107 protein-coding genes, 1 tRNA gene and 1 pseudogene (1 of these 109 cut by a window edge) are annotated in these 111802 nt (G+C 60.1%); 63 read left to right on the top strand and 46 right to left on the bottom strand.

Annotated elements, in window-relative coordinates; translation table 11 throughout:
* From pgi to N2599_RS00535, 4 genes are all read left to right on the top strand, one after another.
* Positions 1-1328: the 3' portion of a glucose-6-phosphate isomerase gene (gene pgi / locus N2599_RS00545; RefSeq protein WP_027510740.1), read on the top strand. 298 nt of this gene lie to the left of the window's left edge; only the last 1328 of its 1626 coding nucleotides appear in the window; the start codon falls outside the window, past its left edge; its stop codon occupies positions 1326-1328.
* A 246-nt stretch (positions 1329-1574) separates the two neighbouring features.
* The gene (locus N2599_RS00540) at positions 1575-2510 is read left to right on the top strand and encodes a HEPN domain-containing protein (RefSeq protein WP_027510741.1); all 936 of its coding nucleotides are present in this window, start codon (positions 1575-1577) and stop codon (positions 2508-2510) included.
* A complete protein-coding gene (locus N2599_RS37765; protein ID WP_156915290.1) occupies positions 2507-2626 on the top strand; it encodes a prolyl endopeptidase in 120 nt (39 codons plus the stop codon). Before N2599_RS00540 ends, N2599_RS37765 begins: the two co-directional genes overlap by 4 nt.
* A gap of 64 nt (positions 2627-2690) precedes the next feature.
* Entirely contained in the window at positions 2691-3494 is an 804-nt protein-coding gene (locus N2599_RS00535; protein WP_027510742.1) for an alpha/beta fold hydrolase, read from the top strand.
* A gap of 1 nt (position 3495) precedes the next feature.
* Here N2599_RS00535 and N2599_RS00530 read toward each other — a convergent pair whose 3' ends face one another.
* Together N2599_RS00530 and N2599_RS00525 are read right to left on the bottom strand one after the other, a co-directional pair.
* Positions 3496-4422, bottom strand: coding sequence for a carbohydrate kinase family protein (locus N2599_RS00530; RefSeq protein WP_027510743.1), 927 nt, complete (start codon positions 4420-4422; stop codon positions 3496-3498).
* Positions 4423-4512: 90 nt separating this feature from the next.
* Positions 4513-5202: an orotate phosphoribosyltransferase gene (locus tag N2599_RS00525; RefSeq protein WP_027510744.1), complete on the bottom strand. Its 690-nt coding sequence runs from the start codon at positions 5200-5202 to the stop codon at positions 4513-4515.
* A gap of 154 nt (positions 5203-5356) precedes the next feature.
* On the opposite strand from N2599_RS00525, the gene N2599_RS00520 reads away from it, so the two are divergent.
* Positions 5357-6628 carry an MgtC/SapB family protein gene (locus N2599_RS00520; RefSeq protein ID WP_027510745.1) on the top strand — a complete coding sequence of 424 codons (1272 nt, stop codon included), beginning with the start codon at positions 5357-5359 and terminating at the stop codon, positions 6626-6628.
* A 1-nt stretch (position 6629) separates the two neighbouring features.
* Here the strand turns inward: N2599_RS00520 and N2599_RS00515 are convergent, their stop codons facing one another.
* Positions 6630-7289, bottom strand: a complete 660-nt coding sequence (locus N2599_RS00515; RefSeq protein WP_027510746.1) for a TetR/AcrR family transcriptional regulator — start codon at positions 7287-7289, stop codon at positions 6630-6632.
* Between the two features lie 96 nt (positions 7290-7385).
* On the opposite strand from N2599_RS00515, the gene N2599_RS00510 reads away from it, so the two are divergent.
* Both N2599_RS00510 and N2599_RS00505 read left to right on the top strand, forming a co-directional pair.
* Positions 7386-8210 (top strand): NmrA family NAD(P)-binding protein, encoded by an 825-nt coding sequence (locus N2599_RS00510; protein ID WP_027510747.1) that lies wholly within the window; start codon positions 7386-7388, stop codon positions 8208-8210.
* Between the two features lie 2 nt (positions 8211-8212).
* A complete protein-coding gene (locus tag N2599_RS00505; protein ID WP_027510748.1) occupies positions 8213-8695 on the top strand; it encodes an anthrone oxygenase family protein in 483 nt (160 codons plus the stop codon).
* A 36-nt stretch (positions 8696-8731) separates the two neighbouring features.
* Here N2599_RS00505 and pyrC read toward each other — a convergent pair whose 3' ends face one another.
* The 5 genes from pyrC to N2599_RS00480 all read right to left on the bottom strand — a co-directional run bounded on the left by pyrC (position 8732) and on the right by N2599_RS00480 (position 13508).
* On the bottom strand, positions 8732-9772 hold the full coding sequence (pyrC, locus tag N2599_RS00500; protein ID WP_027510749.1) for a dihydroorotase: 1041 nt from the start codon (positions 9770-9772) through the stop codon (positions 8732-8734).
* 89 nt (positions 9773-9861) lie between these two features.
* Positions 9862-10488: a nucleoside triphosphate hydrolase gene (locus tag N2599_RS00495; protein WP_027510750.1), complete on the bottom strand. Its 627-nt coding sequence runs from the start codon at positions 10486-10488 to the stop codon at positions 9862-9864.
* On the bottom strand, positions 10485-11267 hold the full coding sequence (locus N2599_RS00490) for an ATP-binding cassette domain-containing protein (protein ID WP_027510751.1): 783 nt from the start codon (positions 11265-11267) through the stop codon (positions 10485-10487). The genes N2599_RS00495 and N2599_RS00490 overlap by 4 nt, the downstream gene beginning before the upstream one ends.
* Before the next feature lie 2 nt (positions 11268-11269).
* Positions 11270-12334 carry an ABC transporter permease gene (locus N2599_RS00485; protein WP_027510752.1) on the bottom strand — a complete coding sequence of 355 codons (1065 nt, stop codon included), beginning with the start codon at positions 12332-12334 and terminating at the stop codon, positions 11270-11272.
* Positions 12335-12488: 154 nt separating this feature from the next.
* Positions 12489-13508, bottom strand: coding sequence for a sugar ABC transporter substrate-binding protein (locus N2599_RS00480; RefSeq protein ID WP_027510753.1), 1020 nt, complete (start codon positions 13506-13508; stop codon positions 12489-12491).
* Between the two features lie 237 nt (positions 13509-13745).
* Here N2599_RS00480 and N2599_RS00475 point away from each other — a divergent pair, with 237 nt between their 5' ends.
* Both N2599_RS00475 and N2599_RS00470 read left to right on the top strand, forming a co-directional pair.
* Positions 13746-14993, top strand: a complete 1248-nt coding sequence (locus N2599_RS00475; RefSeq protein WP_027510754.1) for an ROK family transcriptional regulator — start codon at positions 13746-13748, stop codon at positions 14991-14993.
* On the top strand, positions 14977-15453 hold the full coding sequence (locus tag N2599_RS00470; RefSeq protein WP_027510755.1) for an RbsD/FucU family protein: 477 nt from the start codon (positions 14977-14979) through the stop codon (positions 15451-15453). The genes N2599_RS00475 and N2599_RS00470 overlap by 17 nt, the downstream gene beginning before the upstream one ends.
* A gap of 3 nt (positions 15454-15456) precedes the next feature.
* Here N2599_RS00470 and N2599_RS00465 read toward each other — a convergent pair whose 3' ends face one another.
* From N2599_RS00465 to N2599_RS00435, 7 genes are all read right to left on the bottom strand, one after another.
* Positions 15457-16494, bottom strand: coding sequence for a 4-hydroxyproline epimerase (locus tag N2599_RS00465; protein WP_027510756.1), 1038 nt, complete (start codon positions 16492-16494; stop codon positions 15457-15459).
* Between the two features lie 12 nt (positions 16495-16506).
* Positions 16507-17217: an SDR family oxidoreductase gene (locus N2599_RS00460; protein ID WP_027510757.1), complete on the bottom strand. Its 711-nt coding sequence runs from the start codon at positions 17215-17217 to the stop codon at positions 16507-16509.
* A 9-nt stretch (positions 17218-17226) separates the two neighbouring features.
* Positions 17227-18477, bottom strand: a complete 1251-nt coding sequence (locus tag N2599_RS00455) for an NAD(P)/FAD-dependent oxidoreductase (protein WP_027510758.1) — start codon at positions 18475-18477, stop codon at positions 17227-17229.
* An 81-nt stretch (positions 18478-18558) separates the two neighbouring features.
* Complete coding sequence (locus N2599_RS00450; protein WP_209444072.1) at positions 18559-19812, bottom strand: alpha/beta hydrolase; 1254 nt, start codon at positions 19810-19812, stop codon at positions 18559-18561.
* 438 nt (positions 19813-20250) lie between these two features.
* On the bottom strand, positions 20251-20886 hold the full coding sequence (locus N2599_RS00445) for a TetR family transcriptional regulator (protein ID WP_027510760.1): 636 nt from the start codon (positions 20884-20886) through the stop codon (positions 20251-20253).
* A gap of 15 nt (positions 20887-20901) precedes the next feature.
* Complete coding sequence (locus N2599_RS00440; protein WP_027510761.1) at positions 20902-21564, bottom strand: class I SAM-dependent methyltransferase; 663 nt, start codon at positions 21562-21564, stop codon at positions 20902-20904.
* A gap of 284 nt (positions 21565-21848) precedes the next feature.
* Positions 21849-22163: a hypothetical protein gene (locus N2599_RS00435; protein WP_051336604.1), complete on the bottom strand. Its 315-nt coding sequence runs from the start codon at positions 22161-22163 to the stop codon at positions 21849-21851.
* Positions 22164-22376: 213 nt separating this feature from the next.
* On the opposite strand from N2599_RS00435, the gene N2599_RS00430 reads away from it, so the two are divergent.
* Complete coding sequence (locus N2599_RS00430; RefSeq protein WP_027510763.1) at positions 22377-22847, top strand: aminoacyl-tRNA deacylase; 471 nt, start codon at positions 22377-22379, stop codon at positions 22845-22847.
* Positions 22848-23213: 366 nt separating this feature from the next.
* Here the strand turns inward: N2599_RS00430 and N2599_RS00420 are convergent, their stop codons facing one another.
* Positions 23214-25103 (bottom strand): adenylate/guanylate cyclase domain-containing protein, encoded by a 1890-nt coding sequence (locus N2599_RS00420; protein WP_027510764.1) that lies wholly within the window; start codon positions 25101-25103, stop codon positions 23214-23216.
* An 893-nt stretch (positions 25104-25996) separates the two neighbouring features.
* Between N2599_RS00420 and N2599_RS00415 the strand changes: the two genes are divergently transcribed.
* From N2599_RS00415 to N2599_RS00405, 3 genes are all read left to right on the top strand, one after another.
* Positions 25997-27433 carry an adenylate/guanylate cyclase domain-containing protein gene (locus N2599_RS00415; protein WP_027510765.1) on the top strand — a complete coding sequence of 479 codons (1437 nt, stop codon included), beginning with the start codon at positions 25997-25999 and terminating at the stop codon, positions 27431-27433.
* Positions 27434-28004: 571 nt separating this feature from the next.
* Positions 28005-28442 carry a VOC family protein gene (locus N2599_RS00410; protein ID WP_027510766.1) on the top strand — a complete coding sequence of 146 codons (438 nt, stop codon included), beginning with the start codon at positions 28005-28007 and terminating at the stop codon, positions 28440-28442.
* A gap of 452 nt (positions 28443-28894) precedes the next feature.
* Positions 28895-30613, top strand: a complete 1719-nt coding sequence (locus tag N2599_RS00405; RefSeq protein ID WP_027510767.1) for an adenylate/guanylate cyclase domain-containing protein — start codon at positions 28895-28897, stop codon at positions 30611-30613.
* A 243-nt stretch (positions 30614-30856) separates the two neighbouring features.
* Here N2599_RS00405 and N2599_RS00400 read toward each other — a convergent pair.
* From N2599_RS00400 to N2599_RS00390, 3 genes are all read right to left on the bottom strand, one after another.
* Positions 30857-30933: transfer RNA gene (locus N2599_RS00400), tRNA-Arg, on the bottom strand.
* A 121-nt stretch (positions 30934-31054) separates the two neighbouring features.
* Positions 31055-32557, bottom strand: a complete 1503-nt coding sequence (locus N2599_RS00395) for an ATP-binding protein (RefSeq protein ID WP_027510768.1) — start codon at positions 32555-32557, stop codon at positions 31055-31057.
* Positions 32558-32702: 145 nt separating this feature from the next.
* Positions 32703-34700, bottom strand: coding sequence for a methyl-accepting chemotaxis protein (locus N2599_RS00390; RefSeq protein WP_027510769.1), 1998 nt, complete (start codon positions 34698-34700; stop codon positions 32703-32705).
* A 453-nt stretch (positions 34701-35153) separates the two neighbouring features.
* Here N2599_RS00390 and rpmH point away from each other — a divergent pair, with 453 nt between their 5' ends.
* From rpmH to yihA, 4 genes are all read left to right on the top strand, one after another.
* Positions 35154-35288: a 50S ribosomal protein L34 gene (rpmH, locus tag N2599_RS00385; protein ID WP_016552555.1), complete on the top strand. Its 135-nt coding sequence runs from the start codon at positions 35154-35156 to the stop codon at positions 35286-35288.
* A 20-nt stretch (positions 35289-35308) separates the two neighbouring features.
* Positions 35309-35707: a ribonuclease P protein component gene (gene rnpA, locus N2599_RS00380; protein ID WP_084606496.1), complete on the top strand. Its 399-nt coding sequence runs from the start codon at positions 35309-35311 to the stop codon at positions 35705-35707.
* A complete protein-coding gene (yidC, locus tag N2599_RS00375) occupies positions 35707-37500 on the top strand; it encodes a membrane protein insertase YidC (protein ID WP_027510771.1) in 1794 nt (597 codons plus the stop codon). Before rnpA ends, yidC begins: the two co-directional genes overlap by 1 nt.
* Positions 37501-37627: 127 nt before the next feature.
* Positions 37628-38284 (top strand): ribosome biogenesis GTP-binding protein YihA/YsxC, encoded by a 657-nt coding sequence (gene yihA / locus N2599_RS00370; protein ID WP_027510772.1) that lies wholly within the window; start codon positions 37628-37630, stop codon positions 38282-38284.
* Between the two features lie 51 nt (positions 38285-38335).
* On the opposite strand, the gene N2599_RS00365 is transcribed toward yihA, so the two are convergent.
* The 3 genes from N2599_RS00365 to N2599_RS00355 form a co-directional block, all read right to left on the bottom strand.
* A complete protein-coding gene (locus N2599_RS00365) occupies positions 38336-38893 on the bottom strand; it encodes a fasciclin domain-containing protein (protein WP_027510773.1) in 558 nt (185 codons plus the stop codon).
* Between the two features lie 110 nt (positions 38894-39003).
* On the bottom strand, positions 39004-39723 hold the full coding sequence (locus N2599_RS00360) for an anti-sigma factor (protein WP_027510774.1): 720 nt from the start codon (positions 39721-39723) through the stop codon (positions 39004-39006).
* Entirely contained in the window at positions 39720-40259 is a 540-nt protein-coding gene (locus N2599_RS00355) for a sigma-70 family RNA polymerase sigma factor (protein ID WP_027510775.1), read from the bottom strand. Before N2599_RS00355 ends, N2599_RS00360 begins: the two co-directional genes overlap by 4 nt.
* A gap of 145 nt (positions 40260-40404) precedes the next feature.
* On the opposite strand from N2599_RS00355, the gene argB reads away from it, so the two are divergent.
* Entirely contained in the window at positions 40405-41292 is an 888-nt protein-coding gene (gene argB, locus N2599_RS00350) for an acetylglutamate kinase (protein ID WP_027510776.1), read from the top strand.
* A 1-nt stretch (position 41293) separates the two neighbouring features.
* On the opposite strand, the gene N2599_RS00345 is transcribed toward argB, so the two are convergent.
* Both N2599_RS00345 and N2599_RS00340 read right to left on the bottom strand, forming a co-directional pair.
* Complete coding sequence (locus N2599_RS00345; protein ID WP_027510777.1) at positions 41294-42073, bottom strand: isocitrate lyase/PEP mutase family protein; 780 nt, start codon at positions 42071-42073, stop codon at positions 41294-41296.
* A gap of 12 nt (positions 42074-42085) precedes the next feature.
* Positions 42086-43150 carry a bifunctional transcriptional activator/DNA repair enzyme AdaA gene (locus N2599_RS00340; protein ID WP_027510778.1) on the bottom strand — a complete coding sequence of 355 codons (1065 nt, stop codon included), beginning with the start codon at positions 43148-43150 and terminating at the stop codon, positions 42086-42088.
* Positions 43151-43246: 96 nt separating this feature from the next.
* On the opposite strand from N2599_RS00340, the gene N2599_RS00335 reads away from it, so the two are divergent.
* Positions 43247-43954 (top strand): pyrimidine 5'-nucleotidase, encoded by a 708-nt coding sequence (locus N2599_RS00335; RefSeq protein ID WP_027510779.1) that lies wholly within the window; start codon positions 43247-43249, stop codon positions 43952-43954.
* A gap of 111 nt (positions 43955-44065) precedes the next feature.
* On the top strand, positions 44066-44722 hold the full coding sequence (locus tag N2599_RS00330) for an EF-hand domain-containing protein (RefSeq protein WP_027510780.1): 657 nt from the start codon (positions 44066-44068) through the stop codon (positions 44720-44722).
* 48 nt (positions 44723-44770) lie between these two features.
* Here the strand turns inward: N2599_RS00330 and N2599_RS00325 are convergent, their stop codons facing one another.
* Complete coding sequence (locus tag N2599_RS00325) at positions 44771-45637, bottom strand: LOG family protein (RefSeq protein ID WP_027510781.1); 867 nt, start codon at positions 45635-45637, stop codon at positions 44771-44773.
* 192 nt (positions 45638-45829) lie between these two features.
* Here N2599_RS00325 and dapD point away from each other — a divergent pair, with 192 nt between their 5' ends.
* The 3 genes from dapD (at position 45830) to N2599_RS00310 (ending at position 48580) form a co-directional block, all read left to right on the top strand.
* The gene (gene dapD / locus N2599_RS00320; protein WP_027510782.1) at positions 45830-46690 is read left to right on the top strand and encodes a 2,3,4,5-tetrahydropyridine-2,6-dicarboxylate N-succinyltransferase; all 861 of its coding nucleotides are present in this window, start codon (positions 45830-45832) and stop codon (positions 46688-46690) included.
* A 113-nt stretch (positions 46691-46803) separates the two neighbouring features.
* Positions 46804-47997, top strand: a complete 1194-nt coding sequence (dapE, locus tag N2599_RS00315; protein ID WP_027510783.1) for a succinyl-diaminopimelate desuccinylase — start codon at positions 46804-46806, stop codon at positions 47995-47997.
* Positions 47984-48580 carry a hypothetical protein gene (locus tag N2599_RS00310; RefSeq protein ID WP_027510784.1) on the top strand — a complete coding sequence of 199 codons (597 nt, stop codon included), beginning with the start codon at positions 47984-47986 and terminating at the stop codon, positions 48578-48580. The genes dapE and N2599_RS00310 overlap by 14 nt, the downstream gene beginning before the upstream one ends.
* A 24-nt stretch (positions 48581-48604) precedes the next feature.
* On the opposite strand, the gene truA is transcribed toward N2599_RS00310, so the two are convergent.
* The 4 genes from truA to N2599_RS00290 all read right to left on the bottom strand — a co-directional run bounded on the left by truA (position 48605) and on the right by N2599_RS00290 (position 52489).
* Positions 48605-49408: a tRNA pseudouridine(38-40) synthase TruA gene (gene truA / locus N2599_RS00305; protein ID WP_027510785.1), complete on the bottom strand. Its 804-nt coding sequence runs from the start codon at positions 49406-49408 to the stop codon at positions 48605-48607.
* Positions 49408-50343: a methionyl-tRNA formyltransferase gene (gene fmt, locus N2599_RS00300; RefSeq protein ID WP_027510786.1), complete on the bottom strand. Its 936-nt coding sequence runs from the start codon at positions 50341-50343 to the stop codon at positions 49408-49410. The genes truA and fmt overlap by 1 nt, the downstream gene beginning before the upstream one ends.
* A 38-nt stretch (positions 50344-50381) precedes the next feature.
* Complete coding sequence (gene def, locus N2599_RS00295) at positions 50382-50897, bottom strand: peptide deformylase (RefSeq protein WP_027510787.1); 516 nt, start codon at positions 50895-50897, stop codon at positions 50382-50384.
* A 95-nt stretch (positions 50898-50992) separates the two neighbouring features.
* Positions 50993-52489, bottom strand: coding sequence for a globin-coupled sensor protein (locus tag N2599_RS00290; protein WP_027510788.1), 1497 nt, complete (start codon positions 52487-52489; stop codon positions 50993-50995).
* 205 nt (positions 52490-52694) lie between these two features.
* On the opposite strand from N2599_RS00290, the gene N2599_RS00285 reads away from it, so the two are divergent.
* The 3 genes from N2599_RS00285 to N2599_RS00275 all read left to right on the top strand — a co-directional run bounded on the left by N2599_RS00285 (position 52695) and on the right by N2599_RS00275 (position 57440).
* Positions 52695-53918, top strand: coding sequence for a DNA recombination protein RmuC (locus tag N2599_RS00285; RefSeq protein ID WP_027510789.1), 1224 nt, complete (start codon positions 52695-52697; stop codon positions 53916-53918).
* A 50-nt stretch (positions 53919-53968) separates the two neighbouring features.
* Positions 53969-54868 carry a ribokinase gene (locus N2599_RS00280; protein WP_027510790.1) on the top strand — a complete coding sequence of 300 codons (900 nt, stop codon included), beginning with the start codon at positions 53969-53971 and terminating at the stop codon, positions 54866-54868.
* A gap of 229 nt (positions 54869-55097) precedes the next feature.
* On the top strand, positions 55098-57440 hold the full coding sequence (locus tag N2599_RS00275; protein WP_027510791.1) for a methyl-accepting chemotaxis protein: 2343 nt from the start codon (positions 55098-55100) through the stop codon (positions 57438-57440).
* A 77-nt stretch (positions 57441-57517) separates the two neighbouring features.
* Here the strand turns inward: N2599_RS00275 and ptsN are convergent, their stop codons facing one another.
* From ptsN to lptC, 6 genes and pseudogenes are all read right to left on the bottom strand, one after another.
* On the bottom strand, positions 57518-57982 hold the full coding sequence (gene ptsN / locus N2599_RS00270) for a PTS IIA-like nitrogen regulatory protein PtsN (RefSeq protein ID WP_027510792.1): 465 nt from the start codon (positions 57980-57982) through the stop codon (positions 57518-57520).
* 70 nt (positions 57983-58052) lie between these two features.
* The gene (gene hpf, locus N2599_RS00265; RefSeq protein WP_027510793.1) at positions 58053-58628 is read right to left on the bottom strand and encodes a ribosome hibernation-promoting factor, HPF/YfiA family; all 576 of its coding nucleotides are present in this window, start codon (positions 58626-58628) and stop codon (positions 58053-58055) included.
* A 244-nt stretch (positions 58629-58872) separates the two neighbouring features.
* Positions 58873-59988: pseudogene (gene rpoN / locus N2599_RS00260) on the bottom strand (RNA polymerase factor sigma-54); the annotation flags it as partial.
* Positions 59989-60049: 61 nt separating this feature from the next.
* Positions 60050-60838: an LPS export ABC transporter ATP-binding protein gene (gene lptB / locus N2599_RS00255; RefSeq protein ID WP_027510795.1), complete on the bottom strand. Its 789-nt coding sequence runs from the start codon at positions 60836-60838 to the stop codon at positions 60050-60052.
* A gap of 39 nt (positions 60839-60877) precedes the next feature.
* On the bottom strand, positions 60878-61483 hold the full coding sequence (locus tag N2599_RS00250) for an LptA/OstA family protein (RefSeq protein WP_027510796.1): 606 nt from the start codon (positions 61481-61483) through the stop codon (positions 60878-60880).
* Between the two features lie 14 nt (positions 61484-61497).
* A complete protein-coding gene (lptC, locus tag N2599_RS00245; protein WP_027510797.1) occupies positions 61498-62163 on the bottom strand; it encodes an LPS export ABC transporter periplasmic protein LptC in 666 nt (221 codons plus the stop codon).
* A 218-nt stretch (positions 62164-62381) separates the two neighbouring features.
* On the opposite strand from lptC, the gene sppA reads away from it, so the two are divergent.
* The 3 genes from sppA to N2599_RS00230 all read left to right on the top strand — a co-directional run bounded on the left by sppA (position 62382) and on the right by N2599_RS00230 (position 64105).
* On the top strand, positions 62382-63332 hold the full coding sequence (gene sppA, locus N2599_RS00240) for a signal peptide peptidase SppA (protein WP_027510798.1): 951 nt from the start codon (positions 62382-62384) through the stop codon (positions 63330-63332).
* Positions 63333-63361: 29 nt separating this feature from the next.
* A complete protein-coding gene (locus tag N2599_RS00235) occupies positions 63362-63661 on the top strand; it encodes an integration host factor subunit beta (protein ID WP_027510799.1) in 300 nt (99 codons plus the stop codon).
* A gap of 111 nt (positions 63662-63772) precedes the next feature.
* A complete protein-coding gene (locus tag N2599_RS00230) occupies positions 63773-64105 on the top strand; it encodes a LapA family protein (protein ID WP_027510800.1) in 333 nt (110 codons plus the stop codon).
* Positions 64106-64112: 7 nt separating this feature from the next.
* Here the strand turns inward: N2599_RS00230 and N2599_RS00225 are convergent, their stop codons facing one another.
* A complete protein-coding gene (locus N2599_RS00225; protein ID WP_027510801.1) occupies positions 64113-64547 on the bottom strand; it encodes a GNAT family N-acetyltransferase in 435 nt (144 codons plus the stop codon).
* A gap of 46 nt (positions 64548-64593) precedes the next feature.
* Positions 64594-65046 carry an SRPBCC family protein gene (locus N2599_RS00220; protein ID WP_027510802.1) on the bottom strand — a complete coding sequence of 151 codons (453 nt, stop codon included), beginning with the start codon at positions 65044-65046 and terminating at the stop codon, positions 64594-64596.
* 115 nt (positions 65047-65161) lie between these two features.
* On the opposite strand from N2599_RS00220, the gene N2599_RS00215 reads away from it, so the two are divergent.
* The 5 genes from N2599_RS00215 to olsB all read left to right on the top strand — a co-directional run bounded on the left by N2599_RS00215 (position 65162) and on the right by olsB (position 70887).
* Positions 65162-66259 (top strand): class I SAM-dependent methyltransferase, encoded by a 1098-nt coding sequence (locus tag N2599_RS00215; protein WP_027510803.1) that lies wholly within the window; start codon positions 65162-65164, stop codon positions 66257-66259.
* On the top strand, positions 66256-67116 hold the full coding sequence (locus N2599_RS00210) for a TrmH family RNA methyltransferase (protein WP_027510804.1): 861 nt from the start codon (positions 66256-66258) through the stop codon (positions 67114-67116). Before N2599_RS00215 ends, N2599_RS00210 begins: the two co-directional genes overlap by 4 nt.
* Positions 67113-67616, top strand: coding sequence for a signal peptidase II (gene lspA, locus N2599_RS00205; protein WP_027510805.1), 504 nt, complete (start codon positions 67113-67115; stop codon positions 67614-67616). The genes N2599_RS00210 and lspA overlap by 4 nt, the downstream gene beginning before the upstream one ends.
* Before the next feature lie 55 nt (positions 67617-67671).
* Entirely contained in the window at positions 67672-69909 is a 2238-nt protein-coding gene (locus tag N2599_RS00200; RefSeq protein ID WP_027510806.1) for a hybrid sensor histidine kinase/response regulator, read from the top strand.
* A gap of 99 nt (positions 69910-70008) precedes the next feature.
* Positions 70009-70887 carry a l-ornithine N(alpha)-acyltransferase gene (olsB, locus tag N2599_RS00195; RefSeq protein WP_027510807.1) on the top strand — a complete coding sequence of 293 codons (879 nt, stop codon included), beginning with the start codon at positions 70009-70011 and terminating at the stop codon, positions 70885-70887.
* A gap of 60 nt (positions 70888-70947) precedes the next feature.
* Here the strand turns inward: olsB and N2599_RS00190 are convergent, their stop codons facing one another.
* Positions 70948-73230 carry an NADP-dependent malic enzyme gene (locus tag N2599_RS00190; protein ID WP_027510808.1) on the bottom strand — a complete coding sequence of 761 codons (2283 nt, stop codon included), beginning with the start codon at positions 73228-73230 and terminating at the stop codon, positions 70948-70950.
* A gap of 111 nt (positions 73231-73341) precedes the next feature.
* Here N2599_RS00190 and mutS point away from each other — a divergent pair, with 111 nt between their 5' ends.
* The 4 genes from mutS to murJ all read left to right on the top strand — a co-directional run bounded on the left by mutS (position 73342) and on the right by murJ (position 80961).
* Positions 73342-76068 carry a DNA mismatch repair protein MutS gene (gene mutS, locus N2599_RS00185; protein WP_027510809.1) on the top strand — a complete coding sequence of 909 codons (2727 nt, stop codon included), beginning with the start codon at positions 73342-73344 and terminating at the stop codon, positions 76066-76068.
* 10 nt (positions 76069-76078) lie between these two features.
* On the top strand, positions 76079-76354 hold the full coding sequence (locus N2599_RS00180; protein ID WP_027510810.1) for a hypothetical protein: 276 nt from the start codon (positions 76079-76081) through the stop codon (positions 76352-76354).
* Positions 76355-76486: 132 nt separating this feature from the next.
* A complete protein-coding gene (locus tag N2599_RS00175) occupies positions 76487-79384 on the top strand; it encodes a [protein-PII] uridylyltransferase (RefSeq protein WP_027510811.1) in 2898 nt (965 codons plus the stop codon).
* On the top strand, positions 79381-80961 hold the full coding sequence (gene murJ / locus N2599_RS00170; RefSeq protein WP_027510812.1) for a murein biosynthesis integral membrane protein MurJ: 1581 nt from the start codon (positions 79381-79383) through the stop codon (positions 80959-80961). Before N2599_RS00175 ends, murJ begins: the two co-directional genes overlap by 4 nt.
* 16 nt (positions 80962-80977) lie before the next feature.
* On the opposite strand, the gene N2599_RS00165 is transcribed toward murJ, so the two are convergent.
* Positions 80978-81406: a YcbK family protein gene (locus N2599_RS00165; protein ID WP_027510813.1), complete on the bottom strand. Its 429-nt coding sequence runs from the start codon at positions 81404-81406 to the stop codon at positions 80978-80980.
* A 375-nt stretch (positions 81407-81781) separates the two neighbouring features.
* Here N2599_RS00165 and N2599_RS00160 point away from each other — a divergent pair, with 375 nt between their 5' ends.
* From N2599_RS00160 to trmB, 16 genes are all read left to right on the top strand, one after another.
* A complete protein-coding gene (locus N2599_RS00160) occupies positions 81782-82186 on the top strand; it encodes a VOC family protein (protein ID WP_027510814.1) in 405 nt (134 codons plus the stop codon).
* An 89-nt stretch (positions 82187-82275) separates the two neighbouring features.
* On the top strand, positions 82276-83340 hold the full coding sequence (trpS, locus tag N2599_RS00155; RefSeq protein ID WP_027510815.1) for a tryptophan--tRNA ligase: 1065 nt from the start codon (positions 82276-82278) through the stop codon (positions 83338-83340).
* 208 nt (positions 83341-83548) lie between these two features.
* The gene (locus N2599_RS00150) at positions 83549-84040 is read left to right on the top strand and encodes a universal stress protein (RefSeq protein WP_027510816.1); all 492 of its coding nucleotides are present in this window, start codon (positions 83549-83551) and stop codon (positions 84038-84040) included.
* Between the two features lie 128 nt (positions 84041-84168).
* On the top strand, positions 84169-84735 hold the full coding sequence (locus N2599_RS00145; RefSeq protein ID WP_027510817.1) for a NifU family protein: 567 nt from the start codon (positions 84169-84171) through the stop codon (positions 84733-84735).
* Between the two features lie 77 nt (positions 84736-84812).
* Positions 84813-85472, top strand: a complete 660-nt coding sequence (gene tsaB / locus N2599_RS00140) for a tRNA (adenosine(37)-N6)-threonylcarbamoyltransferase complex dimerization subunit type 1 TsaB (RefSeq protein WP_027510818.1) — start codon at positions 84813-84815, stop codon at positions 85470-85472.
* Complete coding sequence (locus tag N2599_RS00135) at positions 85469-85969, top strand: GNAT family N-acetyltransferase (protein WP_198521560.1); 501 nt, start codon at positions 85469-85471, stop codon at positions 85967-85969. Before tsaB ends, N2599_RS00135 begins: the two co-directional genes overlap by 4 nt.
* A gap of 38 nt (positions 85970-86007) precedes the next feature.
* Positions 86008-86436 (top strand): Fur family transcriptional regulator, encoded by a 429-nt coding sequence (locus tag N2599_RS00130; RefSeq protein WP_027510820.1) that lies wholly within the window; start codon positions 86008-86010, stop codon positions 86434-86436.
* 30 nt (positions 86437-86466) lie between these two features.
* Positions 86467-87264: a lyso-ornithine lipid O-acyltransferase gene (olsA, locus tag N2599_RS00125; RefSeq protein WP_027510821.1), complete on the top strand. Its 798-nt coding sequence runs from the start codon at positions 86467-86469 to the stop codon at positions 87262-87264.
* A 49-nt stretch (positions 87265-87313) separates the two neighbouring features.
* A complete protein-coding gene (gene miaB / locus N2599_RS00120; protein ID WP_027510822.1) occupies positions 87314-88741 on the top strand; it encodes a tRNA (N6-isopentenyl adenosine(37)-C2)-methylthiotransferase MiaB in 1428 nt (475 codons plus the stop codon).
* 13 nt (positions 88742-88754) lie between these two features.
* Complete coding sequence (locus N2599_RS00115; protein WP_027510823.1) at positions 88755-89807, top strand: PhoH family protein; 1053 nt, start codon at positions 88755-88757, stop codon at positions 89805-89807.
* A complete protein-coding gene (ybeY, locus tag N2599_RS00110) occupies positions 89807-90322 on the top strand; it encodes an rRNA maturation RNase YbeY (protein WP_027510824.1) in 516 nt (171 codons plus the stop codon). Before N2599_RS00115 ends, ybeY begins: the two co-directional genes overlap by 1 nt.
* Positions 90319-91449, top strand: coding sequence for a hemolysin family protein (locus tag N2599_RS00105; protein WP_027510825.1), 1131 nt, complete (start codon positions 90319-90321; stop codon positions 91447-91449). The genes ybeY and N2599_RS00105 overlap by 4 nt, the downstream gene beginning before the upstream one ends.
* A gap of 78 nt (positions 91450-91527) precedes the next feature.
* Entirely contained in the window at positions 91528-93132 is a 1605-nt protein-coding gene (gene lnt / locus N2599_RS00100; RefSeq protein ID WP_027510826.1) for an apolipoprotein N-acyltransferase, read from the top strand.
* A 150-nt stretch (positions 93133-93282) separates the two neighbouring features.
* Entirely contained in the window at positions 93283-93702 is a 420-nt protein-coding gene (locus N2599_RS00095; protein ID WP_027510827.1) for a helix-turn-helix domain-containing protein, read from the top strand.
* A 178-nt stretch (positions 93703-93880) separates the two neighbouring features.
* Positions 93881-95134: a methionine adenosyltransferase gene (gene metK / locus N2599_RS00090; protein WP_027510828.1), complete on the top strand. Its 1254-nt coding sequence runs from the start codon at positions 93881-93883 to the stop codon at positions 95132-95134.
* A complete protein-coding gene (gene trmB / locus N2599_RS00085; protein WP_027510829.1) occupies positions 95131-95832 on the top strand; it encodes a tRNA (guanosine(46)-N7)-methyltransferase TrmB in 702 nt (233 codons plus the stop codon). The genes metK and trmB overlap by 4 nt, the downstream gene beginning before the upstream one ends.
* Before the next feature lie 9 nt (positions 95833-95841).
* On the opposite strand, the gene N2599_RS00080 is transcribed toward trmB, so the two are convergent.
* Together N2599_RS00080 and N2599_RS00075 are read right to left on the bottom strand one after the other, a co-directional pair.
* A complete protein-coding gene (locus tag N2599_RS00080) occupies positions 95842-96099 on the bottom strand; it encodes a BQ00720 family protein (RefSeq protein WP_027510830.1) in 258 nt (85 codons plus the stop codon).
* 47 nt (positions 96100-96146) lie between these two features.
* Positions 96147-96572, bottom strand: coding sequence for an Hsp20 family protein (locus N2599_RS00075; RefSeq protein WP_027510831.1), 426 nt, complete (start codon positions 96570-96572; stop codon positions 96147-96149).
* Between the two features lie 267 nt (positions 96573-96839).
* Between N2599_RS00075 and N2599_RS00070 the strand changes: the two genes are divergently transcribed.
* On the top strand, positions 96840-97784 hold the full coding sequence (locus tag N2599_RS00070; RefSeq protein ID WP_027510832.1) for a nucleoside hydrolase: 945 nt from the start codon (positions 96840-96842) through the stop codon (positions 97782-97784).
* Between the two features lie 32 nt (positions 97785-97816).
* Here the strand turns inward: N2599_RS00070 and grpE are convergent, their stop codons facing one another.
* Entirely contained in the window at positions 97817-98449 is a 633-nt protein-coding gene (gene grpE / locus N2599_RS00065) for a nucleotide exchange factor GrpE (RefSeq protein ID WP_027510833.1), read from the bottom strand.
* Between the two features lie 99 nt (positions 98450-98548).
* Positions 98549-99637 carry a heat-inducible transcriptional repressor HrcA gene (gene hrcA / locus N2599_RS00060; RefSeq protein WP_027510834.1) on the bottom strand — a complete coding sequence of 363 codons (1089 nt, stop codon included), beginning with the start codon at positions 99635-99637 and terminating at the stop codon, positions 98549-98551.
* 183 nt (positions 99638-99820) lie between these two features.
* On the opposite strand from hrcA, the gene rph reads away from it, so the two are divergent.
* Genes rph through hemW form a run of 4 tightly spaced genes read left to right on the top strand, consistent with a single transcriptional unit; the run spans position 99821 to position 102818 of the window.
* Positions 99821-100540 (top strand): ribonuclease PH, encoded by a 720-nt coding sequence (gene rph, locus N2599_RS00055; protein WP_027510835.1) that lies wholly within the window; start codon positions 99821-99823, stop codon positions 100538-100540.
* Complete coding sequence (locus N2599_RS00050; RefSeq protein ID WP_027510836.1) at positions 100537-100953, top strand: VOC family protein; 417 nt, start codon at positions 100537-100539, stop codon at positions 100951-100953. The genes rph and N2599_RS00050 overlap by 4 nt, the downstream gene beginning before the upstream one ends.
* An 8-nt stretch (positions 100954-100961) precedes the next feature.
* Positions 100962-101606 (top strand): RdgB/HAM1 family non-canonical purine NTP pyrophosphatase, encoded by a 645-nt coding sequence (gene rdgB, locus N2599_RS00045; protein ID WP_027510837.1) that lies wholly within the window; start codon positions 100962-100964, stop codon positions 101604-101606.
* Positions 101607-101642: 36 nt separating this feature from the next.
* A complete protein-coding gene (gene hemW, locus N2599_RS00040; RefSeq protein WP_375714129.1) occupies positions 101643-102818 on the top strand; it encodes a radical SAM family heme chaperone HemW in 1176 nt (391 codons plus the stop codon).
* A 3-nt stretch (positions 102819-102821) separates the two neighbouring features.
* Here hemW and N2599_RS00035 read toward each other — a convergent pair whose 3' ends face one another.
* Positions 102822-103736 carry a DMT family transporter gene (locus tag N2599_RS00035; RefSeq protein WP_027510839.1) on the bottom strand — a complete coding sequence of 305 codons (915 nt, stop codon included), beginning with the start codon at positions 103734-103736 and terminating at the stop codon, positions 102822-102824.
* A 211-nt stretch (positions 103737-103947) separates the two neighbouring features.
* Between N2599_RS00035 and gcvA the strand changes: the two genes are divergently transcribed.
* The 4 genes from gcvA (at position 103948) to N2599_RS00015 (ending at position 109039) form a co-directional block, all read left to right on the top strand.
* Entirely contained in the window at positions 103948-104832 is an 885-nt protein-coding gene (gcvA, locus tag N2599_RS00030) for a transcriptional regulator GcvA (RefSeq protein ID WP_027510840.1), read from the top strand.
* Between the two features lie 148 nt (positions 104833-104980).
* Complete coding sequence (locus N2599_RS00025; RefSeq protein ID WP_051336605.1) at positions 104981-107149, top strand: TonB-dependent siderophore receptor; 2169 nt, start codon at positions 104981-104983, stop codon at positions 107147-107149.
* Between the two features lie 28 nt (positions 107150-107177).
* Positions 107178-107909, top strand: coding sequence for a siderophore-iron reductase FhuF (fhuF, locus tag N2599_RS00020; RefSeq protein ID WP_027510842.1), 732 nt, complete (start codon positions 107178-107180; stop codon positions 107907-107909).
* Entirely contained in the window at positions 107906-109039 is a 1134-nt protein-coding gene (locus N2599_RS00015) for an ABC transporter substrate-binding protein (RefSeq protein WP_027510843.1), read from the top strand. Before fhuF ends, N2599_RS00015 begins: the two co-directional genes overlap by 4 nt.
* On the opposite strand, the gene N2599_RS00010 is transcribed toward N2599_RS00015, so the two are convergent.
* Positions 109036-110118: a saccharopine dehydrogenase family protein gene (locus tag N2599_RS00010; protein ID WP_027510844.1), complete on the bottom strand. Its 1083-nt coding sequence runs from the start codon at positions 110116-110118 to the stop codon at positions 109036-109038. The two genes, N2599_RS00015 and N2599_RS00010, sit on opposite strands and share 4 nt — an antisense overlap.
* A gap of 130 nt (positions 110119-110248) precedes the next feature.
* Positions 110249-111802, bottom strand: coding sequence for a chromosomal replication initiator protein DnaA (dnaA, locus tag N2599_RS00005; protein ID WP_027510845.1), 1554 nt, complete (start codon positions 111800-111802; stop codon positions 110249-110251).

Below are 111802 nucleotides of genomic sequence, written 5' to 3'. Positions count from 1 at the left end.
CCGTGCTCGTGGATGGCAAAGACGTGACGCCGGATGTCAACGGCGTTCTCGCCGCCATGGGCAAGTTCGCCGACGGCGTCCGCTCCGGCGCGCTGAAGGGTGCGACGGGCAAGCAGATAACCGACGTCATCAATATCGGCATTGGCGGCTCGGACCTCGGCCCGGTCATGGCGACGTTGGCGCTCGCGCCCTTCCATGATGGCCCGCGCGCGCATTTCGTCTCCAACATCGACGGCGCCCACATCGCCGATATCCTGAAGCAGGTTCAGCCGGAAACGACGCTCTTCATCATTGCCTCGAAGACCTTCACGACGATCGAGACGATGACCAATGCGCAGACGGCGCGCAACTTCATCGCCAAGGTGCTGGGTGAGGCTGCGGTGCAGCACCATTTCGCCGCCGTCTCAACGGCGCTCGACAAGGTTGCCGCCTTCGGCATCGACAGCGAACGCGTCTTCGGATTCTGGGACTGGGTCGGCGGGCGCTATTCCATCTGGTCGGCCATCGGCCTGCCGCTAATGATCGCGATCGGACCGGAAAACTTCGGCAAGTTCCTTGACGGCGCGCATGCTATGGACAACCACTTCCGTAAGGCACCGGTTACCGAAAACCTGCCGATGCTGCTCGGCCTCATCGGCTTCTTCCATCGCAATGTCCTGGGTTATTCCACCCGCGCCATCCTGCCCTATGACCAGCGCCTTTCACGCTTTCCGGCATATCTGCAGCAGCTCGACATGGAATCCAACGGCAAGGGTGTGACGATCGACGGCACGCCGGTCGAGAACAATTCCGGTCCGGTGGTCTGGGGCGAGCCTGGGACCAACGGCCAGCACGCCTTCTTCCAACTCATCCACCAGGGAACGAGCATCATTCCCAGTGAATTCATGATCGCCGCCAACGCCTTCGAGCCGGAGCTGCGCCACCAGCACCAATTGCTAATGGCGAACTGCCTGGCACAGTCCGAAGCGCTCATGAAGGGCCGCACCTTCGAGGAAGCCAAAGCGCAGCTCACAGCCAAGGGCATGGACGACAAGAAGGCAGATTTCATCGCGCCACACCGGGTCTTCACCGGCAACCGGCCTTCGATCACGTTCGTCTACGATAAGCTGACGCCCTATGCGCTCGGCCGCCTGATTGCGCTCTATGAGCACCGTGTCTTCGTCGAAGGCGTGCTCTTCCGCATCAACTCCTTCGACCAATGGGGCGTCGAGCTCGGCAAGGAACTGGCGACCGGCCTGCTACCGGTCATCGAAGGCAAAGAGAGCGCGGCAGGGCACGATTCCTCGACCCAGGGGCTTGTTGCAGCATTGACGAAGCTCGCCACGTAAGATCACTCCGATCCTTCGGGTTGCACCCCAGGGGAGATGGCAGTCGGCTCCTCCTCCCAGAGTGACATATGCGGACGTATCTCGCCGAGTGGCAGGCGTTGATCCGAACCAGGTGAGAAGCCGGCGACAGTGACGTTTGGTGCCGAAGACAATCGGTAATACTTTCGCCTGCGCCGAAACCTGGTTGTAATATTTGAAGCATTCGCGTAAAGAGTTTATATGTGCAACAACCGATGAGCCGCTACGATGGATACGATTCCCACCGAAGGCTTTGACGCGGCCGTGACCCTGACAGACCATCTCGACCACCTGCCCGACAAGAAGCGCCGAGAGCTTGCCCGGGTTCTGCAGATCCTGTTTTTCGAGGTCGAGCAGTTCCGCGCCACCAAGCTGTCCGGAAAGAAGGCGGCCGGCAAGGTGCTCATGGTGCTGCTCTACGGCTCGTACGCCCGCGGCGACTGGGTCGAGGATCGCTCAAGCGGCTACCGTTCCGACTATGATCTTCTGATCGTCGTCAACACCAAGAGCTTTGCCGAGGAGCATGAGCTGTGGGAGGCGCTGGAAGAACGGCTGTTGCAGGAGCAGATCAGCCATCGGATCGAAACGCCAGTGATCCCGATCGTCCACTGCCTGGCAGACGTCAACGACCAGCTGGCACGCGGCCGGCCGTTTTTCACCGACATCGCCAGGGATGGCATCGTGCTCTACGAGGAGCCAGGCCATCCCCTCGCCCAGCCGAAGGCGCTGACACCAGAGGAGGCAAAGGCTGAAGCTCAGCGGTATTTCGATCAGTGGTATCAGCTGTCAATCGAGGCTCTTACCGGGGCCGAACTGATGCTTGGGCAAAAGATCTGGCGGGACGGCGCGTTCATGCTTCACCAAGCGACCGAGCGTGCATATCACTGCGTCTTACTGACCCTAACCCTCTACAGCCCGAAGTCTCACCGCATCAGGGTGCTGCGTTCGCAAGCTGAAAGTGCCGATGCGCGGCTGGTGTCCGCCTGGCCACGCGACAGCCGTTTTGCCCGCCGCTGCTTTGAGCTGTTGTCGCGGGCCTATGTCGAGGCGCGATATTCGTCGAAATACACGATCAGCGATGAGGAGCTGCAATGGCTTGTCACCCACGTGAAGGACTTGCAGGCGCTGGTGGAGATGATCTGCCAGGAGCGGCTCGGCTCATGAAGCCCGATCTCGCGATGTTGAGCGGTGCAAATCCGTTCTGGGACCATATCGGTCTGACATTCGAAGGAAATGACGGCTATCGGATCGTGCTTCAAGACACTGGATCGGATCTGTGATTTTTCATTTGAAGCTGTCGAAACGCGCCACATCTGATCGTCTGTATCAGGAAGGGAGAGCCAAATGAGTGTGATGGACGACGAGCTCAAGATTTTTGAGGCAGAGGGCGCGCAGCCGCTGCCGGCGGTAGCATCCGCAGGTTTCGTCGAGCATGATGGTGCCAGTATCTGGTACGCCACTTACGGGGCCGGTCCTGCGGTGGTCCTCCTGCATGGCGGGCTTGGTAACAGCGGCAATTGGGGCTACCAAGTGCCGGCACTAATCGAGTCCGGCCGGCAGGTCGTGGTCATCGACAGCCGTGGGCATGGCCGCAGCACCCGCGATAGCCAGCCCTATAAATACGAGCTGATGGCTTCGGACGTCCTTGCGGTCATGGATCATTTAGAGCTTGCCAAAGCAGCCCTCGTCGGCTGGAGCGATGGCGCCTGCACCGCGCTCATCCTTGCCGATCAGCATCCGGACCGCGTCTTCGGCGTCTTCTTCTTCGCGTGCAATATGGATCCGAACGGCACGAAAGAGTTTGTTGCGACACCGGTCATCGATCGCTGCTTCAGCCGACACAGGAAGGACTATCAGGCACTATCGGCAACGCCCGATCAGTTCGATACCTTTGTTCAGGATGTCAGCAGGATGATGGCGACCGAGCCCAACTACACAGCGAGCGATCTCGAGCGGATCAAGGTGCCAGTCGCGGTCGTGCTGGGTGAGCGCGACGAATTCATTAAGCCCGAGCATGCCGACTATCTCGCGCGCACCATCCCTGATGCAGAGCTCATCCTGCTGCCCGATGCCGGCCACTTCGCGCCATTGCAGCGGCCCGAGCACTTCAATCGTGAAGTGATCGGCTTTCTTGATCGGCTTGCGTAGCTCAAAGGCCGATTTCGTGCGCCCAGGGCGGGTTGGCGCCGGCACGCGAAACGGTGACGGCCGCGGCCTTCGCCCCAAGCGACAGAGCGTTGTGCAGCGCCTTTTCGTCGAGGGAGGCAACCTGGCCCTTGGTCAGCAGATTATCCATCTTAAGCGAAGCGAGAATTCCGGCATCGAAGGTGTCGCCAGCGCCGACAGTATCAACGACGGTGACGCGCTGGCTCGCCACAACGACCTTGCGATCCTTGGTGTAGCCCTCCGCGCCCTCCGCGCCCTTGGTGATGACGACGAGCTTGGCGCCATGCTTCAGCCAGTAGGCCGCCAGATCGTCATGGCTACCTTCGAGGCCGAACCATTCGAGATCCTCGTCGGAGAACTTGACGATATCGGCCTTCGCCGCCATGCGCTTGATGCGCGCCATGTGGGCTTCCTTGTTCTTGATGAAGCCTGGGCGGATGTTCGGATCGAGCGAGATGACGCGCTTTCCCGCCTCACGATCGAGCAGCGCTTCGTAGGTTTCGCCGCAGGGGCTCGGGATCAGGCTGATCGCGCCGAAATGCAGCGCCTCACAATCGTCGCCGAGGAGCGGCAGGTCGTCTGTGGTGATCATGCGGCCGGCCGTGCCTTCATCGTAGAAGGCATAAGTCGCCTGACCGTTCACCAGCTTAACGAATGCGAGCGTCGACGGGCGGGCCGATATGGCGCAAAGGCTGAAATCGACATTGCTGGCGACTAGAGTCTCGCGCAGGATATCGCCCATCATGTCATCGGCGATGCCGGTAAAGAAGGACGTCGGAACGCCAAGCCTGCCGAGCGCAATCGCCGTGTTGAAGATCGCTCCGCCGGCATAGGGCGCGAAGCTCTTCTCGCCGAGCGTCGTCTCCCGCGGCAGCATGTCGATCAACGCTTCGCCACAGCACAAAATCATTCCGGCCTCCCAACGTATGGTGAATTTCGATCTTCAAATCGATTAGATAATTTCGTGGCAAAAGCAAAGCCGCACTTCGTCGATCTGCCGTTAAAGCGACGAAACGCCGCCGTTGCGGCCGGACCAGGCGAGCGGCGCGTCGAGGAAGGCTTCCACTTCGCTGAGCGTCTTCTCGTCGAAAAGCTCCTGTGCTTTCGCAACAGCCAGAACGTCGCGCCAGGTAGCGATGTAGTGCAGCTTCACCTTCCCGTCAGCAAAGCGCAGCGCTCCTTCGTCAAAGATGCCGTAGTAGAAGAGTGCAATGCCGTGATCAACGATGCCGCCAGCCGCGCGGACGGCATCGATGAACTTGAACATGCTGCCGCCCGCCGTCGTCAGATCCTCGATGACAAGGACGCGCGAACCTTCCGGCATATTGCCTTCGATCTGCGCATTGCGACCATGACCCTTCGGCTGTTTGCGGACATAGATCATCGGCAGGCCGAGTCGGTCGGCAAGCAGCGCGGCGAAGGGAATGCCTGCCGTCTCGCCGCCGGCGATGCAATCAAACTGTTCGAAACCGGCGTCACGAAGGACGACGCCTGCGGCAAAATCCATCACCGTGGAACGGATGCGCGGGAAAGAGAGCAGCTTGCGGCAATCGATATAGACAGGGCTCGCCATGCCGGAGGAGAGCTTGTAGGGCTGAGCGGCGTTGAAATGGACCGCCTTGATCTCCCAGAGCATCTTCGCCACCAGTTCGGCCATGACGGCGCGGTCGGGAAAAGTCGTCAAGGGCATCGCTCTCTCCTTCGCTTAAATCCATGAGGCAATAGCAGCAAGCGCGCAAAGATTCCAGAACTGCGGTGGGCCGGCGTCAAGAATAGCAATGAATGCGTCAACTCTTTCAAACATTTCGGATTGTGCGATGGCGCAACAGGAATATCGTTAGGCCATGGAACATATCGAAATCTTTCAGCGTCTCGGTGTCGCGCTTGCGATTGGCCTGCTTGTCGGCGTCGAGCGGGGCTGGCGGGAGCGCGAGGTCCGGGCGGGCGGCAGGACCGCGGGCATCCGCACATTCGCCCTTACGGGTTTTCTCGGCGGAATAGCCGGGACACTGAATTCGATAGTCGGCCCCTTCCTGCCGGCGACGGTCGCGGCGCTGCTCGGCCTTGCCTATATCGCCGGGAATTGGCAGGAGACGCAGGAAGACGAAGATTACAGCATAACCTCGGTCGTGGCCGCGCTGGCGGTTTTCGGCCTCGGCGTACTCGCGGCTGTCGGCGACATCGTGACTGCGGCTGCAAGCGGCGTCGTGATGACCGTAATTCTTGCGGCGCGCCACAGCCTGCATGGCTTTTTGAGAGGTTTGACCTGGCCGGAGCTTCGCTCTGCGCTGGTGCTGCTTGCCATGACCGTGGTTGCTTTGCCGCTGCTGCCGGACAGGCCGCTCGATCCTTGGGGGGCGCTCAACCCCTTCTCCCTATGGGTGCTGACCATTACCATCGCCGCGCTTTCCTTTGCCGGCTATGTCGCCATCAAACTGACCGGCACGGGCCGCGGTATTCTGCTGGCGGGCGCAGCCGGGGGACTGGTTTCTTCCACTGCGCTGACGCTCTCCTTCGCCCGCTATTCCAAGCAGGCGCCTCAGGGTTCGACGCACCTGGCGGCCGGAGCGGCCGTCGCTGGCGCCTTGTCCTTTGCCCGCGTCCTTGTCATCGGCGGCGCCTTGTCGCTCGATTTGATTCCTCCGCTTGCGGCCGGCCTGATCCCGGCGATCATCGGCTTCCTGATTGCGGGTTTCTTCTGGGTCTGGCGCTCCGGCTCCGCGACGGAGGTGCCGGAAATTGAGCTGAAGAACCCGTTCGAACTGCGCATGGTCTTCTCCTTTGCCGCGCTGCTTGGGTTGATCACCCTGATTTCAAAGATGGCAATCGATTATATCGGCGCGTCGGCACTTTACGCCGTGGCCGCGATCTCCGGGCTGGTCGATGTGGACGCCATCACACTTTCGACGGCGCGCCTTATGGGCACGGCGATCAATGCCAAAACCGCCGCCGACGTCATCCTCATAGCCGTCGCTGTCAATGTCGTGACAAAGGCGGTGCTGGCCTTCACCGCCGGCAAGCGGGAATATGGTGTAGCCTTGGCATTGGCGTCAGCGGTCGCCGTCGCCATGGGAGCAATCGCCTATCTCATGCTCCGCAGCTTCATGCCCGACTAAATCACGGGCTGTCGAGAAGCCGGCCGATATCGGCCGGCAGCATCCTTTTGTAGAGCGCGATCGCGGTCCGCCCCTCCTCCTCGCCGACCGAGATCGAATAACGCACGGCGGCCGCAAGCAAATGCATCGTCAGCCGCGCAATCGCCAGCAATTCGCCTCCTTCACGCTCCGGCCACAGTTTCTCCAAAACCTCAAACAGTCTTTGCGAGTGGAATTCCATGTCTTCGGCATCGACTTGCTGCAGCAGCTTGTCGGCCTGGGTCGCATGCCAGATGTCGCGCATGACCGGTTCTCTGCGGAAGAAATCACAATACTGATCGACGACGTTGCAGAGCGCCCGCTGCAGCGCTTCGGCGCTCGTCACCTTGGCCAGCTCTTCTTCTACGCAGTTCCTGCCCTGCTCGTTGAAGCGTTCGGCAAGCGTCCGGATGATGGAACTCTTGTCCGGGAAATACTGATAAAGAGCGCCGAAGGAAAGCTCCGCCTTTTCAACGATTTCGCTCATCTTCAGGGCGTCGCTGCCGTTCTTTTCGATCAGTTCCATTGCCACCGACAGGATCTTCTCGAAACGTTCCCGCCCACGCTGCTGGCGCGGGATTCGGCGTGGCTGGCCGGCCGACTGCAATCCTCTTTTACGCCTAACTGCGGTCTGTTCTGGCATTCGGCACTCCATTTTTCTATTGACGGAGAAAATAAGAGAGTTTATCTCATTATGCAAATAAGAGATTTTCTCTCATTCTATGGAAGGAGCAGTCCAATGCAGAATTCCGAAATCATCCTTGTCGGCGGCTCGGGGAAAACCGGCGGTCGCGTCGCCGCCCGGCTCGAAAAGCGCGGTACCAAATCGCGCTTCGCTTCGCGCTCCAGCACACGCCCTTTTGATTGGGAGAACAGAGCGACCTGGTCGGCGGCGCTTGAGGGCGCCACCAGCGCCTATGTCACCTTTCAACCTGATCTCGCCGTGAGCTGGGCCGCCGACGCCATTGGCGCCTTAGCGAAGGCGGCCGCCGATTCGGGATTGCGGCACATCGTGTTGCTCTCCGGCCGCGGCGAAGACGGCGCGGAACGCAGCGAAGAGATGCTCAAGGCCTCCGGCATCGGCTACACGATCCTGCGCGCCTCCTGGTTCTGCCAGAACTTCAGCGAAGGCGCGTTCGTGGAATCGATTGTCGCGGGAGAGCTGGCTCTGCCTGCGGGCGAGGTAAAGGAGCCCTTCACCGATGCCGACGACATTGCCGATGCTGCCGTTGCCGCACTGACCGACCCGCGCCACCTCGGCAAGACGTACGAATTGACCGGGCCACGCGCGCTCACCTTCCGCGAGGCGGTGTCGGAGATTGCGACGGCAACCGGCCGGACAATCCGCTATCGCCAGGTTTCCATGGGAGACTTCAAGGCCGGGCTTTCCGCGACCGGCGTGCCGGCAGGAACGATTGATCTTCTCGAGGAGCTCTTCGGCAAGGTTCTCGACGGCCGCAATTCGCGCGTCATGAACGGTGTTGCCGAAATCCTCGGGCGGCCGCCGAAAGACTTCAGCCAATATGCCCGCGAAACCGCGGCGACCGGCATATGGGGGGCATGAACATGGGAATGATCCTCATTCTTGCGCTCGTCGCCGCTGCGATCGGCAGCGGAATTGTCGCCGGCATCTTCTTTGCCTTCTCGACCTTCATCATGACCGCCTTTTCCCGTATTCCACCGGAACAGGGCATCGCGGCAATGAATTCGATCAACGTCACGATCGTGCGCTCGCCGTTCATGCTGATCTTCGTTCCGACCGCCATCCTCTGCGTTCTGATCGCCGTCCTGGCCATCATCGACTGGCGTGGAGGCTCTAGCGTCTGGATGCTGGCTGGTGCCAGCCTCTATGTCATCGCATCCTTCATCTCGACGATCGTCTTCAATGTGCCGATGAACGACGCGCTAGCAAAGGTCAGCGGCAACGGCGCGGAAGCCGTCAGCGTCTGGAATACCTATCTGAAGGACTGGACCTGGTGGAACCACGTCCGCACGATAGCATCGCTGCTTTCCGCAATCGCCTTCGTTCGCGCCTTGATGGTCCTTTGAAGAAAGCGGGAGGGCGTTGCTCCTCCCCGCCCGTTCTCAGCGTTCGACATCCCAGTGTAGCGGGAACATCGGATCGAACACCGTCACGGTTCCGGCTCCGGTTTCGATTTTTTCCGGAAATGTCACAGGCACTTCACGCTTCACCAGCGTGATGAGCTCTTCGTTCGGCGGCAAACCATACCAGCCCGGGCCGTTCAGCGAGGCGAAGGCTTCGAGCTTGTCGAGCGCCTCTTCCTGCTCAAAAGCATGGGCGAGGCAGCTCATCGTGTTGATCGAAGTATAGATCCCGGCACAGCCGCAGGCGCACTCCTTCAGCGGGTCGATATGCGGCGCCGAATCCGTGCCGAGGAAGAAGCGCTTGTCGCCGCTCACGGCGGCCGCGCGCAGCGCCAGACGGTGGTTTTCGCGCTTGGCGACCGGCAGGCAGTAGTAATGCGGCCGAATGCCGCCGACGAGGATCGCGTTTCGGTTGATGATCAGGTGGTGCGTGGTGATGGAGCCGGCGAGATTGGCTTTTGACGACTTGATGTAGTCGATGCCGTCCGCCGTTGTCACGTGTTCCATCGTGACCTTCAATTCCGGCAGGCGCTTGCGCAAGGGATCGAGGACGGTCTCGATAAACACTGCCTCGCGGTCGAAGATATCGACCTCCGGCGTCGTGACTTCGCCATGCACGCAAAGCGGCAGGCCGATCTTCGCCATCCGCTCCAGCACTGGCATGGCCTTTTCCATGTCACCCACGCCACTATGGGAATTGGTGGTCGCACCCGCCGGATAAAGTTTCACCGCCGTGATCAGTCCGCTTTTCTTGCCTTCCTCGACATCATCGGCGCTCGTATGCTCCGTTAGATAGAGCGTCATCAGCGGCTCGAAGCGATCACCGGCCGGCAGTGCCTTCATGATCCGCTCGCGATAGGCTTTCGCATCCGCCGTCGTCACGACCGGCGGAACGAGGTTCGGCATGATGATGGCGCGCGCAAAGTTGCGGCTGGTATCGCCGATCACACCTTCAAGCATAGCGCCGTCGCGCAGATGCAGGTGCCAATCGTCAGGGCGGCGGATGGTGAGGGACTGCATGCGCTAACTCCGGCAGGGCGGCTTTTAAATCCTGCCCGCGCATTATCACCCCGGCACGGCTTATGGCAAACATTTTGCCGCTTTAATTGTCAGGCGATTTCGAGCGTTACGTCGGCGGGACGGCGGTTTTCCAGGATGAGCCTGCCATTCGGCAGGTCATTGCCATAGACCTTGGCGCTTGCTTGCTCTTCTGTCAGCTTATAGCCGCGCCAGCGGGCCCAGAGCCGCCCTTCCAGCACCTCGATCGGCGGGGCAAGCATAATGGAGTAGTCGAAGATGCCCTCAAGCTCCGCCCATTTGCCTTGGTTGAACAGAAGGTAGTTGCCCTCGACGATGATGAAGCGGTGCTCCGGCGACACGACGCGGGCCGACGCAATGGCGATCTCGCGCGACCGGTCGAAGACCGGGATCAGCACCTCCTGGTCGGCGCGCTTGACGGCGCGGATGATATCGAGGAAGCCGCGCACATCGAACGTCTCCGGGATGCCCTTGCGGGCGAGCAGGCCGCGTTCGATGAGGATCGCATTGTCCATGTGAAAGCCGTCCATGGGCAGTACTTCCGCACTTTCACTCTTGGCTTTCAACGCATCGGCGAGATTATCCGCCATGGTCGACTTGCCGGAGCCGGGCGGGCCAGCGATGGCAATCAGGAAGCGCTTGGTATCGCCAGCGCGGCTGATAACCTCGCCGGCGATTTCCCCGACGGTTACGCTCATGCGGCAACCGGATCCGTCGGAACAGTCTTGGCGCCGGTCATGAATGCCACCGCGTCGGACATGGTGTATTCCTTCGGATTGATGACCGTCAGGCGGCGTCCGAGCCGGTGGATGTGGATGCGATCGGCGACTTCGAAGACATGCGGCATGTTGTGCGAGATGAGCACGATCGGCAGGCCGCGGGACTTTACGTCAAGGATCAACTCCAGCACGCGACGGCTTTCCTTCACGCCGAGTGCGGCTGTCGGCTCGTCCATGATGACGACCTTGGAACCGAAAGCGGCCGCGCGCGCGACCGCCACACCCTGGCGCTGTCCGCCGGACAGCGTTTCGACCGCCTGATTGATGTTCTGGATCGTCATCAGACCCAGCTCCGAGAGCTTCGAGCGGGCGCGCTTTTCCATCGCCGGCCGGTCGAGCATGCGGAACCAGCTGCCGAGCACGCCCGGCCTTCTGATCTCGCGGCCAAGAAACATGTTGTCGGCAATCGACAGAGCCGGAGAAAGCGCAAGGTTCTGATAGACGGTCTCGATGCCCGCCTCACGTGCCTCCATAGGCGACCTGAAGTGCACCGGTTTGCCCTCCAACGTGATCTCGCCTTCGTCGGGCGTGACTGCACCGGAAATCGCCTTGATGAGCGACGACTTGCCGGCGCCATTGTCGCCGATGACGGCGAGGATTTCGCCGGGATAGAGGTCGAAGTCTGCGTTGTCGAGTGCGGTGACGCGTCCGTAACGCTTGACGAGGCCGCGGGCGGTAAGGATGGGTTCAACAGCCATGATTACACCGAAACCTTTCTGATCCACTGGTCGATTGCGACGGCGGCGATGATGAGCACGCCGGTCAGCAGGACTTTCCATTGGGGGTCGGCCCCGAGCATATTGAGTCCCATAGACACGACGCCGACGATCATCGCGCCGAACAAGGTGCCGAGGATGGAGCCGCGGCCGCCGAAGAGCGAGATCCCGCCGATCACAGTCGCGGTGATTGCCTGCAGGTTAAAATCGGTGACGGCTGAGGACGGCGAGATGGAGCCGTTGCGGCCGATCGACACCCAGGCTGCAAAAGCGGCGATGACGCCCGAGATTGCATAGACCGTGAGCAGCACGCGCTTGGTTTGGATGCCGGAGAGCTTTGCCGCTTCCGGATCATCGCCGACCGCATAGACGTGCCTACCCCAGGCCGTGTGGTTGAGAACATACCAGAGCCCGAGTACCAGCAGCACCATCGCGATGACGCCGAGCGTCAGGACCGCATTGCCGACCTTGAAACTGAGCGCGAAGAAATGCAGCAGCGGCGCCTGCGCATCCACGTCCGCATCGCGGATCGTCTCGTTTGCCGAGTAGATGAAATTCGTCGCCATGACGATGTTCCAAGTGCCGAGCGTCACGATGAACGGCGGCAGCTTCATGTAGGCGACGAGGAAACCGTTGAGCAGGCCGCATACGCCGCCAACCAGCATGCCGAGGATGACAGCAATCGGCGTCGGAATTCCGTAAGTGATCGCAAAGTTGCCCATGATGACGGCGGAAATGACCATGATGACGCCGATCGAAAGATCGATGCCGGCGGTCAGGATGACCAACGTTTGGGCCGCGCCGAGGATACCGACGATTGCGATCTGCTGCAGGATAAGCGTCAGCGTGTAGGACGAGAAGAACCGCCCGCCGATCGCTATGCCGAAGATGATGATCGCCAGCACTAGCACTATCAACGGCACCGCTGCCGGCGTCGAATGCAGGAAGTGCTGCGCACGTTTCAGAAATGAGATTTCCTGGTGTTCAAACGACGCGACATTCTTGTCGCTGCTGTCAAGAACCCGTTCGAAGTCCTGTGCTCCGGTCATTTTTCCTCCTCCGCTTTCGCGCCGAACCGCGCGCGGAAGCTATTGCCCATATTGCTCCGGTCTTCGAACGCCGGTTCTTGTGGCAAGAGCTTATCGTCTGTCGAAAGCGGCCGGGGATCGAGCCCCGGCCGGTGTTTTGGCTAGAGAACCAGGCTCAGCCCCAGCACTTGTCGGTGCCGACCTTGGTGTCGATCGATTCGACGCCGGAAACCGGCTTGTCGGTGACGAGCGAAACGCCGGTGTCGAAGAAGGACTTGCCTTCCGTCGGCTTCGGCTTTTCACCGCTGTCGGCGAACTTCTTGATCGCCTCGACGCCGAGAGCCGCCATCATCAGCGGGTACTGCTGCGAAGTGGCGCCGATGACGCCGTCCTTGACGGACTGGACGCCCGGGCAACCACCGTCAACCGAAACGATCAGCACATTGCTCTCCATTCCGACAGCCTTCAGCGCTTGGTAGGCACCAACAGCGGCCGGCTCGTTGATCGTGTGGATCACGTTGATGCTCGGATCCTTCTGGAGAAGGTTTTCCATGGCCTTGCGGCCGCCTTCTTCGTTGCCGTTGGTCACATCGTGACCGACGATACGCGGATCGTCCTCATCGCCAATCTTGTTCGGGTCCTTGGTGTCGATGCCGAAGCCCATCATGAAGCCCTGATCGCGCAGGACGTCGACGGTCGGCTGCGACGGTGTCAGATCGAGGAAGGCGACCTTGGCGTCCTTTGCCTTGTCGCCGAGTGTTTCCTTGGCCCACTGGCCGATCAGCTTGCCGGCAAGCAGATTGTCGGTCGCAAAGGTCGCGTCAGCGGCATCAGCCGGATCGAGCGGCGTGTCGAGAGCGATGACCAACAGGCCGGCGTCGCGCGCTTTCTTGACCGACGAAACGATGCCCTTGGTATCGGATGCAGTGATCAGAATGCCCTTTGCGCCATCGGCAATGCAGCTTTCGATAGCGGCAACTTGGCTCTCACTATCGCCGTCGATCTTACCGGCGTAGGACTTCAGCGTAACGCCGAGCTCCTTCGCCTTGGCCGTTGCGCCTTCCTTCATCTTGACGAAGAACGGATTTGTGTCCGTCTTGGTGATGAGGCAGGCGGAAACATCCGCGGCCATGGCCGGAGCGGAAAAGGCAACGCCGAGTGCAAGCGCGCCGAAAGCCAGAACTGATTTCTTCATGAACTCCTCCCAGAGATTAGCCGGAACGCCCGCATGGCAGAACCGGAATTTGAGACACAGGACGACATCGCGGATTCAGTCAAAGGCCTCCTCCAAAGCCGTCCCATACTGTTGACGATCGCAATTAAGAACGAAAAGAAATTCGCTTGTCAATAAATAAATCCAATTGAATTATTAATTCCATGTGGCATGTTGATTAAAAATCGGGCATAGGCCAATGAACGGGAGGAGTGGCCAATGTCGTCCTTGGACGGTCCGACGCACGCGCCGGGCACACCACCAATTCTAAATCCGGCGGGAGGCGCGAACCAGGTCAGGGTGCGCGCCTATAACGAGCGGCTGGTCCTTTCGCTGGTGCGCCTCTACGGCTCGCTTTCGAAGGCCGATATCGCACGCCGCAGCGGCCTTTCTGCTCAAACCGTTTCCGTCATCATGAGGGAACTGGAGAGGGAGGGGTTGCTTTCAAGAGGCGAGCCCGTTCGCGGCCGCGTCGGCCAGCCGTCGATCCCGATGCGTCTCAATCCCGACGCCGTCAATTCCTTCGGCGTAAAGATGGGCCGGCGCAGCGCCGATCTGGTTTTGATGGATTTCGTCGGACGCATCCGCATGCAGTTGCACCGGACATATGCCTATCCGCAACCGGACGAAATTCTCGCCTTTATCATTTCCGGTATCCGGGAGCTTGAAAGCAGGCTCAGCGACAGGCAACGGAGCCGGGTCGCAGGAATCGGCATTGCCGCGCCCTTCGAGCTATGGAACTGGGCAGACGAGGTCGGTGCGCCGGAGGGCGCAATGGAAGTCTGGCGCGGGTTCGACCTGCAGGCCGAAGTCGCCGCGCGCGTTTCTTATCCGGTCTATCTGCAAAATGATGCGACCAGCGCCTGCGGTGCGGAGCTCGTCTTCGGCGTCGGCCCGTCCTATCCGGATTTCGTCTATTTTTTCATAGGGTCTTTCATCGGCGGCGGCATTGTCCTCAATTCGGCCATCTTCTCCGGGCGCACAGGCACCGCCGGCGCGATCGGACCGCTTCCGGTACGCGGCAAGAACGGCGAAAACCGCCAGCTTCTCGATATCGCCTCGATCTTCGTGCTCGAAAACATGCTGCGCGAGAAAGGCATCGATCCTCAGCCGCTTTGGTATTCTGCCGACGACTGGATTGACTTCGGCGAGCCGATGGAAACCTGGATCCAGGACACTGCGAAAGCGCTGGCTCAGGCGGTCGTTGCCGCTGCCTCGATCGTCGATTTCAGCGCTGCCGTCATCGACGGCGGCTTCCCCGGCTGGGTGCGCACGCGTATCGTGAACGCGACAATCCGCGAGGCCGCGAAACTCGACCTGCAGGGTGTTGTGATGCCAGAGATCATCGAGGGCGTGGTGGGCGCGCAAGCGCGCGCGATTGGTGGCGCGAGCCTGCCGATTTTTGCGCGCTATCTAACCGACCAGAACGTGCTTTTCAAGGAGATTGAAAATGCTGAAGGGACTTGATCCGCTCTTGAGTCCGCAACTGCTCTCGACATTGCGCGAGATGGGCCACGGCGACGAGATCGCCATCGTCGACGGCAATTATCCGGGTGTCGAGCATGCGCGGCGGCTGATCCGCCTGGACGGCCACGGCATCGTGCCGGTGCTCGACGCAGTTCTAAGCGTGCTGCCGATCGACGATTTCGTGCCTGAGGCGATCTTCCGCGCGACCGTCAAGGCCGAGCGCGACAAGCTCGATCCCGTGCATGAGGAAATGATCGACTGCTGCGCCAAGCACGAGCCGCACCGCGACGTGACGCCACTTGTCGGCCAGGATTTCTACAATCGTGTGCGCGCCGCCCACGCCGTCATTCAGACGAGCGAGCCGCGCCTCTACGCCAACATCATCCTGCGCAAGGGCGTCATCTACCCGAAGGCTGCCGGCGAACATGTCAAGACGACCGTCGAGCCTTTCGACTATTGACGCTCAAATCTCGCCCGCCTGCGGTCCCCAGACATCTGTCAGCGCGAAGCCGCCCGAGTGCGGGTCGAAAGGGTCGAGCGCCACCTGCGACAGGCCGAAAGTGAAACCGCGGCCGGTGATCGTCGGGATGATGGCCGGGCGGCCTGCAACTTCGGTTATCGCCTGCAAGCCGACCTCGAATTCAGAGCCGATGATCGAGCGCGACTTGAAGATGTCGCCGGCCTTGGCCTTGCCGCGCGCATGGAGGGCCGCCAGGTTCGCCGAACTGCCGGTGCCGCAGGGCGAGCGGTCGGCGCGGCCGGGCCACATCGTCGTGCAGGTGCGCACCGCGCCATCCGGCTCGCTATCGCGGAACATCACATAGGCAACGCCGGAGATCGCCGGAATTTCCGGATGCACGACCGGGATATCACGATTGATGATTTCCTTGAGGATCATGCCTGCCTGAACGAGGCCTGCGGCATTTGCCTTCTCGATCGTCAGGTTGATCTGGCGGACATCAATCAGCGCATAGAAGATGCCGCCATAGCAGATGTCGGCTTTGACCTTGCCCCAATGCGGCGTTTCGATCTCGATGTCCAACTGATGGACGAAGGCCGGAACCATGGTGAGCCGCACCTTCTCGCAGCGACCGTCGCGGCAGGTTGCCACCGCCTTAACCAAACCGGCAGCGGTCTCGAGTGTAACGACCGTTTCTGGTTCCTTCATCTCGACGATGCCGGATTCGAGCAGCGCGGTGGTGACGCAGATCGAATTCGAGCCGGAACTCGCATGCGCCTGATCCGGCTGAAGAATGACGAAGGCTGCATCGGCATCGGGATGCTTGGCGGGCAAAAGCAGATTGACGGACCCGATCGGCGCGCCGCGCGGCTCGAGGCAGAGGAAGCGGCGAAGCTCAGTGCCCTTGGGATCCGTATTCAACCAATGAAGCTGTGCGGCGACCGTCTCACCGGGGATCTTCGGCACGCCGCCGATCGCGACCCTGCCGATCTCGCCTTCGCAGTGAACGTCCAGAAGCTGGATGGTACGCTTCCACCTCATTTTTTACTCCCCTCAAACGTGACGCGTGACGCCGCCATCGACGCGGATATTCTGACCCGTGATGTAGCCCGCGCCATCAGAGAGCAGGAAGGCTGCGGTCTTGGCGATTTCTTCCATATGACCGATGCGCTTCATCGGGATCTTGTCGGCGGTTTCAGGCTTGTGGTTGAGGCTGTCGATATAGCCGGGCAGGATGCAGTTCATGCGGATATTATCCGCAGCATACCGATCCGAATAAAGCTTCGTGAACGCGCCTGCCGCCGCGCGATAGGTGCAGGAAACGGGGAAGATCAGCGACGGCTCATAGGCGGCGAAGGTCGTGATGTTGACGAAGGCGCCCTTGCCTTGCTTCAGCATGACAGGCGTCACGAGGCGTGCCATGCGCACCAGCGACAGGATCATCATGTCGGAACCGAGCGTCCACATCTCGTCAGTAATGTCCAGGAGATCGCCCTTCGGCGGATGACCGGTGTGGTTCACGACGGCGTCGATGCGGCCATAGGTCTTCATCGTCAGGTCGAAAATCGCCTGGATGTCTTCGGCTTTTTCCGCCACGCCTCGTGACGCAATGCCGCCAAGCTCGAAGGCCAGCTTTTCGCAGCTTTCGGAAGGCGACATCAGGGCCAGAAGATAGCCTTGCGCGGCCAGTTCGCGGGCGATCGCCTCGCCCATGCCGCGGCCGCCACCGGTAATCAGCGCTACGGGCTTCGTGCTATCGGACATTGGTTCCTCCTAATATCGGTTTATGCGGAAGGGGATTATGTCGACCGTGGGTTTGACGCCCATCACCATATCGGCGATCAGCCGCGCTGTCGTCGCCGAAAGCGTCAGGCCGAGATGGCCGTGGCCGGTTGCATACCAGACGCCGGGCATCTTCGATGAAGGCGAGATAATCGGGATCGTATCCGGCAGTGCCGGGCGATGACCCATCCACTCGGTCGTCTCTTCGATCTTCAAACCCGGCAGCGCGCGTTGCGCATGGCGCACGAGCACCCGCGGGCGGCGGAAATCCGGGAGCGCGTCGAGACCCGCCAGTTCGACGTTGCCGCCGACGCGAATGCCGCCGGCCGTCGGCGTGACCATGAAAGCGCGATGCGGCCAGATAATCGAATAGCGCATCGAGATGCCGGGCTTCATGATCTGCGTGTGATAGCCGCGCTCGGTTTCCAGTGGGATCGGCTCGCCAAGCTTTGCGGCAAGATCGCGCGTGTGCACGCCGGCTGCAAGTACCACCGAGTCGACCTCGATGCTGCCACCGCCTTCGAGCAGTACGACAGCATCGCCCGCCGGCCTGCGTTCGATATTGCGCACGGTACCCGGCACGAAGCGCGCGCCCGCCGCCTGAGCGGCATCCGCAAGCTTGACTACCAATTGGTAGGGATCACGGATCGATTTATTGTCCGGCAAAAGCACGGCCATGGCGATCGAGGGCGAAAGCTCCGCCTCGTAGTGCCGGATCGCGCCGCCGTTCAGGACCTCGAAATCGAAGCCGTAGCGCTGCATCATCTCGATATGGTCGCGGTCGGCGGCGAATTCAGCTTCCGTTTCATAGATGGCGAGGCAACCTTCCTCCGTCATGAGTTCCGGCGCGCCGATTGCAGAAAGCATGGTTCGGAAATCGCCAGGCGCTTGGCGGGTCAGACTCATGCCCGCATCTTCGATCTCGCGCAACCGGGACGGGCGGCCGGCAGCAATGAAGCGCAGCAACCATGGCAGCATTTTGGGAGCGTAAGAAGGCCGCACCCAAACCGGGCCCTGGGGGTCCATCAGCCAGCCGGGAATCTTCTTCCACGTCGCCGGACCGGAACCCGGCGCAAAATCGAGCGCGATGCTCGCCATGTTCCCGTAGGACGCGCCACGACCCGGTTCGCCCTTGTCGATCAACGTCACCTGAAATCCGCGCCGCTGCAGCTCGAAAGCAATCGACGCCCCAATTACGCCTGCGCCGACAACGGCGACGGTCTGCTTCCTCTCATTCGCCATATCATCATCCATCAAGGCAAGGCCTGAGCGCCACGATTTCCCTGTGATATATCAGAATGGGATGAATGCCTATGAGGAATTTTATTGTGTCGGCAAGCCGGCGCCGACAGTATCGCCGACAGAGCCCGCGGTATTTTCCATCGACTGGCCGAAGCGCTTTAGCTGGGCATCATAGTTGCGGCGCGTGCGCGGATCGAAGATCGCAATCGGCGTGCTGACGGCAACGCTGGCCGCACTTCCGACCGTTTGCGCGGCGCCCATTGCGACCGCCCCGACCGCTTCGCCGAGACCGACCTGCGAGTCCGTAATCGTCTGGCCAGCGATCAGCCGGTCTCCGATCAGCTTCACCACTTCCGGACTTTCAGCGAATTTGCCGTGGTTCAGCCGGTCGCCGCCCTTGAGCTTGGTGAGATCGAGGACGGTAATGCCCGCCGCCTCGAGCTTGCTGCGATAGGGCTCCGCCGAAGGATCGATCTGGCCGAGGCGATCGACATTGCCGGAAATGCGGCGCGAAAGTGCCAGCGCACGGTCGTCCCGCGAAACGAAGATGGTGAAGTGCGGCCTCTCCTCGCCGAGGCTCACGAACTGCCGGCCGAAGACATCGACGTCGAGATCGGGGGAGGCAAGGATGACGTTGTTGATCTTGCTTGCGACGTGCCCATCCCGGATCGCCATCTGGCGCAGCGCCTCGACCGTCAGCCAAGTGCCCATCGAATGGGCCATGATCGTGATATCGCTGACTGCCGGATTCTGGGCGGTGCGGCGCAGCAGCTCTTCCAGCGCATCGCGGGAATAATTCGTGCTTTCCTTGTCGTAGTTGTAGTCGAAGATGCTGCCGCGCGACGGCCAGGTGAAGACGACCGGCGCCACGTCCGCATGCGAATCGTGAACGATCTGCGCGAAGCGGTAGACAGCATCCTCGTAGAGATTGTTGAAGCCATGGACGAAAACCAGCACACGGCGGCTCTTCGGCATATGGCTCTTCAACCAGACCTCGCCTGCCCGTTCGCCTTCCAGCGGATCGACCGAGACGGTGACGAAATCGCGGAGCGGATCTGCCGGCAGGCGCTTTGGCCATTGCACCTGACCGATCTTGCGATTGGCATCCGGCGGTATCGAAACGTTGACCGCATTGACCATCAGGCCGGTGCCGCGCTCGCCGGAAAAGAGGACGGCGGGATCGTTGTCCCGTGCGCGCGTGGTTGCGACAAGAAGATCGACTTTCGAGGTGCCCGGCTGCACCGACCCCACTGGCGTCATCACGCCGATGTGCCGTCCGCCGCAGGCCGATAACAGGAAGGCAGCGAGCGTGAGGCTCGCAAGCGTCTTCTGCATGGCCCCCGATCCGTCAAACATGCCTACTCCAACATCGACGCCTGGCTGAACGCACTACGGCTGCTGCTGCTCAAATAAGCCGTGGGCGCGAAGAGAGTCAAATAAGGCAACGGCTGGATGGCCATCGCGTAGATGGGCAACTGATTTTCCAGGGCTGAAATAGAAAAGAGCCCGGCGCGGGAGGAGGTGCACCGGGCTCTTGATCCTGACTGGCAACTGGGAGGAGGAGTGTTACCAGTCTGCGTAAGAGCGCTGGGAGGAGGAGTGCGCTGCTTACGAAGCTATTAATACCTAATCGATTTGATCGAGAACAGGGTTATTACCGCAATGCAGCAATGCGTCTTTCGCATGGCTCGGCGCCGAATTTTGCGAAGACGCCTCATTTTGCAGCAATTTTGATCAGCTGGTCAAAAAATCATTCCGACAGAGCGCGATAGCCTAGCGCCGATTTTTCGCCTCATCCCCAAAATCCGCCAGCATCTTCCAAAGATCCGCAAAAAGCTCTCGGGCAAAGGCCTCCAACGGGCCTTCTGACGGACGTTCCTGCCAGCGTTCGCCGCCGACGCGCAAGGCTCCGATGACGACCGCCGAGAGGAGGCGCATGCGTGCCCGGACTTCCTTCCCTTGGCCGCCTCTTGCGATCAGTGCTTCCGTCAGCTTCTGCTCAAGTTTTGCATACTTCATCTGATCGCGCGCTTTTAGCACCGGCGTGCGACGGATGAGTTCGCCAAGGGCGAGACCGCGTTCATTGGCAGAAGCGACGACGGTCTCCACGATCGCTTCTTCAACGACCTTCAGGGGCGGCTCGCTCTTCGGCCTTGCGGCGATGGCAGCCATCAGATGGCCGGCAAAGGAATCCTGCCAGGCGAAGACGACCTCTTCCTTGGAGGGGAAATAGTCGAAAAAGCTGCGCTTCGATACGTCGGCGGATTCGGTGATGTCCTCGATCGTCGTGGCATCGAACCCGCGTTCGAGGAACAGCGTCATTGCCGCCTGCTCGATGCGCTCGCGCGTCTGCCGCCGCTTGCGTTCGCGGCGGCCTTCCGTCGCGCCGGCTTTTTTCAATTCAGTCATCTGCGTTCGGATGCCTCAGCCGTCAGTCGCTTTGGCGGCCGCGCCAATTTCCTCTTCCCTGCGATGATATTTGAAGCGCTCCCGCGAGAGCTCAAGCGGCTTGCGGCGCGAAATTCTGTAGACTGCAGCAGGCGGCAGGTTACGCATCGTGCCGCCGATATGCGTTGCCTTGAGCCCCATGCGGTCGAGGATCGGACGCGGCACGGGGCAGCGCGGCCCATAAGTGAACTGATAAAACGCACCGCCGGCCCGCATGTAGGTGAAAGCACCGGCAAGGATGGCGGTGATTTTGCGTGGCGACATCGAAAGCAGCGGCAGACCGCTGATCACCGCCCCCACCGGCTCGCCTTCGAAGATGTCGGCGTGAGCCAATTGCCCCGCGTCCATCTGCAGGACGCGAGAGTACGGAAAGCGTGCTTTAAGGTTGCTGATGAATTCAGGCCCGTATTCGATCAGCGTCAAATCCGCCTCTCTGACGCCTCGGGCGAGCAGCGCGCGTGTGAAAACACCCGTGCCAGGTCCCAGTTCGATGATCGGCCCGTCAAGCGCGGCGATCTCCTTCGTCATCAGCTTGGCGAGCGAAACCCCAGAGGGAGCGATCGCGGCGACGCGGAGTGGATTGCTTACCCATGAGCGGAAGAAATGCAGGAAATCGGAGCATACAATGTCTGCGGTCATGTTGATTAGCCCACTTTTTTTGAAATGCAATGTGATTATCCAGCCGCCATCGCCTTCAGAATGGCAATTCCAAGGCGTCACTGGTCCGGCGCAGCGCACGTCCAGTCTTTCATCCCAATTGGATCGGATCCTATCCTTCAATTATTGCAGTTTTATATCTATTGCATTTTTGCATTTAGTGCAACTCATATGAGCCGAGTTCATGGAACGGCCGTATACAGATGCTGCCACACCGGCCAACAAGCCGTTTCACCTACCTTCAAAGAGAGCATCCTGTCGCTGCCCTATCGATCGTAGACCGCGCGATAGCCTTCTGACGAGGCGCAGGCGTCATACTGCCTGCGCGCAGCGTCGCGTGAGAGCGCTTCCGCTTCGGCGCCATGGTAATCGCCAGTCATCTGTGCGCGCAGTTTGTTTTGCTGCATCGCTTCGCCGTACATCGCATTGGCTTCGCCGATGCACATGGCGTGGGCAACGAATGGCGGATTGACCGGGCTGCCGACGGGATAAAGAACAGGTTTCTCGGCATAGCTGACGCATCCGGCAAGAACGGCCGCGATCGGCGCTATCGAAATCACAACCAGGGTTCTCGCCTTCATAATTCTCTCCAATGCGCCCGCTCCGCACCATCGCGGCGCAGAACGCAGATACAGGCGCAAGATTGCGCGAAGCTAAGCAAAGGAGATCGATGGCCGTAGCAGGATGGTCTCCCAGCCACTTACATTTGCGGCTGCCCATTCGTCGTTGACTTCCCGGATGATGAGAGGAAAATGTCCTTCTATGCGTCCCACGCAACATAAGGAGTGCCTACGATGACGATCGCAGGAAAACTTCAGGACTATATCGCCGGTGAGGGTATCGCTTACGACACCGTCGCTCATCACCGCACAGCAACAACCAGCCAGTCGGCGCAGGCCGCGCATATTCCCGGCGGCAGGCTGGCCAAATCCGTCGTCGTACATCACGAAATGGGGTACGTCCTAGCCGTTGTCCCGAGCACGCACCGGATCGAATTCTCCACATTGCAGGATGTGATGAACCGGCGCCTTGGTCTCGCCTCGGAGGAGGAGGTCAGCTCGCTTTTTTCCGATTGCGACATCGGCGCAGTGCCGCCCATCGGCCCCGCTTACGATGTGCCGGTGATCCTCGACGAAAGCCTCGGCGACGCGAGCGACGTCTATTTCGAAGGTGGCGACCACAAGACACTCGTGCATGTCAGTGGGCCTAACTTTCGCAGCCTGATGAAGGATGCGCAAATCGCCCGCTTCAGCCACCTGCCGTAGACGATCCTGGGCCTGCTCTCAGCAGTGAGCTAACCAACCGATGCTCCTACGTCAGGTTGGAACGCCCATGCCGAATAGGTGAATCGGCGAGCCTCCGCCTTGATCTCGGTGTCTGCTGGGGAAGCTGCCAGGAACCCGCCGTGAGGGCCGGCTCCACAACGTGGAGTTCGGCCGTTACGCCTGCACGCCGGAGGGCTCGGTGCATGCGCACCGTATCGGACAGAAGTAGGTCGCGCGTTCCCGTCGCCAGGCTCGCAACGACCAATGCCGATGGCGGATAACTTGTCAGGACCTCGGTATAATGCTTCGAAGGTCCGTCTCGGACCCTTCGAGACGTTTGTCATTCGTGGCCGCCATTCAACGCGATTACGGCGATGCACACTCCGGAAGGCGCAGCGGCTTCTTTATCTTCGCGAGCTCTTCTGCCTTGGCGCAGTCCGCAAAGCCGGCGAGCCGCATGGTTTCGATCAACCGCTGGCGCTCCGCTTCATTGAATCCGGGCTGATTGACAAGTCCCTCGACGGTCAAATTGGGAAACCGCCTGAGTGCGTCCGTTACTGAGACCTTCGCCTCTTCAGTTCGGCCAATAGCCGCAAGCGCGCCAGAACGCATCACCCAGTGTTTCCTTCCATAGTTTTCCGGCGTCAAGCGGTCCAGCATCCGCAGGGCATCCTCATACCGGCCCGCCATGAAGTAGGCGTGAGTGAAAATCCTGGCACTCCACATCGGGAAACCGGGGTTGAGACTGACCGCCTTGTCGACCAGTTGCGCGCCGCGCTCAGGCTCGCCGAAGGTCGAGGCCCAATCGATGTAGAAAGTCAGAACTTCGAACTGGCCGGGAGCGAGGCGCAGTGCGGTATCGAACTCTGCCTTGGCGCGTTCCAATTCTCCTTTGTCACCCAAAGTGCTCGCGTAGACGACATGTGCCTCTGCATCGCTCGGATCGAGCCGGACGGCGCGCTCGGCTGCCTCGGCAGAAAGAGCCCGGTTCTTGTCGGGTTCAACCCCAAAACCGGCCAAGATAACATGGGAATGGCTAAGTTCGACCCAGGCGCGGGCAAGGCCGGGGTCCAATTCGACCGCGCGGGTGAGCAGCTTGACGGCCTCCTCGACATCCGCCTGATTGACTTGCTCGAGTTTTTCGGTGCCGAGCAGATAAAATTCGTAGGCATTGAGATTCTCGGGCGGCTTTCGGTGGGCGGTGATGCGGCCCGCCTCCTGGACCAAACCTGCGCCGCCGCCGAGGCGGTTCGAAATCTGCTCGGAAATTTCGATCTGGATTGCGAACAAGTCCTCGTCCGGGCGGTCCCAGCGCTGCGACCAAATGTGTTTGCCCGTTTTGGCGTCGATGAGCTGCGCCGTAATTCTTACGCGGTCAGGCTGACGCTGGATGGAACCCTCGACCACAAATCCTGCGCCAAGCGCCTTACCCACTTCACTCGGCACGGCTGGTTGGTCCCGGCATTGTTCAGTCGAGTTACGGGCGATCACCTGGAATTCAGGGAACCCCGCCAGATCGGTGATTATGTCGTCAGTGAGGCCATCGGCGAGGCGTCCGGTCGCCTCGTCGCCGCCATAGTTGTCGAACGGCAGCACCGCTACCGACGGTTTGCCGCCTAATGTCGCAGTCGGCCAGAATTGCCAGGCCGTCCCGGCCAAAACCAGAATAAGGACTGGCACGGCTGCTGCTGCCCAAACCCAGCGCGGAGGCCATGACTGCGCTGGTTGGCGTGGGGCTTGTCCCTCAAGGATAACGCGGAAGGCCTGCACCGGTTCGGCGATATTCTTCACCTTCTGGTCGCCCATCGGCTCGAAGCCGAAAGCTAGCTTCTTCTCAACCTCCCTGGCGACCTTTCCCGAGACGCAGATGCCGCCCGGGTCTGCCAACTGCTGAAGCCTGGCCGCGACATTGACGCCCTCGCCATATCGGTCCTCGCCGTCGACGATCACCTCGCCGAGATTGATCCCGATCCTGACCCGGATCCGCTGGTCCTCGGGAACGGCTGCATTCCGTTCCGCCAGCCCGCGCTGCAGCGAGACGGCGCATTCCACGGCGTCCACCACGCTGCCAAATTCGGCGAGGATCCCGTCGCCCATAAGCTTGAAAATCTGGCCGTGATGGCGGGCAATCTCCGGCTCAAACAGTTCCTTGCGTCCGGCACGAAGGCGCTCGAATGTGCCAGCCTCGTCGCGTTCCATCAGCGCGGAATAGCCCACGACATCAGCAGCGAGGATGGCGGAAAGCTTGCGGTCCATTGGTTCGGCCTAACTTCACCGGATTATAGGACTGGTCGCACTTAAATGAAACGACCGACCTCAACAAGCGCTTCAGGGGAACCCGCGCTTCATCCAACACTTCTACTGAACGCCGCAGGCAGTCCCCCCGGTGTGGAATGCCCATGTGAGCCCGATTGTTCGTGTGCCTCCTGCAAGTCGCTTGCAATGTGAGGATCGTCGTCGAACGCGGCCCCACGGACCGGTGTGGGCGAAGCGGCGCATGGCCTAGCCGTAGCCTTAGTCCATTTCCGCAAGTTTCGAGACATTCGAGCTGGCCTCCCGGAATGGCCGACTCGGGTCCAGACTGTGTAAAAGCGCTGTTTATGAAAGGTTTAAGACGCTCGAAAAAACGCGTCATGTCGCCGAGCTTCGTGTCGCGCATCGAGGCGGCAAGAACGCTTCGGAAACACAATCCGGGAACGTGCCGGGAATGCCAGGAACGGCGTTTATGGAAGCCTTAGGGAAAAATGGCGCACCCGACGGGATGAAACTGAGAACTCGTATGTCCTTACCATAGCTACAGATTTCTAGCTGGGGCCAAACGGCATCGGCAGGCCGCTTCGCCGATAGCGGTCACAGATCGGACGGAAGTGACCGTCGAGGAATGGCAGCGGGGGCCGACACCTGCGGTGAAAGCGCGAAATCGGGCGCCGACCTTGTTCAGGATCGCTTCCGCCAGGGTTGCGGCGTGAACGCCGGAAAGGCTCGTCGGCCACGGCAGCTCCTGCGCGTCCCGAAATCCTTGGGGCTTCCCATTCAATGAAGCCTTTCGCCATGGTAGACTTAGACGCTGCAAACTTGGAGAATCGCTAATGGCGGACGATCAACTGAACTCGTTCGCCTGACAATCGTGCAATCCAGGAGGGGCCGCCATGGCGTCGATCGACGAGAAGCATCTCGAAGAGAAGCTGACGGCGCTGGAATCGGCCCGGACCTGGAGTCCGCGGCTCGTATCCAAGCTCGAAAGCCACATCCGTTCGGCAAGCGACTCCGAGCTCCTGCGCATCAATCCAATCAAATTTGCTACCGACAAGACCCTTAACGAGAAGGAGGCGATCGATCTCTTCCTGCACGCCGCCGCGCTAGGTCTCTTCGATATGACCTGGATTCTGATCTGTCCGGTCTGCTCCTGCGTCATCGACAGCTTCCGGGCGCTCAAGAATCTCCGCAGTCGCTGCCGCTGCACCCACTGCCATCTGGATTTGGTGGCGGCTCTCGACGACATGATCGCGATCACCTTCACCGTGAACCCGGCCATCCGCCGCATCGCCTATCACGATCCGCAGACGCTGTCGGCGGAGGATTATCTTTTCCGCTACAGGTCGGCGATTGAGGGCTTGATCCCGGACGGCACGCCTTTCGTCAAGGTGAGGGAGATGCTGAACCGCGGATTAGCCTATATCGAGCCGGGCAAGACGACCACCCTTGAGATAATCGCGGAGGCCGGCGCATTGCATGGCAGCAGTTCCGACAGCGACGCAGGGATCCTGTTTATTGTCGATCCCGCGCTTCCGCCCGGCGAGCAGCGCATTGCAATCCGTGTTGACCTCGAGTCCAGTACGCCGGACACGGGCACCATCGCGGCCGGCAAGGTGATTTTTGAGCTGTCCAATGTCGCGGACAGACGCTTCGAGTTCGGGATCCTCCAGCTGCCGCCCGGCATCGACCGGCCGCCGCCGCTCCACTTCGCACCGTTCCTCTCAGGGAAGCGACTGCTCACGACCCAGACGTTCCGCGACCTCTTCCGCTCCGAGGTGATCCGTGGCCACGAAGGGCTCGGCGTCAAGGACATCGCTCTCCTTTTTACCGACCTGAAGGGCTCGACCGCGCTCTATGACCGGATCGGAGACCTGAATGCCTTTGCACTCGTCCAGCAGCATTTTGACCGGCTGCAGGACGTGACGGTCCGCCACAACGGCGCGATCATCAAGACGATCGGCGATGCGGTGATGGCGGCGTTCCTGAGGCCCGCTGATGCCGTGCAGGCGGCGCTCGACATGCGCAGCGAGATCGCCTCGTTCAACAAGCGGCAGCCAGACAAGGCGCTGATCCTCAAGATCGGCGTCCACAAGGGCGCGGCAATCGCGGTCACGCTGAACGAGCGCCTCGACTATTTCGGTCAGACCGTGAACATTGCTGCGCGCGTCCAGGGCCTCGCCGACGCCGACGAGATTTTTGTCAGCCAAGACGTTTACGACGCGACCGGCGTTCGCGACGGACTGGCGGCTTTTGCGGTCGAGCCGCGAACAGCACAGCTTCGAGGCGTGCAGCAGGAACTGCCGGTGTTTCGGGTGGGGGCCGCCGCTTAAGACGAGTTGACCGCTTGGCCCACGGACCGTGCGTCAGTAAAGCAACTGCGTGCCGCGCCAGTCGTCTGCGAGCGCTGCTGCGCAGACCTCAGGCATGTCCGGCTGCCACCACCGATTTTGAAATGCACACAACTATAAATTGGCGCGCTCGACAGGATGAAACTGAGAACTCCTATGTCATTGTTTGCGCTATATAACTTTTGCGACAGCCGGGAGCGGATGAATGGAATCGGGCGGTATTTCTCCAATACCCACGCGGTCCGAGGCGGCAGAAATGGGGCCGGAAGCGGTCCATCTGCCTCGAAGCCCTGATCTGAGATGGCCGCCGTTCAGCAGCACATCTGCCAACAGCGGCTGCCGACCCGAAGCAGAAGTCCGATCCAGTGCATAATTCAAAAATGTTGAAATTGCCGGAAGGTATGACCGGAACATTGACGCAGCGAGCTCACTCAGCGCGAGGGCCAGGCGGGAATCGGATCGCCTGTCTTAGAAATTCGCCGCGGCCCGACCGTGCCGAAGACTAACGGCCGTGCTATCATGCAAGGGTATGAGATCCGCGAAAGGAGGACCAATGAAACCTCAGATCGACGTGATCACGCTGGCCGTAGAGAACTTAGAGCGGGCGCTTGCATTCTACCGGGCGCTTGGGCTCGAGTCGCCCGGTGTGACAGCAACCGAATTCGCTGGCGACGACACTCACCCCGCGGGGGCAATAGTCATGTTCCGCCTGAACGGGGGGCAGATCCTCGCCCTCTATCCGCGCCGCGAGCTCGCGAAAGACGCAGGCATCACGCAGGGGCCAGCGCAGAGCGGCGAGTTCAGTCTCGGTCACATTGTTGCGACTCGCGACGAGGTGGACGCGCTCTTGGCCAAAGCCAGGGCTGCGGGGGCGCCCGTCACCGCCCTACAGGACCGGCCCTGGGGCATCTACTCCGGCTACTTCCGCGACCTCGACGGACACCTGTGGGAAATCATCCACAACCCAACTAGCACCGACGCCACCACCTGATCGGGCTATATCGAGTGCAGAGACGGTCGCAGTCGAGGCCACAACCGCCAAAAACCAAGAATTTTGCATTCGCACAGCACGTGCGCACATGCCAACTCGTTGCTCATTCGACAAGCAAGCTGCGTTGTCCGCTTCCCACCCCGAGCTGGACATTCAGGTCGCATGAGCCGAACGGCAGCTTTGAGGAAATCTCTGAGCCTGTCTGGATGACGGAAATGGCGGCGCAAAGGGGTCATAGTCCGTTTGCGCCACTGCTGCGAACAAGCAGCGGGATCGGTCGGACGCGCGTCAGTGGCGCTGCGGCAGGAGAGCTGGGGCGTCGCGCGAGCCATAGTCTCAAGAGGCGTGATCTGTGGTATCATAGGCCGGTAAGGCCGGTAAGGCCGGAGGCGCCGGTCCTGCCTGCCTCTGACCTGCGGCTTGCGAGTCGTGAATCTTTATTGAGGCTCAACATGGAGCGGAAGCTCGCTGCCATCCTTGCCATCGATGTTGTCGGGTACTCGGCGCTCATGGAGGCGGATGAAGCGGGCACCTTCGACCGGCTGAAACGTGGCCGCAAAGAGCTGTTCGAGCCGGAAATCGCGACGCGACACGGGCGAATCTTCAAGCTGATGGGAGACGGCCTGCTGGCGGAGTTCGGCAGCGTGGTGGATGCGGTCGAATGCGCGGTCACGCTTCAGCGCGGCATGGCGGAGCGTAACGCGAGCGTCGCCGAAGACCAGCGCTTCGAAGTCCGGATCGGAATCAACCTTGGAGAAGTGATCGTCGAAGGGGACGATCGCTATGGCGAGGGCGTGAACGTGGCGTCGCGTCTCCAACAACTCGCCGAGCCCGGTGGTATCTGCGTTTCGGAGAAGGTGTCCAAGGAGGTCAGGCAGAAGCTGGCGTTTGTGTTCGAGCCCATGGGCGAGCAGCGGGTGAAGAATATAGCCGAGCCGATATACTGCTATCGCGTGAACCTGCACGTTCCGAGAGCCGCTCCGGTCGGCCGACTGGCATCGCTCGAATTGCCCGACAAGCCCTCGATCGCGGTCTTGCCTTTCACCAACATGAGCAACGATCCGGAACAGGAAACCTTTGTCGACGGCTTGACCGAAGACCTGATCACCGACCTGTCTCGCTCAGCCGGCCTCTTCGTCATCGCGCGCAACTCAACCTTTGCTTACAAGGGGCGGTCGGTCGATGTGCGTTTGACCGCGCGTGATCTTGGGGTGCGCTATGTGGTTGAAGGCAGCGCCCGGCGCGCCGCGGCGCGCGTGCGCATCAATGCGCAGCTGATCGACGCGATCGGCGGCGATCATATCTGGGCCGAGCGCTACGACAGCAGCCTCGAGGACATCTTCGCAGTGCAGGACGAGGTCACGGCCAAGATCGTCGAAGCCCTTGTCGGCCGATTGGCCGGACAGCCGGCGCGCAAACGGCCCACGAGTCTCGAAGCCTATGACCTTTGCGTGCGAGCCCGCGGCGTCAGTTTTCAGACCGGGTTAGGCGCGCGGGAAGCGCGCATGCTCCTGGAAAAGGCGATCGGACTCGATCCCGACTATGCCGAGGCACATAGCTTGCTGGCCCTCAATCTTTGGCTCGGCTGGCTGTTCTGGAACGAGCCGAAGGAAACCAACCAGCCTCGCGCGCTGGCGGAAGCGCAGCGGGCTGTGGCGCTCGACCCTAACGATGCGGGGAACCGCTGGGGGCTGGGCATCATACTTGGTCACGAACGGCGTTACGCGGAATCGGATGCCGAGTTCGAGGCAACCTTCAAGCTCGATCCTAATCATGCCGATGCCTGGGCGATACGCTCGGATCTCATCACCCTGAGGGGCGACGCGGTCAAGGGCGTCGAATTCGTGAAGCGGGCGTTGCGGCTCAATCCGCGCCCACCGGGATGGTACTATTGGATGGCAGGCCAAGCCTATTATGCGCTCGGCGACTATCAATCCGCGGTTGAGGCTTTGCGCAAGCCGGAAACCTACCGCACCACGTCGCGGCGCTTGCTTGCGGCAGCCCTCGCGCAGCTCGGGCGCCTGGATGAAGCCCGTCAGGAGGCGGAATTCTTCATGATGAACGATCCCCATTTCAGCATCAGGCACTGGGCAACATCGCAGCCATTCGACAACGAGGAAGTGCTCCAGCGCTTCGTCGAAGGCTACCGCAAGGCTGGCCTTCCCGACTAAAGAGCGCATCATTTTGGATCGCCGGCTTGCTCTGGTCAGGACATAGGCTCGTCTTTTGGCTGTGAGGGCAATGCCCGTGGGTTCCATCGATCAATGTCCGTTGATGGCGCGCGAGTACGACGTTGGTGATGGATCCTGCAATGTCCGCTTTCGAGAAGCCGGAAAAGCAGTTTTGTGACCGACAAGAAGGCGCAAAGCCGCCTTCTCTGCAGTTCTTAGTTTTGTTCTGGAGTGGTAGAAAAATGGCGCACCCGGAGCGATTCGAACGCCCGACCCCCAGATTCGTAGTCTGGTGCTCTATCCAGCTGAGCTACGGGTGCGTGCCAAAGCGGCCGTGCCGCTTGCGTGGGCGATCCTCTAAAGCGTCCTTTGGGCGAATGCAATAGCAATTCGAAAAAAATCATGACTTTGGTTGCGGATGGCTGAGTTGCGGAATTTGCATCACTTTTCCGCCTGGGTGCGCGAACGATAGTCCTCCAGCGAAACCGGCCGGTCGGGGATCTCGATGCGGAACTGCGTGCCGGCCGTTGGTTTTTCGACGAGAGCGATCGTGCCGCCATGCGCAAGGACCAGTTCGCGCGCGATTGTCAGGCCAAGACCCGTGCCGCCGCTGCGCGCCGAACCACGGAAGGCCGCAAAGAGATTCTGCCGGGCCTTTACCGGCATGCCTGGCCCGGTATCATCAACGATGATGCTGACGACGCTGCCGACCCGCTGTGCCGACACCGTGATGCGTTTGACGCCGTCGGAAGCCGTTTCGCCGGTCAGCGCCTGCAACGCATTGCGGCAGAGATTGTGGATCACGCGGAAGATCTGCTCGCTATCGGCATCAATTTCTATGTCCGGCGGCATTTGCTCGGCAAACTCCACGCCGCTATGCGGATCGATCGCCAGCATATCGCGCACCTCCTGCGTCAGATCATAGAGCCTGACGCGCCGGCGGCGCGGCGCCGATTCGCTTGCCTGCCCGAAGGAGAGCACTTCCGTCGTATAGCCGACCGCGCGATCGATCGTGCGCAGCAGCTTCGGTGCAAAGCTCTTTACCATCGGGTCATCGACATCCACGAGACGGTCAGACATCAGCTGCGCCGAGGCGAGGATGTTACGCATGTCGTGATTGATCTTGGAGACCGCAAGGCCGAGTGCCGCGAGATTCTTCTGATGCTTCAGCGTCTTTTGCAGCTCCATTTGCATCGCCGTCAGATGCCGTCCCGCGACCGCCAGTTCATCGCGCCCGCCGTCGCCCACGAAGACATGCTGCGGGTTTTCGGGATCGGCTGAAAATTGCTGCATACTGCCGGTCAGCCTGCGGATCGGGCGGATCAGGATGCGGTTGATGACGAAGAAGATCAGCGTCGCGGTAAAGAGCGAGATCAGCACCGAGAGAAGCAGAACATTGCGCGCGTAGACGAGCATCGCCGTGCGCAAGGGCTTTTCCTTCATCAGCACTTCGACGCCCATGTTCGTCTCGCCCACCGGACCGTAAACGCGGATGATGCGGTTGCCGCCAAAAAGCAGCGTGTCCAGCGCGTCTCCCATGGAACTGATCGGCGTGGTTTTGGTCAGGTCGTATTGCTCATCGACGGATGTCGGCATGCTGCTCATCGCCAGAAGCCGGGAGGTGCCTTCCTTGCGAAGAACGATCGCCTTCGTGCCGGTCGCCGCCAATGTCTCCTTCTGCAAAGCGCGCGGCAGTTCGACGGGCTGTAGACCATCGATGACGATGGCGGCGGCGGCAGCCGTGTTCAGCTTGTCCTCCAGCCAGCGGATGCGCATGGTCGCGATGGACGGGAAGAACACAAGCACTTCGGCGAGCATGATAAAGAGTACGGTCAGCCAGAGCAGTTTGCCCGACAGGCCGCCGAATGCGCCCGCTGGACGGCCATTCACGCTGTCCATCGCACTATCGACGTTCGAATTTTCGCCTTGGTGTTGCTCCGGCATTTGTCATTCCGATCGGCGAAAGCGCCTGACACTCAACCTTTATAATACCCGATCGAACTGCGCTTTCAAATCTTCGCGAACAACGGCATGCCGTTACAAAAGAAAACGCCGCCCGCAGGCGGCGTTTTCTGACGGTCGAAGATACTCAGAACTCTTCCCAGTTCTGGCCGGCGACCGCCGCGTTGCCGTTGAAGGCCCGCGAGACGGTTTTCATTACCCGGCGCGCCGGCGAGGCGACCGGACGATGTTCTTCGCGGCGGGCAACGGCGACCGGCACAGCAGCCGCATTCGATATCCTGAAGCGGGCGATAAGATTGACCAGGCCGTCGGCTTCTGCGGAGAGCTTGTGCGTCGCAGCCGAGGTTTCCTCGACCATCGCGGCATTCTGCTGCGTCACCTGGTCCATCTGGTTTATCGCCGTGTTGACCTCCTTGAGGCCGGTCGACTGTTCCTTGGCGGCGGTGGCGATCGAGTGAATGTGATCGTTGATCGCGATAACTCGGGTTTCGATCTCGCCGAGCGCCTCGCCCGTCGCCTGTACCAGCTTCACGCCGACATGAACTTCATCGCCGGATTTGGTGATCAGCGCCTTGATATCCTTTGCTGCCGTTGCCGAGCGCTGGGCAAGTTCGCGAACTTCCTGCGCGACGACGGCGAAACCCTTGCCTGCGTCCCCGGCACGTGCCGCTTCGACACCCGCGTTCAGTGCTAGAAGGTTGGTCTGGAAAGCGATCTCGTCAATCACGTTGATGATCTGGCTGATCTCGCGCGATGCCTGCTCGATGCGGCCCATGGCATCGACTGCGTTGCGGACGACGACGCCGGAGCGGCCGGCATTGTCCTTCGCTTCCGAGACCATGATGCTGGCCTCCTGCGCCCGTTCCGTCGAGTTCTGCACGACGGCCGTGATCTCATCGAGGGCTGCGGAGGTCTGCTCGAGGGCTGCCGCCTGTTGCTCCGTGCGCCTGGAGAGGTCATCGCTGGCAACGCGGAGCTCGTTGGTGTTGCCATTGATCGCTTCGGTGGTCTCGCGGATCTCGCGCATAGTCGTCTGCAGCGTCTGGAACGTGTTGTTGACGTTCTGCTGCAGCTCGGCGAAGACACCCTGGAAGTCGCCGCGCATGGTCTGCATCAGATCGCCATCCGCAAGACTTGCAATGACGCGGCGGGTTTCGCCGACGCCGGCATCGACGCTCGAAAGCAGTGTATTGATGTTGCCTGCGAACTGATTGAGGTTCTCGTCCTCATAGTCCTTCTCGATACGGCGGCTGAAATCACCAGCAGCCGCGGAAGCGACTACCACGGACATGCTGGACTGCAGGTCATCGCTCTTGGCGCGCATGGCCGTTTCCTGTGCATTCAGACGCTTGATCGCAAGGCCATTTTCCTTGAAGACGGCGACAGCGGCTGCCATCTGGCCGATTTCGTCGTTGCGCCCGGCATAAGGCACTTCCGCCTCGAAATTGCCGCTGGCGACTTCGTTGATCGCGGCGGTGACGCGCTTGATCGGACGGCTGAGATGATTGGTGCCGATGTAGAAGCCCATGCCGACACCTGTCGAAATACCAACGCCAGCAATGGCGAGCACGAGCCAGAACAGCGAGGCACGGAAAGCTTCGATCTCGGCATCGACAGCCTGCAACTCGGCCTTGTCGGTCTTTACAATCGAATCGATCTCGGCCTGGAAGGCCTTTCGGTTCGCACGGTTTGCCTCGTTGTTGCCTTGGGTGTTCGCAGCTGCCGGACCGACTTCGGTGCCGAGGCGGGCCGTCTCGGTGCGGAAAGTGCGAAACTCCTTGGCGCGTTCGACGAGCTTTCCGAAACTTTCCTTCTGGCTTTCGGGAACCAGCGGCGCCCATCCGGCAATGACCTTGTCGATCTCATCGAGATCGGCCATCAGGCCCTTGGCGAAGTTGCCGGTATCCTTGATTTCCTTCGCCGCGTAGATACCGCGGGATTCCATAACCGTCGCAGTCACGAAGCGGTTGAGCCGCTCGCCAGCATAAGCGCGCTGTGAGGCGCTCTTATAGGCGCTGAATTTATTGTTGTACTCGTTCATGGCAACGATGGCGGTCGCGCCGATAATAAGGGCGACAGCTGCCATAACGGAAACGAGCAAATTGATCTTGCCGCGGATTTTCAAAGGAATGCCTCCTGAGGGACTAACGACAGTCTGGAAAGCAAATTCCCAGCCGATAGGATGAAGATCGGCTAAATTTCTTAATGTTACATTTCGAATGCGATGATTTAGTACTACAAAAAATTACCCGTATTATTCGGACATCGACGGCTTTCTTCGCAAAAATTGCATGGACTTGAGAAAAAAATTGCAGATCGCATGTCCGTTAGCGCGGAACCAGCAAAATTCAACCTATCGATGCAGTGAGCGTAATCGTTAATACCAAGATGCGAACTTTCGCAGTGTCAAACGGCCGACTGATGAATCACCGGGTGATAATTGACTTCTTGGGGCTTCATCCGTATAAGCCGCCGCACGTTCGGTCACTTTGGCCTTTGGCCTCGCCCGTTCGAAAAACAACGCTCCTTGCAATATATGCAAATTCAAGAAGGGCCGCACTCCGCGGTGTTTAAATAAATGAAGCGTACCTACCAACCATCGAAGCTTGTCCGCAAGCGCCGCCACGGTTTCCGTGCGCGTATGGCCACCAAGGGCGGCCGCAAGGTCATCGTTGCCCGCCGCGCGCGTGGCCGCAAGCGTCTTTCGGCCTAAGGCCGATTGCCCGGTTAAAGATGGCGGGCGAAATGACGACCACTGACAAAAATATTGCAGGGCGGCTGAAAAGCCGCCCGCAATTTCTTGCTGTCCGCAACGGCGAAAAGCGCAGAGGTGGCCTCTTCCTGCTTGAGGTTTTCGACCGGAACGAGCCCGAGACAGAAGCCCGCGTCGGCTTCACCGTCACCAAGAAACATGGCAACGCAGTTGAACGGAACCGCATGCGCCGCCGCCTCAAAGAGGCGGTGCGGCTTCATGCGGGGTTTGCAATGCAGCCCGGACACGACTATGTGGTTGTCGCGCGAAGAGACTGCCTCACGGCGTCCTTCCAAGAATTGAGCGCGGAGCTTAAGGCACGCGTCGAAAACAAGCCGAAACACAGGCGATCCTCCGACGGACGCCCCAGGAACGTATGATGCAAAACAACCGCAATTATTTCATTGCGATCGCTCTCTCGGTGCTGATCGTTCTCGGCTGGCAGTTTCTTTACATGAATCCGCGGATCGAGGCTCAGCGCAAGGCGCAGGAAGCCCAGAAAGCGCAGCAGCAGACCGAACAGACGCAGGCCCCTGCCGCAGGCGGCCAGCCCGCACAGCAGCAAACAAGCGGCGCCGCGCCGACCGGCCAGGCGGCTGCGACCGCAACGCGCGAGGAAGCGCTTGCCAAGGCGCCGCGTGTTGTGATCGACACGGAAGCGCTCGCAGGCTCCATCAACCTGGCGGGTGCGCGCCTCGACGACCTGAAGCTCAAGGGCTATCACGAGACCGTCGACAAGAGCAGCCCGATCATTACGCTTTTCTCGCCGGCCGATACCAAGGATGGCTACTTCACCGAACTCGGCTATATCGGTAGCGACCAGACCGGCGCGGTTCCCGGCGCGTCGACCATTTGGACGGCGCCGGAAGGCGCCAAGCTCACCGACAAGTCGCCGGTGACGCTGACCTATACCAACGACAAGGGCCTGACCTTTGCGCGGACGATTTCAGTCGACGACCGCTACATGTTCACCGTCACGGACAAGGTGACGAACAGCGGTAGCGCTCCGGCCTCCGTTTCCTCCTACGGCCGCGTTACCCGCTACAACAAACCGACGACGCCCTCCGTTTACGTCCTGCATGAGGGCTTTATCGGCGTCATCGGCGACGGCCTGGTCGAGAGCAAGTATTCTGCTGTCGAGGAGGAAGCTGTCACGCCCGCCAAGTCCACCGGCGGCTGGCTTGGCATCACCGACAAGTACTGGGCCGCGACGATCGTCCCGCCGCAGAAATCGGCTTATGAAGCGCGCTTCTCGCATTTCACCGATGGCCAACCACGCTATCAGGCTGACTACAAGGAAGACGCCGTAACGGTTGCGCCCGGACAGTCCATTGAACTCAAGAACCTCGTCTTCGCCGGCGCCAAGGAAGTTCCGGTCATCGACGGTTACGAGGCCTCCTATCAGATCCCGCGTTTCGACCGCCTGATCGACTGGGGCTGGTTCTATTTCATCACCAAGCCGATGTTCAAGCTGATGGATTTCTTCTTCCGCTACTTCGGCAACTTCGGCGTCGCCATCCTAATGACGACGATTGTCGTCAAGGGCCTATTCTTCCCGCTTGCCAGCAAGCAGTACGCCTCGATGGCGAACATGAAGCGCGTGCAGCCAAAGATGGAGGAGCTCAAAGCCAAGTTCGGCGACGACCGCATGGGCCTGCAGCAGGCGATGATGCAGCTCTACAAGGAAGAGAAGATCAATCCGATTGCCGGCTGCTGGCCGATCGCGTTGCAGATTCCGGTCTTCTTCGCGCTCTACAAGGTCATCTACATCACGATCGAAATGCGGCATGCGCCGTTCTTCGGCTGGATTCAGGATCTCTCGGCTCCCGATCCGACCACGATCGTCAACCTCTTCGGCCTGCTCCCCTTCGAAGCGCCCGCCCTCCTGCATCTCGGGATATGGCCCCTGATCATGGGTGTGACGATGTTCGTGCAGATGCGCATGAACCCGACGCCGCCCGACCCGACACAGGCGATGATCTTCAACTGGATGCCGCTGGTCTTTACCTTCATGCTGGCGAGCTTCCCGGCCGGCCTCGTCATTTACTGGGCCTGGAACAATACGCTCTCCGTTATTCAGCAAGGGGTCATCATGCGCCGCCACGGCGTGAGGATCGAGCTCTTCGACAATCTCAAGGGCTTGTTCCGGCGAAAACCGGCACCATCGAAATGAATGAAAAGCCTCGCTTCGGCGGGGCTTTTTCTTTTCGGCAGAAGAGCGCACCGAGTGCATCGGTTGACAAAATCGCCCGAAACCTGAATGCCATACACGCAATGAATTAGGACGCTGGAAAAGCGGAATGACGCAAAAGAACGAAAAGCCACTCTTCGGGCGCCCATGGATCTTCATCCGTGGCGTGCCTTCCATGAAGTTCCTGCCGCCGGAAGGGCCACTGGAAGTGGCATTTGCCGGACGCTCGAATGTCGGCAAGTCGTCACTCATCAATGCGCTTGTCGGGCATAAGGGGCTGGCGCGTACCTCGAATACGCCGGGCCGGACACAGGAGCTGAACTACTTCGTGCCGGACGGTTATTCCGGCGAAGGCGGCGACCTGCCGCCGATGGCGCTCGTTGATATGCCGGGCTACGGCTATGCGCAGGCGCCGAAGGATCAGGTCGATGCCTGGACGAAACTTGTGTTCGATTATCTGCGCGGCCGGGCAACGCTGAAGCGCGTCTACGTGCTGATCGACAGCCGCCATGGCATCAAGAAGAACGACGAAGACGTTCTGAGCCTGCTCGACAAAGCCGCCGTTTCCTACCAGATCGTACTGACCAAGACCGACAAGATTAAACCGCCCGCGGTCGTCAAGCTGCTTACGGAAACCACCGAGAAGATCAAAAAGCGTCCGGCGGCCTTCCCGCTCGTCATCGCAACCTCCTCAGAGAAGAGCGAGGGATTGGACGAGTTGCGCCAGGCCATTGCGGATACAGTTGAGATTTCCTACTGGAAATGAAGGAGGCGCCCCCGAGGGGCCTCCCCCCTTCGTCCTGCAATGCCAGCCTAATCACGTCTTAGGCAGAAGCACCTTGTCAACGACATGGATAACGCCGTTCGACTGCTTGACATCGGCGATCGTCACATGTGCCGTGCCTCCCATTTCATCGGTCAGCGTGATCTTGCCCATGCTCTCCTTGGCCTTCAGCACGCAGCCGCCCACCGTCTTGATGTCGTGTTCGCCGCCATCGTCCTTGATCATTTTGGCGACGGTCTTCGCCATCGCATCTGCAGCGACCACGTGACAGGTCAGCACCTTGACGAGCGCGGCCTTGTTTTCCGGCTTCAGAAGCGTCTCGACCGTGCCCTTCGGCAGGGCGGCGAAAGCCTCGTTGGTCGGTGCGAAGACCGTGAACGGGCCTTTGCCTTCGAGCGTGCCGACGAGCCCGCCAGCTTTAACCGCGGCGACTAGGGTGGTGTGCTCCTCCGAGTTGACTGCATTTTCGATGATGTTCTTCGTCGGGTACATCGGAGCGCCACCTACCATGGGGTTCTTGGCCTGCGCAGCGAAGGCGGTTGCGGATATGGCAGTGGCAAGCGCGATGTTGCGCAAAGCAGACTTCATCATGATCGTTCTCCTCACGTCCGGCGCCGGTTCGCGTGCGGAATGCCTCGGCCCGCCCGGACACCGAGATGTACGGGGCGATGCAGGAAGAGTTTCAGAGGAGACGATTTTGTCTAGCGGCGATGCGTGGTGCCGCTGGCGACAACTGGTCCCGTCGGCGCACCGGTCGTCGAGCCGCCAAAAGGCTCAAGGCTGACGGCGAGCGTCACGCCTTCGGCAATGTTGCCGCGCAGATCAGCGGGGATGATAAGCTCACCATTTTCACCCGGCTGGAAAATACCGAGCGACCTGGGAGCTCCGCTTCCGGGAACCAGCCAGAGCTCCAGCGATTTTTTCTCTGTGCCGCCGGCCGCGACAGGAACGAGGCGGAGGCGGCCGCTTTCGGCGTGGTAGGAGGCAAGCAGATTCACTTGGCTGTCGGCGGACGACAATTCAGCGACCAGCGACGACGAACCATTCGGCGGAACGACGCCGGAGGCGAAGATGATTGCGCCGATTGCGACGACCAGCGAGGCGAAGGTCAGCGAGCGCCAGAAGACAGCGGAATTCCAAAGGCCCCGCGAGAAGGACCGCGAAAGCTCCGGCTCGCCGAAAAGGCGCGCCTCGATCTGCTTGAAAGTTTCCCGGTCCGGGGTGGCGGCTACCTCATACTCATCGTTGAAAGCAGAGAGGTTCGTTTCCCAGCGGCTGACGATCGCGGCAAACTGGTGGTCCCTGCGCATGCGCTCCTCGACCACACGGCGATCCTGAAACGAAAGAACACCAAGCACGTACTCGCCGGCGAGCACTTCATCACGGGAGCGGCCTCCCTTGCTTTGATCCGGCGATGTCATCGCTCCATGCACTCTCTCAGCTTCAAAAGGCTGCGCCGCAGCCATGTCCGCATGGTGTTCAGCGGAACGCCAAACTGATCGGCAAGTTCCTGGTAGCTCAGTCCTTCGACATAGGCTCTCTTCACCGCCTGCGCCCGATCAGCTTCCAACTCTTCCATGCAGGTGTCAATCCGCCTTCCTTCATCGGACAGCACAGCCTGCTTTTCCGGGTCGAGGCCGGGATCGGGAAGATCGTATTCACTGTTCAACTCATCGGCGACAGGCTTTCGCGCCCGCATCGCATCGATCGCCTGGTTGCGGGCAATCGCTGCAAGCCAGGAAGACGGCGCGCCCTGAGTCGCGACGAAGGCGCCGGAGCGCTGCCAGATCTTTACATAGACCTCCTGCAGGGCCTCCTCGGCTTCAACGCGATCGTTCAGGATACGCAGGCATATGGAGAAAAGTTTCGGGCTGGTCTCCTTGTAGAGATCGGCAAAAGCCCTCCGGTCGGCCATGGCGATGCGGCCTATCAATTGCGCGATTTCATCGCTTGTCATGCCGCGGCCCATCTATCTTTGACACGATGCCAATAAAGGGCGACGGCTCAAATTGACAAGAGGCACAGCAACTAATGCGCCGGGCATTATTCCATCTGTCAAAAACTTGAGATAAAAGGCCGCGATCCATTCTGCGGGGTATGCCATGAACCAGTCCGAAAGCGAAACCCAAGCACGCCTTCTCGCACAGGCGCTGCCTTTCATGCAGCGTTACGAGAACAAGACGATCGTCGTCAAATACGGCGGCCATGCCATGGGCAATCCCGAACTCGGCAAGGCTTTCGCCAGCGACGTCGCGCTTTTGAAGCAGTCCGGCGTCAACCCGATCGTCGTCCATGGCGGCGGTCCGCAGATCGGCGCGATGCTGACGAGGATGGGCATCGAGTCGAAGTTCGAAGGCGGTCTTCGCGTCACCGATGCCAAGACCGTCGAGATCGTCGAGATGGTGCTTGCCGGCTCCATCAACAAAGAGATCGTGGCGCTCATCAACCAGACGGGCGAATGGGCGATTGGGCTTTGCGGCAAGGACGGCAATATGGTCTTTGCCGAAAAGGCGCAGAAAAAGGTCAAGGATCCGGATTCGAATATCGAGCGCGTGCTTGACCTCGGCTTCGTCGGCGAAGTGGTCGAAGTCGACCGCACGCTGCTCGACCTGCTCGCCCGCTCGGAGATGATCCCGGTCATCGCCCCGGTCGCCCCCGGCCGCGACGGCGCGACCTACAACATCAATGCCGACACTTTCGCGGGCGCTATCGCCGGGGCGCTGAACGCCACGCGCCTGCTCTTCCTGACGGACGTTCCCGGCGTGCTCGACAAACAGGGCAATCTGATCAAGGAACTCTCCGTTGCTCAGGCGCACGCGCTGATCGCCGACGGTACGATTTCCGGCGGCATGATTCCGAAGGTCGAAACCTGCATCGACGCGATCAAGGCCGGCGTCCAGGGCGTCGTCATCCTGAACGGCAAGACGGCCCATTCCGTGCTGCTCGAAATCTTCACCGAGCACGGCGCCGGAACGCTGATCGTTCCGTAATTCAAGCTTGGCCCGCGGCGGCGAAGACCGCCTCGGCTGCCTCCTTCAACTTCTCCATCATTGCGCGATAAGGCCCCGGCCCATAACTGACACGGCCGACACCGAGCGTTGCCAGCGTCTTCACATCCGGCACGCCTTGCCGCATCATGATGTTGACCGGCATTGTAACCGCTTCACAGAGCCGGCGGATCAGGTCCCGGTTCGACAATCCCGGCGCAAAGAAGCCGCTGGCGCCAGCCTCAGCATAGGCGGCTGCCCGCTCGATTGCCTCGTCCACCAGCGGCACATGCCGGTCGGGATCGGAGAGTTTGAGGAACAGGTCGGTGCGGGCATTGATGAAGAACGGAATGCCTTTCGTCTCGGCCATCTCGCGGATGGCGCGAATGCGTGCGACCTGCTGATCGATCGGATGCAGCCCGCTACCGCCGACGACCTGGTCCTCGAAATTGATGCCGACGGCGCCTGCATCAATCAGCTTCGCGACGTTGGCGGCGCCTCCCGCTGGCTCGGTCGAATAGGCGCCCTCGAAATCCACGGAGAGGGGCAAGTCGTTGGCAGCAGTGATCGATTGCACTGTTGCGACAAGCGCATCCAGCGGGATTTTTTCGCCGTCGGCATAACCTTGCGCCGCGGCAACCGACCAGCTGCCTGTCGCAAGCGCCTTGGCGCCTGCATCGCTGACTGCCTTCGCCGTACCGGCATCCCAGATGTTGTAGAGGACGACAGGATTGCCCTTCCGATGAAGTGCGCCGAACGCCTTCGCCTTTTCCACGTGATTCATTGAACTTCCTCCTCAAACAGCCCCTGGGGGCCTCATTTTTCCTTCGTGACGTAAAAGCCATTGCTTGCGCCAGAGCCCGCCGCCATATCCGGTCAGCGATCCGTCCGCGCCGACCACGCGATGGCAGGGGATGATGATGGCGAGCTGGTTTGCGCCGTTGGCCCGACCGACCGCGCGCATCATCTGCGGATTTTCCATTTCCCTTGCGAGATCACCATAGCAACGCGTTTCTCCGACAGGAATTTCCAGAAGCTTCGCCCAGACCGCCCGCTCGAAGGCCGTGCCGTTGCCGAACGCCAAGGGTGTCTGGAAATCTGCGGATTTGCGCTCGAAATAGGCCCGCAGCTCGGCATCGATCTGCTCGATCGCAGGCGTTCGCCCGGCGGCAACGGAGGAGTGCGTCTTGCGCTGCAGGTTTTCCAGTTCAGCCGGCAGCGCCTTCCGATCATGGAATTCCAGAAGATGCAGGTGCGTCTGGTCAGCCACCGCGACCATCGGCCCGAGCGGCGTTTCGAACCAGTCGGCAAAGAGCAGTTCCCGATTCTGTGACATGGCAGGCGCCTTGCCAATCAATCGCTGAAACGCGGCGCGAAACCCGCTGCCCGACTCGTAACCGGCATCCAACTGGGCATCGATGACGCGGGCGCCGCCTGCGAGCTGTCTTGCCGCCTCGCCGAGGCGCCGATAGCGGGCGATGTCGAGGAAGGTCACGCCAAGCGATCGTTTGAATGCACGCCGCACGGTGGAAGGATCATAGCCCTTGCGGATCAAGTCGTCCTCGGTCCATCGCGCCGCCGGATCGCGGTCGAGCGCTTCCAGCAGTTCGCCGACGATCGGTTCCCTGCCCGTCTGTTCTAGCGGCTTACAGCGCTGGCAGGGCCGGAAACCGGACTGTATGCAAGTGGCGATGGAATCGTGGAAGAGCGTGTTCTCCCGCTTTGGCTTGCGGGCCGGACAGGTCAACCGACAGAAGACGCCGGTCGTCCTCACGCAGACATAGGCGAGCCCCTCATAATCGGAGCTGCGGGCGATCAGCGCATCATAGAGCGTATCGTCATTGGGGAGATCGAAAAGCATGAAAGCCTTTTATCATCCCTTCCCGTTGCCGTCCGTCGAAAATCGGGCGTCTATTTTTTGTTCGGCAATTTCCTTGGCCCGTGCCATAACGCCGCCATGACCAAGATAGATCGTACTCCGACCAAAGCCGATTTTGCGCATGTGACCGAATGGGTCTTCGACCTCGACAACACGCTTTATCCACATCACGTGAATCTCTTCGCGCAGATCGATAAGAACATGACGGCCTATGTTTCTGCCCTCCTCCAGATGGAGCGGGACGAGGCACGCAAGCTGCAGAAGCAATATTATCTCGATCATGGCACGACGCTGCAGGGTCTGATGATCCATCACGGCGTCGATCCGAACGACTTTCTGGAAAAGGCCCATGCCATCGACTATTCGGGCCTTACGGCTCAGCCGGAATTGGGCGCGGCGATCAAGGCACTTCCCGGCCGCAAGTTCATCTTCACCAACGGCAGCGTCAAGCATGCCGAAATGACCGCTGGTGCGCTCGGCATCCTCGAACATTTCGACGATATCTTCGACATCGTCGCCGCGGATTTCGTGCCGAAACCGGCGCATGTCACCTATGACAAGTTCATGGCGCTAAAACGCGTCGAAACCGGCAAGGCGGCCATGTTCGAGGATCTCCCGCGCAACCTTGTGGTTCCGAAGGCGCTCGGCATGCAGACTGTCTTGCTCGTGCCGAACAATCTCGAGGAAACCGTCGTCGAATGGTGGGAACAAACCAGCGGCGACGAGGATCATATCGATTTCGTCACCGACGATCTGGCTGGGTTTCTGGCAAAGGTTAGGGACTAGGGTTACGAAAGTTTCACTGAGCTTACCCATGTTTGATTGGTCAAATTGACACATTGGCGCTACCTTTCGAGCGTGATCCCCAGCGAGATTGCGAACCCGAAAGGAAATACGATGTCTCGGAACACGCTGACACTGATCGCACTTTCCTCCGTCATGATCGTCGGTGCTGCAGCCGGCGCCAGTTTTGCCGCTCCTGGCGACAGGGCCCGCCAACCGTCGCGCCAGATGATGGGCGACGGTATGCGCGCTGAAGCAATGCGCGAGGTTGCCTTTGTGCGCATGTTGAAGCAGTTCGACACCAGCAAGGACGGCCAGATTTCCAAACAGGAAGCCCAGGACGGCATTGAGAAGGTCTTTGCCGCGATCGATGCAAATAACGACGGGTCGCTGACGCCGGGCGAGATCCGCAAGTACCATGAAGCCCAAATGGAGGACCGCAGGGCACGGGATGACCAAATGGGCGCCAATGACGACAGCGTGCCCAACGCTCCGCGGACGGCCGACAACGGCGACCAGCCGAAGATTCCGAAGCGCGCCGACCGTGATCGAGGCGACGGCGATCGCGGCCGCGGCGATCAGCGCTGGGGGATGCGCGACGGTGGCAGGATGATGTTCACGTCTATGATGCGCCGCGTGGACGCGGACGAGAACGGCCAGATTTCCAAGCAGGAGGCCGAGGCTGCCTTCGACATGTTCTTCATTCGTATGGATCGCAGCAAGGACGGCGTGATCTCGATCGACGACATGCCGGATCGACCGCTCCTGTAAGCTGGAATTTATCGAAACCGATGCCCGTCGCAATTCGCGGCGGGTTCTTTATGACTCATGCTCGTAAAAATCCTGGATGATCTTCCAGGCAGCATCCGCCGAATCGACGAAGCTGATCAGCTTCACGTCGTCAGGCGCGATCGTGCCGAATTCGGCAAGTGCCTCGAAATTGACGATGCTGCGCCAGAACTTCTCGCCGAAGAGAATGAGCGGCATCTTTTCCATGCGTCCCGTCTGGATCAGCGTCAGGCATTCGAAGAATTCGTCGAGGGTTCCGAACCCTCCCGGAAATACCGCGATCGCTTTCGCCCGCACCATGAAATGCATCTTGCGGATCGCGAAATAATGGAAATTGAAGCTGAGCTCCGGCGTCACATAGGCGTTTGGGGCCTGCTCGTGCGGCAGCACGATATTGAGGCCGATCGAGGGGGCGCCTTCATCGGCCGCTCCGCGGTTTCCCGCTTCCATGACGCCCGGACCGCCGCCCGTGACGATCACATACTCATGGAAATCGAAGCCGGCGGAATATTTTGAGCATAGCCGGGCGAATTTGCGTGCCTCGTCATAGTAGATGGAGGCTGCCTCCAGATTCGCACGCTGGATGTCGTTGCGGGCTGCCCATGCGCTCTGGCCAGGGGCGGGAATACGCGCGCCGCCGAACAAGACCACGGTGGATTTGATGCCGCGCTCCGTCAGCATCATCTCGACTTTGAGGAGTTCCAGTTGGAGACGGATCGGCCGCAATTCCTCGCGGCAGAGAAAGTCGTCGTCTGCATAGGCGAGGCGATAGGAAGGAGAAAGCGTTTGCGGCGTCTTCGGCACGGCCAGTGCGCGATGCCTGTCGATCTCGCTCGATTTCAGCGGAGCCCAGACTCCATCCTTGCGCCTGGGCTTGCCATTCTTTCCCTTCACCATTTCAAAATGCCCTTCAAGAAAGCCGGCAATACTTGCCGGGTATGTCTATAACGCCTTGAATCCAGAAACGATCTCGTTCGAAAAATCATTCCATTTTAGCCGCTCATGCGATAGAGCAGATCGCATCCCGCCGATCACAATTCCCGGAGACTTCTCAGTCTCAGGATAAAGTTCGAAGTTTAAGGAATTCTCATGAGCGCCACCAACCTCGCATCCCTCGAAAAGACCATCGAAGCGGCCTTCGACAACCGCGAAAACGTGAACGCGTCAACGAAAGGCGAAGTTCGCGAAGCTGTCGAGGCAGCGCTCGAACTCCTCGACGGTGGCAAGGTTCGCGTCGCCGAGCGCGGCGCCGATGGCATCTGGACGATCAATCAGTGGCTCAAGAAAGCCGTCCTGCTTTCCTTCCGCCTGAACGACATGGAAGTCGTCAAGGGCGGTTCCGGCAATTCCACCTGGTGGGACAAGGTGCCCTCCAAGTTCGAAGGCTGGGGCGAGAACCAGTACCGTGCCGCGGGCTTCCGCGCCGTTCCGAACTGCGTCGTCCGCCGCTCGGCCCACATCGCCAAGAACGTCGTGCTGATGCCCTCCTTCGTCAATCTCGGTGCCTATGTCGATGAAGGCACGATGGTCGATACCTGGGCCACCGTCGGTTCCTGCGCGCAGATCGGCAAACATGTGCATCTATCCGGTGGCGTCGGCATCGGCGGCGTGCTGGAGCCGATGCAGGCCGGCCCGACGATCATCGAAGACAACTGCTTCATCGGCGCCCGCTCGGAGGTCGTCGAAGGCTGCATCATCCGCGAAGGCTCGGTGCTCGGCATGGGCGTCTTTATCGGCAAGTCGACCAAGATCGTCGATCGCACCACCGGGGAAGTCATGTACGGCGAAGTGCCGCCCTATTCCGTCGTCGTTGCGGGTTCCATGCCGAGTGTCAACAAGACCATGGCAAACGGCCAGCCTGCGCCGCATCTCTATTGCGCCGTGATCGTCAAGCGCGTCGACGAACGGACCCGCTCGAAGACCGGCATCAATGAATTGCTGCGCGACTAAGCTTTCAGTGACAGCCGGATTCCGATCCGGTAAACAGACGGCGTTCTTTTTTCAGCGAGGCGGTTCGCCGCCTTGCCATGTCTTTGCCATTCCCGCCGGATAATTCGACCCTCATGACCGCCACCGATCCCGTCGCCAATCTTCAGACGCTCATCCGCTGCCCCTCCGTGACGCCTGCCGAAGGCGGCGCGCTTTCTGCGCTCGACACCATGCTCTCGCCTCTGGGTTTTACGGTGGACAAGGTGAAAGCGACGGAAGCCGGCACGCCCGACATCGAAAACCTTTACGCGCGACTGGGCGGTGATGGCCCGCATCTGATGTTCGCGGGACACACGGACGTCGTCCCGGTTGGCGACGAAGCCGCATGGACGCATCCGCCCTTCGCCGCCGAGATTGCTGGCGGCGAGCTCTTCGGCCGTGGCGCGGTCGACATGAAGGGCGGGATCGCCTGCTTCGTGGCAGCCGTTTCCCGGTACGTCGAAAAACATGGAAATCCAAAGGGCTCGATCTCCTTCCTGATCACCGGCGATGAAGAAGGCCCGGCGATCAACGGCACGATCAAACTCCTGCAATGGGCGACAGAACGCGGCGAGCGCTGGGATGCCTGCCTCGTCGGCGAGCCAACCAATCCGGATGCCCTCGGCGACATGATCAAGATCGGCCGCCGAGGTTCACTCTCCGGCAAGATCACCGTGCACGGCGTTCAGGGCCACGCCGCCTATCCGCACCTTGCAGACAATCCGGTACGCGGCATGCTGCAGCTCACCAGCGCATTGATGGATCCCCCCTTCGACAAAGGAACGGAGAACTTCCAACCGTCGAATCTCGAAGTGACGACCATCGATGTGGGCAATCCGGCCACCAATGTCATTCCGGCGAAGGCAACGGCGAGCTTCAACGTCCGCTTCAACGACACCTGGACGGTTGACACGTTACAGGTGGAAATCCTCCGTCGTCTTGACGTCGCTGCCAAGGACGGCGTGTTGCGCCCCGGCCGTGAGCCGGTAAGATATGACATCGTCTGGGCCGACCGGCCGAGCCATGTCTTCCTCACCCACAACAACGCACTGATTGCATCCCTCTCCTCCGCCGTGGAAAGCATTGCCGGCAAGGCACCGAAGCTTTCGACCACCGGCGGCACGTCGGACGCGCGTTTCATCAAGGATTATTGCCCGGTCGTCGAATTCGGGCTCGTCGGGCAGACCATGCACATGGTCGATGAACGCGTTACCGTTTCCGATCTCGAAACGCTGACGCAGATCTATGAAGCCTTTATCGAGCGCTGGTTTGTGAATGCCGGGGCTTAGAGAGGTTCAATACTATCTGTCGGGTTTGTGGCTGCTGATCCGTATGGATACGCGCGGCTTCCGGTTTCTCGACATGTCGGACCGGGGCGTCAACCGCTCTTTCTGGGCGATGGCCTGGTGCCTGCCGCCGATGGGTATTTCGTGGCTCTGGTGGCGTCAGGCTTTCCTGCAGTCGATGCCGCCGCATGTCGACGTCGGCCTGCCCTTCTATTTCCGCTTGGGTCTGGTCGAAATCGCCAACTGGTTCGTGCCGCTGGTCTTTGCTGGACTGTTGCTGTTTGCCTTCCGCATGGGTGATCGCTTTGCCGCCGTGGTCGTCAGCGTCAACTGGCTGGGCGTGCCGCTTTCCTACATCAACGGTCTGCTGCTGGCGCTGGTCTTCTTCATTCCCGGCGCCATCAGCGTCGTGTCGGTCCTGCTCTTGGTCTTCATGATGGCGCAGGTCTTCATGCTTGCAAGGATTTTGCGGATGATCTTCCACGGCCACGGGCTGATGGTCGGGGCGCTGACGCTGGCTCTGCTGGTGCCGACCATGATCTTCGCTGAATATCTCCAGCGCTTCCTTGGCATTTATCCGGTCTAGGTCAACGATCTCGCGTAGGCCAGGTCATGACAGATCGTCATCACCATTTTCTTCCGTCCGCTTGCGCCGGTCGATGATCACCGCCGGATAATCGACCTGCATGAAATAAAGCCCCTCCGGCGGGGCGACCGGACCGCAGGCCTTGCGGTCCCGTGCTTCGAGCGCGGCACGCACATCCTCCGGCGTCCACTTGCCTTCTCCCGCGAGCTTCAGCGTTCCAGCGAAGGAGCGGATCTGGTTGTGCAGGAAGCTCTGCGCCGTTGCGCGGATTTCGATGAGTTCGCCGTTCCGCGTCACGTCGAGCCGGTCGAGCGTGCGGACCGGGCTGTTTGCCTGGCAGTGCGCGGAGCGGAAGGTGGAAAAATCATGCTTGCCGACCAGGATCTGGGCGGCCGCGTGCATCACCTCATGATCGAGCGCCTTTGGCACCCACCAGGCCTTGCCCGCTTCGAGCGCCAGCGGCGCGCGGCGGCTGACGATGCGGTAGAGATAATGCCGCCGGAGCGCCGAGAAGCGGGCGTCGAAGAATTCGCTCGCCACCGTCACGTCGAGAATCGAGACGGCCTCGCCGGCAAGCTTCAGATGGGCGTTCAGCGCATTCTGCAACTTGAAGGGCGACCATTCCTTCGCGAGATCGGCGTGGATCACCTGCCCCATTGCATGCACGCCGGAATCCGTGCGACCCGCACCGCGGATCGACACCGTCTCGCCGCTCGCCGACAGGATCGCCTTCTCGATCGCCCCCTGTGCCGACGGCCCGTTTTCCTGCCGTTGCCAGCCGACATAGGCGCGGCCGTCATATTCGACCGTCATGCGGTAGCGCGGCATCAGGAAAGCCTCGTGCCCATAGCAAGCGGCGTCCCGCGCAGGAAATCGGCGGCGGCGAGCGGCTTGCCGCCGGCCTTCTGCAGCTTCGTCAGCCGTACCGCGCCGGAACCGCAGGCAACCACCAGATCGTCCGTCAGCACCTCTCCGGGGTTCCCCTGCCCTTCGGCAGGCATCGAACCCAACACCTTCACCCGCTCCGGCTTGCCGCCGATCCCTATCTCGAACCAGGCACCCGGAAATGGCGACAGTCCGCGGATATGATTGTGAACGTCCTTTGCATCCCTGCCGAAGTCGATCCGCGTCTCGCCCTTGTCGATCTTCGCGGCATAGAGGACTCCCTCTTCCGGCTGCGGCGTCAGCGGCAGGTCGTCCATTTCGAGCTTGACCATAGCTTCAGCGATGGCCTTGGCGCCGACGTACATCAGCTTGTCATGCAGTTCACCGGCCGTCATGTTCGGTCCGATCTCGACTTCGCGGGTCAACGCGACGGGGCCGGTATCGAGCCCCTTGTCCATCTTCATTACCATCATGCCGGTCTTTTCGTCGCCTGCCATGATCGCTCTCTGGATGGGTGCTGCGCCGCGCCAGCGCGGCAGCAGCGAGGCATGGCCATTGTAGCAGCCGTTGCGCGTTCCGTTCAAAATCGCCTCCGGCAGCAGCAGCCCATAGGCGACGACAACCGCCACATCCGCATTGAGCGCCCGGAAGCGCTCCCGTTCTTCCGGCTCCTTGAAATTGACCGGTGTGAAGACCGACAGGCCGAGCAGTTCGGCGGCCTGATGCACCGGCGACTTCTGCAGGTCGAGACCGCGCCGTCCGCCCGGCCGCGGCGGCTGCGTATAGACCGCAACGATCTGATGCCCCGCATCCGCCAACTCGCGCAGGGTCAGGACCGAGAACTCCGGCGTTCCCATGAAAATGATGCGAAGCGACATTCTATCCCGCCAGGTTTTAGGGCCGCCTGCCGCCCTGTCTAAATCGCCTTCGACTTCGCCGCCTTCGTGAACTTCTTGATCACCATTTCGCGCTTCAGCCGCGAGATATGATCTATGAAGAGTACGCCGTTCAAATGGTCGATCTCATGCTGTAGGCAAGTGGCGAGAAGGCCATCGGCCTCCACCGTCTGCTCCTTGCCGTCGCGATCGAGGTATTTGACCGTCACAGCCGCCGGACGCTCGACCTCGGCATAGTAGTCCGGGATGGAAAGGCAGCCTTCTTCATAGACAGATCGCTCACCCGAAGACTTGAGGAGCTCCGGATTGATGAAGACCTGCGGCTGTTTTTCCTCGCCCTCGCGCGAAACGTCGATCACCAGCATACGGCGCGGCACGCCGACCTGAATTGCAGCCAGACCGATGCCCGGCGCGTCATACATCGTTTCCAGCATATCGTCGGCAAGACGCTTGAGATCGGCATCGACCCGCTCGATCGGCTTGGAAACCTGGCGGAGGACGGGATCTGGAAGAATTATAAGTGGCTTGATGGTCATGGCGTTCCCATAACCTATCTTTTCCGGCTAGGGAATTATCCTGAAACTCCTGAAGGCGCTTTTTTGCGCAGCCCTCCGGAATTTTTGGCATTCGGTCAGGCTGCGCGGCGGGATGCCGGCGCCTGGCGCTCCTGCGAGCGGATATTGAAGCGCTGCAGCAGCGCCACGAGGGTATCAACCTCCGCGCGCAGGTGACGTGTCTCTGCCGAGGTACGTTCTACCATGCTCGAGTTCTGCTGCGTGATCGTGTCCATGTTGCGGATCGCAATGCTGACCTCGTTGACACCTGTCGCCTGATCACGCGCCGCCGCTGCGATATCTGCGACGAAGCGGTTGATGATGTCGATGCGGCTGATCATATCGCTAAGTGCCTCGCCGGTACTGCTGACGATGCCGACGCCTTCGTTCACCTGGATGGAGCTTTCCGAGATCAGGTTCTTGATCTCCTTGGCTGCATCGGCAGTGCGCTGCGCGAGCTGACGCACTTCCTGTGCGACGACGGCAAAGCCCTTGCCCGCCTCGCCGGCACGCGCGGCCTCAACGCCGGCGTTAAGTGCCAGAAGGTTCGTCTGGAAGGCGATTTCGTCAATGACGCCGATGATCTTGGCTATCTCGGCAGACGACTTCTCGATGCCCGCCATGGCCGACACCGCGCTTGTCACGAGATCCCCTGAGCTCTTCGCCTTCTCCTGCGTCTCGCGCACCGCACCGGATGCCTTCTCAGCGTTTGCTGCGGTCTGGCCAACACTGACGGAGAGCTGCTGGAGCGCAGCGGAGCTCTCCTCAATGCCGGCCGCCTGCTGCGCCGTGCGCATCGCCAGATCGTCGGTCGCCTTGGAAATTACGTCCGTGCCGCTCAAGATTTCGCCGGAACTGTTGCGCACCGATGCGAAGGAGGCGCGAAGGGCCGCGGCGGCGCGGTTATAATCCTCCGCCATGTGCCGAAAATTGGCCGGCAGATTGGCCGGCAACGTTGCTTCGAGATCGCCCTTTGAAAGAGCTTCCAAGCCGCGGCGCAGGTGCTCGAGCGCAATCGCCTGATCGGCTTCGGCCTTGGCTCGCTCCTCTTCAAGCTTGCGCCGCTTCTCTTCCAGCGCATCGAGATAGACAGAGATCGAATAATCCATATCGAGCATACTGGCCTTGATGACCGACGTGAGCTTTTCGGCAAGCGCCTTGCCCTGCTGACGGCCGAAGCGTGACGGCCACTGCTTTTCCATAATGCCTTTGACGAGTTCCGCGATGACGATCGCATAACCGCCGATATACCAGCGCGGTTCGAGCCCGATCCGGGCATGGGCGCTGCCGACGGCGGTAACGCCATTCACATAGCTTTCATCGAAATTGCCCCCGGCGAGGTTTGCCCAGTGATCCTCCTGGCGCTTCTTGGCACCGCCGATATGTGCCTTGTCAGAAAAGAAGCCGGCGACCGCGGGCGTCCTAGCGATCTTTCCATAGAACTTATCCAGTGCGCCGCCGATCAGTTCGCCGATCACCGGCCGCAACTCGCGTATCGTCCTGCGCGCCTCGCTATCGAGTTCGATGAAATCGAGGCGCTGCTTGAGGGCATTTGCGGATTGCTGGCTGGTCATGGTGTATCTCTATCCTGGCGCATGGTGCGATAAGGGTTTGTCTGGAAAGGACAATTCGCAAATATGGTTGAGCATTCGTTAAACTGGGCTGCGATTTTCGGTTGTTTGGTGCCACAGTGCTGCGGCACTTTGCCCCGGAAATTGCGCCGTGGATTTGTTCACGTTTTGATCTAGCCATTGCCGCCGAGTTTGTTATTGTGCGCGAATGAACAACGCTACCGACTCGCTGACGATTTCGCTCGCAGGGCTCAGCCCCGTCATCCTTGCTCTTGCCGGCGGCGCTATTGCGGTTGTTGTCGTGGTGCTCGTGTTTTTGCTGTTCAGGAACGGCAATCTCCGCCGCGAGCAGAATGAGGAGGCAGCGATCCGGGCCGCGGAAGCCGATGCCCGGATGTCCGAGCTTCTGAAGATCCAGGCCGAGATGAAGGGACGCATCTCGACGATGGCTGAGGTCTTCGGCACACGTCAGGCCGAACTCAACCAAGCAATCGGTCAGCGCCTCGACGGCATGTCGCAACGCGTTAACACGACAATCAGCGAACAGACGAAATCGACGCACGAGAACCTTCAGCGACTGCAGGAACGGCTTGCCGTCATCGATGCGGCTCAGAACAACATCCAGACACTGGCGAAAGACGTCGTCGGGCTTCAGGCTATCCTCTCCAACAAGCAAACGCGCGGCGCCTTCGGCCAGTCCCGCATGGAGACAATCGTCGCCGACGGCCTGCCGATGGGTGCCTATGCTTTCCAGCAGACGCTTTCAAACGGCTCGCGGCCGGACTGCACCGTGCGCATGCCGAACAGTGCACCGCCCCTGGTCATCGATGCCAAATTTCCTCTCGAAGCATGGAATGCCATTCGCGACGCGGGCAATCCGGACGCCACCAAACTTGCCTCGCAACAATTCCGCCGCGACATGGAAATCCATATCCGCGATATCTCGGAGAAGTATCTTATCCAAGGTGAGACACAGGAGACGGCATTTCTCTTCGTTCCTTCGGAATCGATCTTCGCTGAAATCCACGAGAATTTCGAGCCGATCGTCCAGAAAGCGCATCGTTCCCGCATCGTCATCGTTTCGCCTTCGCTGCTGATGCTGTCGATCCAGGTCATCCAAGCCGTTTTGAAGGATCAGCGCATGCAGGCGCAAGCGCACGTCATCCAGGGTGAGGTAGCAATCCTGATGGATGATCTCGGGCGGCTTGATGAGCGCGTTCGCAAACTGCAGACTCATTTTTCCCAGGCACAGCGGGATATTGATCAGATCATCACATCCACTGACAAGCTCTCCAAACGCGGCGCAAAAATCGAAGCGCTGGAATTCGAGGGCGGAGGAGCACTCAAGGAGGAACGTGAAAGCGGACCTCCGGCAAAGTCGGTCGAGAGCCGCACCGGGCTTCTTAAACTCCGGGTGGTTGACGAAGAGTGAGCCCATCGGGCAGTGTCCGTCCGCATAAGAAGCATGACGGGAAACCCTTTATGATCACAGTTTTCGGCTCCATCAACATGGACCTCATCGCCACGACCGATCGCCTGCCGAAGCCCGGCGAAACGGTGGCCGGCAACGGCTTTGCAACGGCGGCCGGCGGCAAGGGAGCCAACCAGGCATTGGCCGCGCGACGTGCCGGCCGAGTGGTCCATATGGTGGGCGCAGTCGGCAAGGATGAATTCGCTGCTCCGGCGCTTGCGCTTCTCGATCAGGCAGGCACCCGCCTTGCGGGCGTCAAGCATGTCGAAGGGCCGACCGGAACAGCGCTGATTCTTGTTGGTGGAGACGGCGAGAACATGATCGCCGTCGTGCCGGGCGCAAACGGGACTATCACGGCTGGGGACGCCGATGCGGCAATCGGCGCCATGAGCAAAGGCGATATCCTGATGCTGCAGTTCGAGGTGCCGGCGCCGGCGGTTGAGCGTGCGCTAACCGCAGCCAAGGTCAAGGGCGTCACGACCGTCCTCAATCTCGCCCCGCTTATTGCGGACGCCCCACGGCTCGGGCGTCTCGCCGATATCGTCATTGCCAACGAGACGGAGTTCGAGCGGCTTGCCGGCCAGGACAACATGAGCACAGCTGACCGCGAAACGGCGTTAAGGCGCCTGCACGAAGAGACCGGACAGACATTGATCGTGACGCTCGGCGCAGACGGCGTGATCGCAATCCGGGATGGTGTCGTTACACGAGCGAAGGGACTGAAAATCGAGCCGGTGGATACCGTCGGCGCTGGCGATACGTTCTGCGGCTACTTTGCCGCAAGCCTCGATGAAGGCCTCGACTTCGAGGCTTCGCTGCGCCGGGCCGCCATCGCCGGCTCGCTGGCCTGCCTCAAGGCTGGAGCACAGCCATCCATTCCCTTGTCCGCCGAAGTCGCAAACAAGATATAATCTTGTCTATTTTGACCGAACACTCGAAGAAATATGAATCAACTCAATACATTAGCAGAATGAATCGATATAGTTTCATTCAAATTTAAGGGATTTCCGGCGATCTTTCTTTTGATCGTCTGGCTTTTCTCGAAGGGCCTGGCACGTTACGGCTGCTCCATGACGGCGCGGCATTTCCTCCCCGTGCCGGAGAATGCGCCTCCGGTGCGTCGCCATTGCCGAGGAACCCATGTCCATCTTCCGCATGAAGTCGCTTGCCGCAAAGCTCATCCTCATTACAGGCGTGGCCATCGCGCTTGTGATGCTGATCTCCAACCTCTTCCTGATCGACCAAACGCGCGATCGCGTTCAGATGCTGACGATGGACCAAGCCAATCTCGAGGCGAAATCAATTGCCAACGAGATCGCTGCAAATGTAGGCGAGTTGGCGAGCGCCGCGCGCTCGATGTCGGGCGTCGTCGGCCGCGGTCACGAAGGCAAGACCTTCGACCGCAAGGGCATCGTAAACATCCTCAAAGCTAACCTTGAGCAGAATGCTTTTGCCTTCGGAAGCTGGTTCTGTGAACAGCTCGGCGCCTTCGACGGCAAAACAACCGAGATCGCCGATAAGCTCGATGAGGGCACGAACAAGAACGGCGCCTTTACGCCCTATTGGTCGAAGACGAGGGAAGGCGCCATCCAGTTTTCGACCTTCGACAACGATTATGCCGCGGAATGGTGGAAACTTGCGGCCGAAAGCGGCAAGGGCGCCATCACCTCACCCTATCTCGCCGAAGGCACCGATGTTCCAACGCTGCTGACCTCCATCGCCTATCCCGTCATGTCCGGCGGCAAGATGATTGGTGTCGAAGGCGTCGACATCTCGCTCAAATCCCTCACCGACAAACTGCAGGCATTGCATCCCTTCGGTTCGGGTCGCGTCACCCTCGTTGCGCAAAACGGCAACTGGATCGTGGCGCCGACGAAAGAACTGATGTCGAAACCCTATGGCGACGGCGAAGGTGCGGCCGAAGTTAAGACAGCGCTAGCCTCGATGACATCAGGTGTGGTTCGTAACCTCTCCCTTGATGGCTATGAACCTTTCGACCGCGTCGTTTATCCGTTTGCCGTGCCGGATCTTCATGCAACGTGGGCCGTGCTCGTCGATGTTCCCCACAGCGCCATTAACGCACCAGTGCGCGATCAAACCTTCATGATGATCGCCGGTGGCATTGTTGTCCTCGGTGCCGTCATGCTGGCTCTCTATTTTGCCGTCCGCTCTTTCGTGCAAAAGCCTCTTGGCTCGCTCGTTGCGAGTGTCAAAGCGCTTAGCGACGGCAAGTATGAAGAGCCGGTCACCGGTCAGGACCGCGCGGACGAAATCGGTTCCGTCGCCAAAGCCCTCGAAGGATTCCGGTTTGCGCTTGCCGATACGCAACGGCTCGAAGCAGAGGCTGACAATCAGCGCAGGGCCGCCGAAACTGAACGCAACCGTTCTGAAAGCGAGCGGCAGGAGTCGGTCGCGCTGCAGCGCCAGATCGTTTCCATCGTCGGTGCCGGGCTCTCCGAACTATCGCAGGGCAACCTCGGCCATCGCATCACAGAGGCGTTCCCCGGCGAGTACGACAAGCTGAAGCAGGATTTCAACGCTGCGCTTGCCAGCCTTGAAGAGACGATCAACACGATGAACCTCAGCGTCGTGAACATTGGCTCCGGCACCAGCGAAATCAGCAACAGCGCCTCGGATCTTGCCAAGCGCACGGAACAGCAGGCGGCAAGCCTGGAAGAAACCGCCGCCGCGCTCAACGAGTTGACCGCTCAGGTCAATTCGAGTGCCGACAATGCGCGGACGGCCGCCGACAACGTTAATCTCGCCTGCGAAGACGCAGAAAAATCCGGCGAGGTGGTGCAAAAGGCAATCGCCTCCATGCACGGCATCGAGCAGTCATCGACTGAGGTCTCTCGCATCATCGGTGTCATCGATGAAATCGCCTTCCAGACAAACCTCTTGGCGCTCAACGCAGGCGTCGAAGCGGCGCGCGCCGGTGAAGCGGGTAAGGGGTTCGCTGTGGTTGCTCAGGAAGTCCGCGAGCTGGCCCAACGCTCTGCAAATGCAGCCAAGGAAATCAAGACGCTCATCAATACCTCGGCCATCCAGGTCAAGGAAGGCGTCGATCTCGTCGGCCGGGCCGGGGGTACGCTGCATAAGATCGCCGAGCAGGTGATGGGCATCAACGGTCTCATCCGCCAGATCTCAGCCTCCGCAAGTGAGCAAGCGATCGGCCTCAAGGAAATCAACCAGGCCATGAACCAGATGGACCAGGTGACCCAGCAGAATGCGGCAATGGTCGAAGAGGCGACAGCAGCCAGCGTTGCGCTGAACGACGAGGCGCAGACGCTGAAGGCCCTCGTCCTTCGCTTCCGTGTGTCTGGTCAGGGAAACGCCACGGCGCTGCGCTCGGCGGCACAGCAAATGCGCGCCCCTGCAACTCCGGCGCCGACCTACCGTTCTCCGGCTCCCGCCCCGCGCCGAGCTGTGCCACAGTCGCACGGTTCGGCTGCCGTTGCGCAGGACCACTGGGAAGAGTTCTGAGGCAGGGCTCGGCACTGATCAAAAGAGGCGTCCGGACAACCGGGCGCCTCTTTTTATTTTAGACGATCGTCCGCCGCTCAGGCAGCGTTGGATGCTTGCTCTTCGTTGAGGAAGGCATAAATCGCCGATGCGGAATCAGTGGCGCGCAGCTTCGCGACGAGATCGTGATCACGAAGCACCCGCGCAATGCGCGACAGCGCTTTCAAATGGTCTGCGCCCGCCCCTTCCGGAGCGAGAAGCAGAAACACCAGATCGACCGGCTGGTCGTCAAGCGCTTCGAAATCGACTGGACTTTCCAGCCGCGCAAAGACACCGACAATCGAGCGGGTGCTGGCAAGCTTGCCGTGCGGAATGGCGATACCATTGCCGACACCCGTCGAGCCGAGACGCTCACGCTGCAGAACGACGTCGAAAATTTCCCGCTCGGAAAGGCCGGTGATTTTGGAGGCCTTTGCCGCCAATTCCTGAAGCAACTGTTTCTTCGAATTTACCTTTAGGGCCGGAATGATCGCATCTTGGTGCAGCAGATCTGCCAATGCCATTTCTTTTTCCTTCTGTCGCCGAAACCGGATGATCGGGAGAGCGGCGTCCCCGCCGCTCATCGCCCGGATGTCAGCTCTTGATATTGGCCGCGTCGATCCAGCCAATATTGCCGTCATGCCTGCGGTAAACGATGTTCAAATGTTCCTTACCCGGGCTACGGAACAGAAGCAGCGGCTCATCCGTCATATCGAGCGCCATCACGGCGGTCGCGACGGACATGGTTTTTAACTGCTTCGTGCTCTCGGCAACAATGACCGGGGCGAAATCGTCGGGAACCTCTTCTTCATGATCCGGGACCGCGTCCATGACCGTATAGGCGACTTCCGCAGACCCATTCAGATGGTTTCCGGCATGATGATCCTTGAGCTTGCGCTTGTAGCGGCGGAGACGCTTTTCGATGCGCTCCGAAGCTGCATCGAATGCGAGCTGCGGGTCCATCGCTTCGCCTGCCGCATGCAACACCACCCCGCTGTCGAGATGAAGCTTGCAATCGGCAGAGAAGCGCGAACTCGATTTCTCCACAATCACCTGACCGGAATAGCCCCCGTCAAAGTATTTCGTGATGGCCATGTCCATTTGGTCCTCGATCCTTTGACGGAACGAGTCCCCAATTTCCATGTGTTTACCGGATACACGCACACTCATCGAGTTTCCCTTCTTATAGTGGTTTGCGGTACCAGTTTACGCCAACGCCACACCTCATCCAAGCACTTCACGTAGACTCAAGCAAGATCGGCTTAAGTCGCGTGCTCCAAGCGCCCTGAGGATGATGGGGATAAGTCCAAACGCTGTTCACAGCGCCAATTGCGGCGGGCTTCTAGCGGTAGACGATCGAAATGTCAACGGGTGCGCCGCGGCGCGAATATCAAGGGTTGATTTAGCTCGGATTTTAAAAGCCGGCAACCTTCGCCAATGCCCGCTTTTCGCGCCGCCGCTGAACGGAGGACGCGATATTCATCGCCTCGCGGTACTTTGCAACCGTACGGCGAGCCAGATCGATGCCGTCCTTCTTCAGCATATCGACAATGTCATCGTCGGAGAGGACAGCATCCGGGCTTTCCCGCATGATCAGAGAGCGGATCCTGTGGCGAACGGCCTCAGCAGAATGGCTGTCGCCGCCCTCCACCGCGCTGATCGAAACCGTGAAGAAATATTTGAGTTCGAAGAGGCCGCGCGGCGTCAGAATGTACTTATTCGAGGTGACGCGGCTGACGGTCGACTCATGCATCTTGATGGCATCGGCGACCGTCTTCAAATTCAGCGGGCGCAGGTAATCGACGCCATGCATCAGGAAGGCGTCCTGCTGGCGGACGATCTCGCTTGCCACCTTCATGATGGTCTTCGCGCGCTGATCGAGACTGCGCGTGAGCCAGTTGGCGCTCTGAAGGCATTCGGACAAGAATGCGTAATCGCCGCCGTTCTTTGTAACCTTGGCAAAATAGGACTGATTGACGAGCACGCGCGGGAGCGTATCCGGGTTCAGCTCTACCAGCCAACTTCCATCAGATGACAAACGCACGACGACATCCGGCATGATCGCTTCGGAAAAGCTGGTCTCAAAGCCGCTGCCGGGTTTCGGATTCAGCTGGCGAATCTCCGAAAGCATATCAAGCAAGTCTTCCTCGTCCACGCCACAAAGCCGCTTCAGCGTCGCGAAGTCGCGCCGTGCCAGCAATTCGAGGTTGGAAACGAGGGCCTGCATGGCAGGATCGAAGCGATCCTTCTGTTTGAGCTGGATCGACAGGCATTCGGCCAGGGTGCGCGCAAAGACGCCAGGCGGATCGAGGGTCTGCAACTCGGCAAGAACACGTTCGGCGGCCGCAGGATCGGTGCCCAGTCTTTCACCGATGCCGGCGGGGTCGCTCTGCAGATAACCCGCCTCGTCGAGCTGGTCGATTAACTGCTGCGCGATCAGCCGGTCACCTGCATCCGGCAGGATGAATGGAATCTGCTGCGCGAGGTGATCTCTGAGAGAGACCTGGCCGGCAACAAAATCGTCGAGATTTATTCTATTTGGTCAAGCGCAAGTATGACAGGAAGGTGAATTTCCGTCGCCTTCGATCCTATCAAAGGCTGAATTTGTCACCAAGATAGAGCCGGCGCACTTCCGGATTGTTGACGATATCGTTCGCGCGGCCATGCGTCAGCACTTCGCCGGCATGGATGATATAGGCTCGATCGATGAGGCCCAGCGTCTCGCGCACATTGTGGTCGGTGATCAAAACGCCGATGCCGCGTGCCGTCAGATGGTGCACGAGGTTCTGGATGTCCGCGACCGAAATGGGATCGACGCCAGCAAAAGGCTCGTCAAGCAGCATGAAGGTCGGATCGGTCGCAAGTGCGCGGGCAATTTCCAGACGCCGGCGCTCACCGCCCGATAACGCGACAGCCGCCGATTTTCGCAGCTTGGCGATATGGAATTCCTCCAGAAGCTCGTCGAGCTTCTTCTCCCGCTCCGTCTTGTCCTTCTCATGCACTTCCAGCACGGCGCGGATATTCTCTTCGACCGTCAGGCCGCGGAAGATCGAGGCCTCCTGCGGCAGGTAGCCGACACCGAGACGCGACCGGCGATACATCGGCATCGTCGTCACGTCATTGCCATCGATCTCGATCGTGCCTTCGTCCACCGGCACGAGACCGGTGATCATATAAAAGCAGGTTGTCTTGCCGGCACCGTTCGGTCCCAGAAGGCCGACAGCTTCGCCGCGCCTAACGACCAGCGAGACGCCGTTGACAACACGCCGTGTGCTATAGGTCTTCGTCAGACCGCGTGCAATCAGCGTGCCGTTGTAACGGCTCTTGTCGCCGCCAGCGGCAGAGTCCGCGCCCGATTGCGGCCCGGCCTTGCCGAACATGGTTGAAAGCGAGAATAATTTCACGTCGGGAGGCCGGTTTCAGTTCTTTTTCTGGGATTTTGGATCAAGCTGAATCTGGACGCGCCCCCCGCAGCTATCCAGTTGCGCCCGTCCCGTCTGCATGTAAACGGTGAGCTGGCAGCCTGTGAAGACATTCGGGCCATCCGACAGTACAACCTTGTCGCCCTTCAGAACGAAGAGCTGCTGTGCCATATCGAAGGAGCCGTTGTCGGCGGTTGCCGTCTGCGTGCCGGAGCTCAAGAAAACCTTATCGGTCACAATGATACGGTCGATGTCGGCATTGCCGGACGAGATCGACGCCGCTCCAGCGTCAGTCTTCGCGCCGGCTGGCTGCGAGTCACCTGCCTTTGCCTTGTAGAAGACCGTCATATGACCGGCCTGCAAGGTCGTCTTCCCCTGGACGACTTTTACGTTGCCGGTGAAGTCGGCCTTGTGCTCCTGATCTTGAATCTCGAGCTTGTCGCTTTCGATCTGGATCGGTTGATTGCTGTCGAGCTTCAGGCCATCCATCTGGCTGGTGGTCGCCTGTGCAAAGGCCGCCCCTGCCACTAGCAGAAGCGCTATCGCGCTACGGGCAAATGTTACGCCTGACTTACGAATTGAAAAGTGACAATCTATTGTCATGAGTGACCCGGCTGTTAGGTGCCCTGTTTACGGATGACGGATGGATCGACATTCATGCGAACGTTCCCCTCGAATGTGATCACGCGCCCCTTATCCGTCATCTTGAGCGACTGCGCAACAATCGAAGCGCCGTCTTTTTGAATCTCGATAGGGTCGTCCGTTGTCATTTTGCCGCCCTTGATATCGAGCTTGGCAGATTGAAATTTCGCCGTCAGACCGTTGCTCAGCAAAATCGTGAATGGGTCTCTCAGAGCAAGGTTGTCCGTGGATCGATCATAATCGGCCGTGGCAGCCTCGACGCGGGCGATCAGATCATCGCTGACCGGCACCGCAGCCTTGATCGTTTCGAGCGTGATAAGGTTCGGATTCTTGATGTCCTGCAGCGCGCGCTCGGCAAGCATCGAATAGTTGATGCCGTCGGCATTACGGCCGGCGATCGCCGGCTTTTCCATGACGATCTTGCCGTTTTCGATCTTGGCGCCTTCGATCTTGAGGTTCTCGGGCAGGTAAGCCCGGACCATCGAGACCGCAATGAAGACAAGCGAAATGGTGACAGCAGCGATAGGCAGCAATATCTTCAAGCGGCGGACACGTGCAGAATGGAAGAGCGCGGCCGTATAGGCGCTCTGTACGGGCCTGACAAAGGCAGGCTTCCCGCTGCTGTTCAATGTGTTGAGCATTAACATATCCGTGTCTGTTGATCGGCAACCCTATATAGGAACTATGCCCGCCAATCACAGATCGTTTCGCATTATTACACTAGCTTGCCAATATGGATTTTTTTCTGCAACTAGCAAATAAGGCATGAAAATGAAGTAAACCGGGATTTCCGAAGGGGAATGCCACCTTATCTGATGCCATGTTGCATGAAGCCGGCGTGCCGGCTCTGGAGGACTTTATGGACAGTTCGACGATCGCTGATCGCCGCAGGCTTCGCCGCAAACTCGGCTTCTGGCGCATTGCGGCGGTGGTACTCTTGGTCGCGCTCGGCTTTGCTCTCTACCAATTCATCGCAGGCGACATCGCCACACAGCGGCCGCACATCGCCCATGTGACGATTTCCGGCCTCATAACCGACGACGACGAGTTGCTTGAGAGGCTGAAGAAGATCGAAGAGAACGACCGGGTCAAAGGCGTCATCGTCTCCATTTCTTCGCCGGGCGGCACGACGTATGGCGGCGAAAAGATATTCAAGGCCATCCGGGCGATTGCTGTGAAGAAGCCGGTCGTCTCCGATGTCCGGACGCTTGCCGCTTCTGCAGGCTATATGATCGCGGCCGCCGGCGACACGATCATTGCCGGCGAAAGCTCGCTCACAGGTTCGATCGGCGTGATCTTTCAGTATCCGCAGATCCAGCCGCTGCTCGACAAGCTCGGCGTCTCGCTGCAAGAGATCAAGTCGTCGCCGCTGAAGGCAGAGCCATCGCCCTTCCATGCTGCCAGTGAAGAGGCGAAAACCATGATCAATAATATGGTCATGGACAGCTACGCCTGGTTCGTCGACCTTGTTGCCGACCGCCGCAAACTGCCGCGCGACGAGGTGCTGAAGCTCGCCGACGGCACTATTTTCACCGGCCGCCAGGCGGCGAAGGTCAAGCTCATCGACCAGGTCGGCGGCGATCCGGAGATCCGCAATTATCTCGCTACGCGGGATGTCGGCAAAAACCTTCCGGTCGTTGACTGGGACAAGACGAGCACCACGCCTTTTCTGCTTGCGGGGGCTGTTTCCAGGCTCGCAGCTCTGCTCGGCTATGGTGATCTCGTGAGGAGCCAGGACATCGAGGGAATTCTGCCACAAAAGTTGCTCCTTGACGGGCTCGTTTCAGTTTGGCAGGTTGGCCGCGATTGATAAGAAATCAATAATTTAAGGGGGCGACCGTGATCAAGTCGGAATTGGTGCAGATCGTTGCCGCGCGCAACCCGCATCTTTATCACCGGGATGTCGAGAATATCGTCAACGCGGTCCTCGACGAGATCACCGATGCGCTCGCAGCGGGCAACCGTGTCGAGCTTCGCGGCTTCGGTGCATTTTCTGTCAAGAACCGCCCTTCGCGCTCCGGCCGCAATCCGCGTACCGGCGACACCGTCTTCGTCGAAGAAAAGTGGGTGCCCTTCTTCAAGACCGGCAAGGAGTTGCGCGAGCGGCTGAACCCCGGCCAGCCCAACCACGACGATTGAGCTTCATCCGGACCGCGTCGAAACCGCGCTTGAACTTCGCGCGCACCTTTCTATTCTGCTGAGCAGTCATGCGCCGCATCGAAGCGGCGCGACCACGCGTGGAGGCCATGGATGGCGAAGAAGATCATCAACCTTTTGATTTTGCTGCCGCTCGGCATCATTCTCATCGTCTTCTGTGTTGCTAACCGGCAGAGCGTGACGCTGGCATTCAACCCCTTCCGGCCCGACGATCAGGTTCTTGCGCTTTCTGCGCCTTTCTTCGTGTTCATCTTCATCGCGTTGATTATCGGCATGCTGATAGGCTCGGCCGCCACATGGTTCGCCCAGAGCAAACACCGCAAGCGCGCGAAAGTCGAGGCGAAAGAAGCCGTTCGCTGGCAGAGCGAGGCGGATCGGCACAAGAGCCGCGCGGAGGAGATCGCCGGCCAATTGCCCTCCCGCTGATCGACCATCAGGCAGGAATGAAGCTCAGTTCCTCGTAGTCGCCTTCGGCGGACGTGCCATTGCCAGTGACCACAAAGCCGCGGCCGGCATAGAATGTCTTGGCGCTTCTGTTGTTGATCAAACACTTCAACCGGTATCTACGACGCGGCCACCCCGGCAAAGCCTTCAGCAGCGCGGTACCGACACCCTCCCCCTGCCATTCCTTGCGAATGTAGAGCATGTGGATGAAATCATCCGCGGGCCAGAGTGTCATGAAGCCGGCAATCTCGCCCTCCGGCGCTTCGGCGACCCAGACAATTTCACCCTGCGAATGCGCGAGGAAATCCTCATGGCGAAATTTGCCGGGATCGACCCAAGTAAAGGTCTGCCTGCGCACGTTGAGATAGATATCGCTGAGCTGCCCGTTGTCTGAAGGGCGCGAATTTCTGACTGTGTATTTCATAGATGCGACTTAGAATAGGCCGAAGACCGTGCCAAGCCTGGAGCCGCTATTGCGCAGCCTTTTCGCTGACGACCGTATTGAAATCCGAGAAGAACTGCTGCGCAAGCTTTTGCGAGGTCGAATCCACCAGCCGCGCTCCAAGCTGGGCAAGCTTGCCGCCGACCTGTGCTTTGACCGCATATTGCAGCACTGTCTCGGCACCTTCCGCCGTCAAGGTGACGTCGGCCCCGCCCTTGGCAAAGCCTGCTACGCCGCCCTTTCCCTCGCCCGAGATCGTGTAGCTCTCAGGCGCGTTGACATTTGTCAGTGTCACCTCACCGTTGAAAGTCGCCGAAACGGGGCCGATCTTGACCTTGACGACCGCCGCAAGCTCGGTTGGCGACTTCATCTCCAGGCTTTGACAGCCGGGGATGCATCGCTTCAAGACTTCTGGATCATTCAAGGCTGTCCACACCGCATCGCGCGGTGCATTGATACGTTCCTCGCCAGTCATGTCCATACGAAACCCTCCCGTTCCATTTCTCCAAACTATCACAGCCGGAAAGCACTTTGCCAAGGTGGCAGGGGAATGCTATTTGCACGGGCTCCATCAAACTTAAGACGCGGAAAACACGTTGAGACAGAAAGAGCGCCGGCCGGGCCATAAGCTGCAGCCTGCCGGCTCCCCTGGTAATCGCCGTAGTGACGAGCACTCGAGCCGCCCGCCAAAAGCGGTTAAACCTCTAGGCGCACGGGAGACCGCGCGAGAGGCAGCCGCGCCTGCTGCAAGCGAGCGGCCGTTGAAGAACCGCGCCGGCGACCGTCCTCATGAGCGCGTTCCTGTTATTCTGGAATCCCTCGGCGCAGGCGATTTTCACCTCATCGACAGCGGCAACGGCCTGAAGCTCGAACAATACGGCCCCTATCGCATCGTCCGACCCGAGGGTCAGGCGCTCTGGCAACCATCGCTGGCAGCCCATGTCTGGGAAAAGGCCGACGCGATCTTTACCGGCGATACGGACGAGGAAGGCACTGGCCGCTGGCGCTTTCCGAAGGAGGCGCTTGGCGAGACCTGGCCATTGAACCTCTTGGACGTAGATTTTTACGGGCGTTTCACGTCCTTCCGCCACGTAGGCGTCTTTCCCGAGCAGATCGTCCACTGGAGCTGGATGAAGGAGCGGGTCGAGGCGGCCGGGCGGCCGCTGAAGGTGCTGAACCTCTTCGGCTATACCGGCGTTGCATCGCTGGTTGCGGCAGCGGCCGGCGCGGAAGTCACCCATGTCGACGCCTCCAAGAAGGCGATCGGCTGGGCGCGTGAAAATCAGGCGCTTGGCCGCATGGAAAAGCTGCCGATCCGGTGGATTTGCGAAGACGCGATGAAGTTCATCCTCCGCGAGGAACGCCGCGGCAACACCTACGACATCATCCTCACCGATCCGCCCAAATTCGGCCGCGGCCCGAACGGCGAGGTCTGGCATCTCTTCGAACACCTGCCATTGATGCTCGATGTCTGCCGCGATATCCTGTCACCGCAGGCGCTCGGCCTGGTGCTGACCGCCTATTCCATCCGTGCAAGCTTCTATTCGATCCACGAATTAATGCGAGAGACGATGCGCGGCGCAGGCGGCGTAGTGGAATCCGGCGAGCTCGTGATTCGCGAGGCGGGCCTTGACGGCAAGACGAAGGGCCGCGCGCTATCGACCTCCCTCTTCTCCCGCTGGGTGCCGAAATGAGCCATGAACATCGGGGCCACGGCCCGCATAAGGTCGGACATGTGAAAGAGGTTACCTCGCTTGCCAATCCGATCATCAAGGACATCAAGGCGCTGACCAACAAGAAGTCGCGCGAGGAGAGCGGCACCTTCATGGCGGAGGGCCTGAAACTGGTGATCGACGCGATCGAGCTCGGCTGGACGATCCGCACGCTGGTTTATGCCAAGGCCGCCAAGGGCAAACCGCTGGTCGAGCAGATGGCGGCAAAAACCGTTGCGTCCGGCGGCCTCGTTCTCGAAGTCAGTGAAAAGGTCATTTCCTCGGTCACGCGACGGGACAATCCGCAGATGGTGGTCGGCATTTTCGAGAGCCGCTGGAAGCCGCTGAAGGACATTCGCCCGAAGGATGGAGAGACCTGGATTGCTCTGGACCGTGTGCGCGATCCCGGCAATCTCGGTACGATCATCCGCACGGCGGATGCCGCAGGCGCCTCCGGAGTTATCCTCGTCGGGGAAACGACCGACCCGTTTTCCCTTGAAACCGTGCGCGCCACGATGGGCTCCGTCTTCGCCGTGCCCGTCGCGAAGACGACGCCTGAGGAATTCATCAGCTGGAAGAAATCTGCCGGCGTGTCCGTCGTCGCCACGCACCTTGCAGGCTCCGTCGATTACCGCACGATCGATTACAAAAAGAAGCCAGTCGTTCTCCTGATGGGCAACGAGCAGTCCGGCCTGCCGGATCAGCTGGCCAAGGAGGCCGATGCACTTGCGCGTATCCCGCAGCAGGGACGCGCGGACTCCCTCAATCTCGCCGTCGCCAGTGGCGTGATGCTTTTCGAAGCGCGCCGCCATCTCCTTTCACTTTCCGAGGGCAAATGATCGAAAAGATGCTTGACCGTCCGGCGCTCTTCTCGCGCCCGGCGCCGATCCTGATCTTCATTCTCATCGCAGTCGTCATCGACCAGGTCGTCAAGATCGCGGTCGATCGCTATTTGCCGCTTCAGGAAGCCGTGCCGGTGATCCCAATGCTGGCGCTCTACCGCACCTACAATCTGGGCGTCGCCTTTTCGATGCTGTCGGGCATGGACGGCTGGTTCATCGTCGGCATGCGGCTCGTTATCGTGGCCTTCGTTCTCTGGCTCTGGCATCGGACCTCGAAGGACCGTTGGATTGCGCATATCGGTTTTGCGCTGATCATCGCCGGTGCGCTCGGCAATCTGATCGACCGCTTCCTCTACGGCCACGTCATCGACTACATTCTCTTCCACACCGAAAGCTGGTCCTTCGCCGTCTTCAATCTCGCCGACAGCTTCATCACGGTCGGTGCCGGCTGCGTCATTCTCGATGAGCTTCTGCAGCCGAAAAAGACGGAAAGCTAAAATCTTACGCTTTTCCTGAAGGCATTCGGAACGGCGCATATGTTAGCCAGCAATTATGCACAGTCTGGCCCAATTGCACGAACGTCTCGCCGCCGCATTCGGCGCGGCCGCCAAACCGCATGATCCGCGGGCCGCAGACGATGTTTTGCCGCCGGCGCCAGCCGCCCCAAAGCAAAAGCATCCGCTGCGCACCCTTCTCTTTTACTGGCTCGGCGGCCTTGGCCTTCTTGCTGCGATCGCACTCCTTGCACTCGGGCAAGCGGGCGGACCTCCGCTGCTTTCCGCCGGCCTTGCGATCCTTGCCGTAGCGCTTGTCGGTTATGCATTGCTGGTGAAGCCGCGCCAGCGGGCCGGCAATCGGCCGCAAGCAATTGATGCAGCTGAACTTTTCGCCAATGTTCATGACGCCCTCGGCGACATAACGGTTACTCGTACCATCGATCGGCGGATCATCGGCGCCAATGCCACCTTTCGCCGGCTGACGGGCCGCCTGAAGCCGGAAGGCCAGACTTGCGAAGAAATCGGCATCGCCTTCCGCCCTGGCGCTGAGCCATATCGTTTCGATGTTGAGATCTCGACGCCGGAAGGCCAGCGCATCTTCGTCTGGCATGATGTCGTCACCCGCGATCCATCGAACGGCCGTCTGCTACTGCAGAGCGTCGCCCGTGACGTGACCGCCGAACATCTTTCAGCGCAGGCGCGCGAGGAGGCGCGCCAAAAGGCCGAATACAACAGTGCTGCAAAATCCCGCTTGCTCGCGACCGTCAGCCACGAGATCCGAACGCCACTGTCCGGCATCCTCGGGATGACTCACCTGCTTACGCAAGCGCAAATGACCCAGGAGCAGCAGAACTATATCGAGGGCATCCGTCAGTCAGGTCATGCGCTGACCCAACTTGTCGAAGACCTCCTCGATTTCTCGACGATCGAGGTCGGCCGCTTCCAGCTTCGTCCACGCACCGAATCGCTGCGCCAGCTACTGGAAAGCGTCGTCGAGATGCTGGCACATCGCGCCCACGAAAAAGGCATCGAGATCGGTGCGACGGTCTCTTCCGACGTGCCGGAATTCATGAGTTTCGATCCGGCACGACTGCGCCAAGTGCTCTTTAACGTCATCGGCAATGCAGTGAAGTTCACCCGGGCGGGCGGCGTCTTCATCCGCGTATCCTTGCGCGGAGACGACCTCATGATCACGGTGACCGACACCGGGCCAGGGATGACAGCGGAAGAGCAGGCCCGGATCTTCGGCGAATTCGAGCAGGGGGGAACCATGATGGAAAAGAGCGGCGGCACCGGGCTCGGGCTCACCATCTCCGCTCGCATCATGCGCGAATTCGGCGGTTCGCTGACCGTCGCCAGCGAAAAGGGCAAGGGCAGCGAATTCACGATCTGCTTTCCTGCAACCATTCCAGTAGAGGCTCGCGGCAGCTTCAAATCGCTGCTTGCCGGCAATATCGTGGTGCTTCTTGCTCCGGCTGGTGCCGCCCGCGCCGCAATCGCCGAGACCATCGTCGCGCTCGGCGGCGATTGCCATCTGGTGGCCGACGGCGAAAAAGCCCGGGAGACGCTTCTCAACATTGCGGGTAAGGGCCACCGCCCGACGGATATCATCATCGATCACCGCATGTCTGCCGAATTTACCGAACATCTTGCTGACCGCGTTGAAATTGCCGCGCTTGGCCTGCGCAAGACCCTTCTCGTCAATCCGGAAGAGCGTAACGCCTATCCGCTTGATCTCTTCGATGCCTGGCTTATCCGGCCCCTTCGCGAGCAATCGCTGATCGACGTGCTGCGTGGACGCATGCGCGGTATGGAAAAGCGCGATGCGCTTAACGACAACCAGCCTGGCTTCACCGCCGCCATTCCCGAAGCGAATATGCCGGGCGGGCTGAACATCCTGCTCGGAGAAGACGACCCGATCAATGCGATGCTCGTCCGTGCCATGCTGGAGAAGGGCGGACACAAGGTTCAGCATGTCGAAGACTTCGAGACCTTGCTGGATTGCGCACTTGCCGAAGGCAGCACTCGGCCCGACATCATCATCAGCGATCTCGCGATGCCGGGCGGCGAAGGAGTTGAAATGATTGGCCGGCTGCGCGGTCATGAGCGGCGGCTGCAAGTCGTTCCGGTGCCCGTCATTGTTCTGACCGCCGACAAACGCGACGAGTCGCGCCGTCAGGTCTTGCTTGCCGGTGCAAACCGCGTGATGCTGAAACCTGTCGATCCGATCCGGCTACTGACGGAAGTCCATGCCGTGGCAGCCCTTTCCGCCCGCCGAGCCGAAGCGCTCTGAGCGGGGTGACATAAGCGTCATTTTTCCGTAAAGTCCATGTCACTTTCCTGTCGCATAGAAGTGTTTTATGACGCGTTATGAGCCGGCAACGGGAGAATCATCATGTCCATCGACATCCTTAATCGCGACACAACGGCGGAGGTTTCTCGGCCTGCAGCGCCCGTCGCGCCGAAGGAAGGCGACGTCCTTGGCCGCATCGGCAACCTGGAGACCCGCCTTGCCCGCACTGCTCGCGAGATCGATGCTGCGCAGCATGTGCGTTACCGCGTTTTCGTTCAGGAAATGCAGGCGCAGCTTCCGCCAGAGGCCATGCGCCGCGAACGCGACGTCGACGCTTACGATGCATTCTGCGATCACCTTCTCGTTCTCGACCGGTCGATCGAAGGCGACAGCGAAGACCAGATCGTCGGCACTTACCGCCTGCTGCGCCAGGAGGTGGCGATGGCAAATGGCGGTTTTTACTCGGCTTCCGAATTCGCGATCGGCGAGCTTCTTGCTCGCCATCCGGACAAGCGCTTCATGGAACTCGGCCGCTCCTGCGTGCTGCCGGAATACCGCACGAAGCGCACAGTGGAACTTCTCTGGCAGGGCAACTGGGCCTATGCCCTGAGGCATGGCATGAGCGCCATGTTCGGCTGCGCTTCCTTCCCGGGTGTGCACCCTGAGAGCCATGCGTTGGCACTTTCCTTCCTGCATCACACAGTCCTCGCCAAGGACGAATGGGCGGTTGGCGCTCTGCCGGATCTGGCCCGGAGCATGGATCTGATGCCGCCGGAAGCCGTTAATCCGAAGAAGGCGCTGATGGCGCTTCCACCGCTGATCAAGGGCTATCTCCGCCTCGGCGCGATGGTCGGCTCCACGGCGGTGGTAGACCATGCGTTCAACACGACGGACGTACTAATCGTGCTGCCAATTTCCAGCATCTCAGATCGGTATCTGAATTACTACGGCGCCGACGCCGGCCGCTTCGCGAGCTGATTTTCCAGAAATTCAATCAAAGCTCGCCCCGAAAATTCGAGGCGAGCTTTTTTGTTGCCATCACCCCGCCGAATAAGCTGCGATGGCCGCCATGTTGACAATGTCGGAATCCTTGGCGCCCATCGAGGTGATCTGAACGGCTTTATCGAGGCCGACAAGGATCGGGCCGATGACCGTCGAGCCGCCGAGTTCCTGCAGCATCTTCGTCGAGATTGAAGCGGAGTGGAAGGCCGGCATGACCAGCACGTTGGCGGGAGCCGACAAGCGGCAGAACGGGTACTGCTCCATCACCTTGCGGTTCAGCGCCACGTCGGCGGCCATTTCGCCGTCGTACTCGAAATCGACGCGGCGCTTGTCAAGAATCTTCACCGCTTCACGAACGCGCTCGGAACGTTCGCCCGAAGGATGGCCGAAGGTGGAATAGGCAAGCAGTGCAACGCGCGGCTGGTAGCCCATGCGACGTGCAAGGCCTGCCGCTTCCTCGGCAATGTCGGCCAGCTCCTCTGCTGTGGGCATATCGTGCACCGCGGTATCCGCGACAAAGACAGTGCGACCGCGGACAAGCACCAGCGACACCCCGATAACACGGTGGCCCGGCTTCTCATCGATGCAGCGGCGCACATCTTCCAGCGCCGTCGAATAATTGCGCGTGATGCCGGTTACCATACCGTCCGCATCGCCGAGCGCCACCATCGTCGCGGCGAAATGATTCCGATCGTTATGGATTAGGCGCTGCGCGTCGCGGTGCAGATAACCCTTCCGCTGCAGCCGGGCATAAAGGTAGTCGGTGTAGGCCTCGATGCGGGTCGATATGCGTGCATTGACGATCTCCAAGCCTGGCCGGTTGAGATCGATGCCGGCGCGCTCCGCTGTTGCACGGATCAGGTCTTCGCGGCCGAGAAGGAGTGCTGTGCCAAGCTGCTGGTTGGCGTAGGACATTGCCGCACGCATGACCTGCTCTTCTTCCGCTTCGGCAAAAACCATCCGTTTCGGACGGCGGCGCACCCGCTCGTAAAGGCTCGCAAGCGTCGAGGCGATCGGATCGCGCCTTGCCGATAGCTCACGGCGATAGCCGTCCATGTCGGTGATCACCTTGCGGGCGACACCAGTTTCGATCGCAGCTTCCGCCACGGCCGCCGGGATTGCCGAAATCAAGCGCGGATCGAAGGGTACCGGAATGATGTACTGCGCGCCGAAGCGCGGCCGGTTGCCCTGATAGGCTGCGACAACGTCGTCCGGCACATCCTCGCGGGCCAGATTGGCAAGCGCCTTGACGGCGGCAATCTTCATCGCGTCGTTGATCGTGGTGGCCCGCACGTCGAGTGCGCCGCGAAAGATGTATGGAAAGCCGAGAACGTTGTTGACCTGGTTCGGGTAGTCCGACCGTCCCGTTGCCATGATGGCGTCATCGCGGATGCGGGCGACTTCCTCCGGCGTGATTTCCGGATCGGGATTCGCCATCGCGAAGATGATCGGCCGGTCGGCCATCGAGCGGATCATTTCTTCAGAAAAGGCGCCCTTCTGCGACAAACCGAGCACGACATCGGCACCCTTCATCGCATCCGCTAGCGTGCGGGCCTTCGTCTTGACCGCGTGTGCCGATTTCCACTGGTTCATGCCTTCGGTGCGGCCCTGATAAATCGCACCCTTGGTGTCGACGAGGGTGATGTTCTCAGGCGCAAAACCCATCGACTTGATGAGTTCGACACAGGCGATTGCCGCAGCTCCTGCGCCGTTGCAGACGAGTTTCGTCGTCTTCAGGTCACGTCCCGTCAACTCCAGGGCGTTGATGAGGCCGGCCGTTGCAATGATCGCCGTGCCGTGCTGGTCGTCGTGAAAGACCGGAATATCCATCAGCTCGCGCAGGCGCTGCTCGATGATGAAGCAGTCGGGCGCCTTGATGTCCTCCAGATTGATGCCGCCGAAGGAAGGCCCCAGAAACCGCACGCAGTTGATGAACTCGTCGACGTTTTCCGTGTCGACTTCGAGGTCGATGGAATCGACATCGGCAAAACGCTTGAAAAGGACGGATTTGCCTTCCATGACCGGCTTGGATGCCAAGGCGCCCAGATTGCCGAGACCGAGAATCGCCGTGCCATTGGAGATGACGGCTACCATATTGCCACGTGTCGTATAGTCGTAGGCAGTGCCCGGATCGGCGGCGATTGCCTTCACAGGCGCCGCGACGCCCGGCGAATACGCGAGCGACAGATCGCGCTGCGTCGCCATCGGCTTCGTCGGGTTGATTTCCAGCTTCCCGGGCCGTCCCATGGCGTGGAATTCAAGCGCTTCATTGTCGGTAACGGACGTCACCGGCCGCGGCTTCTTTTCGATATCAGGCATTCTTCCTCCAACGTCCTGTGGGTGACGCCTTGCTCTTCCTCAATGGCGGTTGTCATCTATAGCGGCGGGCGGCTAGGGTTGGCACCTGTTTTTTTGGAAAATTGCACCTCCGTGAACCAACGAATAGACGCCAGGAATGAAGCCTTTTCGGCTGCCGAGCTTGCCACGGAGGAAAGCCGTGCTTCGGCCACGCCGATGATAGAGCAATTCATCGAGATCAAGGCAAACAACCCCGACTCGCTGCTTTTCTATCGGATGGGCGATTTCTACGAATTGTTCTTCGAAGACGCCTTGGACGCCTCGCGCGCGCTTGGCATTACGCTCACGAAGCGCGGTCAGCACATGGGGCAGGATATCCCGATGTGCGGCGTTCCCGTGCATGCCGCAGACGACTATCTGCAGAAGCTGATCGGGCTCGGCTTCCGTGTCGCCGTCTGCGAACAGGTCGAAGACCCGGCGGAGGCGAAGAAGCGCGGCTCGAAATCCGTCGTCAAACGCGACGTCATTCGCCTTGTCACGCCGGGCACGATTACCGAAGAAAAGCTGCTATCACCCTCCGAATCGAACTATCTGATGGCGCTTACCCGGATTCGCGGCGCGAGCGAACCGCTGATGGCGCTGGCCTGGATCGATATTTCTACCGGCGTTTTCCGCCTCGCCGAGACGGAAGGTTCGCGGCTGCTTGCCGATATCCTGCGCATCGATCCGCGTGAACTGATCCTGCCGGATACCATGTTTCACGATCCCGAGCTGAAGCCGGTCTTCGACGTGCTTGGCCGCACTGCGGTTCCGCAGCCTTCCGTGCTTTTCGACAGTGCGACAGCAGAAACCCGCATCTCCCGCTATTTCGGCGTTTCGACGCTCGATGGCTTCGGCACCTTCTCCCGCGCCGAATTGGCAGCCGCCGCGGCAGCTGTTGCCTATGTCGAAAAGACTCAGATCGCCGAACGCCCGCCACTTGGCAAACCGGAGCGCGAAAGCGGCGCCTCGACGCTCTTCATCGATCCCGCGACCCGCGCCAACCTCGAGCTCGCCCGCACGCTTTCGGGGGACCGCAACGGTTCGCTGCTGAAAGCAATCGACCGGACGGTCACCGGCGGAGGAGCCCGCCTTCTCGCAGAACGGCTGATGTCACCGTTGACCGATCCTGACCGCATCAACGAGCGGCTGGATTCGATCGGCTTCCTGATGGAGGAGCCGAGGCTTTGCGGCGACCTGCGCGACGCGTTGAAGCACGTGCCGGATATGCCGCGCGCACTGTCCCGCCTCGCGCTTGACCGCGGCGGCCCGCGCGACCTCTGGGCGATCCGGCAAGGGCTTGGTGCTGCTTCGGATCTCGCGAAGCTGCTCGGCAATTCGCTTTTGCCGGAAGAGCTCGGTGCTGCACTTTCCGGCCTGCAGGCGCTGCCTTCATCTCTCGAATCTATGCTTACCAAGACTCTCGCCGACGAACTTCCACTCTTGAAGCGCGATGGCGGTTTCCTGAGGGACGGCGCCAATGCCGAGCTTGACGAAGTGCGGGCGCTTCGCGATCAGTCGCGCCGGGTCATCGCCGGATTGCAATTGCAATATGCCGACGAGACCGGCATCAAGTCGCTGAAGATCAAGCACAACAATATCCTCGGCTATTTCATCGAAGTGACTGCCGGCAATGCCGGACCGATGACGGATACGGCGGAGGCCAAGGCACGTTTCATCCACCGTCAAACCATGGCGAATGCCATGCGCTTTACGACGACCGAGCTTGCCGACCTTGAAAGCCGGATCGCAAATGCCGCAGATCGCGCCTTGCAGATCGAGCTCGAAGCCTTCGAGCGGATGACGGCTGCCGTTGTCGCTGAAGCCGAGGCGATCAAGGCCGGCGCCCGCGCGCTTGCCGTCATCGACGTTGCCGCGGGTCTGGCACTGTTGGCCGAGGAGCAGGCCTATTGCCGCCCGCTCGTCGATGCTTCGAAGATGTTTATGATCGAAGGCGGACGCCACCCTGTTGTCGAACAGGCGCTGCGGCGCCAGTCTTCCGGACCCTTCGTCGCCAATAACTGCGATCTCTCACCTGTCGCGGACGGCAAGGATGGGGCGATCTGGTTGCTGACCGGTCCGAACATGGGCGGTAAGTCGACATTCCTGCGCCAGAACGCGCTGATCGCCATCCTGGCGCAGATGGGCTCCTTCGTATCCGCAACCTCCGCTCACATCGGCATCGTCGACCGGCTTTTCTCCCGTGTCGGCGCTTCTGACGATCTCGCCCGCGGTCGCTCGACCTTTATGGTGGAGATGGTCGAAACGGCGGCCATCCTCAACCAGGCGACCGATCGTTCGCTCGTCATCCTCGATGAAATCGGCCGCGGGACTGCAACGTTCGATGGGCTTTCGATCGCATGGGCTGCTGTCGAGCATTTGCACGAGGCGAACCGCTGCCGTGGCCTCTTCGCAACACATTTCCACGAACTGACGGTGCTATCTGAAAAGCTTGCCCGGCTATCGAACGCCACCATGCGCGTTAAGGAATGGGATGGCGATGTCATCTTCCTGCACGAGGTGGGACCGGGTGCGGCGGACCGTTCCTACGGCATCCAGGTTGCGCGTCTTGCAGGCCTGCCAGCGTCCGTCGTCGCGCGCGCCCGCGACGTGCTGACGCGCCTGGAAGATGCCGACCGCAAGAACCCGGCAAGCCAATTGATCGACGATCTGCCGCTCTTCCAAGTTGCTGTGCGGCGAGAGGATGCCAATCGCGGGCCGTCCAAGATCGAGGAAGCGTTAAGGAGAATGAGCCTCGACGACCTGACGCCGCGCGAGGCGCTTGACGCGCTTTATGAGCTGAAGAAAAAACTGAAATAGGAGCGCACCGATGTTCATGGAGGGCCTGCTGCGCGAGACCCAAAAGCTCGCCAATATCTTCACGGCGATGGAGGCGCTGCGCCTTGCCGACGAGCACGGCAATCCACGCGGCTGGGCCTCGCCCTTCGGCCTGTTGCAGATCACTAGGTGCTGCGCCATCATCTCCGATCTTGCCTTTTCGATCGCCAAGGCCGGCTATCGCGAATGCGACAAGGCAACGCTCGACGAAATCGCCAGCGAAACCCGCAAGGTTCTCTATTCGGTGAATGCGCAAGTCGGCGCTTGAGCGCCAGGCTTCCCGAACCTATCTGCGGCACAGCACCCCGCTCGATTGGCGTGGCAACACCTTTTCGCCAAAATTAAGGGTTCTTGCAGTATGAAGGCCCGTGTCAAACGCGGGGTAAAGAGGCTATAGCGCATGCAGACGAAACGAGACGCGGTCGCACCGCGCGAACAGGAAGCCGCTCCGCGCATGGCGACGATGAGTGACATCGATTTCTCGGAAATTCTCGACACGGCCCTTTTGCAAAAGCTCTGCGGCGCCGTTGCTGAAGCCAACAAGACCCGACCAGACGTCATGCGCTCCGACCTGCTTGCTGTGCTCAAAAAGGCAAGCGGCGACGGCCGCCAAAAGGCGTGCGCGCTTCTCTCTGCCGATGGCAGCGGGCTAAACTGCGCCCGGCGCATCTCCTGGCTGCAAGACCAGATCACGACGGCACTCTACGAGTTCGTCTGCGCATACGTGTTCCCGAAGCAGAAGGACAAGTTCGCCGTGACGGCGGTCGGCGGCTATGGCCGCGATACGCTGGCGCCGGGCTCCGATATCGACCTGCTCTTCCTCTTTCAGCCAAGGCCGGCAGAGGAGACGCACAAGGCTGTCGAGTTCATGCTCTATGTCCTCTGGGATATGGGCTTCAAGGTCGGCCACGCGACGAGGACGATCGAGGAGTGCATGGCGCTCTCCAGGTCCGACATGACGATCCGCACGGCGATCCTCGAGATGCGCTACATCTGCGGCCTGAAATCGCTGGCAACGGAACTCGAGACCCGTTTCGACAAGGAGATCGTGACCGGCACCGGCCCGGAATTCATTGCCGCCAAGCTTGCCGAGCGCGACGAGCGCCACCGCAAGGCAGGCGACACACGCTACCTCGTCGAACCCAACGTCAAGGAGGGCAAGGGCGGACTTCGCGATCTGCATACGCTCTTCTGGATTTCGAAATACTATTATCATGTCCGAGATACCGTCGAACTCGTCACGCTCGGCGTTCTCTCCAAGCATGAATACCGCGTTTTCGAAAAGGCCGACGATTTCCTATGGGCCGTGCGCTGCCACATGCACTTCTTGACGGGCAAGGCGGAGGAGCGGCTTTCCTTCGACATCCAGCGGGAGATTGCCGAAGCGCTCGGATATCATACGCGTCCCGGCCTTTCGGCCGTCGAGCGCTTCATGAAGCATTATTTCCTGGTGGCGAAGGACGTCGGCGACCTGACGCGCATCCTCTGCGCGGCGCTCGAAGATCAGCAGGCGAAATCAACGCCGGGGCTCACCGGTGTGATCAGCCGTTTTGCCCATCGCAGCCGCAAGATCGCCGGCAGCACCGAATTCGTAGAGGATCGCGGCCGCATCGCGCTTGCCAGCCCGGACGTGTTCAAGCACGATCCCGTCAGCATCATCCGTCTTTTCCATGTTGCTGATATCAATGGCCTCGAGTTCCATCCCGATGCACTGAAGCGGGTCACGCGATCGCTCAACCTCATCGACAACAAACTGCGCGAAAACGACGAGGCGAACCGCCTCTTCATGTCGATCCTCACCTCCAGGGGCGACCCAGCGCTCATTTTGCGTCGCATGAACGAAGCAGGTGTGCTCGGCCGCTTCATCCCGGAATTCGGCAAGATCGTCGCAATGATGCAGTTCAACATGTACCACCACTATACGGTGGATGAGCATCTGATCCGCACCGTCGATGTGCTCTCGGAAATCGACAAGGGCAAGGCCGACGACCTGCACCCGCTCGCCAACAAGCTGATGCCAGGGATCGAAGACCGGGAGGCTCTTTATGTCGCAGTCCTCCTTCATGACATCGCCAAGGGCCGCCAGGAAGACCATTCGATCGCCGGCGCGCGTGTAGCCCGCAAGCTCTGCGCACGCTTCGGCCTATCCCAAAAGCAGACGGAGCTCGTCGTTTGGCTGATCGAGGAGCATCTAACGATGTCCATGGTTGCCCAGACCCGAGACCTTACCGACCGCAAGACGATCACTGACTTCGCCGATCGCGTTCAATCGCTCGATCGCCTGAAGATGCTGCTGGTCCTGACGATCTGCGACATTCGTGCCGTCGGCCCCGGCGTCTGGAACGGCTGGAAGGGTCAGTTGTTGCGCACGCTCTATTACGAAACCGAACTGCTGCTTGCCGGCGGCTTTTCGGAGGTGTCGCGCAAGGAGCGCGCCAACTCCGCGGCCGAAGCGCTGTTCAATGCGCTTTCCGATTGGAGCCAGAAGGATCGTAAGACCTACAGCAAGCTCCACTACCAGCCTTACCTGCTTTCCGTGCCGCTGGAAGACCAGGTCCGTCACGCCCATTTCATCCGCCAGTCGGACAAGAACGGCCAGGCGCTCGCGACAACCGTGCGAACGGACAGTTTCCACGCGATCACCGAAATCACCGTTCTCTCGCCAGACCACCCGCGCCTGCTCGCCGTTATTGCCGGGGCATGTGCGGCCGCTGGCGCTAATATCGTCGATGCACAGATATTCACGACGTCGGACGGACGCGCACTGGATACGATCCATGTCAGCCGCGAATTCCAGGACGATGCCGACGAGCTTCGCCGCGCAGGCACGATCGGGCGCATGATCGAAGACGTGTTGTCGGGCCGCAAGCGGCTGCCGGAAGTCATCGCTACGCGTACGAAGAACCGCAAGAGGAGCAAGGCCTTCGTCATTCCGCCGTCGGTCAACATCACCAACAACCTGTCGAACAAGTTCACTGTCATCGAAGTCGAATGCCTTGACCGCACCGGCCTGCTTTCGGAAATCACCGCGATGCTTTCTGATCTTTCGCTCGACATCCAGTCCGCCCGCATCACCACCTTCGGCGAAAAGGTCATCGACACCTTCTATGTCACGGATCTCGTCGGTCAGAAGATCTCCAGCGACACCAAGCGGGCCAATATCACCGCCCGGCTGAAGGCCGTGATGGCCGGCGAAGAAGATGAGCTCCGCGAACGGATGCCCTCCGGCATCATCGCGCCCGCCGCCTCCGCGCGGACTTCGCCGCCGAGCGAAAAGAAAGCCGGGTCTACGGCATGAGTCTCGTCAAGAAATTCGCCACCGTCGGCGGCGCGACCCTCGGCAGCCGCATCTTCGGTTTTGCCCGCGAAACGCTGATGGCGGCGGCTCTCGGCACCGGCCCCATGGCTGACGTCTTCTACGCAGCCTTCCGCTTTCCCAACCTCTTCCGCCGGTTGTTTGCCGAAGGCGCCTTCAACGCTGCCTTCGTACCGCTCTTCGCCAAGGAGATCGAAGCGAACGGCACGGAAGGAGCAAAGCGGTTTTCGGAAGAGGTTTTCGGCGTGCTTTTTTCGGTGCTGCTGCTTATCACCATCGTGATGGAGCTTTGCATGCCGCTGCTTGTACGCTTCATCATCGCGCCGGGCTTTGCCGACGATCCGGACAAGTTCTCGATCACGATCCGCATGGCGGCGGTGATGTTCCCCTATCTCATGTGCATGTCGCTGACGGCGATGATGAGCGGCATGCTGAATTCGCTACACCACTTCTTCGCCGCAGCGGTCGCGCCGATCTTCCTCAATGTCGTGATGATTGGTGCGCTCTTCTACGCTCTCTATACCGGTGCGGAACCGCTCGCGACCGCCTGGTATCTCTCCTGGGGCGTGCTGGGGGCCGGTATCCTGCAGCTCGCCGTCGTCTATATCGGGGTCCTTCATGCAGGCATGAGCATCGGCTTTCGCTTTCCGCGCATGACGCCGAACGTCAAGCGGCTGCTGATCCTCGCAGTCCCCGCCGCAGTCACAGGCGGCATCACGCAGATCAACCAGCTGATCGGCCAGGCGATCGCCTCATCCCGCGACGGTGCCATCGCCGCCCTGCAATATGCGGATCGCATCTACCAGCTGCCGCTCGGCGTCGTTGGCGTTGCCGTCGGTGTCGTATTGCTGCCGGAGCTTGCCCGCGCTTTGAAGGGCGGCAATCTGCGTGAAGCCGGGAACCTGCAGAACCGTTCAATCGAATTCGTGCTGTTCCTGACGATCCCCGCGGCCTTCGCCCTTTGGGTCCTTGCCGACGAGATCATCCGCGTGCTTTACGAACGTGGAGCCTTCCATCAGGAGAACACAGCGCTCGTCGGTTCGATCCTCGCGATCTACGGCATCGGCCTGCCGGCCTTCGTGCTCATCAAGGCGTTGCAGCCGGGCTTCTATGCCCGCGAGGATACCAAGACGCCGATGCGCTTTTCGGCCGTTGCCGTCGGCGTTAACTGCGCCACGGCTCTGACGCTTTTCCCCTATCTCGGCGCACCGGGCATCGCGGTGGCGGAAGCAGCCGCCGGCTGGATCAGCACGGTATTGCTTTTCGCAACGCTGCTGCGCCGCGGCCATCTTAACTGGGAATGGGCGCTGGCCCGGCGGGCGGCTCTGCTCGTTGTATCGGCATCCGTGATGAGCGGCGGCATCGTTTTCCTGCAGCATCGCTGGGAACCGTGGCTCGCTTCCGGTGCCCATCTGGCGACCAAGGCCGGTACGCTCGCCCTTTTGATCGCCATTTCGATGATCGTCTATTTCGCGACCGCCTTTTTGATTGGCGGCGCCGATGTCGGCATGATCCGGCGAAACCTCAACCGAAAGCCTTCGCCCAAAGCCGAAGGATGAACCGCAGCCTTTGTTATCAGCAGTGGCTCCAGCGCCGCTTCGGCCCGATGTCGACGTGGACGATGCCGTTGCAGTATCGCCCAATACCGCCGATACCCGGTGCCGTCTGCGCTGCCGCGATGATCGTCCGTTCCGATAGGCCCGGCACGCGGATGTCGGCTGCGTTGCAATGGCGATGCTGAGAATGCGCGCGGCCGGAATGCGGCCGGTGGCCGGACGTGACCATCGGTCTTCGGCCAGTCTTGGCCGCGATATGCGCGAGAACGGCTCTGAGTTTTGGCGGGAAGCAGCCGATTCTGACGCTCACGGTCTGAACCGTATAGGGCAGCGATGTCGTGTACTTGAGAAGTCTTACCGGGGGTTTTTTACTGTTCTGCGCGCCGGCATTGACGCAACAGGACAAGGTGAACAAGCCAGCAAGAACGAGTGATAAAATCGTATGCATGACGTCCCCTCCAGATAGAGCGCAGTGGATTTCCACTGAGGCTCGGATTGGCGTCGAGAACGTTCATTCGAAAAGTGGCCAATTTGTGAAATTTTATGCCAACTCACTAAGTGAGACACCCTCATATTATGGACATAATTACAAAGTTGATAGCTAAAATTGAGTATAAAATACTCTCTACCATTCGATGAAAATCAAGACCTTGCAACAACGCGCATTAGAGGGAACAGGCCACCAGGAGAAAGGCGCCATAATTCGAATTAGCGCCGCCGACAATTTAATTTGGCACGATCAAAAAGCTGTCCTGCCGGAGCAAGCTCTTGACCAAGTATCGAGTCCCCGCAACAAAAGATCTCTCGAAGCCGGAGTTTATACGTGCGCCAATCCCTCTTCCTGGTCACCCTCGTCATCGATGACTACGACCGCGCCAAGGCTTTCTACTGCGGCGCGCTCGGCTTCGACTGCCTACAGGACGAAATGCAGCCGGATGGCAAGCGCTGGGTAGTGGTGAAGCCCAAAGGAGGCGATGGCGCAGCGTTCCTTCTTGCCCGGGCAGTCAATGACGCACAGAAAGCGGCAATCGGAAATCAGACCGGCGGGCGTGTCGGCTTCTTTTTGAAGACTGACGATTTTGCACAAGATCGTGCCGCCATGCTGGCCAACGGTGTGCGCTTTCTCGAAGAACCGCGGCATGAGGTCTACGGAACGGTGGCCGTGTTTTCGGATCCTTACGGCAACACTTTCGATCTGATCCAGCATGCCGCACCGGCCGCCTCTTGATTGCAGTACCGAGCACGTGCATAAGCCGCCGCGTTAGCATCATGGGCGTCTCTGCCCTGGGGCCCTCCACCAGCCTAATCGAGGATGACGTGACCGAATTCAAGAAGCTCGTATTTTCCGGCGTTCAGCCGACCGGCAATCTCCATCTCGGCAACTATCTCGGCGCGATCCGCAAGTTCGTGGCGCTGCAAGAAGGCAACGACTGCATCTATTGCGTCGTCGACCTGCATTCCCTCACTGCGCAGCTCGTGCACAACGACCTGCCGGGCCAGATCCGCTCGATCGCCGCAGCCTTCATCGCCTCCGGCATCGATCCGGAAAAACATATCGTCTTCAACCAGTCGGCCGTGCCGCAGCATGCCGAACTCGCCTGGATCTTCAATTGCGTCGCCCGCATCGGCTGGATGAACCGCATGACGCAGTTCAAGGACAAGGCCGGCAAGGACCGCGAAAATGCCTCGCTCGGCCTGCTTGCCTATCCGAGCCTGATGGCCGCCGACATCCTCGTTTATCGCGGCACGCATGTTCCGGTCGGCGACGATCAGAAGCAGCATCTCGAGCTTGCCCGCGACATCGCGATGAAGTTTAACCTGGACTATCAAGATCACATCCGCCGCGCCGGCCAGGGCGTCGACATCACCGTCGGCGACGAGCCGGTGCACGCCTATTTCCCGATGGTCGAACCGCTGATTGAAGGCCCTGCACCGCGCGTGATGTCGCTGCGCGACGGCACCAAGAAGATGTCCAAATCCGATCCGTCCGATCTCTCGCGCATCAACCTGATGGACGACGAGGACGCGATCTCGAAGAAGATCCGCAAGGCGAAGACCGATCCGGACGGCTTGCCGAGCGAGGTCGAGGGCCTGAAGGGCCGCCCGGAAGCCGACAACCTCGTCGGCATCTATGGGGCGCTTGCCGACAAAACGAAAACTGAGGTGCTTGCCGAATTCGGCGGCCAGCAGTTTTCCGTCTTCAAGCCGGCGCTTGTCGATCTCGCCGTTCAGGTGCTCTCGCCGATCACCGGTGAAATGCGCCGCCTCATGGACGATACCAGCCATATCGACGCTATTCTCCGCAACGGCGGCGAACGCGCCCGGGCCCGCGCCGAAGCGACCATGAAGGACGTCCGCGACATCATCGGCTTTCTCTATTGAGACAGCCTTTCTTCTCCCCTCGGGGAGAAGATGTCCAAAGGACAGATAGGGGTGAGCGACCAAAGGCGCGAACGGCCTGAGCGAAAGCGAGGGACGAATTTGCCATACGCAGCCCTCATCCGACCCTTCGGGCCCCCTTATCCCCAAGGGAAGAAGGGGTAAAGGAGGGGCTTGCAAATTTTCCGGATCAGGTGTCAGAGTCCGCGCCATGGTATCAAAGCGACTCTCACGGCTCGAAGGGCATCGCCGCAAGTTCATGGCGGTGATCGATGGCACGCCGGAATGCCAGAGCGCCGTGCACTATGCCGGCAGGCGCGCCAAGAATTCCAATGGCGGACTGGTTCTCGTTTACGTAATTCCCGAAGGCGATTTTCAGCAATGGCTGGGCGTCGAGGAGATCATGCGAGCCGAAGCCCGCGAGGAGGCCGAAGCCGTCGTCTCCAAGTCGGCGCAAGTGGTGCGCGAATCGATTGGCATCGAGCCGGAAATCGTCATCCGCGAGGGCAGCGCGGTCGAAGAGATCAATGCAGTGATCGAAGAAGATCGCGACATTGCGATCCTGGTGCTGGCCGCAAGCTCGGCCAAGGAGGGTCCCGGACCATTGGTATCGTCCGTTGTCGGAAAAGCAGCTACCTTTCCTATCCCTGTTACCGTGTTGCCCGATACGCTGACGAATGAGGAATTAGACGCGCTGGCGTAAGACAGAATGTCGAATGGCGACTATTTGTGGAGTCTTTATCTCTTGAATAGCGCCGCCGATCGGCTTATTTTCTTTTGAAGAATTCTAAAGACGGCCTGAGCGACAACCTGGCCCGCATGGAGAGCGAAATGTTCATTCAGACCGAAGCCACGCCGAATCCGGCCACCCAGAAGTTCCTGCCGGGCAAGGTCGTGATGGAAACTGGTACGGCCGAGTTCCGCAGCGCCGAGGAAGCTCAGGCTTCGCCCCTCGCCGCCCGCCTTTTTGAAATCCCGGGCGTCACTGGCGTCTATTTCGGCTACGATTTCATCTCCGTTTCCAAGGAGAACCAGGAGTGGCAGCACCTGAAGCCCGCCATCCTTGGCTCTATCATGGAGCACTTCATGTCCGGAAAGCCGGTCATGGGCGACGCCTCCGTATTTTCGGAAGAACTCGATGCGGACGGTGAATTCTTCGATGAGGCCGACGAGACCATCGTACTCACCATCAAGGAACTGCTTGAAACCCGCGTGCGCCCGGCAGTTGCCCAGGATGGCGGCGACATCACGTTTCGCGGCTTCAAGGACGGCAAGGTCTATCTCAACATGAAGGGCTCCTGCTCCGGCTGCCCCTCTTCGACCGCAACACTGAAGCATGGTGTCCAGAACCTGCTTCGCCACTTCGTTCCCGAAGTGCAGGAAGTCATCGCTGCCTGACGATCTGTTCAAAATTCATCCGGCTCAGCATTGCGCCGGATGAATTTGTGATAGGCTTTTATTCGGAAATTGATGACATGATTGTTCTGGCGCTCGACACGGCTGGTGTGGATTGCGCTGCCGCTCTCTACGACAGCGGCAGGGATGCGGTGCTGGGGGAGGCATCGGACTTGATCGGCAAGGGCCATGCAGAGCATTTGATGGGAATCATCGACCGCGTGCTCAAGCAGGCGGACATGAAACTCGCGATGGCCGAACGTGTTGCCGTTACGATCGGTCCCGGCTCCTTTACCGGAATCCGCGTTGGCGTTGCCGCAGCACGCGGGTTCGGCCTTGCGCTTAATATCCCGACTGTCGGCATCACGACCCTGGAGACCATGGCCGCCGCCCAGCGCGAGAAGACGCCCAGCCGCCCCGTCCTTGCCGCCATGGACGCCAAGCGCGGCGAAATCTACCTCCAGAGCTTTTCCGCTGACGGCTTGGCGTTGGACGAACCTCGCGCAGTGACAGTCGAGGAAGCGCAGGCTTTCGCGGCCAACTTCGACGGCGAGATCACCGGATCTGCAACGCCGCTGCTGAAACCCAACGCGACGGGCGAACACGCCAATAAATTCCCAATTTCTATCGTGGCACGCCTTGGTGCGGCCGCCGATCCCGGTTCAGGAAAGCCGAAGCCTCTTTATCTGCGCGGACCCGATGCCAAACCGCAGGCCGGGTTCGCGATCGCGCGAGTATGACCATGCTGGAATCCTATCTGACTCTGAAGCCGGCTTTCGAGATCGTCGCAATGGACAATGACGATTGCCAGGCGGTTGCCGTGCTGCATGGCGAACGCTTTGCCCGCCCGTGGGGCGACGGCGAGTTCTATAGCCTGCTCAGCCAGGACACCGTCTTCGGCTTCGTCGCGCGCCAAACCAACGCTTTCCTGAAAAAGCCTCTGCGGGGCTTCGTGCTTGCCCGCCAGGTCGCCGGCGAAGCGGAAATCCTGGCAATCGCCGTGCAGGCGAAGGTTGGCGGCGCCGGCCTCGGCTGGCGGCTGATGCAGGCGGCGATGCGCGAAGCCAAGCTGCGCGGCGGCGAAAGCATGTTCCTGGAAGTCGACCACGGCAATGCCGCCGCCCTCGGCCTCTACCGTAAGCTCGGCTTTGAGAAAGTCGGCGAGCGCCGCGGATACTACAAGGATGTCAACGGTGCGGTTTCCACGGCGCTTGTCATGAAGCGCGTTCTTCGCTAGTGCCGTTTGAGAACCGGAATCTGGAATGAAGGCCGCCAATGACCGACACAACCAAGACCCTTGAGGAGCTTTGCACCGAGCGCGGCATGCGAATGACCGAACAGCGCCGCGTGATCGCCCGTATCCTTGAAGAGTCGGAAGATCACCCGGATGTCGAGGAACTGTACCGTCGCTCAGTTAAGGTCGATGCAAAGATTTCGATCTCCACCGTCTACCGCACCGTCAAGCTCTTTGAAGACGCCGGCATCATCGCCCGCCATGATTTCCGCGACGGCCGTTCACGCTATGAGACGGTGCCGGAAGAGCATCACGACCACCTGATAGACCTGAAGAACGGCGTGGTCATCGAATTCCGCTCGCCGGAGATCGAGGCCCTGCAAGAGCGCATTGCCCGCGAGCATGGCTTCCAGCTCGTCGATCACCGGCTGGAACTCTACGGCATTCCGCTGAAGAAAGACGAACGCTGAGCCGATGACCGCAGCCGCAGGGAGTTCGCGTTGATCGTCTGGCTGCGCATCGCCTATGCCGCGGTCGTCATCGCCGCCGCCAGCATGCCGCTGATGCCATTGCAGCTTCTCAGTCTCCATTTCGACTGGAGGCTCCGCCGCATGCTTCCGCGTCTTTGGCACCGCGCGGCCTGCCACGCACTCGGAATTCGCGTGAAGGTCCACGGCAAGCTCGAAGGGCGCAGGCCGCTGATGCTATGCGTCAATCACGCGTCGTGGATGGATATCATGGTCATGTCCTCGGTCGCCGATGTCGCCTTCATCGCCAAAATGGAGGTGCGCGACTGGCCCATCTTCGGGCTGCTCGCCCGCCTGCAGAAAAGCGTTTTCATCGTCCGCGAAGAAAAGCGGAAGACCGGCAGTCAGGCAAGCGAGATTGCGGACCGCATGGCGGACGGCGAGATCATCGTGCTCTTTCCCGAAGGCACGACTTCGGACGGCAATCGTTTGCTGGACGTCAAATCCTCGCTCTTCGGAGCGGCCGCCATGGCAGTGCCGCACTCGCCGCACGGCTCCGTCTTCGTGCAGCCGGTCGCGATCGCCTATACCAAGGCGCACGGCGTTGCGATGGGCCGCTATCACCGCCCGCTGGCCGGCTGGCCCGGCGACGTGGAACTCGTGCCACACCTGATGGACGTCGTGAAATGTGCGGCGCTCGATGCCGAGGTCTCCTTCGGCGAGGCGGTCGAATACCGCTCTGATTCGAATCGGAAGGACGTCAGCGCCACCATCGCCCGCCGCATCCGTGCCATGCTCAACAGCCGCCTGCGCGGCCGCGAAATCTCTTGAGGGAAAATTTCGATTTTCTAAAGGGCAAAAAACCACTAAATAGCCCGCCATGACCCAAGACACCGCCCTTCTTCCGCCCCCGGAGACCATCCCCAGCGAAGGCCTCCGCAATGGCAGCAACAGCCGCAAGGTTTTCATCAAGACTTACGGCTGCCAGATGAACGTCTACGACTCGATGCGCATGAGTGATGCGCTCGCCCGCGATGGTTACGAGCCGACGGAGAATATGGAGGAGGCCGACCTCGTCCTGCTCAATACTTGTCACATCCGCGAAAAGGCCGCCGAAAAGGTCTATTCGGCGCTCGGCCGCTTGCGCGATATGAAGAAGAAGAAGGCTGCCGACGGGCGCGAGATGATGATCGGCGTCACCGGATGCGTTGCCCAGGCCGAGGGTGAGGAAATCCTGCGCCGCGCGCCTGCCGTCGATGTGGTCATCGGCCCGCAGACCTATCACCGCCTGCCGGACGCGCTGCGGCGTGCCAAGGAAGGCCATCGCGTTGTCGATACGGAATATGCGGTGGAAGACAAGTTCGAACACTTGCCGATCGCCGAAACCAGAAAGATCCGTTCGCGCGGTGTCACTGCATTCCTGACGGTGCAGGAAGGCTGCGACAAGTTCTGCACCTTCTGCGTCGTGCCTTACACGCGTGGTTCGGAGATCTCCCGGCCGGTCAACCAGATTGTCGAAGAAGCACAGAACCTCATCAAAGGCGGAGTGCGGGAAATCACATTGCTCGGCCAGAATGTCAACGCGTGGCATGGCGCCGGGACCAATGGCGAGGAATGGAGCCTTGGCGATCTGCTCTATCGCCTCGCTGAAATTCCGGGGCTTGCCCGGCTCCGGTACACCACCAGCCATCCGCGCGACATGGACGACCGCTTGATCGAGGCGCATCGCGATCTGCGGGCGTTGATGCCCTACTTGCACCTGCCGGTGCAGGCGGGCTCGGACCGCATCCTGAAAGCCATGAACCGGCGCCATACAGCAGCGGAATACATGACGCTCATTGAGCGCATTCGCGCAGCCCGCCCCGACATCGCGCTGTCGGGCGATTTCATCGTTGGTTTTCCCGGGGAGACAGACAAGGATTTTGACGCTACACTGAGTTTGGTGGAGGAGGTTCGCTATGCGCAGGCTTTCTCCTTCAAATATTCGACGCGGCCGGGTACGCCCGGGGCGGAACTGAAGGACCAGGTGCCGGAAGAGATCAAGGCAGAACGGCTCGAGCGCCTGCAGGCGCTTCTCCTCAAGCAGACGCAGGAATTCAACAGATCCTGCATCGGCAAGGAAATCGATTTGTTGCTTGAAAAGCCCGGCCGGATGCCGGGACAACTTATTGGTCGTTCTCCCTGGCTTCAGTCAGTGAATGTTGATGCAAAAGCATCGCAAATCGGTGACATTATCAAAGTGCGAATCACCGGAACCGGAACGAACAGCCTGTTTGCCGAGTTTGCAGAGGCTGGGGTTTTAACCTAGGGAGCTCGACCGCTTGAACGGACAAGAATTGGTTTCTTCTTCACCGCGCCACCCACGCATTGCGAGCGACGCCAATCACTTCGTCCTGACGTTCGAGAACAACCGGTTCGCCAGCGAGCTATTCGGTCAGTTCGATCAGAACCTGAAGCTTCTGGAGGAGCGGCTGCATATCGACGCGCGCGCGCGCGGCAATTCCGTTGTCATTACTGGCGATGTCGTCGCCACCAATCAGGCCCGGCGTACGCTGGACTACCTCTATGAAAAGCTCCAGAAAGGCGGCAGCGTGGAACGATCCGACGTGGAAGGCGCAATCCGCATGGCGGTTGCCGCCGACGATCAGCTGAGCCTGCCGACCATGGAGAAAAAAGCCAAGCTCACCATGGCGCAGATTTCGACACGCAAGAAGACGATCGTTGCGCGGACGCCGACGCAGGACGCCTATATACGCGCCATGGAACGCGCGGAACTGGTCTTCGGTGTCGGCCCAGCCGGCACGGGGAAGACCTACCTCGCCGTCGCGCATGCGGCCCAGATGCTGGAGCGCGGCGCTGTCGAGAAGATCATCCTTTCGCGGCCGGCGGTCGAGGCCGGCGAGCGTCTTGGCTTCCTGCCTGGCGACATGAAGGAGAAGGTCGATCCCTATCTCCGGCCGCTCTATGATGCGCTCTACGACATGATCCCGGGAGACAAGGTCGAGCGCGCGATCACGGCTGGCGTCATCGAGATTGCGCCGCTCGCCTTCATGCGCGGGCGCACGCTCTCGAACGCGGCCATCATTCTCGACGAAGCGCAGAACACAACATCGATGCAGATGAAGATGTTCCTGACGCGCCTCGGCGAGAATTCACGCATGATCGTCACCGGCGATCCAAGCCAGATCGACTTGCCGCGCGGCGTGAAATCCGGACTTATCGAAGCGCTGCATCTGCTTGACGGCGTGGAAGGAATTTCGACCATCCGCTTCAAGGATGTCGACGTCGTTCGCCATCCGTTGGTCGGACGGATCGTGAGGGCCTACGACGCCACCTATACGACGCGGCCGGAAGACGCCGGCCCGCAGGTCTGATGGCCGAACTCGACATCCAGATCAGCATCGAGGAAGGCGACTGGCCCTCCGAGGGTGAACTTCAGGCTTTGGCGGAACGCGTGCTGGAAGCGGCGGCGACGTTTCTCAAGAAAAATGAGAAGCAGCCGTTTCCCACGACGGCAACTGAGCTTTCGCTTGTCTTCACGGATGACGAATCCATCCGCACCATCAACGCCGAATGGCGCAAGAAGGACAAGGCTACCAATGTTCTCTCCTTTCCGGCTTTTCCGATAATCCCAGGAAAGATGCCAGGTCCGATGCTTGGTGATATCATTATCGCCAGGGAGACCGTCGAACGGGAAGCGCGGGAGCTCGAAAAGCCGTTCGAAGACCATCTGACGCATCTGATGGTGCATGGTTTCTTGCATCTCTTCGGCTACGACCATATGAATAGTGACGAAGCCGAAATTATGGAGGGTTTGGAGACTCGCATTTTGGCAGTACTCGGCCTATCTGACCCATACGAGGGTCAAGACCTTAAAATGGAACCATGAGCGACTTTACAACGAAACCGGCGGCGGACACCAAGGACGCCGATCAATCCTCCTCCTCAGATGAGGCGGGCAGTAGTAGCAGGTATTCCGGACGATCATTCTGGGCGCGCGCCGCCCGCATCCTTCGCCCGCAGCAGGGCTCGCGCATTCGCGAAGATCTCGCCGACGCGCTGATGACTAACGATACCGGCGACGATGCCTTTTCGCCCGACGAGCGGGCGATGCTTCACAACATCTTGCGTTTCCGCGAAGTGCGCGTTGCCGACGTCATGGTTCCGCGCGCCGACATCGAGGCGGTCGACCAGAACATCACCATCGGTGAATTGATGATCCTCTTTGAGGAATCAGGCCGCTCTCGCATGCCGGTCTATGCCGATACACTCGACGATCCGCGCGGCATGGTGCATATCCGCGACTTGCTTTCCTATGTCGCCAAGCAGGCGCGCAACAAGCGCCGGACAGGCTCCAAGACTGTTAAGCCGGTCGTCGAGATCGCTACCGAGAACATTCAGAAGCCGGCGCGCTCGGCAAAGCCGAATTTCGACCTTGCGCGCGTCGACCTGCAAAAGACGCTTGCCGAGGCCGGCATCGTCCGCAAGATCCTTTTCGTGCCGCCATCGATGTTGGCATCCGATCTGCTTCGCCGCATGCAGGTGAACCGCACGCAGATGGCGCTGGTCATCGATGAATATGGCGGCACCGATGGGCTTGCTTCGCACGAGGACATCGTCGAGATGGTCGTCGGCGATATCGATGACGAGCATGATGACGAAGAGGTCATGTTCAAGCGCATTTCCGAAGACGTCTTCGTAGCGGATGCCCGCGTCGAATTGGAAGAGATTGCAGAGGCGATCGGCCCGGATTTCGACATCAGCGAGCAGGTGGACGAGGTCGATACGCTGGGTGGCCTTATCTTCTCCGCCCTCGGCCGCATCCCGGTTCGGGGCGAAGTCGTCCAAGCGCTGCCGGATTTCGAATTCCACATTCTTGAGGCCGACCCGCGCCGGATTAAGCGGGTGCGCATCACCCGCAAGCGTCAGGCAATCCGCCGCCGCGTCAAGGCAGACGACAGTGCGACTGGACCTGAAACGGCTGACGAACGGCCTGCCGAATCAACATCGAACTGATTTCCGTGAGGCACGACAACGCGCCGCTTTTTTGAAAGACTGCGGAGCGGGTTGATTCGCGGCGTGAATGGAGTGCGCATGGAGCGGCTTGCGGACAAGGTCATCCTGGTCTGGGGGGTCAAACGGGCAGTGCTGGCGGTCTTTGCCGGCGCATTCGCCGTTCTGGCGCTTCCGCCGATCGGCTTTTTCGCAGCGATGTTCCTTTCATTCACGCTCCTCGTCTGGCTGATCGACGGCGCAACTGCCTCCCCCGAGGCGAGCTTCCTCGGCCGCCTCTGGCCCTCATTCGTGATCGGCTGGCTCTTCGGCTTCGGCTATTTCGTCGCAGGCCTTTGGTGGCTCGGCCATGCCTTGATGATCGACTCGGAAGAATTTGCCTGGGCGCTGCCATTGGCGACCCTCGGCCTGCCGGCGGTGCTGTCAATCTATTATGGCCTCGCTGCAGCTATCGCCCGTGTCTTCTGGTCGGACGGGATGGGCCGCATTGCGGCGCTCGCCGCAGCCTTCGGCCTCTTCGAGTGGTTGCGCAGCGTCACTTTCACGGGCTTTCCCTGGAATGCGATCGGCTACGGCATCATGCCTATGCCGCTGATGATGCAATCCGCGCATATCATCGGCGCCATGGGCGTGACTGCGCTTGCCGTCTTCGTCTTCGCTGCGCCTGCCCTTCTTGGTACGCGTCAGGGTGCGACGATGGGTGTGGGACTCGCCACACTGCTCTTTGCAGCTCATCTCGGTTATGGCGGCTATGTCCTTTATGTCGCGCCGAAGGCTCCGCCGCTGCCGCAAGAGAAGCAACCGGTTATCCGCCTTGTGCAGCCGATGATTGATCAGGCTGCCAAGCTCGACAACAATGCCGATCGCTCGGCGATCTTCGAGCTTCACTTGAAGTTTTCCGCCGAGGCGCCGAAGGATGGAGGAAAGAAGCCGAACATCATCGTCTGGCCGGAGACGTCGATCCCTTTCATCCTCACCGATAATCAGGATGCCCTTACCCGGATCGCCGATACGCTCGACGACGACCAGATTCTGATTGCAGGTGCTGTTCGCGCCGAAGAGATGGGGCCGGGAAACCCCGTGCGCTACTACAATTCGATCTATGCGATCGACGGACGCGGCCAGATCGTCGCGGCTTCCGACAAGATGCATCTCGTTCCGTTCGGCGAATATGTGCCGTTCGAGAATATCCTCGACAATTTCGGCATCACGAATATCGTCGAAATGCCGGGCGGGTTCTCTGCCGCGGCGGCGCGCCATCTCCTGGAACTGCCGACGGGACTGAAGCTCTATCCTCTCGTCTGCTATGAGATCATCTTCCCGGATGAGATGACCGGCGACATCGCTGATGCGGGCGCGATCTTGAACATCACGAACGACGCCTGGTTCGGCAATACGCCTGGCCCTTATCAGCATTTCCAGCAGGCGCGGGTACGTGCCGTGGAGACCGGATTGCCGCTGATTCGCGATGCCAACAGCGGCATTTCAGCGATCGTGGACGCCCACGGCCAGATTGTCGCAGGACTGGGTCTCAATCAAGCAGGCTTCGTCGACGCAACTCTTGAGGGATTCGGCAGCGCTTCCCGGAGTTCGTTTTCGCGACAGACTTACTTCTGGTTGACTGAAACGTTACTGATTTTGATTGTGTCGATTTCCCGTTTTGGTTTTATTTTCAAGCCGAATTGACCAAAAACCCCTAAAATTGCATAGTGGTCGCGATCGGCGTTGTTAACGTATGCTTGATGATAGGGTTTACGCCGCTTACAACGTGGCGTTACGGATGGGTCTGGGCACTGCCGGTTTAACCAGGTTGAAAATCTTTGCTAGGGCACGACCATGATTGAAAACAAGAAGAAGCCTAACCCGATCGACATCCACGTCGGCAGTCGCATTCGGCTTCGCCGTACAATGCTTGGCATGAGCCAGGAGAAGCTGGGCGAAAGCCTCGGGATCACTTTTCAGCAGATCCAGAAGTACGAGAAGGGTACAAACCGCGTCGGTGCGAGCCGCCTGCAGAACATATCGAGTATTCTCAACGTCCCGGTTTCCTTTTTCTTCGAGGACGCTCCGGGCGATCACGCCGGCGGATTGACCGGCATGGCAGAGGCATCGAGCTCGAATTATGTTGTCGATTTCCTCTCCTCCTCGGAAGGGCTTCAGCTCAACCGGGCCTTCGTAAAGATTTCCGACCCCAAGGTTCGCCGCAAGGTCGTGGAGCTTGTGAAGGCGCTGGCCGCCGAGGCCGACGCGGACTGAACCCTTTGATGACCGCAGTTTTGAAAGGTGGTCGAAAGGCCACCTTTTTTGCGTTTTATGGGCAAAATTTACCATTTCGCCGCAGATATAAAGATATATATATGTCCTTGTGTGCTTGTTTTTCGAACGCGAAATGAGTACCAACTACACGGCTTTTGTTCTTTGAGGGGAATCCCGAATGCGCGCGAATTATTTTTTCACCAGCGAGTCAGTTGCCGAAGGTCACCCGGACAAGGTGTGTGACCGCATCTCCGACGAGATCGTAGATCTGGTCTATCGTGAAGCGGCCAAAACCGGCATCAACCCCTGGGGCGTGCGCATTGCCTGCGAAACCCTGGCGACGACGAACCGCGTTGTGATCGCCGGTGAAGTCCGTCTGCCACCGAGCCTGATGAAGAAGGATAAGAACGGCAACGACGTCATCAACCCGTCGAAATTCAAGGCTGCAGCCCGCCGCGCTATCAAGGACATCGGCTACGAGCAGGAAGGCTTCCACTGGAAAAAGGCAAAGATCGACGTGCTGCTGCACTCGCAGTCTGCCGATATCGCACAGGGCGTCGACAATGCAGCCGACCAGCAGGGTGACGAAGGTGCCGGCGACCAAGGCATCATGTTCGGCTACGCCTGCAAGGAAACGCCGGACCTCATGCCAGCTCCGATCTACTACTCCCACAAGATCCTGCAACTGCTGGCCACAGCCCGCAAGAAAGGCGACGGCGATGTCGCCAAGCTTGGCCCGGACGCCAAGAGCCAGGTGACCGTGCGCTACATCGACGGTAAGCCTGCCGAAGTGACCTCGATCGTTCTTTCGACCCAGCATCTCGATGACAGCTGGGATTCGAAGAAGGTTCGCGCCGTTGTGGAGCCTTACATCCGCGAAGCGCTGGGCGATCTGCCGATCGCCAAGGAATGCAACTGGTACATCAACCCGACCGGCAAGTTCGTCATCGGCGGCCCGGACGGCGATGCTGGTCTTACCGGCCGCAAGATCATCGTCGACACCTATGGCGGTGCCGCTCCCCACGGCGGCGGCGCATTCTCCGGTAAGGACACGACCAAGGTCGACCGGTCCGCAGCCTATGCTGCCCGCTATCTTGCGAAGAACGTCGTCGCCGCAGGTCTTGCCGACCGCTGCACGATCCAGCTCTCCTATGCGATCGGCGTCGCACAGCCGCTGTCGATCTATGTCGATCTGCACGGCACCGGCAAGGGCGTGACGGAAGACCAAGTCGAGGCGGCGATCCGCAAGAACATGGACCTGTCACCGACCGGCATCCGCCGCCATCTCGACCTCAACAAGCCGATCTACGCCAAGACCTCGGCCTATGGCCACTTCGGCCGCAAGGCAGGCCGTGATGGCTCGTTCTCATGGGAACGCACGGATCTCGTCAAGGCGCTGAAGGAAGCCGTGAAGCTTCGGGCGGTGGCATGACGGATATAGAGCGCCGGGGGCGCGCGACCGAAGCTTTCTTCGGTCGCCGCAAGGGAAAGGCTCTCCGCGAACATCAAGCGGAAAGACTTCATACGCTGCTCCCGGCATTCCTCATCGATCTTTCGGCGGCTCCATCAGAGCCGCTGAAAAACCTCTTTCCGGTTCCGACTGAACGGCTGCGCCTGGAAATCGGTTTCGGCGGTGGCGAACATCTGATCCACCGCGCTCTGGAAATGCCCTCCACCGGCTTCATCGGCGTCGAACCCTTCATCAATTCCATGCAGAAACTGCTGGCGAGCATTGAGGCAAAGGGTGCAAAGAATATCCGTGTCTATAACGACGATGCAACGCAACTGCTCGACTGGCTGCCCGACGGCAGCCTGGATCAGATTGATCTGCTCTATCCCGATCCATGGCCGAAGCGGAAGCACTGGAAACGGCGCTTCGTTTCCAAGACCAATCTCGACCGTTTCCATCGCGTACTGAAGCCCGGCGGGCTCTTCTGCTTCGCCTCGGACATTGATACCTACGTGAATTGGACGCTGCTGAAGTGCCGCGATCACGGCGGCTTCGACTGGCTTGCGGAAACCGCCGCCGACTGGCTGACGCCCTATGAGGGTTGGCCGAGCACACGCTACGAGGCCAAGGCCCGGCGGGAGGGCAGATCCTCCGCCTATCTGACGTTCAAGAAGGTCTAAGCCTGCTTTTCAGTGCAGGCTCACCGTCTTCAGTTCGTCTTCAGCTGCCTTGAAGAAGGTGCTGGAGCGATTATCCGTGAGCAGGATCGGCGTTCCGTCTGCGCCGAAGAGGGCCCAAAGGTCCACGCCCGGATCGATATCCGGCGCTTCGGGGAAGCACTTCGACACCTCATCAGTGCGCATCTTGCGGATATAGGCGACCTCGCCGTTGCCGATACCGGCTAGCTCGGACTTGGTCAGGTGAGAATTCGCTTCTTTCATCAACATTCCTGTACCTCCGGGAGAAGGGACCAACAGCCGAATGGGCCGTTGTCCTACTGTGAGACCGAAATGTTAATTTTCTTCACCATGCGCGCCGGTTCCGGACGAACGAGATCGACGGCCAGCAATCCGTTCCTGAGGCTGGCACCCAGAACCTGCATGCCATCTGCCAACACGAACGTGCGCTGGAACTGGCGGGCGGCAATACCGCGATAAAGATATTCATGCTCGCCCTGCTCGACCTGGCGGCCGCGGATCAACAGTTGGTTCTCTTCGATGGTAACGTCGAGCTCTTCTTCACTGAAGCCCGCGACAGCAAGCGTGATGCGCAAGCGTTCAGGTGCCCCGTGACCGGCGGCGATACGTTCGATATTGTAGGGCGGGTAACCGTCGCTTGCCTTGGAAATGCGTTCAAGCGTCTTTTCCATGGCATCGAAGCCCAGAAGCAGCGGGCTGGCGAAAGGTGTCATGCGGCTCATCTTTCAAAGTCCTTGATGCAAGCGACCTTCCCGGACCTAAGCGTAGCATCCGGACGCCGTTAATATGGGAAGCGTGTACCTTTCGCGCAAGACATATGCGGCGCATCGCCGACATATGAATTTAAGACGGTTGGACTCAAGCAGTTGCTTGACAAAGATCATGGCGGCTCGCATCAAATCGTCGCCCGCAACGGCTGCGCCGATCTGCGACGGAACGATAAACGAACGGTGCCTGCCACGACGTGCACCTTGAGACGGAACGACGAAATGGCGACCCCCAGAAAGATCATCATCGACACCGATCCCGGCCAGGACGATGCAGCGGCCATCATGCTTGCCTTCGGCAGTCCCGAAGAGCTGGAAGTGCTCGGCATTACGACCGTCGCGGGCAACGTGCCGCTCTCCTACACGAGCCGCAATGCGCGCATCGTCTGCGAGCTCTGCGGACGGACCGACACGAAGGTTTTTGCAGGTGCGGATGCACCAATCGCGCGCAAACTGGTCACGGCCGAGCACGTGCACGGAAAGACCGGCCTCGATGGACCTGAGCTCGATGAACCGACAATGCCGTTGAAGGCAGGGCACGCGGTCGACTTCATCATCGAGACGCTTCGCCGCGAGCCGGGAGGCATGGTGACGCTTTGCACGCTGGGACCGCTCACCAATATCGGCATGGCCTTCCAGAAAGCGCCGGATATCATTCCGCGCATCCGCGAACTGGTGATGATGGGAGGCGGGTTCTTCGAGGGCGGCAACATCACACCGGCCGCGGAATTCAACATCTATGTCGATCCGGAAGCGGCCGACATCGTCTTCCGTTCGGGCGTGTCGATCGTGATGATGCCGCTCGACGTGACGCATCAGCTGCTGACGCGGAAGGATCGCGTAAAGCGCATGGCCGATCTCGGTACGGCACCAGCGAAAGCAATGGTCGAAATGCTGGAGTTTTTTGAGCGCTTCGATGTCGAGAAATATGGCTCCGACGGCGGGCCGCTACACGATCCGACTGTCGTCGCCTACCTGCTAAAGCCGGAGCTTTTCAAGGGCCGTGACTGCAATGTCGAGATCGAGGTGAAGTCGGAGCTGACCGTGGGCATGACGGTCGTCGACTGGTGGCATGTGACCGACCGTAAGCGCAATGCCAAGGTGATGCGCCATGTGGATGCGGACGGCTTCTTCGATCTACTGATCGAGCGCTTCGCCCGCATCTGATTTTCAGACTGATCGTTGAGGCGTCTGAGAGATCAGGCGTCCTTTTCGGTGAACGCCGTATTGATATCCGCTTCAGCTGCCTTCGGGCCGCCCTTGGCGACGCCAACCATTGCCGGGCGAAGAACCCGCTCGCCGATCGTGAAGCCTGCCTGAACGACCTGGACGACCGTGTTGTTCGGCACTTCGGCATTCGGGACCTCGAACATCGCCTGATGGAAGTTCGGATCGAACTTCTGGCCGACCGGATCCAGCTTGCGGACGCCGTGACGCTCAAGCGCGGAGAGCATCGAGCGCTCGGTCATCTCGACACCTTCGATCAATGTGTCGAGGCCCGCCTCGCCCGCTTCCTTCGCTTCGGCTGGGATAGCATCGAGGGCGCGGCGCAAATTATCCGAGACGGCAAGCATATCGCGCGCGAAGCCCGCGACTGAGTAGGACTTTGCATCCTTCACATCGCGCTCAGTGCGACGTCGCAGATTGTCCATTTCGGCGGCAAGGCGCAGATAGCGCTCACGCAGCTCGACATTCTCAGCCTTGAGCACTTCAAGCGGATCCGGCTGTGGCGGCGCTTCAACCGTGGTTTCGTTCTCGACGTTTGCGGCAGCGTCGTCTGCGGCTTCAGCCGCGGCAGCGTCTGGTCCGTTTTTCGTCGTTTCGTCCGTCATGACGGTCTCCGGTAGTAGGTTTTCTTGAGATGCGCCCGATATCGAACTTCGATCGCAAAAAATCAAGTCTGCGTGACAAAGAAGGAGCAATTCGGGAGTTTACAGCGTGCCGCGCGCAAGTCGGGAAATCAGTTGCGCTGTGTAATCCACCATCGGCACGATGCGCGAGTAATTGAGCCGCGTCGGACCGATGACGCCAACGGCGCCGACAATGCGGTCGTCATCATCGCGATAGGGCGCAACAATCAGCGAGGAGCCGGAAAGCGAAAAGAGCTTGTTCTCAGAACCGATGAAGATACGCACGCCCGGGCCGGTTTCGGCCAGATTCAGCAGCTCGATTAGGCTGTCCTTCTTTTCGAGATCGTCGAAAAGCATGCGCAGACGGTCAAGGTCCTCCGCGCCTGCCAGGCCCTCGAGCAGATTGGATCGGCCGCGAATGATAAGCTGCGGTGGCTTGCCTTCATCCGCATCGCCAGACCAAACGGCAATACCGCGCTCGACAAGGTCCCTGGACAACGCATCAAGCTCGTGGCGGACGTTCTCCTTTAAGTGACTGAGCTGCTTGCGCAATTCCGGCAAAGTCTGGCCGGACATATGGGCATTGAGGAAATTCGCGGCCTCCGTCAGCTGCGACGACGTAACGCCTGCTGGCAATTCGATAATGCGGTTTTCGACCTGATCGTGATCGCCGACGAGCACGGCCAGCGCCTTGGTGGGCTCCAGGCGGATGAACTCGACATGCTTGAGGACCGGATCGCTCTTCGATGTGATGACGAGCCCCGCGCCCCGCGAAATGCCGGACAGCATCCGGCTTGCCTCGTTCATCATCGTTTCCACAGGAGCGTTAAGGCTTTCAGGACGAACCTGGCGGTCGATGTTCGCACGGTCCTCGGCGGAAAGGTCGCCGACCTGCATGAAAGCATCAACGAAGAACCGGAGGCCGCCCTGCGTCGGCAGGCGTCCCGCGCTGACATGTGGCGAGTAGATCAGGCCTAGCGCTTCCAGGTCGCTCATCACATTGCGCACGGAAGCGGGCGATAGCGACATAGGCAGGATGCGCGAGAGATTGCGGGAGCCGAGCGGCTCGCCACTTTCCAGATAGCCCTCGACGATGCGGCGGAAGATTTCCTTAGAGCGTTCATCCAGCGCCGCAACGGCATCCGAAACCGACGTCGACCTGAACCCCATGAATTTCCTTTGACCTGCGCGCTGATGACGATCCCTAAAATATAGCCGTTCTCGCCCTCGTAGCAAAAGGGAATTTGCAAATGGTTGCCGCCAATCGTAGAAGCGGTCGATACCATTGAGCACTTCACGACGTTATCCGAAAACCGCTTAACGCATTTCGGCATCATGCTTCAGGAGATTAGAATGCGGCCTTCAGGCAGAAAAACCGACCAGATGCGCAAGGTCACTTTCGAGCGCAATTTTTCAAAGCATGCGGAAGGTTCCTGCCTCGTGAAATTCGGCGATACGCATGTGCTCTGTACCGCAAGCCTGGAAGACAAGACGCCGCCGTGGCTGCGCAATACAGGAAAGGGCTGGGTCACGGCCGAATATGGCATGCTACCGCGCGCAACCGGCGAGCGCATGAAACGCGAGGCCGCAGCCGGCAAGCAGGGCGGGCGCACGCAGGAAATCCAGCGCCTCATCGGCCGTTCGCTCCGTGCCGTCGTCGACCTTAAGGAACTCGGCGAACGCCAGATCACGCTCGACTGCGACGTTATTCAGGCTGATGGCGGTACGCGCACGGCCTCCATTACGGGCGCCTGGATTGCGCTGTACGACTGCCTGAAATGGATGGAGGCCCGCAACATGATCAAGGTCGAGCGCGTGCTCAAAGATCACATCGCCGCAATTTCCTGCGGTATCTTCGCCAGCCAGCCGGTGATCGACCTCGATTATCTCGAAGATTCCTCCGCAGAAACCGATGCGAACTTCGTCATGACGGGCGCAGGCGGCATCGTTGAAATTCAGGGTACCGCGGAGGGCACACCGTTCACCGACGGGGAATTTGCCGCGCTGATGACGCTGGCGAAAGCCGGCATTGCGGAGCTCGTCAACATGCAGAAACAGGCCATTGCCGGATGACTGCCCTGCTGGAAGGCATACTGGAGACCGCGCTCTATGCGGATGATCTCGACAAGGCCGAGGCTTTCTACGAAGGCGTGCTCGGCCTTGCCAAGATCGCGCGCGCCGGAAACCGGCATGTCTTCTTCCGCTGCGGGTATGGCGTGCTGTTGATCTTCAACCCCGAGGAAACGGTGAAACCGCCGGCAGCCGATGCCCTGCAGGTGCCGCCGCATGGCACGAAAGGTCAGGGCCACGCATGTTTCCGGGTGTCAGGTAAGAACATCGATGCCATGGCGGCGAAGCTCAAAGCCGCGGGCATCGAAATCGAATCCGAAGTGTACTGGCCGAACGGCGGCCGCTCGATCTATTTTCGCGACCCAGCAGGAAACAGCCTCGAATGCGCCGAAGCCAGAATCTGGGGCATTGAATAGGACCAACCATGCGCAAGCTTGAAACGAAGACGATCGTCGTCGCCAGCCACAATGCCGGCAAGATCCGCGAGATCCAGGATCTGATCGGACCGCTCGGCTTTACTGCCAAATCGGCAGCAGACCTCAACTTCATCGAGCCGGACGAGACCGGCACGACCTTCGAGGAAAACGCGGCGATCAAGGCGCTCGCTTCCGCCAAGGCAGCAGGAATGCCGGCGCTTTCCGACGATTCCGGACTGGTGATCGATGCGCTTGGCGGCGATCCGGGCGTTTATACCGCCAACTGGGCCGAAAAGCCGGACGGCACGCGCGATTTTGCGATGGCGATGGAAAAGGTGCAAAGGGCGCTGGAGAAAGCCGGAGCCACCGAGCCGGAGCAACGGCGCGCGCGCTTCGTCAGCGTGCTCTGCCTCGCCTGGCCGGACGGTCATACGGAGCTTTTCCGCGGCGAGGTCGAAGGCACCGTCGTCTGGCCGCCGCGCGGCACACAGGGTTTCGGCTACGATCCGGTCTTCCAGCCGGAAGGTTACGGCATCACCTTCGGCGAGATGAGCGCCGAGGAGAAGCACGGCTGGAACATCGGCAAGCCGCAGGCCCTGTCGCACCGGGCGCGCGCCTTCAAACTCTTTGTCGAAACCTGCCTGGAAGCGTAAGGTCGGTTCGTGGAGATTCTCGATACGCCAAGCTTGATGCGCGATGCGACGCTTCTGCCCGATACCGGAGAGCCCGGTTTCGGCGTCTACGTGCATTGGCCCTTCTGCGCGGCGAAATGCCCCTACTGCGACTTCAACAGCCATGTCCGCCATCAGCCGGTGGATCAGGAGCGATTCACCGCTGCCTTCCTGAAGGAGATGGCCACCGTTCGCCGGATCAGCGGACCGAAGACGGTGACGAGTGTCTTCCTTGGCGGCGGCACGCCGTCGCTCATGCACCCGGCAACAGTGTCAGCCATTCTCGACGGCATCTCGAAGCACTGGCATGTGCCGAACGGCATCGAGATCACCATGGAGGCGAATCCCTCGAGCGTGGAGGCCGAGCGCTTCCGCGGCTATCGCGCGGCAGGCGTCAACCGCGTGTCGCTCGGCGTTCAGGCGCTAAACGACCGGGACCTGAAGTTCCTCGGCCGCCTGCACGATGTCGCCGATGCGCTGAAAGCGATCAGACTGGCGCGCGACATCTTCCCGCGCATGTCCTTCGACCTGATCTATGCCCGCCCCGACCAGACGGTCGAGGAGTGGGAGAGGGAACTGAGGGAAGCGATCTCCTACGCGGTCGATCACCTCTCGCTCTACCAGCTGACGATCGAGGAAGGCACGCCGTTCTACGGCCTGCACAAGGCCGGTAAGCTGATCGTTCCTGATGGCGACCAGTCGGCAGATCTCTACGAGGCGACGCAGGAGATCACGGCGCGCGAAGGCATGCCAGCCTATGAGGTTTCCAACCATGCGCGGCCCGGTGCGGAAAGCCGCCACAACCTCACCTACTGGCGCTACGGCGACTATGCCGGGATCGGCCCGGGTGCGCATGGCCGCCTGACACGTGGGCCAGAGAAGATCGCAACGGCGACCGAGCGCAAGCCGGAGGCCTGGCTCGAGCTTGTAGAACGCGACGGACATGGCATTCTGGAGCAGGAACGGCTCGGCTATGACGAGCAGGCCGACGAGTTGCTGCTCATGGGACTTCGGCTGAAGGAGGGCGTCGATCTTGCCCGCTGGCAGCATCTTTCCGGCCGGGATCCGGACCCGAAGCGCGAGGAATTCTTGCTGGAGCACGGCTTCATCGAGCGAATCGGCAATTCCCGGCTTCGCTGCACGCCGTCCGGCATGCTCATCCTCGATTCCGTCGTCGCCGATCTCGCCTGCTGAGCCTCAGGCTGCCCGCCTTTTTCCTAGCGACATCAGCCGCCCGTCGATCGCCGCTAGACCGACCGCGATCGTCGCCATGCCTATCAGATGTTTTGCCTGCAGCTGCTCGCCGAGGATGATCGTCCCCAACAGAATGGCGCTAACGGGAATCAGGAAGGTCACCAGCGCCAGGTTCGTCGCGCCCGCTGTTGCGAGAATACGGAAGAAAAGCAGATAGGCGATCGCCGTTGAAAGCAGCGCCAGACCAAAGAGCGCCAGCCAAATTTCGATGTCGGGAACAGGCAATGTCCAAGGCCGGTCGGCAATCAGCGCGATCGGCAGCATCAGGATGGTGGATGCCGTGACCTGGCCCGCTGCAGGCAGCAGCGGCGGCAGGCCCATAGCCCGGAAGCGGCGTCCCCATATACCGGCGAAAGAATAGGAGACAGCAGCACCAAGAACCGCGAGCTGCGCCAGTACATTCGCGCCGATATCGTGAAGCACATCGAAACCGATCATATAGGCCACGCCGGCAAAGCCGATAAGCACGCCGATCAGGCGATTGCCGGTCATCTTTTCGTCGACAGTCAGGATATGGGCGACAACGACCGTGAAGAGCGGCGTCGTGGCATTCAAGATCGATGCCAAGCCGCTTGCAATATGGGTCTGGCCCCAGACGATGAGGCAAAAGGGGATCATATTGTTCAGCACGCCCATGCCGAAGAAAGCGACCCAGCTCTTGCCGTCACGCGGCATTGTATGACCCATGAGCCGCACGATCACATTGAGCGCGACCGCAGCCAGCAGCACGCGGCCTGTTACGATCGTAAACGGCGGCAGCGCCTCCACCAGAATGCCGTTGAAGAGGAAGGAGCCGCCCCAAAGGAGGGAGAGGACCAAGAGCATTCCCCATTCGGCTAGGCCCATCTGTTTCTGCATCTCTGTCTCCTTCATTGTTTGCGGGCTTACGACACGGCGGCGCCTCTCGCCACCCGTTTCTTGCGCGCCAGTCTCTGCCAGCTGCGATTTATGCTCGACGACTATCGCTTCGTGATTCTGTTTTCAGATCGCTTTCACTCTTGATATTATTTCTATAATTCTACTTCGACAAACGAGTCTTTTTCGATGTACACTTTAGCTGAGCTAAATCATGAGCGAGTTTCTGCCATCTCTTTCGGCCCTGCGAGCTTTCGAAGCTGCGGCGCGGCATCTCAGCATGACGCTGGCGGCGAAGGAGTTGCACGTGACGCCTGGCGCCGTCAGCCTGCAGATCCGCGATCTGGAGGCTGCACTCGGCGTACGGCTTTTTGACCGGAAATCGCGGGCGCTCGCCCTCACCGTCGAAGGCGCGGAGTACTTCGCCACACTGCAGACCGCCTTTCGGATGATGCGGGAGGCGACCGCGGCGCTTACGGCGCGGGCACGCGGCTCCGTGCTGAACGTCACCTGCACGGCAGGCTTCGCGACCTATTGGCTGGTGCCGCGGCTTGGACGTTTCGAAGAGACTCATCCGGAAATCGACGTGCGCATCAGCGCCTCGCATCGTGTGCTCGATTTTCAGCGCGACGGCATCGATCTGGCCGTCCGGCACGGACTAGGCGGCTATGACGGACTGGTCAGCGAGCGGCTGGTGGATGACGAACTGGTGCCAGTCTGCATCCCACGGCTGGCGGCAGAGCTTGGAGACCACCCCTCGCCAGACACGCTTGCCGGCTTCCAGTTGATCCATGATGTCTACCGGCACGACTGGAAGCTCTGGCTCGAGGCAGCAGGCGCGACGAAGGTGGACGCCTCGCGCGGCCCGATCTTCATGCATGGCAATGGCGCCTACGAAGCCATGAAGGCCGGTCTCGGTTTTGCATTGATGCGGCGCTCGTTCTTGGAGAAGGAGCTCGCCGAAGGCGCCGTCGTCGCGCCCTTCCCGCTTGGCGTTGCGAGCCGCCTCGCCTTCCATCTCGTCTATCCGGGCGCTGCGCTCGAACGCCCGGCCGTTGCGACCTTCCGGCGCTGGCTGCTTTCGGAAGCGAAGAGCTAACTACTGCTGCCGTCGTCTTCCTTCTAAAAAGTGGATAATTTTACTCATAAAAGGTTTTCATCCGGCTTTTTGTTGACTATTACACTCATGAAATCATTTAAAATGAACTGCCGAGAGTCGTAAACTGATGAAAATACACGTTTTTGCCATGAAATCGCTGCACGCATCCGCATTGACGGGCGCCGTGATCGCCCATCTTCTTCTGCCGGCCGCCGCACAGGATGCTACTGCAGACGGCCCGCAGGATGATGGTGCCACAGTGCTGCAGGACATTGTCGTCAATGGCGGCAGCGGCGGCGTGATTCAGGCGGACGGCTATGTCGGCAAGAGCAGCGCGACCGGCGCGAAAACAGACACACCGTTCATCGAGACGCCGCAGTCGATCTCGTCCGTGACGGAACAGCAGCTCAAGGACCGCAACCCGCAGACGCTGCTCGACACGCTCGCCTATACGCCAGGTACGCGCGTCGGCGCCTATGGCTTCGATCCACGTTTCGACAGCTTCACGGTGCGCGGCTTCGATGTCACCTATTCCGGCGTCTTCCGCGACAACCTGCGCCAGCCAGGTGCCGGTTCCTCGCTCTTCAAGACCGAACCGTACGGCCTTGAGGGTGTCTCGATCCTGCGGGGCCCATCTTCAGCACTCTACGGTTCTTCCGGCGCTGGCGGCCTCTTTAACCTCATCACCAAACGCCCAACGGAAGACCCCTACCATGAGCTTCAGCTCCAGTACGGCACCGAGCAGCGCTATCAAGGTCAATTCGACTTCTCCGGCCCGGTCAACGACCAGGATCCCTTCTACTATCGCGTTACGGGTCTCTACCGTGACGCCGACACGGAACAGATCAGCGTTCCGGATGATCGCATCTACATCGCTCCTGCTTTCATGTGGAAGCCAGACGAGGACACGAAACTCACCATTCTCGGCGAATATTCCCGGACAAAGACAGGCGGCACCGCGGCCTACTACAACGACCCGCTCACCGGCGAAGTGACGGACTATTTTGCAGGCAATCCGGCTTTCAACGATTCGATCCAGAATCAGGGACGCATCGGCTATGAATTCGAGCACCGGCTGAACGATACTTTCGTATTTCGCCAAAACGCTCGCTTCTCGACGCTCAATATCGATGCCGACTGGGCTTTTGCTTACGCCCCCAATGCAGTTGATCCCTCACTCATCGACCGCAGCGCCGGCACCTTTGACGAGCGGCTGAACGTCTTTACGGTCGACAACCAAATCGAGGCCGAGTTCGATACCGGCGAACTCGACCACACGTTGCTGACGGGGCTTGATTTCACTCGGCTGCAGTGGCGCTCGCTCGACGGCCGCGGCGTCTCTCCGCCGCTTGACACCAACAATCCGGACGCAGGCGCCCCGGTTCCGCATATCGATTACCAGACGCGCACCGTCCAGGACCAATGGCAGGTCGGCACATACGTGCAGGACCAGATCCGCTACCACGCCTGGACACTGACAGTCGGGGGGCGCTACGACTGGGTGTGGACCGACACCGACAATACGAATCTCCTCGCCGACACCACCGATACGATCTCGCAAAAGGACAACGAGTTCTCCGGACGCGTCGGCCTGAGCTACGAGACCGATTTCGGCCTTGCGCCCTATATCAGCTATTCGACCGCCTTCTCGCCGAATGCCGGCATCAACCAGGAGACGGGCCAGCCCTTCAAGCCGACCTTGAGCGAACAGGAAGAGATCGGCGTCAAATATCTGCTGCCGAACAGCAATACGCTGATCACCGCCGCGCTATTTAACATCGACCAGAAGAACAGCCTCTACTACGAGGTCGTCAACCTGCCGACGGGTCCGGCCAACATCCAGGTGCAGCGCGGCCAGATCCGTTCGCGCGGCTTGGAGCTGGAGGCGAATACAAGCCTCGACAACGGTCTGTCGCTGGTCGCCTCCTACACCTACACGCAAGCCAAAATCCAGGAGGGCGCGACGGGTACGGTCGGCAATTATGTCTCATCGGTGCCGAAGCACATGGCCTCGCTTTGGGCGAACTACACGTTTCAAGAGAGCAGCCCTGTCTACGGCCTCGGCATCGGGGTCGGCGCTCGTTACCTCGGCAAGAGCTACACAAGCGACCGCAATACGGCGCAGAATGGCTCCCGTGTGCTCTTCGATGCCGCGATCAGCTACGATTTCGCAGCGCTCGACACGAAATATGAAGGGTTGAGCCTCCAGGTTAATGCTACCAATCTCTTCGACCGCCGCGAGCCCGTCTGCTCAGCGGGCTTTTGCTACCGCGACCAAGGCCGCGCCGTGATCGGCAGCCTGCGCTACACATGGTAGCCCGATGGCAAGCGCATCGCGTCAGGACATGAACATGCAAGACAGGCCGCGTGACCTGTCGCCTGCCTTTTCCGGCGAGCATTCCTGGTGCCGGGACAAGATGATGCTAAGCGAGGACCTTGCCGGCGGTGTGCCACTGCCGGCCTTTTTCCGGGACGGCGGCTTTCAGCGGGCGATCGATCGCTATGCGGAGGTTTGCGGCGGCAGCGACCGGCGCGCCATCGTTTCCATGTGGTCGCTCTATTACTTCTCCGGGCTCTCGATTCCCTACCTGCTTGCTCGGCGCTTGGCCGCGCAGGCCCTTCCCGTCGCCTTCGAGGAGATGACGATCGCACTGGACGATGCTGGCCTGCCGCGCGCCTTCGGCGTTCCGCATGCCGGTACGATCGAAAGCGAGATCGAGACCGAGAGTTTCGCGACCGTGGGTCCCCTGCTTGAAACCCATCTCGGCGAGGCCGTCATGCGGTTGAAGGCCTGCGGCATCTCGGCAAAGCTCTGCTGGAACAACGCTGCCGTCTATATCGATTACGCATTGCGGCTCACGGGAGAAGAGCCCTCAGGCGGCCCCGACCTTCCACTCTTCCTGCGCGGATGTCTGCCGGATGGGGGCGTAAATCCGTTTTGCGGCTGCGTGAGCTATCTGGATGAAGAAGGTGAGCAGGTCGCACGCCGAAAGGTCTGCTGCCTTCGATACATGCTTCCTGGAATTCCAAGCTGCGGCAAGCTCTGCGCATTGCCAAGCCAGAGGAACCCGCAATGACGCGATCTTCCATGACGCGGCGCGGCTTTCTCGCTGCGGCGGCTTCAGCCGTTGCCGGCGCTCCCTATCTTGCCAGGGCACAGTCCCGCTGGCCGCTAACGGTGACTGACGCCATAGGGCGGACGGTGATCATTCAAAAGAGACCGGAAGCCGTGATCCTTGGGACGGGATTCAACCTTATCGCCCTGTCGCTGATCCATCCTGATCCCGTCAGCTTGCTCGCCGGCTGGGCGAACGACATGAAAGGTGACAATCCCTTCATCTATGAGGCGTTCCGGAAGAAATTTCCAGCAATCGAGACCGTGCCTTACGTTGGCAACGGGCAGGCGGATGGCCTGTCGTTCGAGACGGCGCTGTCGCTCAATGCCGATCTCGCGATGATGGGCATGTGGCAGGCTGACAGCGAACTCGGCCGGCGCGCGATGCAATACCTCGAATCGGTTGGGGTCCCGGTCGTCGTCGTTGATTTCAGTCGCGACCCGCTGAGAACCACGCCGCGCGACATGCGCCTTCTCGGCCGGATCTTCGAGCGTGATCAGCAGGCCGAGGATTTTGCGAGGTTCTTCGAGACGCGGCTGGCGCGCATCAAAGCTAAGACGGCGAGTACGACAGATAGCGGCGGCCCTCTGGTGTTGATGGATGCCTATCCGAGCGATGTCCGCGGAAGCTGGGCGATCGGCCGCACCGGGCTCGGAGAACTGATAGTGCTGGCAGGTGGCCGCAACGCCGCCGACAAGAACCTGCCGCCACAGGGCGGACCAGTGACCGCGGAATATATCCTCGCAGCCGATCCGGATGTCTACATTGCTACCGGATCGCCCGGCGGAACCTACACGGCTTTTTCCGTCGGTCCCGGCGTTGATCCGTCGGAAGCGCGCCGCTCGCTTGGGGAAACGGTGAAGATGCCGAATCTTGCGCCGCTGAAGGCGGTGCGGGAAGGCAGGGTCCACGGCCTATGGAATTTCTTCAACGCCGTGCCGCTGAACATTCTGGCAGCCGAAGCGGTGGCGACCTGGGTCCGGCCGGACCTCTTTGGCGATGTCGACCCGGCAAGCAGTCTTGCCGAGCTCAACGATCGCTTTGCGGCCGTGCCTATCGAAGGCGCCTATTGGACGAGCCTGAAGGCCTAACCGTGGCTTGCAGCGCTGGCCTTGAACAGGCTTCCGGTTGGCGTCTGCAGGAACATGTCGAGCGGGATGTGCTCCTGATGCAGGAAGCCCGTTGCCGGCAGCAGGCCGTCGCGGACCATTTCGATGACGGCGACGACGGAAGCCGACGTCGTCCAGGCAATCGCCGTGCGGCGCGCGCCGGCGATCTCGATCGGATAATAGGCCCGCACGAACTCCTTGCGGCGGAGGCTTCCTGCCTCCGTGCCTTCGGCAGCAACATGGACATAGACCACATCGTCCTCGACCGGCGGCTTAGCATTGGTCAGGATTTCGCCGGCTAGCTTTCGCTGGTCCCGCATCAGCAGCTCATGGAAGAAGAAATTCATCAGGTCCATATGGCCCGGATAGCGCATCGTCTTGTAGTCGAGATTGTCGACCTTGCCGTGCAGCGTATCGCACATCGTGCCGAGACCGCCCGACGTGGTGAAGGCTTCGAGCTTGACGCCCTCGACATAGACCGTTTCATGCCATTCCATCGGCGAGACGAGCTTGCGCATGCCGCCTTCGATGACTTCGCAATCGTTCAGATATTCGTTGACGACGCCTTCCGGCGACCAGTTGAAGGCATAGCCGAGCAAACCCGTCGGGTTCTGTGGCAGGGCACCGACACGCATGCGGATCGAGCGGCAGCGATCGAACCCATCAGCAAGGCTTGCACCGACGATGCCGACGAAGCCTGGCGCCAGGCCGCATTGCGGAGCCATCAGGGCGCGCGACGTCTTTGCGAGTTCGATGATGAAATTGGTGGTCGGAACATCTTCTGTCAGGTCGAAGTAATGGATGCCTGCCGCGTGGGCGGCCCGTGCAAGCTCGATATTGAGATGATAGGGCAGACAGGAGAGCACGGCTTCCATGCCGGAAAGCACCTCAGTCACGAAGGCCGAGTTGGAAGTATCGCCAGCACGGCATGTGAACGGCACTTCGGCCTGCGGCAATTGCGCATCGACGCCCCTAACTTCGAAGCCGCCCTCATGCAAAAGCGTTGCGGCCAGCCGTCCGACCTTACCAAGGCCGAGAACGGCGATCTTTTTGAAACTCATGTCTGCCCTCCCATGCGCCGTCGAATTCCGGCGCTCATTTCGTGGTGTGCGGCTGTATAGAATAAAGAACGCATAAAAGAAAACGGCCGGAATTGCTTCCGGCCGCAAATTTCAGGTGGAGGATCGCCGATTATTCGTTGATCAGGCGCTTCAGAAGCTCGATCTCATGCGAAAGCTTGGTGTCTCCCGCAATCAGTTCCTCGATCTTGCGAACGGCGTGCAGCACGGTCGTATGATCGCGTCCGCCGAAGCGGCGGCCGATTTCCGGGAACGAGCGCGGCGTCAACGTCTTCGCGAGATACATGGCGATCTGCCGTGGCTTGACGATAACGCGCGTGCGGCGGTTCGAAACCAGTTCCTGACGCGAGACATTGTAGTGGCGCGCGACGATGCGCTGGATGTCTTCGATGCGCACACGGCGTGGTTCGCCGGAACCGACCAGATGGGCAAGTAGCTCATCCACCCGTTCGATCGACAGGTTCGGCTCGAAGGAGCGCCGGAAGATCAGCTGATTGAAGGCGCCTTCGAGTTCGCGGCCGCTTGCCGTCACGCTGCGGGCAACGTGCGAGAGCAGTTCGGCCGGGATTTCCAAAGACGGATCCTCCAGACGGGCCGCAGCCAGGCGGCGCTTCAGAATCTCGAGGCGCATCTCGTAGTCCGGCGCATCGAGTTCGATCGCCACCCCGCCCTGCAGCCGGGAACGTACCCGCGGGTCGAGCGATTCAAGCTCCCAAGGCGCCCTGTCGGCGGCAACCACCACCTGCTTGGCGCTATCGAGCAGCATGTTCAGCAGATGGCAGAACTCATGTTGGATCATCTTGCCCTGCAGGAACTGCATGTCGTCGATGATCAGAAGGTCGATATTGCGGAGCGAGTCCTTCAGCGTGAGCGCATTGTTGTCCCGGATCGCCGTCGCGAAACGCCACATGAAATACTCAGCAGTTAGGTAAACGACACGCAGCGCCCGCGGATTCTGCACCGCTGCGTTGGCGATCGCCTGCAGAAGGTGGGACTTACCGAGACCGACATTCGAATGAATGAAGAGCGGATTAAAGCGCACAGCACCCTGGCCTGCTTCCGCGATCGTCTTTGCCGCCGCAAGCGCGACGCGGTTCGAACTGCCTTCGACAAAGGTGTCAAAGGTGAAGCGCGAGTCGAGCGGCGAGCCGAAGAGGGGCTGGCCAGCCGTCGCGGGACGCGCTGCAGCAACTGCCGAAACGGCTTGTTGAACCACTTGACCTGCAGGCTGAGCAGCGAGAGGGCGACGCATCGGTGCCATCTGGGAGGCCGGCTCTTGAATAGCCACCTCATCCACCGGCTTCAGGCCGGCACGCGCTGCTGTACGGACGAGAATTTCCACCTTCAGGATCTCAGCATCTTCCTGCTGGAAAAGGCCGGTGATGAGATCGAGATAACGGTTGTTGATCCACGACTTGAGAAATGTGGTGGGAACCGAAAGACGCACGACGCTCTTTGAAACCGAATGCAGCTTCAGACGTGCGAACCAGCTTGCATAAACGTCTGGACCAACCTGGGCCTTCAGACGCGCACCGACACGTTCGAAAAGTATGCCATGCTTCATCTCTCCTTTTTCCCCCGCCGCATCCGGGCAAATAGAGCTAAACGCCTGCGGTGCCTTATCCCCATTTTCAAGAGCACCCGTCGTCAATGAATTCATTTGCAT

The organism is Rhizobium sullae (assembly GCF_025200715.1).
GTDB classification, from domain to species: Bacteria; Pseudomonadota; Alphaproteobacteria; order Rhizobiales; family Rhizobiaceae; genus Rhizobium; species Rhizobium sullae.
This window is presented reverse-complemented; position numbering and strand designations above follow the sequence as displayed.

What these genes read in the sequence shown, in the direction of transcription:
- N2599_RS00540 (WP_027510741.1), top strand. Translation starts at nt 1,575, where the DNA reads ATGGATACGATTCCCACCGAAGGCTTTGACGCGGCCGTGACCCTGACA.
- N2599_RS37765 (WP_156915290.1), top strand. Translation starts at nt 2,507, where the DNA reads ATGAAGCCCGATCTCGCGATGTTGAGCGGTGCAAATCCGTTCTGGGAC.
- N2599_RS00535 (WP_027510742.1), top strand. Translation starts at nt 2,691, where the DNA reads ATGAGTGTGATGGACGACGAGCTCAAGATTTTTGAGGCAGAGGGCGCG.
- N2599_RS00530 (WP_027510743.1), bottom strand. Translation starts at nt 4,422, where the DNA reads ATGATTTTGTGCTGTGGCGAAGCGTTGATCGACATGCTGCCGCGGGAG.
- N2599_RS00525 (WP_027510744.1), bottom strand. Translation starts at nt 5,202, where the DNA reads ATGCCCTTGACGACTTTTCCCGACCGCGCCGTCATGGCCGAACTGGTG.
- N2599_RS00520 (WP_027510745.1), top strand. Translation starts at nt 5,357, where the DNA reads ATGGAACATATCGAAATCTTTCAGCGTCTCGGTGTCGCGCTTGCGATT.
- N2599_RS00515 (WP_027510746.1), bottom strand. Translation starts at nt 7,289, where the DNA reads ATGCCAGAACAGACCGCAGTTAGGCGTAAAAGAGGATTGCAGTCGGCC.
- N2599_RS00510 (WP_027510747.1), top strand. Translation starts at nt 7,386, where the DNA reads ATGCAGAATTCCGAAATCATCCTTGTCGGCGGCTCGGGGAAAACCGGC.
- N2599_RS00505 (WP_027510748.1), top strand. Translation starts at nt 8,213, where the DNA reads ATGGGAATGATCCTCATTCTTGCGCTCGTCGCCGCTGCGATCGGCAGC.
- pyrC (WP_027510749.1), bottom strand. Translation starts at nt 9,772, where the DNA reads ATGCAGTCCCTCACCATCCGCCGCCCTGACGATTGGCACCTGCATCTG.
- N2599_RS00495 (WP_027510750.1), bottom strand. Translation starts at nt 10,488, where the DNA reads ATGAGCGTAACCGTCGGGGAAATCGCCGGCGAGGTTATCAGCCGCGCT.
- N2599_RS00490 (WP_027510751.1), bottom strand. Translation starts at nt 11,267, where the DNA reads ATGGCTGTTGAACCCATCCTTACCGCCCGCGGCCTCGTCAAGCGTTAC.
- N2599_RS00485 (WP_027510752.1), bottom strand. Translation starts at nt 12,334, where the DNA reads ATGACCGGAGCACAGGACTTCGAACGGGTTCTTGACAGCAGCGACAAG.
- N2599_RS00480 (WP_027510753.1), bottom strand. Translation starts at nt 13,508, where the DNA reads ATGAAGAAATCAGTTCTGGCTTTCGGCGCGCTTGCACTCGGCGTTGCC.
- N2599_RS00475 (WP_027510754.1), top strand. Translation starts at nt 13,746, where the DNA reads ATGTCGTCCTTGGACGGTCCGACGCACGCGCCGGGCACACCACCAATT.
- N2599_RS00470 (WP_027510755.1), top strand. Translation starts at nt 14,977, where the DNA reads ATGCTGAAGGGACTTGATCCGCTCTTGAGTCCGCAACTGCTCTCGACA.
- N2599_RS00465 (WP_027510756.1), bottom strand. Translation starts at nt 16,494, where the DNA reads ATGAGGTGGAAGCGTACCATCCAGCTTCTGGACGTTCACTGCGAAGGC.
- N2599_RS00460 (WP_027510757.1), bottom strand. Translation starts at nt 17,217, where the DNA reads ATGTCCGATAGCACGAAGCCCGTAGCGCTGATTACCGGTGGCGGCCGC.
- N2599_RS00455 (WP_027510758.1), bottom strand. Translation starts at nt 18,477, where the DNA reads ATGGCGAATGAGAGGAAGCAGACCGTCGCCGTTGTCGGCGCAGGCGTA.
- N2599_RS00450 (WP_209444072.1), bottom strand. Translation starts at nt 19,812, where the DNA reads ATGCAGAAGACGCTTGCGAGCCTCACGCTCGCTGCCTTCCTGTTATCG.
- N2599_RS00445 (WP_027510760.1), bottom strand. Translation starts at nt 20,886, where the DNA reads ATGACTGAATTGAAAAAAGCCGGCGCGACGGAAGGCCGCCGCGAACGC.
- N2599_RS00440 (WP_027510761.1), bottom strand. Translation starts at nt 21,564, where the DNA reads ATGACCGCAGACATTGTATGCTCCGATTTCCTGCATTTCTTCCGCTCA.
- N2599_RS00435 (WP_051336604.1), bottom strand. Translation starts at nt 22,163, where the DNA reads ATGAAGGCGAGAACCCTGGTTGTGATTTCGATAGCGCCGATCGCGGCC.
- N2599_RS00430 (WP_027510763.1), top strand. Translation starts at nt 22,377, where the DNA reads ATGACGATCGCAGGAAAACTTCAGGACTATATCGCCGGTGAGGGTATC.
- N2599_RS00420 (WP_027510764.1), bottom strand. Translation starts at nt 25,103, where the DNA reads ATGGACCGCAAGCTTTCCGCCATCCTCGCTGCTGATGTCGTGGGCTAT.
- N2599_RS00415 (WP_027510765.1), top strand. Translation starts at nt 25,997, where the DNA reads ATGGCGTCGATCGACGAGAAGCATCTCGAAGAGAAGCTGACGGCGCTG.
- N2599_RS00410 (WP_027510766.1), top strand. Translation starts at nt 28,005, where the DNA reads ATGAAACCTCAGATCGACGTGATCACGCTGGCCGTAGAGAACTTAGAG.
- N2599_RS00405 (WP_027510767.1), top strand. Translation starts at nt 28,895, where the DNA reads ATGGAGCGGAAGCTCGCTGCCATCCTTGCCATCGATGTTGTCGGGTAC.
- N2599_RS00395 (WP_027510768.1), bottom strand. Translation starts at nt 32,557, where the DNA reads ATGCCGGAGCAACACCAAGGCGAAAATTCGAACGTCGATAGTGCGATG.
- rpmH (WP_016552555.1), top strand. Translation starts at nt 35,154, where the DNA reads ATGAAGCGTACCTACCAACCATCGAAGCTTGTCCGCAAGCGCCGCCAC.
- rnpA (WP_084606496.1), top strand. Translation starts at nt 35,309, where the DNA reads ATGGCGGGCGAAATGACGACCACTGACAAAAATATTGCAGGGCGGCTG.
- yidC (WP_027510771.1), top strand. Translation starts at nt 35,707, where the DNA reads ATGCAAAACAACCGCAATTATTTCATTGCGATCGCTCTCTCGGTGCTG.
- yihA (WP_027510772.1), top strand. Translation starts at nt 37,628, where the DNA reads ATGACGCAAAAGAACGAAAAGCCACTCTTCGGGCGCCCATGGATCTTC.
- N2599_RS00365 (WP_027510773.1), bottom strand. Translation starts at nt 38,893, where the DNA reads ATGATGAAGTCTGCTTTGCGCAACATCGCGCTTGCCACTGCCATATCC.
- N2599_RS00360 (WP_027510774.1), bottom strand. Translation starts at nt 39,723, where the DNA reads ATGACATCGCCGGATCAAAGCAAGGGAGGCCGCTCCCGTGATGAAGTG.
- N2599_RS00355 (WP_027510775.1), bottom strand. Translation starts at nt 40,259, where the DNA reads ATGACAAGCGATGAAATCGCGCAATTGATAGGCCGCATCGCCATGGCC.
- argB (WP_027510776.1), top strand. Translation starts at nt 40,405, where the DNA reads ATGAACCAGTCCGAAAGCGAAACCCAAGCACGCCTTCTCGCACAGGCG.
- N2599_RS00345 (WP_027510777.1), bottom strand. Translation starts at nt 42,073, where the DNA reads ATGAATCACGTGGAAAAGGCGAAGGCGTTCGGCGCACTTCATCGGAAG.
- N2599_RS00340 (WP_027510778.1), bottom strand. Translation starts at nt 43,150, where the DNA reads ATGCTTTTCGATCTCCCCAATGACGATACGCTCTATGATGCGCTGATC.
- N2599_RS00335 (WP_027510779.1), top strand. Translation starts at nt 43,247, where the DNA reads ATGACCAAGATAGATCGTACTCCGACCAAAGCCGATTTTGCGCATGTG.
- N2599_RS00330 (WP_027510780.1), top strand. Translation starts at nt 44,066, where the DNA reads ATGTCTCGGAACACGCTGACACTGATCGCACTTTCCTCCGTCATGATC.
- N2599_RS00325 (WP_027510781.1), bottom strand. Translation starts at nt 45,637, where the DNA reads ATGGTGAAGGGAAAGAATGGCAAGCCCAGGCGCAAGGATGGAGTCTGG.
- dapD (WP_027510782.1), top strand. Translation starts at nt 45,830, where the DNA reads ATGAGCGCCACCAACCTCGCATCCCTCGAAAAGACCATCGAAGCGGCC.
- dapE (WP_027510783.1), top strand. Translation starts at nt 46,804, where the DNA reads ATGACCGCCACCGATCCCGTCGCCAATCTTCAGACGCTCATCCGCTGC.
- N2599_RS00310 (WP_027510784.1), top strand. Translation starts at nt 47,984, where the DNA reads ATGCCGGGGCTTAGAGAGGTTCAATACTATCTGTCGGGTTTGTGGCTG.
- truA (WP_027510785.1), bottom strand. Translation starts at nt 49,408, where the DNA reads ATGCCGCGCTACCGCATGACGGTCGAATATGACGGCCGCGCCTATGTC.
- fmt (WP_027510786.1), bottom strand. Translation starts at nt 50,343, where the DNA reads ATGTCGCTTCGCATCATTTTCATGGGAACGCCGGAGTTCTCGGTCCTG.
- def (WP_027510787.1), bottom strand. Translation starts at nt 50,897, where the DNA reads ATGACCATCAAGCCACTTATAATTCTTCCAGATCCCGTCCTCCGCCAG.
- N2599_RS00290 (WP_027510788.1), bottom strand. Translation starts at nt 52,489, where the DNA reads ATGACCAGCCAGCAATCCGCAAATGCCCTCAAGCAGCGCCTCGATTTC.
- N2599_RS00285 (WP_027510789.1), top strand. Translation starts at nt 52,695, where the DNA reads ATGAACAACGCTACCGACTCGCTGACGATTTCGCTCGCAGGGCTCAGC.
- N2599_RS00280 (WP_027510790.1), top strand. Translation starts at nt 53,969, where the DNA reads ATGATCACAGTTTTCGGCTCCATCAACATGGACCTCATCGCCACGACC.
- N2599_RS00275 (WP_027510791.1), top strand. Translation starts at nt 55,098, where the DNA reads ATGTCCATCTTCCGCATGAAGTCGCTTGCCGCAAAGCTCATCCTCATT.
- ptsN (WP_027510792.1), bottom strand. Translation starts at nt 57,982, where the DNA reads ATGGCATTGGCAGATCTGCTGCACCAAGATGCGATCATTCCGGCCCTA.
- hpf (WP_027510793.1), bottom strand. Translation starts at nt 58,628, where the DNA reads ATGAGTGTGCGTGTATCCGGTAAACACATGGAAATTGGGGACTCGTTC.
- lptB (WP_027510795.1), bottom strand. Translation starts at nt 60,838, where the DNA reads ATGTTCGGCAAGGCCGGGCCGCAATCGGGCGCGGACTCTGCCGCTGGC.
- N2599_RS00250 (WP_027510796.1), bottom strand. Translation starts at nt 61,483, where the DNA reads ATGACAATAGATTGTCACTTTTCAATTCGTAAGTCAGGCGTAACATTT.
- lptC (WP_027510797.1), bottom strand. Translation starts at nt 62,163, where the DNA reads ATGCTCAACACATTGAACAGCAGCGGGAAGCCTGCCTTTGTCAGGCCC.
- sppA (WP_027510798.1), top strand. Translation starts at nt 62,382, where the DNA reads ATGGACAGTTCGACGATCGCTGATCGCCGCAGGCTTCGCCGCAAACTC.
- N2599_RS00230 (WP_027510800.1), top strand. Translation starts at nt 63,773, where the DNA reads ATGGCGAAGAAGATCATCAACCTTTTGATTTTGCTGCCGCTCGGCATC.
- N2599_RS00225 (WP_027510801.1), bottom strand. Translation starts at nt 64,547, where the DNA reads ATGAAATACACAGTCAGAAATTCGCGCCCTTCAGACAACGGGCAGCTC.
- N2599_RS00220 (WP_027510802.1), bottom strand. Translation starts at nt 65,046, where the DNA reads ATGGACATGACTGGCGAGGAACGTATCAATGCACCGCGCGATGCGGTG.
- N2599_RS00210 (WP_027510804.1), top strand. Translation starts at nt 66,256, where the DNA reads ATGAGCCATGAACATCGGGGCCACGGCCCGCATAAGGTCGGACATGTG.
- lspA (WP_027510805.1), top strand. Translation starts at nt 67,113, where the DNA reads ATGATCGAAAAGATGCTTGACCGTCCGGCGCTCTTCTCGCGCCCGGCG.
- N2599_RS00200 (WP_027510806.1), top strand. Translation starts at nt 67,672, where the DNA reads ATGCACAGTCTGGCCCAATTGCACGAACGTCTCGCCGCCGCATTCGGC.
- N2599_RS00190 (WP_027510808.1), bottom strand. Translation starts at nt 73,230, where the DNA reads ATGCCTGATATCGAAAAGAAGCCGCGGCCGGTGACGTCCGTTACCGAC.
- N2599_RS00180 (WP_027510810.1), top strand. Translation starts at nt 76,079, where the DNA reads ATGTTCATGGAGGGCCTGCTGCGCGAGACCCAAAAGCTCGCCAATATC.
- N2599_RS00175 (WP_027510811.1), top strand. Translation starts at nt 76,487, where the DNA reads ATGCAGACGAAACGAGACGCGGTCGCACCGCGCGAACAGGAAGCCGCT.
- murJ (WP_027510812.1), top strand. Translation starts at nt 79,381, where the DNA reads ATGAGTCTCGTCAAGAAATTCGCCACCGTCGGCGGCGCGACCCTCGGC.
- N2599_RS00165 (WP_027510813.1), bottom strand. Translation starts at nt 81,406, where the DNA reads ATGCATACGATTTTATCACTCGTTCTTGCTGGCTTGTTCACCTTGTCC.
- N2599_RS00150 (WP_027510816.1), top strand. Translation starts at nt 83,549, where the DNA reads ATGGTATCAAAGCGACTCTCACGGCTCGAAGGGCATCGCCGCAAGTTC.
- N2599_RS00145 (WP_027510817.1), top strand. Translation starts at nt 84,169, where the DNA reads ATGTTCATTCAGACCGAAGCCACGCCGAATCCGGCCACCCAGAAGTTC.
- tsaB (WP_027510818.1), top strand. Translation starts at nt 84,813, where the DNA reads ATGATTGTTCTGGCGCTCGACACGGCTGGTGTGGATTGCGCTGCCGCT.
- N2599_RS00135 (WP_198521560.1), top strand. Translation starts at nt 85,469, where the DNA reads ATGACCATGCTGGAATCCTATCTGACTCTGAAGCCGGCTTTCGAGATC.
- N2599_RS00130 (WP_027510820.1), top strand. Translation starts at nt 86,008, where the DNA reads ATGACCGACACAACCAAGACCCTTGAGGAGCTTTGCACCGAGCGCGGC.
- miaB (WP_027510822.1), top strand. Translation starts at nt 87,314, where the DNA reads ATGACCCAAGACACCGCCCTTCTTCCGCCCCCGGAGACCATCCCCAGC.
- ybeY (WP_027510824.1), top strand. Translation starts at nt 89,807, where the DNA reads ATGGCCGAACTCGACATCCAGATCAGCATCGAGGAAGGCGACTGGCCC.
- N2599_RS00105 (WP_027510825.1), top strand. Translation starts at nt 90,319, where the DNA reads ATGAGCGACTTTACAACGAAACCGGCGGCGGACACCAAGGACGCCGAT.
- lnt (WP_027510826.1), top strand. Translation starts at nt 91,528, where the DNA reads ATGGAGCGGCTTGCGGACAAGGTCATCCTGGTCTGGGGGGTCAAACGG.
- N2599_RS00095 (WP_027510827.1), top strand. Translation starts at nt 93,283, where the DNA reads ATGATTGAAAACAAGAAGAAGCCTAACCCGATCGACATCCACGTCGGC.
- metK (WP_027510828.1), top strand. Translation starts at nt 93,881, where the DNA reads ATGCGCGCGAATTATTTTTTCACCAGCGAGTCAGTTGCCGAAGGTCAC.
- trmB (WP_027510829.1), top strand. Translation starts at nt 95,131, where the DNA reads ATGACGGATATAGAGCGCCGGGGGCGCGCGACCGAAGCTTTCTTCGGT.
- N2599_RS00080 (WP_027510830.1), bottom strand. Translation starts at nt 96,099, where the DNA reads ATGTTGATGAAAGAAGCGAATTCTCACCTGACCAAGTCCGAGCTAGCC.
- N2599_RS00075 (WP_027510831.1), bottom strand. Translation starts at nt 96,572, where the DNA reads ATGAGCCGCATGACACCTTTCGCCAGCCCGCTGCTTCTGGGCTTCGAT.
- N2599_RS00070 (WP_027510832.1), top strand. Translation starts at nt 96,840, where the DNA reads ATGGCGACCCCCAGAAAGATCATCATCGACACCGATCCCGGCCAGGAC.
- grpE (WP_027510833.1), bottom strand. Translation starts at nt 98,449, where the DNA reads ATGACGGACGAAACGACGAAAAACGGACCAGACGCTGCCGCGGCTGAA.
- hrcA (WP_027510834.1), bottom strand. Translation starts at nt 99,637, where the DNA reads ATGGGGTTCAGGTCGACGTCGGTTTCGGATGCCGTTGCGGCGCTGGAT.
- rph (WP_027510835.1), top strand. Translation starts at nt 99,821, where the DNA reads ATGCGGCCTTCAGGCAGAAAAACCGACCAGATGCGCAAGGTCACTTTC.
- N2599_RS00050 (WP_027510836.1), top strand. Translation starts at nt 100,537, where the DNA reads ATGACTGCCCTGCTGGAAGGCATACTGGAGACCGCGCTCTATGCGGAT.
- rdgB (WP_027510837.1), top strand. Translation starts at nt 100,962, where the DNA reads ATGCGCAAGCTTGAAACGAAGACGATCGTCGTCGCCAGCCACAATGCC.
- hemW (WP_375714129.1), top strand. Translation starts at nt 101,643, where the DNA reads ATGCGCGATGCGACGCTTCTGCCCGATACCGGAGAGCCCGGTTTCGGC.
- N2599_RS00035 (WP_027510839.1), bottom strand. Translation starts at nt 103,736, where the DNA reads ATGCAGAAACAGATGGGCCTAGCCGAATGGGGAATGCTCTTGGTCCTC.
- gcvA (WP_027510840.1), top strand. Translation starts at nt 103,948, where the DNA reads ATGAGCGAGTTTCTGCCATCTCTTTCGGCCCTGCGAGCTTTCGAAGCT.
- N2599_RS00025 (WP_051336605.1), top strand. Translation starts at nt 104,981, where the DNA reads ATGAAATCGCTGCACGCATCCGCATTGACGGGCGCCGTGATCGCCCAT.
- fhuF (WP_027510842.1), top strand. Translation starts at nt 107,178, where the DNA reads ATGAACATGCAAGACAGGCCGCGTGACCTGTCGCCTGCCTTTTCCGGC.
- N2599_RS00015 (WP_027510843.1), top strand. Translation starts at nt 107,906, where the DNA reads ATGACGCGATCTTCCATGACGCGGCGCGGCTTTCTCGCTGCGGCGGCT.
- N2599_RS00010 (WP_027510844.1), bottom strand. Translation starts at nt 110,118, where the DNA reads ATGAGTTTCAAAAAGATCGCCGTTCTCGGCCTTGGTAAGGTCGGACGG.
- dnaA (WP_027510845.1), bottom strand. Translation starts at nt 111,802, where the DNA reads ATGCAAATGAATTCATTGACGACGGGTGCTCTTGAAAATGGGGATAAG.